We start from the raw sequence: 115,343 nt of genomic DNA on the forward strand, positions 1-115,343 counted from the left end.
GAAAGAAAATGCTGCTCTCGCTTATCCGTATGATCCAGGCTTTCCGTGACTATCAGCGCAATGTTGCCGAGCTGTCGCAGCTCAGCGATCGCGAACTGTCCGACATCGGTCTCGACCGCTCTGACATTCCGCGCGTTGCTTCCGGTGCCTACAACGGTTGATCCGTCTGGACGGCTCGCCGTCCGCGACGTTTCACGAATTGCGCCCGCCACCAGCGGGCGCGATCGTGGCGCCAGCTCAGCCCTTCTTGCAGAAGCTCCAGTGCAAAGTACTGACTAACCTGCGGAACCCGGCCAAAGCGAATTCCGTTTCGGCTCGAAACACGCTACATGCGGGGCCATGACAATAGCCCCTATTCAAGACGACCGCGTCCATGTGATCGGCGCGGGCCTCGCAGGCTCTGAAGCCGCCTGGCAGGTCGCCAATGCCGGCATCCCCGTGGTCCTCCATGAGATGCGCCCGGTGAAGATGACCGACGCCCATCGTACCGATGGCCTTGCCGAGCTCGTCTGCTCCAATTCATTCCGTTCCGACGACGCCCTGAACAACGCTGTCGGCCTGTTGCATGCCGAAATGCGCAAGCTTGGCTCGCTGATCATGCGCAGCGCTGACGCCAATCAGGTGCCCGCTGGCGGCGCGCTGGCCGTGGACCGCGATGCGTTCTCCGATGCCGTCACCAAGGCACTCGAAGACCATCCCCTCATCACCATCGATCGCACCGAAGTCGCCGGCCTGCCGCCGACGGAGTGGCGCAATGTCATCGTTGCGACCGGCCCCCTCACCTCGGCGCCGCTGGCTGATTCCATCCGCGCTTTGACCGACGAGAATGCGCTGGCCTTTTTCGATGCCATCGCGCCGATCGTGCACAAAGATTCCATCGATATGGAGATCGCCTGGTTCCAGTCGCGCTACGACAAGGTCGGGCCCGGCGGCACCGGCGCTGACTACATCAACTGCCCGATGACCCGCGAGCAGTACGAGGCCTTCATCGACGCGCTTCTGGCCGGCGAGAAGACCGATTTCAAGGAATGGGAGCTGAATACGCCCTATTTCGACGGCTGCCTGCCCATCGAGGTGATGGCCGAGCGCGGCCGCGAGACGCTGCGGCATGGCCCGATGAAGCCGGTGGGCCTCACCAATCCGCGCGATCCGCTGGTGAAGCCCTACGCCATCGTCCAGCTGCGCCAGGACAACAAACTGGGCACGCTCTACAATATCGTCGGCTTCCAGACGAAGCTGAAATACGGCCCGCAGCAGGCAGCGCTGCGCATGATTCCGGGCCTGCAAAATGCCGAATTCGCCCGCCTCGGCGGCCTGCATCGCAACACCTTCCTCAATTCGCCAAAACTGCTCGACGAACAGCTGCGCCTCAAGGCCCAGCCGCGGCTGCGTTTCGCCGGCCAGATGACCGGCTGCGAAGGCTATGTGGAGTCCGCCAGCGTCGGCCTGATCGCCGGGCTTTGCGCTGCGGCCGAAGCCAAGGGCCAGTCGCTGGCCATGCCGCCGGCGACCACCGCGCTGGGCTCGCTGCTCGGCCATATCACTGGCGGCCATATCGAGACCGTGGATGCCGGCCCGCGCTCGTTCCAGCCGATGAACATCAATTTCGGCCTGTTCCCGCCGCTGGAATCGCCGCCGACCAAGAAGCCCGACGGCTCGCGCCTGCGCGGCAACGAGAAGACCGTGGCCAAGAAGCAGGCGATGAGCGCCCGCGCGCTGGCCGATCTGGATGGCTGGATCGCGGCGACGCTTCCCGCCGTCGCGGCAGCGGCCTGACGCAAGCTCGGTTGGATCTGTCATGAGCTTGCCCAAACAGGATGCTGCTGCGCTGTCCAAGCACTGGACCGAAGGCGTATTGCTGAAGCGCGACGTATTTTCGACCGTCGAGCGCGGACGTTTTCGCACGCGCGACGGCGATGTCGATGCGGTGCTGCGCCGGCTCGATCAGGTGCCGTGGTGGTCGTTCATCCTCGCGCTGCATCTGTTCACGCGTGAACGCCGCGCGCTGACGCTGGCGCGCGATCTCAAGGTCGGGCCGGAACTGCTCTGGGCCGGCAAGCGCACGCTGGTGCGCGGCTTCATCGACGGCGTCGCGCTGCATCTGGCGAAGCCGCACAACGATGCGCGCTATTTCCAATCCGCAAAACTGGCGCTGCGAAAGCTGCATCGCTTGGGCGTGTGCCACAACGATCTCGCCAAGGAGCAGAACTGGCTTCAGGGCAGCGATGGGCTCGCTTATCTCACCGACTTCCAGCTCGCCGTCTGCTTCAAGAGCCGCAGCCAGCTGTTCCGGATCGCGGCCTATGAGGATCTTCGCCATCTCCTCAAGCACAAGCGCACCTATGCGCCAGAGCTTTTGACGGCGAAGGAAAAGCAGATCCTGGCGAAGAAGTCGCTGCCGGCGCGGATCTGGCTGATGACCGGCAAGAAGGTCTATCGCGCCATCACGCGTGGCATCTTCAACTTCACCGACCGCGAAGGCGGCGGCAAGCGCCTGGTCAACGACGCACCACCATTGCTGGAAATCATCAAGCGCAATCCGGCAGTGCGTGATGCTGCGATCGTAGCCTTTGCGGATCGGCGCACGGGTGTCGGACTGTATGCGTTCGTGGAAGCGGATGATGTCGCGCTCGAGGGAAAGCTTCAGAATGAGCTTGCCGCAGCAAAGGTCGCGAAGGCGCCAGAACATCTGCAGGTGATCCCGGCGCTGCCACGCGATGCGTCCGGCAAGATCCGCACGGAAGTGCTGCAGTTGGTGGCGATGAATCAGGTCGATCTGCTGGAGCCGCTGATGAAGAGCGACGCCGATCGCGCATTCCTGAAGACGATCCTGGAATCGCGGAAGAACTTGCGGGATCGCTTCAATTTCGAGACCCAGCTGCCGCAGGCGTAGACCGTAGGATGGGTTGAGCGTAGCGATACCCATCATGGCCGGACGCGTGTGGTGATGGGTATCGCTTCGCTCAACCCATCCTACGGCTGCGAACTACGACGCCCGCCACAGCGTCCAGAGCGTCCGCAACCGCGCACGCAGATACAGCTCGAACGGATCGAAGCTCGCGGCGGCCATCTGGCCCAGGTCATATTTCACCAGCGCCAGCGGCAAGAACGCGGCGCGCGCAGGTTCCGCGACATCCGCCAGCATGCCATCCGCCACAGCCAGTTGCTCCTGCGCGCCCTCGATCAGTTGATCGAGCGTCGCACGGATCGCGGGCGTCAGCTTGCCAGCATAGAATTCCACCTCGCTGCCGCCGTTCTGCGTCAGCATGTCATGCGGCAGATAGAGCTGGCTGCGCGCGGCATCGTAAGGCAGGCGCGCCGTGATATGCGCCACACCCTGCGCGAGCCCGGCATGTTCGGCGACATGATCGACCGCCTCCGAGCGATCCCCGAGAATGCGCGCAGCACACGCGAACAGCGTCCCGGACGTGTCCCGAAAATGGCTCTCCAGCACGGCGAGATCCGGCATCGGATCGTTGTAAAGATCGAACACATGCGCATCGATCAGTTTGACGAGCCGATCGACCGGCAGATCGAAGCCGCGCACCGCCAGCAGCAATTCGGCCGCAACAGGATTTTGCTCGACATCGCCATGCCCGGCACCGGCCAGCGCATCGGTCCACCACTGCAGCCGGATCTCGCCGGGCAAAGCTTGCTTGACCTGATCGCGGACGCGGCTCACCTCGGAATTGAAAGCGTAGAGCGCCAGCAGCGGGCGGCGTTTGTCGGCCGGCACGAACAGCGTCGAGGCATAGCGATCGAAATCATGGGTGCGCACGAGATCGGCGCAGAAGGCCGCGGCGCTTGTATCGGCGCTCATGGCACAGCGATCAGCGCGGCCGCCACGCGACGGCGCTCGCCGATCATGATGTTGTAGGTGCGGATCGCGGGGCCGGTCATCATCGTGTCCGCCATAATGTGGAGACCGCGCAGCGCCTCGCGCAGATCGCGCGGCATGATCCAGACATCGTTGCCGGTGCCGATGATCAGCGTGTCGATGCCGGCATGCCCCTCGAATACCCGGCGCAGCGCGTGGCGATCGATCTCGTCCGGCTTGGTCACCGCCCACGCCCACACCGCATCGGGCAGGCACAGCAGCGAGCCCTGATGCGACATGGTGTCGAAGATAAAGCCACCCTTGCCGTAGGCCTCGATCTCAGCGGCGCGCGGGAGATGCGGCTGCTCGGGATCGACCGGCATCAGGCTTTGGCCGTCTTTGCCGGCGCAGTTTTGGCCGGTTTGCCAGTGCTGACCGGCTCGTCGCGGTTCTCACCAACGCCGAGATAGATCAGCATCGGTGCCGCGATGAAGATCGAGGTGTAGGTACCGACCAGCACGACGCCGAAGATCATCACGGCCGTGAACGAGTGGATCGCGTGGCCGCCGAACAGATACAGCGCGAGCAGTGCCAGCGTCACCGTGACGTGGGTGATGATCGAGCGCGACAGCGTCGAATTGATCGACTCGTTGAGCAGTTCCGGCATCGGCATCTTCTTGTAGCGACGCAGGATCTCGCGAATACGGTCATAGATGACCACGGTATCGTTCAGCGAGTAGCCGAGAATGGTCAGCAGCGCCGCGATGCTGGTGAGATCGAAATCGACCTGCGCGATCGACATGAAGCCGATGGTCAGCACGATGTCATGCACGTTGGCGATCATGGCGCCGATGGCGAACTGCCATTCGAAGCGGAACCAGAGATAGATGAGAATACCGAAGATCGCGAGGATCAGGCCCAGCATGCCGTAGGCGAGCAATTCGCCGGACACGCGCGGGCCGACCACTTCGACGCGGCGATAGTCGACGCTGTCACCCAGCGTGGCGCGCACCTTCTGCACGGCCCCTTGCTGGGCGGTATCGCCGCCCGGCTGCTGCGCGAGACGGATCAGCACGTCGGCGGGACCGCCGAACTGCTGCAGCTGGACGTCGCCGAGGCCGAGCGTCGAGAGTTTTGTGCGCATGTCCGAGATGTCGGCGGGACCATTCTTGGCCTGCACCTCCATCAGGGTGCCGCCCTTGAAGTCGATGCCGAAATTCAGGCCATGCGTGAAGAACAACGTGATCGCCGCGATCGTCAGCAGCGCCGACATCGGGAAGCTGATGCGGCGGAACTGGGTGAAATCGAACTTCGTATCGTCGGGGACGATGCGGAGCGATGGCAACAGGTCGAAGATGGTCACGATCGACAGAACGACGACCAGCGCAGCCAGACCGAGAAGAACCATTTGTGTCGTAGTCAAAATCTGCTCCGTCCGCTCAGATCGGCACGCGCTGCGGCCGCTTCCACCTGACCCAGGTGGCAACGATCAGGCGGGTCACCGTGAAGGCGGTGAATACCGTGGTGATGATGCCGATACCGAAGGTCACGGCAAAGCCGCGCACCGGGCCGGTGCCGATATAGAACAGCACGCAGGCCGCGATGAAGGTGGTGATATTGGAATCGAGAATGGTGGCCAGCGCGCGCTTGAAGCCGGCATCGATGGCGGCGATCGCAGTGCGGCCACCGCGCAGTTCTTCGCGGATGCGCTCGTAGATCAGCACGTTGGAGTCCACCGCGATGCCGACCGTCAGCACGATGCCGGCGATGCCGGGCAGCGTCAGCGTGGCATTGAGCAGCGACAGGACGCCGAAGATCATGGCGACGTTGATGGCCACAGCGATATTCGCGAACAGGCCGAACAGACGATAGGTCAGCAGCATGAACACGATGACGAGGATCGAGCCGATATAGGCGGCGAGCTCGCCCTTGGCGATCGAGTCCTGGCCGAGGCCCGGACCGACGGTGCGCTCCTCGATGATCGACAACGGTGCCGGCAGCGCGCCCGCGCGCAGCAGGATCGCGAGGTCGTTGGCGCCCTGGACGGTGAACGAGCCCGAGATCTGGCCCGAGCCGCCGGTGATCGGTTCGCGAATGACCGGCGCCGACACCACCTCGTTATCGAGCACGATGGCGAAGGGCAGACCGACATTCTTGGTCGTCGCTTCCGAGAATTTTCGAGCGCCGGCCGTGTTGAAGCGGAACGAGACGATGGGCTCATTGGTGCGCTGGTCGAAGCCTGGCTGCGCATCGGTGAGGTCGCCGCCGGTGACCAGCACTTCCTTTTTCACCAGATACGGCGTCTTCGGCGAGGTCGAGCTCATCAGGAGATCGGAGTCCGCCGGCACCCGGCCCTGCGCCTGTTCGGCCGGGATCGAGGTATCGACCATGCGGAAGTCGAGCTTCGCGGTCTTGCCGAGCAGTTCCTTCAGGCGCGACGGATCCTGCAGGCCCGGCACCTGGACCAGCACGCGGTCGAGGCCCTGGCGCTGGATCAGCGGCTCCACGGTGCCGAGTTCGTTGATACGACGCTCGATGATCTGCAGCGACTGATCGACCGACTGGCGCAGGCGATCATTGATCGCGGCCTGCGGCACGGTAAAGCGGATTAGCCCGCCGCCGGCATCGGAAACGTCAAGGCTGCGCGCGCCGCTCTGGCCCATGATGCCGCTGAGCGGCTGCGAGAGTTCACGCAGCTTGGTGAGCGCGTTCGGAACGTCCGTGTCCTTGGTGATGCGGACTTCGACGGCGTCGCCGCGGACATTCAGGCCGGTATATTGAACGCGCGGATTCATGTCGCGGAGGGTGCGGCGGACGTCGTCGCGCACCTGGTCGAGCTTGTCCTTCTTGACCGCATTGGCGTCGACTTCGAGCAGGATGTGCGAGCCGCCCTGCAGATCGAGGCCCAGCACCAGATGGCGCTGCGCCCATTTCGGCCAGGTTTTCACGGTGGCTTCGGGGAAGAAGTTCGGCACAGCGAACAGGCAGACGACCAGCGCCGTCACGATAATGCCGAGCGCCTTCCACCGTGAGAAATACAACATCGAAAAAGTCCGTCAGAATTCGAGGATGGGCGTCGCTGCGATCACTTGGCCGCCGCGTCGTCCTTGGCCTCGGTCTTGGTATCGCCCTTTTCCTTGGCCGGTTCGCCCTTGGTGCGGACACCCGAGATCATCGAGCGCAGCTGGCGCACGCGGACGCCTTCGGCCAGTTCGAATTCGACCTGCTCGTCGTCCACCACCTTGGTGACCTTGCCGACCAGACCGCCCGAGGTGACGATGGTGTCGCCGCGGCGGATGTTCTTCACCATTTCGGCGTGGTCTTTGACCTTCTTCTGCTGCGGACGCAGGATCAGGAAATACATGATGACGAAGATCAGCGCGAACGGCAGCAGCGACATCAGCATGCTGTTGGTGTCGTTGCCGGCGGCTGCGGCCTGGGCGAACGCAGGGGTAATGAACATCGAAAGTCCTCGTGAATGCGGGGGTTGACCGGCGACGCAGCCGCGTTCGGCCCGGTCTCGGTAAATTCGGCGCGGACTATAGCGGCCGGCAAGCCAATTGCAACGCTCCTAACCCCCTTGATGTACAAGCGCTTTGTACCGCTTGCGGAGCTGTTCCCGGATGGTTAAGGGTGCAGCCTAAGGAAAGCCCGAAATGTCAAAAAAACCCAATAAAACCAGCCGCCGCCCTGCCGCCAAAGCCGCCAAGGTCCCCGCCAAAAAAGCCGCCGCCAAGCGCCCGCGACCGATGGCCGCCCCCAAGCTGGAAGAGCGCATCGCGCTCGCTCTGGAAGCCATCGCCGCCAACATGGCCGCGGCAGCGCCGAAAGCTTCCAACGCCGATTCTCTGGCCAGCGCCGATGCCTTCATCTGGCACCCGGACGGCCGCCTCGCACCGGTCCCGAAGGTAAGCCGGGTCGAGCTGGATCTCCTGCAGGGCATCAATCAGCAGGTCGACACGCTGATCGAGAACACCCGCCGCTTCGCCACCGGCCTGCCCGCCAACAACGCCTTGCTCTGGGGCGCCCGCGGCATGGGCAAGTCGTCGCTGGTGAAGGCGGCGCATGCGCGGATCAATGCCAGCAAGTCGGTCAATGGCCGACTGAAGCTGGTCGAGATCCATCGTGAGGACATCGAGAGCCTGCCGCTCCTGATGGCGCAGATCCGGGCCTCGGATTTCTATTTCATCGTGTTCTGCGACGACCTCTCCTTCGACGGCAATGACGCATCCTACAAGTCGCTGAAAGCCGTGCTCGAAGGCGGCATCGAGGGACGGCCGGAAAACGTCATCCTCTATGCGACCTCGAACCGCCGCCATCTGCTGGCGCGCGACATGATCGAGAACGAGCGCTCGACCTCGATCAATCCCGGCGAAGCCGTCGAGGAAAAGGTTTCGCTGTCGGACCGTTTCGGGCTCTGGCTCGGCTTCCACAAATGCAGCCAGGACGAATATCTCGCCATGGTGCGCGGCTATTGCAGCCATTTCAAAGTCAAGATCGACGACGACCAGCTGCAGCGCGAAGCACTGGAATGGTCCACCACCCGTGGCTCGCGCTCGGGCCGCGTGGCCTGGCAGTTCGTGCAGGAACTGGCCGGACGGCTTGGGGTGAGGCTGGCGACGAAGTAAACGACATCACATCGCAAACGAAAACGGCGCCGACTGTTCCAGTCGGCGCCGTTTTGTCAGGTTGATGCGGCAGATTACGCGCCATTCAGGAACTGCAGCGGATCCACTGGCGACGAGCCCTTGCGGATTTCGAAGTGCAGTTGCGGCGATCCGACTTCGCCGGACTGCCCGGACTTCATGATCACCTGACCGCGCTTGATCGTCTCGCCGCGCTTCACCATCAGTTCGCTCGCATGGGCATAGGCCGTCACGTAGCCGTTCGAGTGACGCACCAGCACGAGATTGCCGTAGCCCTTGAGTTCGTTGCCGGCATAAGCAACGACGCCGTCTTCGGCGGCCTTCACCGGCGTGCCTTCCGGCACGGCGATGTTGATGCCGTCATTGGACTTGCCATTGGTCTTGGCGCCGTAGCCGGTGGCCACGCGGCCACGCACCGGCCAGCGGAAGGTCGGCAATGCGCCAGTGGCTTCAGCAGCCTTGGTCGGCGCTTCCGGAGCAACGTCTTCAGGCGTTGTGGTGGCGCTGGCGAGCCGAGCCTTTTGCTGCGGCTCAACGGCAGCCACGCGGGCGGGCGCCGTGGTGACGGGCGCAACCGGTGCTGCTGCGATGGTCGATGGGGCGCCGAGCGGCGCGGGAGCCGATGCGGTCGGCGCAGCTGATGCGCTGCGCGCTCCGGGCACATTGATCTTGCTGCCGAGCTTGAGCTGGGCGGTTGGCGACAGCCCGTTGGCGCGCGCGAGTTCGGCCACCGGCACGTTGTTCTTGCGCGAGATGCTCATCAGCGTATCGCCGCGATTGACGTAATGCGTGGTCGAGGCGGCAGCGGGACGCGCCGGAGCGGCAGCGACCGCCGGAGCAGCCACAGCGCCCTGACGCGGAATGATCAGCGACTGGCCGGGCGACAGCGCACGCGGACCGCGATAGCCATTGGCCTGCAGGATCGCAGCCTGCGAGACATTGTAGCGCTTCGACAGGCCATCGAGCGTATCGCTGGTGCCGACGATGATCGTGGTGCCGTTCGGACCGATGGGAGCCGGCGAGGGAGCCGCGGCAACCGAACGCGGCGCCGTGCTGCCGGTGTGCTCGATCGGCGCGCGAGCGGGTGCCGATGGCGGCGTATACATGCCATTGCCGCCACCGCTCATCGGCGCAGCCGATGCGACCGGACGCGGCGTGGACGGATAAGATTGCTGAGCAGACGGATAGGATTGCGGCGCCGAGATCGGCGGCGGCAGCGGCTGCGATGAATACTGGGGCTGCGGATTGTAAGACGGGCGCTGGTACTGCGGCAATTCGCGCGGCGCTTGCGCGACGGGACGCTGCGGCACGGAGCCTGTGGCCTCGCCACCATAGCCCCCTTGACCGCCCTGCCAGCCGAACTGGCGGTTGCTGCTTTGACTGATATTGTTGCCATCGAAGGTCTGCGACAGCCGCGTCGACATGTCGGCACTGCAACCGGCAAATCCGATGGACATCAACGCCAACACCGCAACCTGCGGAGAACGACGCGAGCAAAGCAACTCGACAACGCGGGACATTGGTTACTCACTCATACGCAACACACGACTGAATTGAGTAAACACCGTCTCCGTTACCAAGCCTTTAACCCTGCGACAAAGACGTGATCGACGATCACGCACATGTTCAGAGTTCGCGCGCGATGCCCGGCAACGCGGGCACGAAGCGGACCGCCACCAGATCGCGGTGCTCGATGGTCTCTCCCGTCTTGCGGATACGCACCAGCGTCTGCACACCATGATGCGGGCCGACCGGCGCGATCAGAATGCCACCCTCGTCCAGCCGGTCGATTAAGGATTGTGGCACGGCCTCGACAGCTGCAGTGACGATGATGCGGTCGAAACTGCCCAGGTTGGAAGACAGGTTGAGGCCGTCACCGAGCATGACTTCGACATTGTAGAGACTGAGGCTTTCCAGCCGCGCTCGCGCGGCGTCTGCCAACGTGCGATACCGCTCGACGCTCACAACGTCGCGAACCAGCTTGGCGAGAATGGCGGCCTGGTACCCGGAGCCCGTGCCGAGTTCGAGCACGCGATGACGCGGCTCGAGTTGCAACTGCTCGGTCATATAAGCGACCACGAAAGGCTGGCTGATGGTCTGGCCGCAGGAGATCGGCAGCGCAGAGTCACGCCAGGCATATTGGCGGTCGGCGGGGTCGATAAAACGGTCGCGGGGCACCTCTTCCATGGCGCGCAGGATTCGCCCGTCGCTGATACCGCGGCGACGCAGGCTCAGCTGGAATTGCATCTGCTCGGGCGGATGGCCGGTATCGATCATGGGAACTGTCCACCCTCACCTTGCGATGGCGCTCGATTACCCCAAATAGGTTGACGCAATCTCGCCGAACACAAGCGATGCGGCCTGCGGAGATAATTGTTCCCGACAACGGAACCTGAACTGCGGTCGCCCGTTACAGGCGCTGGGGATCAGCGAATTTGCAGCGCCAATGTCGGCGACCGTACACTGGATGTTCGGGTCCTGCGCTATTTGAGTCTCTCGAATTCACGCGGGGCGCGATTGCGCTTAAAGGCAGAATTTGCGACGTTCCGTAGGGATCATGCAGGGAAAGCGGCCATGACTGAAGCGAACCAGCCGGGCGGCTCTGTCTTCCTTGTCGAAGACGAGGTGATGATCCGCATGATGGTCGCCGACATGCTGGAAGACCTCGGCTACAGCGTCGCCGCCGAAGCCGGCGACATCACCGAGGCCACCCGCCTCGCCGGCAGCACCGAATTCGACGTCGCGATCCTGGACGTGAACGTCAACGGCAAGGTGATCTCGCCGGTGGCGGAAGTTCTTGCGGCGCGCGGCAAGCCGTTCATTTTCGCGACCGGCTATGGCGCCCAGGGCCTGCCCGAAGATTTCCGCGATCGGCCGACATTGCAGAAGCCGTTCCAGATGGAAACGCTGGCACAGGTGCTGGCCGCGACGCTGAAGGGCGTGACGGTTTAGGTTTTCCCGAAATTGACAGACGAGAGATGGACGTCATCCTGAAGCAGGCATCGACCGGCTTTGGGGAATGGCGATGGGTGTCTTCGTCTACATGCTGCGGTGTGCTGACGGCTCACATTATGTGGGCAGCGCGACGGGCGACGACCTGCAGCCGCGCATCGATCAGCACAACGCCGGGACCTTCAAGGGATACACCTACACGCGGTGGCCGGTTGTCGTGATGTGGTGCGATTATTTCGACCGGATCACGGACGGGATCGCGGCTGAGCGGCAGTTGAAGGGCTGGAGTCGCGCGAAAAAGGAGCTTTGATCAAATCGGATTGGGCGACGGTCGAAGCACTCGCGAAACGTCGCGGCGGAAAGCCGCGCTGAACACGCCTCCTTCGAGGCTCGCTACGCTCGCACCTCAGGATGACGGTGGAGTATGCGGCGAAGCGCCGAAAGAGTCTTCAGTAGACACCGCAAACTCTCCCGTCATCCTGAGGCGCCGCCGCGCAGCGGCGGCCTCGAAGGACGGCCGCAAGCACTGACGCTTCACCCCAACGCTTTGCTCAACGCCGCGCTGAACGCCTCGTCCGTGCGGTCCAGCCGCAAAGGCGTCACCGACACATAGTGTGCAGCCAAGGCAGCCAGGTCAGTCCCTTCCGGCGGCGCTTCTGCTGCAACGATGCGCTCAAAGCCGATCCAGAAATACGGATTGTTGCGCCCGTCGCGGCGCTCATCAATGCGCAAAAATCCCTGATTGCGCTTGCCCTGCCGCGTCACCACGACGCCCTTCACCTCCGCCGCATCACAGGCCGGGAAGTTGATGTTGATCACCGTGTTCTTCGGCACGCCGGCCTTGATCACCTTGCGCAGCACATCAGGACCGTAAGCAAGCGCCGTTTCCCACTGCGGTGCATTGCGTGTCGCCATGGAAAATTCCTGGCTCAGCGCCACCGACGGGAATCCTAAAATCGTACCCTCCAGCGCGCCGGCGATGGTGCCGGAATAGACCACGTCCTCGGCGACATTCCGGCCCTTGTTGACACCGGACAGCACCAGATCCGGCTGCTTGTCCTTGAGGATATGCCGCGCGCCCATGATGACGCAGTCGGTCGGCGTGCCACGCACGGCATAGTGCCGCTCGCTGACTTCGCGCAGGCGCAAGGGATCGTTCAGCGACAGCGAATGCGACACGCCGGACTGATCCAGCTCTGGAGCAACGACCCACACATCATCAGACAGTTGCTTGGCGATCTGCTCGATGATCTGCAGGCCGAGAGCGTGAATACCGTCGTCATTGGTGCAGAGAATGCGCATGCGCGTCAGCCCTTTCGATCTTGTTGGATCTTGGCCGACCCGGCCGCGGCGGACTTTTTGCCAGCAAGGGCAGGCTTTTGCCACCCCCTATTCATCGCTGCCCGGTGTGCATTCGCGCCATATTTCCGGCACACGGGAACCAGCCCGCCCCAAGCGCAGTTCTTCTCAAAACAATGAGTAATGGCGCGTTTCGGACATCAGCGCGCGGCCGCAAATGGCTTGGCCGCAGCGCCTATCGAGGCGACAAAAATGGTCACGCTGCTTGATCGGCGAATCTTATTGGGAGGTCTGGCTGCTATCGCTGCAGTGGTGGCTGGGTGGCTGTTAATGCCAAGTTTCGCGAAAGCGCCGCAGCCCGACCTGACATTGAATCTCGCCGTTGCCGCCCCGCCTGACAACGGCACGCCCCCGGAAGCCAATCCTGCCAAACTGGCGGAGACGTCCGAGGCTGTCGATCTTAATCGCGTCAGCCTGTCACGCCAGTCGTTTCGCCGCGGCGGCATGGGATCGCGGGCGATGATGACCTTCACGGTCCGCAACGCCAATGCCTATGATATCAAGGATCTCGAACTGCTTTGCGCATTCAGGAGTCGCGACGGCCGCTACGCCACCGAGCGTCGCAAGCTGGTGGCGGAGACCATCGCGATGAAGAGCCGCAAGGCATTTCCCATGACGCTGGTCGGCCACGTCAATGTCCGCGCCGAGCGAGCGAAATGCGCGCTCGTGACTGCGAGCCGCGCATAATGCATCAGGCGAAACTCAGTTCGCCTGAACAACCTTCAGCCCGCCCATATAGGGCTGCAGCACATCCGGCACCGCGATGGAGCCGTCTTCCTGCTGATAGTTCTCGATCACCGCGATCAGCGCGCGGCCGACCGCCGTGCCAGAGCCATTCAGCGTGTGCACGAAACGCGGCTTGCCATCCGGCCCGCGCGACCGCGCATCCATCCGGCGCGCCTGGAAATCGCCGCAGACCGAGCAGGACGAGATCTCGCGATAAGCACCGCCCTCGCCCTGGCCCGGCATCCACACTTCGATGTCATAGGTCTTCTGCGCGGCAAAACCCATGTCGCCGGTGCACAGCGTCATCACGCGATAATGCAGGCCGAGCTTCTTCAGCACTTCCTCGGCACAGGACAGCATGCGCTCATGCTCGTTCCTGCTCTCCTCGGGCGTGACCACCGACACCAGTTCGACCTTGGTGAACTGATGCTGCCGGATCATGCCGCGCGTATCGCGGCCAGCGGCGCCGGCTTCGGCGCGGAAGCATGGCGTGAGCGCGGTGAAACGCAGCGGCAGTTCTTTCTCGTCGAGAATGGATTCGCGCACGAGATTGGTCAGCGGCACTTCGGCGGTGGGGATGAGCCAATAGCCCTGTCCTTCGCTGCCGAGCGCGCCCGCTGCGAACTGATCGTCGCGAAACTTCGGCAATTGCGCCGTGCCGAACATCGCATCGTCGCGTACCAGCAGCGGCGGATTGACCTCGGTGTAGCCGTGCTCGTTGGTGTGCAGATCGAGCATGAACTGTCCGATCGCACGCTCGAGCCGTGCAAGGCCCTTCTTCAGTACGACGAAGCGCGCGCCCGACAGCTTTGCAGCTGCTTCGAAATCCATGAAGCCCATGGCTTCGCCGATCTCGTAATGCGGCTTCGGCGTGAAGGCGTAGTTGCGCTTGGCACCGAAATGATGGCGCTCGACATTGCCGTGCTCATCGACGCCTTCCGGCACCTCGTCGAGCGGCAGGTTGGGAATACCGGCAAGCTCGGTGCGGAGTTGTTCCTCAGCCGCCTTCACCGCGGCTTCCATCTCCGGCATCGTTGTCTTGAGCTCGGCGACCTCAGCCATCAGCGCATTGGCCCGCGCCTCGTCCTTGGTCTTCTTGGCCTCGCCAATTTCCTTGGAGGCGGCATTGCGCCGCGCCTGCGCCTGCTCGGACGCCAGGATCGCGGTCCGCCGGGCTTCGTCGATGGCCAGCAGCAACGACGACACCGCAGCCAGTCCGCGCCGCTTCAAGGCAGCGTCAAAGGCTTCGGGATTGTCGCGGATCGATTTGATGTCGTGCATAGCGGGATTCCTGAGCGAAAGCGGCCCTGAGTACCCCGAATGGCTGGGTTTTGGAACATCAAATGGGCAAAAGCGCCGTCAGTGAATGCGCTGCAGGGCCGCAAGAATGCCGACGCCGACAGCGACCACACCACCCAGCCGAATGGTCGTCTGCAATGCAGATTTTTCGATTGCGGCGTAAAGTTCGTTTCGTATGGCCTGCAGATCGGACTTCATGGCAACAGAATCTCTCAGGGAAGCGACCTCGGACTTCAGAGCAAACATCTCCGACTTCAGCTCCAGCATATCTGACTTGATCGCCAGCTCCGTCATGATGAATTGCCTCGCTGCCTCGGCATGCGCATCCGCGTGACCATCAGGGATACCGGCGTCACGCAGGCGCTTCGAATAGCCGAGCGTATCAAATGCGAAGACCATTTGCATCTCCAGCACAACGACAAGACACAACCTAAGATAGATTGCGTCGCAGTCGATTGCAAGAAGCCCGGCCCTACTCCACCGTCGTCAGATCCGTCCCGGTCGCTGCCGCAGCCCGTTTCGCTGCGTTCTTCTCCACGATCCCTACCGCGATGATCGAGCCCTCGTAGAGGACCATCAGCGGGATCGCGAGCGAGGCCTGGCTGATGACATCGGGCGGCGTCAGCACAGCGGCGATGACGAAAGCGCCGACGATGAAATAGCGGCGTTTTTCACGTAGCTGCTTCGACGTCAGCACGCCGATACGGCCGAGCAGCGTCAGGATCACCGGCAACTGGAAGGCGATGCCGAAGGCGAAGATCAGCGACATCATCAGCGAGAGATATTCGCCGACCTTCGGCAGCAGCGCGATTTGTGCCGTCTCGGCGCTACCGGCCTGCTGCATGCCCAGCGAGAACCGGATCAGCATCGGCAGCACCATGAAATAGACCAGCAGCGAGCCAAGCGCGAAGAAGAACGGCGTTGCGATCAGATAGGGCAGAAACGCGCCCTTCTCGTGCTTGTAGAGCCCGGGAGCCACGAACATGTAGATCTGCGCCGCGATCACCGGGAACGAGATGAAGCCGGCGCCGAACATCGCGAGCTTCAACTGCGTCAGGAAATATTCGAGCAGCGCGGTGTAGATGAACTTGGAATTCTCCGGGCCAGCGACCCAGACAAACGGCCAGACCAGAACGTTGTAGATCTGCTTGGCGAAGATGAAGCAGAAGATGAAAGCCACGGCAAATGCCAGCAGCGCCTTGATCAGCCGCGACCGCAGCTCGATCAGATGGTCCATCAAGGGGGCCTTCGAGGCCTCGATATCTTCGGCGCTCATAGGGCTTTGGCGTTCTTGAGGACTTCGGGATTGCCGGGCTCGGCAGATGTATTGTCGGCAACCGGCACGTCACTGGTGACGACTGGCTCGGCAGGCGTCGGCTGCACTTCCTGCGTGATGGCCAGCGGCTCGTTCACCGCATCATGCGCAGCCGCCTCGATAAAGGTGTCCGGCGTCGGCGGCTCCGGCGTGGTCGGCATCACCGGCGGCGTGGTGACATTGTCGATCTTGTCGACGGTCATGGCATCGCTGACATCCTTGGTCAGCGAGGTCATGATGTTGTTCTTGGAGAAATCGGAGGCGGCGTCCTTGACGTCATCGAACGCCTTCTTGACGTCGGCCATCTCGGCTTCGCGCATGGCCTCGTTGAACTGGCCCTGGAATTCCGAGGCCATCTTGCGGGCCTTGCCCATCCATTGCCCGACCATGCGCAACACGCCGGGCAATTCCTTCGGGCCGATGGCGATCAGCGCCACGACGCCGATGACGACCAGTTCACTCCACCCGATATCGAACATGTAACAACCTGCTCACAGGCCGGACGAGCCGTGCCTTTTGACCCGTCCGCTGCGGTCCGAATGGACCTTAGCAACCTTGACCTTAAACGGCCTTGCTGCCGACATCCGACCGGTTGGCCGTTGGCGCAGCCGGCGCCTGATCGATGGTCTTGTTCGGATCGGCTGGCTTGTCTGCCGGCTTGTCGTCGTCCGCCATGCCCTTCTTGAAGGCCTTGATACCCTGCGCGACGTCACCCATGAGGTCGGAGATCTTGCCGCGACCGAACAACAGCAGGACCACCGCGATCACGACGATCCAGTGCCAAATGCTGAGAGAACCCATCCTGCTAACCCTCCAAACACACAGCCGGCGAACCGGCCTGATCTGACCGGAACGTAGGCCGCGGGTTCGTCAAAAACAAGGACTTAACCACCGTGGAATCGCGGATGGACAAGTCGTAACGTCGCGAGCGTTAATGTCGCATCAGCGGTGATGATCGTCGTCCTCGCCCGGCTTGGACGCCTCGTCGCCGGAAGCGCCCTCGTCGGCACCATCCGCGTCGATTTCCTCGTCCTCATCGTCCTCGAAATCATCATCTTCGTCGTCGAGGTCGTCGTCGCCGTCGTCATCCTGCGCGTCGGCATCGAGTTCCGCGGTCTCCGATTCAGCCGGTTCGGCCTCGTCCTGTTCCGCCTCGGCAGTCTCTTCGCCGTCTTCAGCTTCGTCTTCGTCGACCTCGACCACGCCAAGCGCGGGAGCTTCAACCTCCTCGGGATCGATCACATCGGCGATCTCGCCGACCTCGTCGGCATCATCAGCCACCGGAACTTCGGCCAATCCGACAACTTCCGCCGTTGCCCCTTCGGCAACTGCAGTCTCGCCCTGCGCTTCGGGGAACTCCGGATCGGGTTCCGACAGCGAGAGGTGGAGCTCGCCATCCTCCAGCGGATCCTCGTCCTCGCGGAGCTGCGGATCGTCGGACGGGTTGGGAACGCTGAAGCCGGCCGGCAGGCGCGAGTCGAGCAGGCCCGTGCCCTTGAGCTCCTCGAGGCCCGGCAGATCGCCGAGCGCCTCGAGGCCGAACTGCGACAGGAACGTATCGGTGGTGCCAAAGGTCAGCGGACGGCCCGGCGTCTTGCGGCGGCCGCGCGGCTTGATCCAGCCGGTCTCGAGCAGCACGTCGAGGGTGCCCTTGGAAGTCACCACGCCGCGGATATCTTCGATCTCGGCGCGGGTCACCGGCTGGTGATAGGCGACGATGGCCAGCACCTCGACGGCGGCGCGCGACAGTTTCTTGGTTTCGCTGACCTCGCGGGTCATCAGCCAGGCGAGATCGCCGGCGGTGCGGAAGGTCCACTTGTTGGCGATGCGCACCAGATTGATGCCGCGCATGGCATAATCCGCCTGCAGCGCTTCCAGTGCCTTCTTGACGTTCACGCCATCGGGCATGCGCTTGGCGAGCGCCGACTGGTCGAGCGGCTCGGTAGAGGCAAACAGCAGCGCTTCAAGAATGCGCAGCTCTTCCGGACGCGCGGCAACTTCCGGCGCTTCGTCCGATTGAACGGCATCCTGCTGGGCAACATCGTCCGCGACGAGGTCTGCAGCGGCAGCACCTTCTGCGACCGTGTCTTCGGCGGGAATATCGGTCGGCTGCACGGCTTCGGTCGGCTGCGCAATGTCGTCCTGCTGCATGTCCTCGACCTGATCCTCGACAACGTCGATGCGTTTTTCGGCGGCACGTGCCATGTCCGGATCTCCTTCTCTCACTTACTCAGCCGGAACTTCCGGCGCCACAGGCACGGGCGGCGGGCCGACATGCTTGCGGAAATACAGGGGTGCAAATGCTTCGCTCTGGCTGAGATCGAGCGCGCCCTCACGGACAAGCTCGAGCGCCGCCGCAAAGCTCGACGCCATCACCGTGGCGCGCTGCTGCGGATCGGGCACATAGGCCAGCAGATATTCGTCGAGCCGGCTCCAGTCCTCGGCCATGCCGATCAGCCGTTCCAGCGAGGCGCGGGCCTCGCTCAGCGACCACACGGTGCGGCGGGCCAGATGGACGCGGGTGAGCACGCGCGCCTGACGCTGGGTCGCATAGGCCGACAACAGGTCATACAGCGTCGCCGTGAATTTCTGCTGCTTGATTTCGGCAATCTGTTCCGGTGCGCCGCGCGGAAAACTGTCGCGACCGAGCTGCGGCCGGGCCATCAGCTGGTCGGCAGCGCTGCGGATGGCTTCGAGACGGCGCAGCCGGTTGGCCAGCGCGGTCGCCATGTCCTCGGCGCTCGGGCCTTCTTCCTGGCTCACCACTTCCGGCAACAGCAGGCGCGACTTCAGGAAGGCGAGCCAGGCCGCCATGACCAGATAGTCGGCCGCGAGTTCCAGCCGGATCTTTCGCGCTTCCTCGATGAAGAGCAGATATTGATCGGCCAGTGCCAAAATCGAGATCTTGTGCAGATCGACCTTCTGCTGGCGCGCGAGCGTGAGCAACAGGTCGAGCGGGCCTTCATAGCCTTCGACGTCGATGACCAGCGACGGCTCGTCATTGGTGACGATCTCGGCCGGGCGTCCGGTTTCAAACGACAGAATTTCGGCGCTCATGCGCTGGCTCCCGTCCGTGCGATCAGTTGGTCGAGTTCCGCCCGGCCTGCAGCGCGGTCGAAGGGCTGTGGCTGCTGACGGGCGGCAATCGCGGCCCGGGCGCGCTCGTCAGGCTTGCCCTTGAGCAGCGGCGTTTCTTTGGCGACGGCCTGCATCTCGTCCAGCTTGCCGTTGCAGTGCAGGACGACGTCGCAGCCGGCATCGACGATGGCGCGGGTTCGCTCGGCGATGGATCCCGCCAGAGCATTCATGGACACGTCATCACTCATCAACAAACCCTGGAACCCGATACTGCCGCGAATCACGTCAGTGATGATTGTCGCAGAAGTCGTGGCCGGCCGAGTGGCGTCCAGGGCGTTAAACACAACATGTGCAGTCATCGCCATAGGCAAGTCGGCAAGCGGTCGAAACGCTTCAAAATCAGAGGCTTCCAGCTCATTCCTCGTGTTATACACGATTGGCAACTTGTGATGACTGTCGGCATTGGCCCGGCCATGCCCCGGAATATGCTTGAGCACCGGCAGCACGCCGCCAGCCGCCAGACCATCAGTGACCGCCCGCCCGATCGCCGCAACCTTGGCCGGCGTTGTGCCATAAGCGCGATTGCCGATCACGGCATCGGCGCCCTCGACCGGCACATCCGCCAGCGGCAGGCAGTCCACGGTGACGCCGAGGTCGATCAGATCGGCAGCGATGAGCCGTGAGCTGAGCCAGGCAGCGCGCAGGCCAAGATCCGGCTGGAGATCGTAGAGCGCGCCGAAGACCGCGCCAGGCGGGTAGACGGGCCAATGCGGCGGACCGAGGCGCTGCACCCGCCCCCCTTCCTGATCGATCAGGACCGGCGCACCGAGATCGCCCGTCGCTTCACGCAATTCCTCAACCAGCGCAGCAACTTGCGCAGGGTTGTCGATATTGCGCCTGAAAAGGATAAAGCCCCAGGGACGCTCGGCGCGCAAAAAGGCGCGCTCGTCAGCAGTCAAGGTAAGGCCGGATACGCCGGTGATGAAGGCTCGGGTGCTCATGGGGCCGATTAGGCCCCATCACCACGCAGGGTCAAGGAAACCGCCGTTAATTCCTTTGGACTATTCCCTGCGGCCCGCCAGCAGCTTCCAGATTCTTGCGGAACTGGAGAGCTTCGTCGGCCGACCCGAACGGACCGACCATGGCGCGGTAATATGTTCCCTTGTCGCCGAGATCAGCCTTCTTGATCAGAGCCGACCGGGAACCGAGCACCGAAGGATATTTGCCCTGCAGCGCCTTGAAGGAGGCACGGGCATCGGCATCGCTCCGCTGCGACGAGACCTGGACCACATAACCACCGGTCGCCGCCGAGGGTGAAGCGATGTCCTGTGGTGCGGTATTGAGCGCAGCCGAACGGGTCGTCGGGGCAGCAGCCGGAGCCGACTGCGGCGAGAGCGACATCGGAGCATTGGCCGCGTTGACGGCAGGTGCCGGCGCTGGTGTCGTCGGCCGGGCTGCGGCCGGACGCGCTGCCGGCACCGCCGCCGCATCCATCTGATCGCCGCGAACGGCCAGCGTCCGGATCCGGCGCGGCTCGTCGCCATTCACGGGATTGCTCGCGACCATCGGCTTGTTGGCCGGCGAGACGCTTGCCGTGGTCGGCGGATTATTGTTCTGGTTGAGCGGCGGGAACACGACGCGTGGGCCACCGGCCTTGCTGGCGTCCTGCACATTGACCGGCTGCTCCTCGCGCGGCACCAGACGCTCCTGCCCGGCCGCGAGACGATCCAGCTGCTTGCCGCTGTCATTCGACGCAGAGGTCGTCGCCGGCACGATCTTGTTCGGGCCGGGATCGGCCTTGATCACCGGCGGCTCGCCACTGCGGGTCGATCCGACAAAGGTGCGATAGGCGAAGGCGCCACCGGTGCCGACGACTGCCAGCGCAAGTACGGCAGCAATGGTCTTCATGCCGCTGCGGCGCTTCGGCGCCGGTTCTTCGGCGTAATCGTCCTGCTGATAGGCGTAGGGATCGTCCTGATACGGATCCTGCTGATAGGCCTGCCCGTGATCGGGCTGGCCATAGAGCGCATCGTCATAGCGGTTCGGATCGGGCTGATGCACCGGCTGCTCGTAAGCTTGCGCCTGTTGCGGATGACCATAGGCATCGTAGCTGGCATGGGCCTGCTGCTCATGCGCAGCATAGTCCTGCGGCGCATAGCTGGAGGCCGCATAGGCCTGCGCATCGGGATGCTGGGCCTGCTCATATTGCTGCTGCTGGAAATCGAATTCCGGCTCGACCTTCGGCTGAGCGTAATGCACGGGCTCCGGCTCGACCGGCTGCTGGGCACGCTGCGCGGCCACGCGCTGCATCCAGGGCGGCGGGGTCGGCGCGGTCTCGAACTGCTCTTCGGGCTCGTCGTGATGGGCCGGAACGGGCTCGGCGCGGCGCTGCTGGGCGGCCGGCTGGCGCGCAGACTGCGCAGCAAAGGGATCTGTCTGGCCGATCAGGCGGGCCAGTTCGGCCAAGGGATCGCCCTCGCCTTGCGCGCGCGGGTCATTGTAGCCGGCGCCTGCGGGGTAAGATCGGTTCTGGTACTGATTGGCCATGGTGATGTCACATCCCCTGCGGGAAAGCTGCCACTTCGTCGACCGGACGAAATTGCCGCCTGTCATTGACCGCTGCACACCCCCATGCAGCGACCATTCCCAAATTATTACTCAACTACTAACGCATCTCATTCGGTGCAGAGACGCCGAGAACGGCTAGGCCTGACTTAAGAACCGTAACGATGCTCTGCACGAGTGCCAGACGTGCTTTAGTAAGTTCTGCATCATTAGTGATAATGAAGCGTAAATGAGGCGCATCCCGGCCCTGGGTCCAGTGCGCATGGAAGGCGCTGGCCAGGTCGTAAAGGTAGAATGCGATCCTGTGCGGCTCGTGCGCAACCGCTGCCGCCTCGATCATCCGCGGATAGAGCGCCAGCTGCCGGAGCAGGCCGAGCTCGATGGGATCGTCCAGCCGCTCCACCGCCGCATCCTTGAGCCAGGCAATCCGCTCGGCGTCTTCCGTGGGCAGACCGGCCATCTCCGGCATCTGCTCGCGGGCGTTGCGGAAGATCGAATGGCCGCGGGCGTGCCCATACTGGACATAGAAAACGGCATTGTCCTTGGACTGCTCGATGACCTTGGCGAGGTCGAAATCGAGCACGGCGTCGTTCTTCCGGAACAGCATCATGAAGCGGACGGCGTCGGAGCCGACCTCGTCCACCACCTCGCGCAAGGTGACGAAGTCGCCCGAGCGCTTCGACATCTTCACCGGCTCGCCATTGCGCAGCAGCTTGACCAGCTGGACGATCTTGACGTCGAGCTCGCCCTTGCCGTCGGTGACCGCCTTGATGGCCGCCTGAACGCGCTTGATATAGCCGCCGTGATCGGCGCCCCAGACGTCCACCATCTTGTGGAAGCCGCGGTCGACCTTGGTCTTGTGATAGGCGATGTCGGAGGCGAAGTAGGTGTAGCCGCCATTCGACTTCAGCAGCGGACGATCGACGTCGTCGCCGTAAGCGGTGGCGCGGAACAGCGTCTGCTCGCGGTCCTCGTAATCATCGACCGGCTTGCCCTTCGGCGGCGGCAGCCGGCCTTCATAGACGTCGCCCTTGCCGCGCAGGAAATCGATGGTCGCCCCGACCAGATCGGTCGCCCCCGTGATCAGCGAACGCTCGGAGAAGAACACTTCATGGCTGATGTTCAAAGCGGCGAGATCGCCCTTGATCATCTCCATCATCATGTCGATGGCTTTTGCGCGGGTGATCGGCAGCCACTGGTCTTCCGGCATATCCTTCAGCGTAGCGCCATGCTCCGCAGCCAGGGCCTGCCCGACCGGCTGCAGATAGTCGCCGGGATACAGCCCTTCCGGGATCTCGCCGATGGCTTCGCCGAGCGCCTCGCGATAGCGCAGGAATGCCGAGCGGCCGAGAACATCGACCTGCGCGCCGGCGTCGTTGATGTAATATTCGCGGGTGACGCTGTAGCCGGCGACATCGAGCAGGCTCGCCAGCGCATCGCCGAACACGGCGCCGCGGCAATGGCCGACATGCATCGGGCCGGTGGGATTGGCCGAGACATATTCGACATTGATCTTCTCGCCACCGCCGACCGCGCTGCGGCCATAGACATCGCCGTCGCGCAGCACGGCGCGCAGCGCATCAGCCCAGACCGACGTCTTCAGCGTCAGATTGATGAAGCCGGGACCGGCGATATCCACCGACGTGATGAGATCATCGGCGCGCAGCTTGGCGGCAATCGCCTCAGCGAGATCGCGCGGCTTGGCTTTCGCCTCCTTGGCCAGCACCATCGCGGCATTGCTCGCCATGTCGCCATGGGACGCATCCTTGGTCGGCTCGACGACGATACGCGACAGATCGATGCCGGACGGCAGCACGCCGTCGGTGATCAGGTCGTTGCAGATCGCATGCACGCGGGCGAGCACATTGGCGAACAGATGCGGCACTGGGGCAGAAGTGGTCATTACTGTACGGAACCAGCTTGCGCCGGGACTCAGCCGGCAGGAACGGAATTAGGTCTGGATAGCGGTTTCGCGGGCCTTGCGCCAATGTCTTTGCAAATGCGAGACGAGGCCGGCCGGCGGATCGCATCGGGATAATTTTCTCAATCCCGATAGGCACTTAACAGGGAACCGCCTAGCGCAATTCCGGAGTCGAGTCAAAGAGCCGGATATGCTCGGTGATCGCAAAACGATCGGTCATCCCCGCGATGAAATTACCGATCCGGCGCGCCTGCTCGGCCTCCGATTCCGCCTCGCCGGTCGCCCCTGCCTGCCATTCCGGTGGCAGATCGCCGGGCTCGCGCGTGTAGCGGGAGAACAGGTCGGCCACCAGACATTCGGCCTCGACCATGACGCGCATCACGCGCGGATGGCGATACATGCCCGTCCAGAGGAAGGACTTGATCGCCTTCTCGGCCCCTGCAGCCTCGGCCGAGAACGCGATGAGCTGCCGGCCGCAATGACGGACCTCCTCGGCAGACACCGGCCTGACCTCATCCAGCCGGCGCTGGGCCTCGCTGACGACGGCGCCGATCAGATAGGAGATCAGCTCGCGCACCAGCTCGGCGCCACGCCGGTCCTGATCGAGGCCGGGATAGCGGCGATCGATTTCGGCCACGATGCCGGCAACCAGCGGGATGGTCCTGAGATCGTCGATGCTGAACAGGCCCGCGCGCAGGCCATCATCGATGTCATGGGCGTCATAGGCGATGTCGTCCGCGATCGCCGCCGCCTGCGCTTCCAGCGAGGCAAAACTGCCGAGTTCGAGATCGAGTTTCTCGTTAAAGGCGACGATGCCAAGCGGCAGGCCATGCTGCGCATAGCGTTGAAGCGGCAGGCCATTCCGGCCCGTCAGCGGGCCATTGTGCTTCACGATGCCCTCGAGGGATTCCCAGGTGAGGTTGAGCCCGTCGAAACCGGGATAGCGGTGCTCCAGTGCGGTGACCACATGCAGCGCCTGCGCATTGTGATCGAAGCCGCCATGGGCTTCCAGGCAGGCATCCAGCGCCCGCTCGCCCGCATGGCCGAAAGGCGGATGTCCGAGATCGTGGGCCAGCGCCATGGTTTCGGTAAGATCTTCGTCGAGGCCGAGTTGCCGCGCCACCGCGCGGGCGATCTGGGCGACTTCCAGCGTGTGCGTCAGACGGGTGCGGTAATGATCGCCCTCGTGGAACACGAAAACCTGGGTTTTATGCTTCAGCCGCCGGAAGGCCGTGGAATGGATCACCCGGTCGCAATCGCGCCGGAACGCACTGCGCGTCCGGCTCGGGGCTTCCGGGAACAGCCGGCCGCGGCTCTGCGCGGGATCGCAGGCATAGGGCGCCTGGGGAGCTGCCATTCCGACCGACAAAGCTGTTTATCCTTGATCCAATTGATTCCGCGGGCTGCCGCACTTAACTATGGGGCGCGGCAGATTCAAACCACCGAGTCCCGCCCTGGAGCCAGATATGACCGATACCGCCACGATCGAAGCCCCCCTCACCGTCAGCGCCAGCGCGGCGCGCCGGATTGGCGAGATTCTCAAGGCCGAAGGCAGCGGCGCCATGCTGCGCGTTTCCGTCGAAGGTGGCGGCTGTTCGGGTTTTCAATACAAGTTCGACGTCGAGCGCGCCAAGGCTGAAGACGACGTGGTGATCGAGCGGGATGCCGCCGTTGTGCTTGTCGATCCGTCGTCGGCACCGTTTCTGGCCGGCTCTGAACTGGATTTCGTCGATGACCTGATCGGCGCATCGTTCCGGGTGGTCAATCCGAACGCGACAGCGTCCTGCGGCTGCGGGACGAGCTTCTCGATCTGAAACGTAGGGTGGATGAGCGCAGCGTAATCCGCCGCGGAGTTTCAGTGACGAACTCGGCCGGCGGATTTCGGCTGCGCCTCATCCGCCTACGCCTCGGGCGAGCGCACATGCTCCGGCCTGACACCAATCGCTAGAAACCGCGCCGCAAGTCCCTGCAGCCACGGCACCGCATTGACGACGCGCATGAACAACGGCGGCGTCAGCGGCTGATCGCCGGGCGCCAGCGCGCGGCTGATGATGTTCTTCTGCATCACCACCTGCATCGCCTGCGTGGCGCGCATCGGGAATTCGCGGCGCCGGCGCACGGTGTCGAGATCGTCCTCGCTCACCGGCCCCTTTTGCAATTTCGCCGCCAGCAGATTGGCGGTGGCGACGGCGTCCTGCACGGCGATGTTCACGCCGACCCCGCCGACCGGCGACATCGCATGTGCGGCATCGCCGATGCAGAGCAGGCCCGGCAGATGCCAGCGCGTCAGGCGATTGATGGCGACGGTGAGCAGCTTGACGTCGTCCCAGCTCTTGAGGTCGTCGATATGCGCCGCCAGGATCGGCGCCAGCCGGGACACTTCCCCGCGGAAGGCCTCGATCCCCCTGCCCTTGACCTGGTCAAAATGGTTCTTGGCGATCACATAGGCGCATTGCCAGTAGTCGCCGCGATCGATGGTCACCATCATCTTGCCCGGCTCGAGCCGCGCGAACACGCTTTCGGTCTCCGGCCCCTTGGCGATGCGAAACCAGAGAATGTCCATCGGCGCGGCGATGTCCTCGACCTCGAGCTTTGCGGCCGGACGCACCACCGAATGCCGGCCATCGCAGGCGACGACAAGATCGGCGCGGATCTCGATCGGCCCCTGCTCCGTCACGGCTTTGACGCCGACGACCTGTGCACCCGACCAGACGAGATCGGTCGCCTCGGTCTTCATCATCACCTTGAGATGCGGAAAGCGCTTGCCCTTGTCGCGCAGGAAATCGAGGAAATCCCATTGCGGCATGAAGGCGATGAACGGGTATTTTGCCGATGTCCGCGCGATATCGACGATACGCAGTTTGTGCGTGCCGAAATAGCCGTCCATCTTGGCGATGCGGTCGTGCTTGATCTTGAGAAAATCGTCGATCAAGCCGAGTTCGTCTATCACCTGCAGTGTCGAGGGATGCACCGTGTCGCCACGGAAATCGCGGAAGAAGTCGGCGTGTTTTTCCAGCACGATCACATCGACGCCGGCACGGCCAAGCAGATAGCCGAGCATCATGCCAGCCGGCCCGCCGCCGACGATACAGCAGCGTGTCGTCACATTCCCGGCTGCTGTCGCGCCCATCACCATCTCCCGCATTCCATTTTGAGCTGCAGGGTGGCGGAGCGACGGATCGCCGTCAACAAATCGCAGCGCGAAGTCCCGCGTCGGAAACCTATTGCGCTCGAAAACGCCGCATCCCGCGCTCAAAATTGCCACTTCATGTCGATCCCGATCTGAGTAAGAATAGGTCGAGAGACTTTGATCCGGCGCAATCGCCGCTCGTCAGGAGACGCGTGGATGATAGACTTGGCCATCAAACCGGTCGCATCGCAGCGGCTTGGTTTTCCGAGAGACCTGAGCTTCGATCCTCAGGACTGGACTGTGCTCTCGCACTACTGGTACCCGGTCGCGCGCAGCGACGAGCTTGCCGACAAGCCGGTTCAGGCGACGTTGCTCGATGTCGATCTTGTGGTCTATCGCGCGGCTGGCCGCGCCATCGCCGCCCGCAATCTCTGCGTCCACCGCGGCACCCAATTGAGCCTCGGCTGGGTGGAGCACGACACCATCGTGTGCCCCTATCACGGTTTCCGCTACGGTCCCGACGGACGCTGCCGATCGGTCCCGGCCCATCCGGATCTTCCGATCTCCGACAAGCTGCGCATCACGGTGCTGCCGACCATCGAACGCTATGGACTGATCTGGACGACGCTGAACGGCGAACACGACACGTTGCCGGTGTTCGAGGCCTGGGACGATCCCGATTTCCAGCCGATCATGGCGCCCACCATCGACATCAAGAGCTCCTGTGGTCGTCAGATGGAAGGCTTCCTGGACGTCGCGCATTTCGCCTGGGCGCATGTCGAGTCGTTCGGCGATCGCGACAATCCCGTCGTGCCCAGCTACCAGCTGGAGCGGACATCATTCGGCATTCGGGCCAACTATCTGAGCTCTGTCAGCAACTATCCGAAGCAACTCCGGCATCTTGCGCCGGACGGTTTCGAATGGCTGCGCGTCTTCGATGTGTTTCCGCCGTTCTGCGCGAAGCTGACCGTGCATTTTCCGGATAACGGCCTGCTCTCCATCCTGAACGCACCATCGCCGATCTCGGCACGGAAGACGCGCCTGTTCTGCCCGCTGGCACGCAATTTCGGCAAGGACGGTCCGCTCGACGACGTCCTCGCCTTCAATCTGCAGATCTTCAACGAAGACCGCGTGATCGTGGAATCGCAGAAGCCGGAAGATCTGCCGCTGGACATGCAGATGGAGACACATATTCCGGCCGACCGAACCTCGATCGCCTATCGCAAACTGCTCAAGTCGATCGGTCTCGGATCGAACTATACGAGCTGATCGACGATCAGGTTGCCGGCAGCGGCGTGCTCTGAAAGGTCAGCATCCGCCAGCGGCCATGCTGACGGGTCCAGACCACCGTGGTGCGGCTGTTGAGTTGTCGCAATTGCCCGGCGATCACCACCTCGCCCGTCATGCGCCCGGTGATCAGCGCGGCATCGCCTGTCACGCGAATGTCCTGATCGAGAAAGTTCAGTTCGCGATAGTCGTAATGCTTGGCGGCGAGCCGCTCCAGATAGAGCGCCTTGCGCTCCATCACCGCATTGGAATGAGTGTAGCTGAGATCGTCAGCGAACATCTCGTCGAGCACAGCGATATCCGCATCGAGCATGGCCTTGCGGCGGCGCTCCTCGAGTTCGGCAATCTGTTCGATCTCACTCATTTCCGGAACGTCCTGATCTCCGAGACACTACCGTCGCGGAATTGCAATTCCACCGACACCGAGCGCGCGCCGCCCGGCACTTTCATATAGATCGGCGCATCACGCGGCACCGCGATGGGATCGCGTTGATTGCAGGGCGGCAATCTCAGCACCTGATCCGGCACCGACGTATCGAAACCAAGCTTCACTTCGCGGATTGCGCAGCGATACGAGATCAGATGCGTGTAATACAGCAGGCCATTGGAGCCGCCGAATTCCAGCCAGTTCGAGGCGGTCATGTCGAGAATCTTGCGCTGGTCGCGCACCAGCGCCGCTTCCGGATCGAAGCGGATCGGAAACGGCCCCTGCATCTCGCCGGTGATGTCGATGTAGCGCACCTGCAACGTCGTCGCCGGCTCATCGGCATTCAGCTGGATCGACGGATTGGGCAATCGTTTACGCGTGCGCGGGTCCAGCGTGTCCATGAAACCGGTCTCGCGGAAATCGCCGCTGTCGCCCTTGCGCCAGGAAATGCCGAGCGCGGGATCGACGATGGAGAACACCACGGTCCAGCCGCCATTGTGGCGGGAGAAGCTGGCGATCGGTGCGTTCGGATTGTCCGGTGTGGGCAGTGGTGACGTATTCACCGGCGGCAAGGCGGCGACCTTCGGCAATTGCGATGTCGGCAGCGTGCTGGCCTGCACGGGCTCGTTCGACTTGGCCTGGCCGTTGAGGAAGACGTCGTCCACCATCTGGTCGAAATAGACCGGCACCTGGCGATGTTTCACCGTGTCGGCGAGTTCGCTCACCGTCCGGCGGGTGCGCTGGGCGATCTGCACGAGATTGAGCGACGGCTCCTGGATCTCCTTGATGAAGGTGCGGGTGAACACCGAATTCGGATCGGTGTCGTTGTTGGAAAGCCGATCGAGCGCGGTCTGACGGGGGCCGGCGGAGAAAATCGAGAACACGCCTTCCGGCAGCTGCACCATCGGTGCAAGGCCAGCGCCGCCGGCCAGCGAGCGCGTCCCTGAGCGTTCGAACGGATTGTTGCGGCAGGCATCGAAGACCAGGATGGCGCTGCGCACGCCCTTGTTCTGCAGACGATCGACGATGCGATCCGCGAGCACGGAACTGTCGCGCACCAGTTCCTCCTGCCCGGCGGTCGCCGCGGGCACGTCGGTCGGCAGCAGATAGTTCTGGCCGGTGATCTCGAAACCGTGGCCGGCAAAGAAGAAGAACGCCGTATCGCCCTTGCCGAGCGAGGTCTCGAAAGCCAGCAGCGCCTGGCTAAATCCCTGCCGCGTCTGGTTCTCGGCGACCATCACCTCGAAACCGAGCTTCTTTAGCACCTCGCCCATGGCGCGGGCGTCGTTGACGGCTTTCTGCAGCTTCGAGACGTTGCGATAATTGTCGTTGCCGACCACAAGCGCGACACGCTTCTCGGCCGATGCGGGCGATGCCACGACGATCGCGCTCATCAGCACACCGATGGTGAGTAAGAGCCGTCTCATTGTCGCATTCATGCCTGCATTCCCATTATTGCGGCGGTCCGCCGCGCGCCGATTTGCGGCGATGCCCGCCGCGCAATTGTCTACCTTGGTCGAGGCCGCAGTGCGGCCGGTTCAATCGCAGATGTAACCGGCGCGGTGCCATTTGTCTTGCATCGCAGGGTAGACCAACCGTGCCGACGACATGGGGCGATTGCCACAAAATCTGCCGCAATCTGCTATAGGCAAAGCCGATTCCGTTCGATGATTCAGGAGACCGGCGTGAAATTTCTCGTCCTCGCAACCGCTTTGCTCGCCCCTACGATCGCAGTCGCGCAAGGCGCAGCACCCACGCCGGCCCAGGCCCCTGCCGCTGCCGCACCTGCACCGCGTCCGGCCAAGCAACCCGCTGCTGCGCCAAAACAGGCGGCGAAGCCGGCACAGACGTCACTGGAGACTATGGAAATCAGCCAGGTGCTCGGCATGCGCCAGCTCGATCCGGCCACCTATGAGATCGGCGTCCGCCTGCAGGACGGCAAGGAAGTGCATCTGCGCGCCAATGCCTTCGTGATGCAGAATCTCGGCCAGCTGCTCGGCACCTACGGCAAGTAGGCGGCGACGCCCGCTTAGCTTTCGTGCGTCAGCGCCGCGGCATGCCGGCTTCGACCAGAATGTCACGCACCTTGGCCGAGCCTTCGAGATAGCGCGGGCTGGTATTTGCCGTCGGCGGCCCGATATTGTCCGCAGTGGCGCCGGGCCGCAAGGCCAGCCCCTTCAGCAGCATCGCCTTTGCTTCCGCATGGCGACCGAGCTGATGATAGGCCGTCACCAGCATGAAATGCGTGCGGCCGGTTCCCTGGGTCACCGCCAGCGAGCGTTCGAGCCATGGCAAGGCTTCGTCATAGCGTTCGAGATAGATCAGCGCGAAGCCTGCGCCCAACGACCATGTCCAGCGTGATACGGTCGGCGTGTCGTACTGATCGGCAAGCTTGAAATTCGTCACCGCCTCTTCGAAACGGCCGAGGAAGATCTGGTTGAGCCCGATATGATAGATGGCAAGCCCGTTCCACGGATCGAAAGACAGCACCCGCGCGCAGGCGACCAGACTATCGACGAACTGATTGGTGGCGCTGAGCAGGCGGCAATAGCTTTCCAGCACCGGCACATAGGTCGGCTTGACGCGCAGCACGCGCTCCATCAGCTCCTGCGCGCTCTTGCGCACGGCCTCGCGTTCGTCGGCCGGATACCAGACCATCTGGATTCCGCGCAATTGCAACGCCGCCAGCGCCGCCTGCACATCGACATTATCTGGATTATCGACCAGCGCCTTGCGCAACATGCTTTCGGCGGCACGAAAGCGCTCCGGCGTCGTGTGCACGATGGAGGCCGTTGCCTGCTCCACCGCCACCTTGGCGCTGCCGGGCGCGCCCTTGGCGCCGGCCACGGCATCGTTGAGGATCGTATTGAGGCGCAACGCTAGGGAATGACCGATGGCGGCCGCCAGCCGCGACTGCAACATGTCGCGATCGACATCGCCGCCCGCGACCGTGACGTCCGTACTCCAGGCAATTTCTCCGTTCGACGTCCGCTCCATGCGCGAGCGCAACGTCCAGTTCTGCTCGTCCTTCAACAGCTCCGTATTGACGATGTAGTCGCCGGATGGCGCCCGCCCGGAGGACGGCTCCAGCGACGCGCGCGCGGTCACCTGCGCCGGGGCGACCACGCGGATATTCTCGATCCGCGACAGGCCGGCGCTGAGGCGATCGGTGACCCCCGCCGCCATGGCGCGCATCGACGCATCGCCACCGGTGGTGACGATGGATGTCACAACGACGGTCGGGCGGACATTCCGCATCAAGGTTTGCGAGCCCAATATCGGCGCCATCGCAACACCCGCGGCCCCAAGCAGGACAGCGACGATGGCCGCCGCTATCGCGCGTCGCGACAGGCGTGGTCGCTGTGTCGGCACCGCAATCACCGCGACGCCTTGATCGGGCGGGCTGACCATGGCTTCGATGATGACGGGATCGGCAACTGCGATTGATGCATCCTGATCCGGATGTATGTGGACCACATCCGCCTCGGCCGGCGCGATCGTCGGTCGACGAGCCGCAGCATCGACGGAGTCCGACGGCGCGATCTCGGCACCGGCCGCTTCGGGTGACACGGGCTCCAGGTCGGTTTGATCGGTGCCAGGCAAGCTGCCGGTGACCAAACGGCCGGTCACCTGGGCCTCGAACAGATAGCCACGGCCGGAAATGTTGCGCAGAATCTGGCGCTGATTGTCGCCGAGCACCGCACGGATTTCGCGGATGCATTGGAAAAGACTGTCCTCGCCAACATGCACACCCGGCCAGAATCGCTCCATCAGCTCGCGTTTGCCAATCACGCGGCCCGCTTCAGAAACGAAAAAGACAAGCATATCGAACGGCTTGGGGCGCAGTTTGATGATTTCACCATCGAGCCGGCGCAATTCGGCGCGCAGCGGGTCGATCTGAAAATCGGCAAAACGCAGCACTGGACTCCCCCAAGACAGCAGGAAGCTCTGCCAGAACCCTTCGCATAACGGTAGCAGAGCCCGCTGGAACAGAAAATATCAGAAAATCTTCAGAACATGCCACTGCCATTTCTGGGTGCAATTCTAGACACTCCCCCGCGCGCGTGAGAAATACCGCCGGACTACCGGAGCGGGGTAATGGGGATGGACGCAACTATAAGGAGTGACAGACGCACGCCTGCACAAATGGCGCGTGCGGCCGGTTCGGCCTGCCTCCTGTTGCTGGCTGCTGTCGCCGCGACCGATCCCGGTCATGCCCAGGACGCCACCTGGAGCCAGACCCCTAACTCTGGCAGTCTGACGGAGCCCACCAACTGGGACGGTGGCGCGCTGCCAGGCTCTGCCCCCGGGGACACCGCCTTCTTCGGTGCATCGACCATCACCAGCCTGACGCTTGGCATGACTGTCATGGGTTTTGGCAATCTCACGCTCACATCCGGCGCTGGCGCCTACACCCTGGCCAATGCGGGCGGACTAGGCTTCGCGGGCGGCGGCATCACCATCAATGGCGGTAGCCTGACGATCACGAACAACGGCGATATCGCATTCTACGGGACCAGTTCGGCCGGCACTGCGACCTTCATCAACAATAGTGGTCACTGGCTGGCCTTCACGCAATCGTCCAGCGCAGCTGACGGAGCGATCACCAATAACGGCCGGCTTACCTTTTCCAACCAGGCCTCTGGCGGCACCGCGCATGTGACTAACAATGCCGGCGGCTGGATCGATTTCTCCGCCAGTGTCGGCCCGGCCGCCGACACCATCAACAAGATCGGCTCGATCAATGGCGCCGGTGACGTCTATCTCGGCGCCTATCAGCTGATGATCGGCGGCAGCAACCGCGACAGCGATATTTCCGGCGTCATCAGCGAATGCGGCAGCGGAAGCTGCATGGCGCCGCCGGGCGGTGTCTATGGCTCGCTCGCCAAGACCGGAACGGGCACGCTCACATTGAGCGGCGCCAACACCTATGGCGGCGGCACCAGCCTTCTCGGCGGCACCATCAGCGTTTCGTCCGACAGCAATCTCGGCATCGGCGGGGACCTCAATTTCGACGGCGGCATCCTGCGCATCACCGGCACCAGCTTCAGCGGCACCACCCGCACCATCAACTGGGGCGTCAACGGTGGTGGCTTCGACATCGCCGATGCAGCAGCCACCTTCACCCTCACGGACTCACCGCAGGTCTTCAGTGGCCCCGGCGGCCTGATCAAGCGCGGCGCCGGCACGCTCGTGATCGACAACAACCAGAATTACGAGGGCCTGACCGACGTCCAGGCCGGCACGCTGAAGGCTGGCAGCAGCGGCACGCTCGCCTTCATGAGCCGCCACAATATCGCAGCAGGTGCGACGCTGGACCTCGGCGGCACAGCAGCCCAGATCATCGGATCGCTGACCGGTGCGGGCACCGTGACCAATTCCGGTCCTGATCCCACCCTTCTCATGATCGGCTTCGATGACACTGCGGCGACGTTTGCCGGCACCATCAAGGACGGTGCTCCCGGCACGATCCAGGTTCAGATCATGAATCGCGGCACCGTCACCACCTTCACCGGCACCAATACATATACCGGCGGCACCAGCATCTGCGCCTGTTCGACCCTGCAGCTCGGCGACGGCGGCACCACCGGCTCGATCACCGGCAATGTGGAGAACGGCGGCATGCTGATCTTCAACCGCTCCAATGCCTACACTTTTGCGGGCGTCATCTCCGATTACGCGGGCGATGCGGGCACGCTGGTACAGGCCGGCCCCGGCAACACCATCCTCACCGGCCTCAACACCTATACTGGCCCGACCGTGGTCAATGCCGGTACACTCAGCGTCAACGGCTCCATCGCATCGTCCTCACTGACCACCGTGAATCCCGGCGGCACGCTGGGCGGCACCGGCACGGTCGGCGAGACGCGGATCGCCGGCGGCACGCTGGCGCCGGGCAATTCCATCGGCACGCTCAATGTGCAGGGCAATCTCGTCTTCACCGCGGCCAGCCACTACATGATCGAGGTGGATCCTGCCGGATCGGACCGCACCAATGTCACCGGCTCGGCTACGCTGAACGGCGCCACGGTGAATGCGAGTTTCGCGCCGGGCAGCTACATCACCAGGCAATATACGATCCTCAACGCCGCACTCGGCGTGAACGGCACGTTCGGTAGTCAGGTCAACACCAACCTGCCGACCAATTTCACGTCCAAGCTCAGCTACGACGCCAACAATGCCTATCTCGACCTGACGCTGAGCTATGTGCCGCCGACCCCGCCCGGCCCGACGCCGGGTCCGAACTACACACCGCTGAACACCAACCAGGGCAATGTCGCAAGCACGCTGGTCAGCTACTTCAACCGCACGGGCGGCATTCCGCTGGTGTTCGGCGCGCTGAGCCCGACCGGGCTCACGCAGGTCTCCGGCGAAACCGGCACCGGGCTGCAGCAGACCAGCATCCAGGCCATGAACCTGTTCCTCGGCCTGATCACCGATCCCACCATCGCCGGCCGCGCCGGCTTTGCGGCCGTCCCCGGCCCCAGTGCCTTTGCCGATGAAGCCCTCGCTTATGCCCCGCTCAACGGCAGGCGCAATGGCGCCGAGCGCGACGCCTATGGCCTGATGACCAAGGCCGCGCCGCGCGCACCGGTGTTCGATGCCCGCTGGAATGTCTGGACCGCAGGCTTCGGCGGCTCGCAGACCACCGATGGCGATATCGCGCAGGGCTCGAGCAGCACGACGTCGCGCACCTACGGATTTGCCGTCGGCGCCGATTATCTGTGGGCGCCGCAGACCGTCGCCGGCTTTGCGCTGTCCGGCGGCAACACCTTCTCGGTGGCGGGAGCCGGCACCGGCAGTTCGGACATGTTCCAGGCCGGCGCCTATCTCAGGCACACCACTGGCTCCACCTATGTCAGCGCGGCGGCGGCCTATGGCTGGCAGGATGTAACAACCGATCGCACAGTGACAACCGTGGGCTTCGACCACCTGCGCGGCCGCTTCCACGCCAATACGTTTTCAGGCCGCGTCGAATTCGGCAATCGCTTCGTCGAACCTTGGACGGGTGGCATCGGCCTCACGCCCTATGCGGCTCTGCAGATCACAGCTCTCGACCTGCCCGCTTATGCGGAAAGCCTGGTCGCCGGCGCCGGCAATTTCGCGCTCGGTTACGCCGCGAAGACCGTGACAGCGCCACGCGCCGAACTCGGCCTGCGCAGCGACAAATCCTTCGCGCTGGACGGCGCACTGCTCACGCTACGCGGCCGTGCGGCCTGGGCGCACGACACCAATCCAGAGCGCAGCGCGCAGGCGACCTTCCAGTCGCTGCCGGGTGCGAGCTTCGTGGTGAATGGCGCGGTCGCCGCGCGAAATTCCGCCCTCACCTCGGCCTCGGCCGAACTCGCATGGACCAACGGCCTGTCGCTCGCCGCCACGTTCGAGGGCGAATTTTCCGAAACGACCCGCAGCTATGCCGGCAAAGGCGTGGCGCGTTACACCTGGTAGCGAATGCAACGCCGTCCCAGCATCGTGGAGCTGCGCGCTGTCGGCGCGCGCGACTGCCGCCGCTCGCCGCTGATGCGGCAAATATCAGTAAATCTTCAGAACAAAAGCGCCTGAAGCGCCCGCCATTTCAGGACATTCCCTGCGCGCGCGGGGAAAACAGCGGAGCTCGATGGCCAGTGAAAGGGCGGCATCGACCGAACCGCCTTTTCACGCGTCACAGCATTCGAAAGCGAGTTCTTCGACACAACGCGCGGCTCCGCCGGCCAAGGCGCAGCGCGTGACGCATGGTAGTTTCATGACAAGCATTCCGACACCGCTCCGCATCGCCATCGGCTTCATCATTGCGTTCTGGATCGTGGGCCTCACGGCGCTCGCCGTCGGTGCGCCCGGCGAGATCGTGGTGGCGACGGCGGCCATCGGCACCGTCGGTGCTCTGGTTGAATGGAGCAGCCATCGGCCGGATTCGCTGAATGATTGGCAGGAAGGCGGAGCCGCGGACACCGCAAGCACCGCTGCGGAGTTGCAGCACGAACCGGCACCACGACCGCTGACGCGCAGCAAGCACTGATATCACTCGCCTCTGCAGCCATGGCCGCGCACCTTCGAGAGGGCGACGACGGTCACCGCGCAGCGTCGCGCCGCACCGGGTTGCAACCCGCCAACGGCACACTGTGACCGGGATACGACACAGCTGCGTTAAGGCCGCGTGTTTCCGAATATGTACAAGCGGTCGCATTGTACCTCTCTGCCGAATCGCCAAAGCGTGGCGAAAGTGTGTTCGGCATGAGTCGGTGTCAGCGAAGCGATGGGCTGCGCGAGTTTCGCACCAGCCTGACCTGACATCCCTCGTCCCGCACATCGCGAATAACAACCATCGCATAAGCGGACCATCATGCCCTTTGACCGACGCAGACTGCACGCCCTCGCGCTCACGTCGCCGGCACGTTCGAAGGCGAGTTCTCGGACGTGACCAGGAGCTACGCCGGCAAGGGCGTCGTCCGTTACGCGTGGTGAATTCGTAGGATGGGTTGAGCGCAGCGATACCCATCACCGCAGCGCATGTGGTGATGGGTATCGCTTCGCTCAACCCATCCTACGCGATACGCGCAGCGTCACCGCGCTGCTTTGATCTGAAATACCGACGGAGCCGTCGGTACAATTGCTGGGAACGCCGCCGATGTCGCCATCTTCGTTCGACCTGATTGCTAACAAGACATCGTCAGCACGGTGGTGCCTGACGGCGAGCGTGCTGGCGCTCGCGCTGGCGGCGCTGACCGCACCGGCTGTCGCGCAGCAGACCGGCGGCAGCGGCGGCGGCGGTGGCGGCGCCGGTGGTTCGACAAGCGCTGCGGACGGCACGGCAACGGCGGGCGGCAATGGCAGCGGCCTCGGTGGCGCCGGCGGTGGCGGCGCTGGTGTCAGTGGTGGCGCGGGCGGCAACGGCATCTTTGCAGGCGGGGCCGGTGGTGCGACGGCCGGCGCTGACGGCACCGATGGTGTGTTCGGGGGCGGCGGTGGTGGCGGCGGCGGCGCGCATGGCGCGACGTCGTTTCCCTTGGCGGGTCCGGTCACGGGCGGCAATGGCGGCAATGGTGCCGTGAGCACCGGTGGCGGCGGCGGTGGCGGTGGCGGCGGCTATGGCGTGTTCGTCACGGGCACGAATGTCAGCGTGACGGCGACGCAGACGATCACGGGCGGTAATGGCGGCAATGGCGGCCAGGGCGAATTTGGCGGCGCGGGCGGCGACGGCGGCGTCGGCGTGTTCTTCGCCGGTTCCGGCACGCTGATCAATCAGTCGGCGATCCAGGGAGGCGCTGGTGGTGCCGGTGGCAGCGGCAGCTTTCAAGGTACCAACGGCCCTAACGGCGCCGATGGTGCCGGCGTGGTCGGTGGCAACCTGACCATCGACAATACGGCCGGCACCATCGCGGGTGGTGCTGGCGCCGATGCCATTCGCTTCACCGGCGGCGCCAATACGCTGACGCTGGCGGGAACGGGTGGCCTCACCGGCAATATTGCGATCGCCGCCGCCGGCAGCACGGTGACATTCAACAACGGCGCGGATGTCACGCTCGCGAATGTCATCACCGGCAGCGGCGGCATCATCCTGAACGCCGCAGGGACACTGGTCCTGACCGGCACCAACACCTATACGGGCGGCACGACGATCACCGCCGGCACGCTGCAGATCGGCAATGGCGGCGGCACGGGCGCGATCACTGGCGACATCACCAACAATGCGGCGCTGGTCTTCAATCGCGCCAATGACACGACCTTCAGCGGCGTGATGTCCGGCAGCGGCACCATGACCAAGACCGGCAGCGGTCGGCTGACCCTGACCGGCACCAGCACATATTCCGGCGCGACCACCGTCAATGGCGGCATACTGACGGTCAACGGTTCGATCGCGTCGTCATCCATGACCGTCGTGAACGCGTCGGGCACGCTCGGTGGCATCGGCACGGTCGGCAACACCGTGATCAATGGCGGCACGCTGGGGCCCGGCTCGACCTATGACGGCCAGATTGCGCCCAACAATTTCATCGGCTTGCTCACCGTGCAGGGCGATCTCGTGATGACACAGGCATCGACCTATCGGGTCGATGTATCGCCGGGCGGTGCAAGCCGCGTCAATGTCACCGGCACCGCCAATCTCGGCGGCGCGACGGTGAATGCCAATTTCGCGCCGGGCAGCTACGTCAAGAACAACACCACGATCGTCAACGCCACCGGCGGACTCGGCGGCAGCACATTTGGCGCGGTGGTCAACACCAACCTGCCGACCAGTTTCAAGACCGGCCTCAGCTATGACGCCAACAACGCCTATCTCAACCTGACGCTGGACTACACATCGCTGGGCGCGAGCCCGAATGCATCGTCCACGGGCGGGCTGAGCGACAATCACGCCCGCGTCGCCCGCACGCTCACCGACTTCTTCAATCGCACCGGCGGCATCCCCCTCGCCTTCGGTGCGCTCGATACGAAAGGCCTGTTGCAGGCCGCTGGCGAAATCGGGCCCGGCAGCCAGCAGACCGCGTTCGATGCCGCGACCATGTTCATGGGCATGATGAGCGATCCCTTCGCCGCCGGCCGCGGCGAAGCAGCACCTGGCGCCGTACCTTATGCTGATGAAGCGATGGCCTATGCGCGCAAGCGCGCGCCGACTGATGCTTTCGCATCGATGCATCGCAAGGCGCCGGTCGCGACTCTGCAGGAGCACTGGAATGTGTGGGCAGCAGGCTTCGGCGGTTCGCAGACCACCGACGGCAATGCCGTCGCCGGCACCAGCAACAGCAAGTCGAGCATCTACGGCATGGCTGTCGGCGCGGATTACTGGTTGTCGCCATTCACCGTCGCCGGCCTCTCGATGGCCGGTGGCGGCACCAACTTCTCGGTGGATGGTGGCGGCACAGGCCGCTCTGATCTATTCCAGATCGGCGGCTTCATCCGACACACCGTCGGCTCCGCCTACATCACCGCTGCTGCAGCTTACGGCTGGCAGGACATCACCACCGATCGCGTGGTGACATCAGGCGGCTTCGATCAGCTGCGCGCGAACTTCAACGCCAACAGCTATTCGGGCCGCGTCGAAGTCGGCAACCGCTTCGTCGCGCCGTGGATGTCAGGCATCGGCCTCACGCCTTATGCTGCCTTCCAGGTCACGGCCTTCGACCTGCCCTCCTACACGGAAAGCGTCGTCGCCGGCAGCAACACCTTTGCTCTCGCTTATGCCGGCAAGACCGCGCTCTCGCCGCGCAGCGAGCTCGGCCTGCGCAGCGACAAGTCCTTCGCCGTCAACGACGCGATCCTGACACTGCGCGGCCGCGCGGCGTGGGCGCACGACACCAATCGCGACCGCTCGGCCTCAGCGACCTTCCAGTCGCTCCCCGGTGCAAGCTTCAGCGTCAACGGCGCGTCGCTCGCAAAGCACACGGCGCTGACGTCGGCGTCGGCCGAACTGAAATGGATGAACGGCTGGTCGGTGGCGGGCACGTTCGAAGGCGAGTTCTCGGATGTGACCAGGAGCTACGCCGGCAAGGGTGTGGTGCGTTACGCTTGGTAGCAGGTCGTAGGATGGGTTGAGCGAAGGCGCGTTAGCGCCGCAGCGAAAACCCATCGGCGGAGCCTGCGGCAAGGAAAGGTGTTGGGTTTTCGCTCCGCTCAACCCATCCTACGGCCCCGAGCCCCGCGGCGGCCCCGAAAGCCCCCTATTTCCGGGCCATTTTCCCGAAAACATTAAGCTTTTTGGGTGGTTCCAATGCTGCGGCGCATTGACTTCCGGGGATTCCGGCCTATGTTCCGGCTCGAAGCGGCCCGGCATCGAAACGCGATGCCTCGAGTAAGCCGCCTGTCAGCGCCCAGCGATCCCCGTGCATGTTTGCGTGCCGCTCCGGGGGTAGGCGTGATGGCTTTTTCCGAGAATCCAAGCGGCGGTTTCGACCAGAGGCATGATCTCGATACGGCATCGAATGAGCGATACCCCGTTAGTCGATAGACTCATGGCCCCATAACAGAGGCTCAATGTCCTTTTCCAATCTCGGCCTGTCCGACAAGGTTCTCGCCGCCGTCACGGCCGCTGGCTACACCACCCCCACTCCCATCCAGGAACAGGCGATTCCCCACGCGCTCGCCCGCAAGGACGTGCTCGGCATCGCCCAGACCGGCACCGGCAAGACCGCAGCCTTCGTGCTGCCGATGCTGACCATGCTCGAAAAGGGCCGTGCCCGCGCCCGCATGCCGCGCACGCTGATCCTCGAGCCGACCCGCGAACTCGCCGCCCAGGTGAAGGAGCAGTTCGACAAATACGGCTCCGGCCAGAAGCTCAACGTGGCGCTCCTGATCGGCGGCGTCTCCTTCGGCGACCAGGACCTCAAACTCAATCGCGGCGTCGACGTCCTCATCGCCACGCCGGGCCGCCTGCTCGACCACACCGAACGCGGCGGTCTGCTGCTCACCGGCGTCGAATTGCTGGTGATCGACGAAGCCGACCGCATGCTCGACATGGGCTTCATCCCGGACATCGAACGCATCTGCAAGCTGGTGCCGTTCACCCGCCAGACGCTGTTCTTCACGGCGACCATGCCGCCGGAAATCCGCCGCATCACCGAGACCTTCCTGCACAACCCGGTGAAGATCGAAGTCGCAAAACCCGCGACCGCCGCCTCCACCATCACCCAGTCCCAGGTCGCCGTCGGCCGCGACGACTGGCAGAAGCGCGAAGTGCTCCGCACCTTGCTGCGCGAAGCCGAAGACCTCAAAAACGCGATCATCTTCTGTAACCGCAAGCGCGAAGTGGCGACGCTCGCCAAATCGCTGCAGAAGCACGGTTTCGCTGTCGGCGCCCTGCACGGCGACATGGAGCAATCCGCCCGCCTGCTGGCCCTCGATCAGTTCCGCAAGGGCGAAATCCCGATCCTGGTCGCCTCCGACGTCGCCGCCCGCGGCCTCGATATTCCGGCGGTGAGCCACGTCTTCAATTTCGACATCCCGCATCACTCCGACGACTACGTGCACCGCATCGGCCGCACCGGTCGCGCCGGCCGCACCGGCTTTGCGATCTCGCTGGTGTCGCCTTCGGACCAGAAGTCCATCGCCGCCGTCGAGAAGCTGATCGGCACCACCATCGCCAAGCACGAGAGCGCTGCGCTTGCCGCGATGCCGGTCGCCGACGAATCCACCGATTCCGCCGAGGCTCCGCGTTCGGGTCGTCGCCGCAGCGGCAATCGCGAAGCCAATGCCGATGCCCCGCGCGGCGGTCGCCGCGATGGCCGTCGTGAGCGCGAGCCGCGTCCGGATCGTGCCGCACGCCCCGAGCGCGAGCCCCGCGCCCACGCGAGCGAGGCCCGTGCCCCTGCGAACGAGACCCGTCCGCCCGAGAACGAAGCCCCGCGCGAGCGCAAACCGCGCCGCGAGCGCGATCGTCGCCCGAACGAGGACCGCAATGGTGGCCAGCAGCCGGTCGCCGCATCGCCCGCGTCGCTGCCGCCCTCCATCGGCCGCCCGCAGGCTCCGCGTCCGCGTCGCGAGGAGGATTTCGAGCCGGGCGATCACTCGCACCTGCCCGCATTTCTCCTACGTCCGATCCGGGCACGCGCATAGGTAGTATCGCCCGCGATTATTTACCTGCCGTTCACACAGTTCCCTTAGCTTCACGGCGATATTTTTGACATTTCGCAAGTGAGGGCGGCGCGCTTTAGCGCCGCTTGGGGACACAGGACGTGACCGCAAGCCTCGACGACCTCGAACGCACATTGGCGTTCGCCGACATCGCTCTTGGGCAGATTCGCTCGCTGCGCCAGCCCGCGATTCCGCGCAATTATGAGATCTGGTACGTGTACGCGACCGGCTACAATCCGGCGTTGAACAAGGTGATCAACGAGACGCTCGCCCGCAACGGCCGTCTCAGCGATGCCGATCTCGACCAGATCCACGACACCTATCTCTCCCAGGCCCGCGTCACCGACCGCATCGACCATGTGGGCGCGCGCGTGATCGGCGAGATCGACGACGTGATGACGCTGATCAATGATGCGCTCGACATGGCGGTGACTTTCAACGCCAGCCTGAACGGCGCCAGCAAGAGCCTCGACAACGCGCGCGATCCCGCAGCGCTAAAGGCGGTGATCGAAACCCTCGTGAAATCCACCCGCGAGGCGCATGACACCAACAAGGCGCTGGAAGAGCGCCTGCTCACCTCGCGCACCGAAGTCTCGACGCTGCAGCAGAGCCTGGAGGCCATTCGCGCCGAGAGCCTCACCGATCCCCTCACCGCGCTCGGTAACCGCAAATATTTCGACCGCGCGCTACTGGCCGCCATCGAACACGCGCAGAAACGCAGCGAGCCGCTGTCGCTGTTGATGCTCGATATCGATCACTTCAAGTCGTTCAACGACAATTACGGCCATCTCACCGGCGACCAGGTGCTGCGTCTCGTCGGCATGTCGCTGAAGCAGACCATCAAGGGCCAGGACATCACCGCACGTTACGGCGGCGAGGAATTCGCCGTGGTGCTGCCGAACACGCCGCTGCGCCAGGCGCTGACGGTGGCCGATCACATCCGCCGCGCGGTGATGTCGAAAGAGCTGAAGAAGAAATCCACCGGCGAGATTCTGGGCCGCGTGACGATTTCGGTCGGCGTCTCAATGCTCACCAATGGCGACGACATGGACAGTCTGATCGGCCGCGCCGATGCGTGTCTCTATGCCGCGAAGCGCAACGGCCGCAACCGCGTGATCTGCGAAGTCGATCCGGAATATCAGAGCGAGATCACGTTCCAGGTGGCGTAGCGCCACTCCGTCCCTCATGGTGAGGAGCGCGCCGCTTGGCGCGCGTCTCGAACCATGAGCTAGCCCGGCTCCGGCGCTTGCCGCCATCCTTCGAGACGCCGCTGCGCGGCTCCTCAGGATGAGGGATGGAGCTACTTGGCTTTCTTTGTCGTCTTGATCTTCTTTGCAGCTTTGGCCGGCGCCTTCGCCACTTTCTTCTTCGTTGTCTTCTTCGTCGCTTTCTTCTTCACGCCCTTCTTCTTCCCCGCCTTCTTCACCGCCGCCCGGATCGCCGCCGCATGCGCGGTGCGCGCCCACTCCGTCACCTCGTCGGGATCGTCATACAGCCGCTCCGGCAATCGCCAATAGGAGGCGATCATCCGCAGCTTGCCCTTCATCTCATACTGGAAGCATTGCGATCCCTCCGCCTCGAACCGCGGGATCGAGTTCTCGTCGGCGCGCAGATAGATCGCACCGCGCAGCACCAGCGCGAAATTGATGCCGTCGGCGGAGACGCCGAAGCCGGAAAACATCCGGCGGATCGTCACCGGGCCGAAGCCGGCGAACAGGTCGGAGAGGAAGTCGCGGTCCATGGGGAAAGTGTAGGATGGCGCGTGTGAATGCGAAAGCCATTCTCACTTGTCGTCACCCGGCTTGACCGGGTGACCCAGTACACACTGGCAGACCTGAGTTTACTGGATCGCCCGGTCCTAGCGCGCAATTGCGCGCACGGCCGGGCGATGACAGACAGGCCTAATCCACCTTCGCCGGCTGCAACTGCACGGACTCACCGCAGCCGCACGCGCTGATCTGGTTCGGGTTGTTGAACACGAACTGCGCCTGCATCTTGTCGGTCTTGTAGTCCATCTCGGTGCCGAGCAGGAACAGCACGGCCTTGGGATCGACCAGGATCTTGACGCCCTTGTCCTCGACGACCTCGTCGGTCGGCTTCACGTCGTGCGCATATTCGACGGTGTAGGACTGGCCGGCGCAGCCGCCATTCTTGATGCCGACGCGCAGGCCGATGATCTCGGAATCGGCGCGCTGGGTCAGCGCCATCACGCGCGCGGCCGCGGCGTCCGTCAGACGCATCACCTGCGGCCGCGGGCGCGGCTTCGGCTTGGCAGGAGCTGGTGTGGTCGGTGTCATCTCAGTCATGTGTTCAGTCCCTTGGGCGGTTCAAGGCCGCCAACGGCGAATTCAGTTGGACGCGACGCTCACCACATATTGAGCACGAGGCGGGCCTCGTCGCTCATCCGGTCCGGCGTCCAGGTCGGCTCCCAGACGATGTTGACCTTGACGATGCCGGCGCCGGGCACGCTGGCCACGGCGTTCTCCACCATGGTCGGCAGCTCTTCCGCCGCCGGGCAGTTCGGCGTGGTCAGCGTCATGTCGATATCGATGCCGCGATCGTCCTTGATGTCGACCTTGTAGATCAGGCCGAGCTCGTAGATGTCGGCCGGGATTTCCGGGTCGAACACGGTCTTCAACGCGGCGACGATTTCCGTGCCCATGCGCTCGGTTTCAGCAGGATCCAGCGCGGAAACGGTCTCCATCTCCGGAATCTTGGCCTCAGCGGTGTCACTCATGCGAAAAGCTCCCGTGCCTTGATCAACGCCTGCGCGAGATGATCGATTTCTTCGCGGGTATTATACAGTCCGAACGACGCGCGGCAGGTGGCCGTCACATTGAATCGTTCCAGAAGCGGCATCACGCAATGCGTGCCCGCACGCACCGCGATGCCCTGGCGGTCGATCACCGTGGCGATGTCATGGGCATGCGCGCCCTCGATCTCGAACGAGATCACCGGCCCCTTGGTCTTCGCCGAGCCGAAGATGCGCAGCGAATTGATCTCGCGCAGCTTGCCTTCCGCATAGGTCAGCAAATCATGCTCATGGGCCGCGATGCGCTCGCGGCCGATCGAGTTCACGTAATCGATGGCAGCGCCAAGACCGATGGCCTCGACGATGGCCGGCGTGCCGGCCTCGAACCGGTGCGGCGGATCACCATAGGTGACCCACTCCTTCGAGACTTCACGGATCATCTCGCCGCCGCCCGCATAGGGGCGCATCTTGGCGAGGCGATCATATTTGCCATAGAGCACGCCGATGCCGGTCGGGCCGTACAGCTTGTGTCCGGTGAAGACGTAGAAGTCGCAATCGATGTCCTGCACATCGACGACGCCATGCACGGCCGCCTGGCTGCCGTCCACCAGCACCGGAATGCCGCGGGCATGCGCGATGGCCGTGACTTCCTTGACCGGCACCTGCGTGCCCAGCGCATTCGACATCTGGGTGATGGCGACGATCTTGGTGCGATCCGTCAGCAGTTTCTCGAACTCGTCGATCAGGAAGTTGCCTTCGTCATCGACGGGCGCCCATTTGATCACGGCGCCATGGCGTTCGCGCAAGAAGTGCCAGGGGACGATATTCGAATGGTGCTCCATGATGGAGACCACGATCTCGTCGCCTTCCTTGATGTTCTCGCCACCGAAGCTCGCAGCCACGGTATTGAGCGCATCGGTCGCGTTGCGCGTGAAGATGATCTCTTCCGGGCGCTTCGCATTCAGGAAGTGCTGCACCTTGGTGCGCGCGCCCTCATAGGCTTCGGTCGCCGCATTGGCGAGGTAATGCAGCCCGCGATGCACGTTTGCATATTCGGACTTGTAGGCCTCGGTCATGCGATCGAGCACGGCATTCGGCTTCTGCGCCGAGGCCGCGTTGTCGAGATAGACCAGCGGCTTGCCATAGACCTGCATCGCCAGCGCCGGGAAATCCTCACGGATCAGCGCGACGTCATAGGAGCCATCAATGACTGCAGGATGCATCGTCATTCCAACATTCCTCTCAGCCGTCATTGCGAGCGAAGCGAAGCAATCCAGAAGCCCAGTGAATAAAGAACTGGATTGCTTCGTCGCTACGCTCCTCGCAATGACGACGAACCATTACACCCGCGTGCCCAACCAGCGCTCCGCAGCGCCAATCGCCACGTCACGCAGATCATCGTTCACAATCGACTCCAGCGCTTCACCGACGAACGCCTGGATCAGCAGCGACTGCGCTTCCTTCTCGGGAAGGCCGCGGGCGCGCAGATAGAACAGCAGGCTGTCATCGAGCGCGCCAACCGTGGCGCCGTGGCCGCACTGCACGTCGTCGGCGAAGATTTCGAGTTCGGGCTTGTTGTCGATCTCGGCATCGTCCGAGAGCAACAGCGCGCGCGACATCATCTTGCCGTCGGTCTGCTGGGCGATCTGGTGCACATTGATCTTGCCCTGGAACACCGAATGCGCCCGATCATCCAGCACCGCGCGAAAATTCTCGCGGCTGAGGCAACCCGGCGTGGCATGGTCGATCACGAAGGTGCAATCGGCATGCTGCTGGCCGCGCAGCAGATGAATGCTGTTGGTGGAGAGCTCGGTGCCCTCGCCCGCCAGCGTGATGAAGCTCTGATAGCGGCTGAGATTGCCGCCAGTGGTCAGGCTAAACGTGTTGAACTTGGCCTTCGCACCGACCGTGACGATAGCGCTGGCGATCGAGGCCGCATCGAGCGCGTCTTCCATCACGCGGACATGCTGCACGTCGCTGTGGTCGCCGACCCAAATCACCGTGGTGTCGTGCACCTGATAGGCCTTGGCCGCTTCGGTCGCGACAAACGTCTCGACCAACGTCACCTTGGCATTGTTGCCGACACGGATCAGCGAACGCGTGAAGGACGCAACCTTCGGCTTCGTTGTGACATGGACAATCTGCAGCGGCTTTTCGCGATCGGTGCCATCGGCCACGCTGATGATCACGCCATCCGTCGCGAAAGCCGCATTCAGCGACAGCATGGGGTCATTGACCTTGCTGAGCAGCAGGTCGGCACGCGCAGCGCTGGCCTCATCCGCCAGTACGGCGCTGAGCGCATGAATAGTGACGCCGTTGCCGGCTGACAGATCGGACAGATCGGCGGCAAGCACGCCATCGACCAGCACCAGCTTCTGCGTATCGCCATCCTTCAGCGCAGCGACAGCCTTGCGCGCCTCGGCCAGCGCAGCAGCATCGGGCGCAGCCGCGAGCGGCGCGACATCGCCGAGCAGCTTGCGCAGGTCGGTATACTTCCATTCCTCGACACGCCGGTTCGGCAAACCCTTGACGGCGAAGGTATCGAAGGCGCGCTGGCGCGTCTCGGTGACCGGCCCGGAGCCCGGCAGACGACCGCGCGCGGCGGCAAAGGTGCCGTCCAGCGTCGCGCCCGTCGTTGTCTTTGCTACAGCTACATTCATGATGATCTCGCTTAGGCCGCCGCATCTTCATAATGCGCGTAGCCGGACGCTTCGAGTTCGAGCGCCAGCTCCTTGCCGCCGGTCTTCACGACACGGCCCTTGGACATGACATGCACGTGGTCGGGCACGATGTAGTTCAGCAGGCGCTGATAGTGGGTGATGACCACCATGGCGCGCTCCGACGAGCGCAGCGCGTTGACGCCTTCCGAAGCGATGCGGAGCGCGTCGATGTCGAGACCGGAGTCCATTTCGTCGAGGATGCAGAGGCTCGGCTGGAACAGCGCCATCTGCAGCACTTCGTTGCGCTTCTTCTCGCCACCGGAGAAACCGACATTGACGCCGCGGCGGAGCATGTCCTGCGGGATGTTCAGGGAGGCGGCGACTTCGCGCACCTTCTTGAGGAAATCCGGGGTCGAGAACTCGTCCTCGCCACGCGCCTTGCGCTGGGCGTTCAGCGCGGTGCGGAGAAACGTCATGGTGGCGACGCCGGGGATTTCGACCGGATACTGGAACGCCAGGAACACGCCCTTGGCGGCGCGCTCGTCCGGCTCCATCTCGAGCAGGTCCTCGCCCTTGAACAGGATCTCGCCGCCGGTGACTTCATAGCCGGGCTTGCCGGCGATGACGTGCGACAGCGTGGACTTGCCCGAACCGTTCGGGCCCATGATGGCATGGACTTCACCGGCGTTCACGGTGAGCGTCAGCCCATGGAGAATCTCGCGATCCTCGACACGGACTTGCAGGTTCTTCACTTCGAGCAGAGCGGGCATTTCAGCTTTCCTTATGTATGGCCCTCGTCCTGAGGAGCGCGCCCTTGCGCGCGTCTCGAAGGACGGACCGAAACGATGTCTTCCAACTCATCCTTCGAGACGCCGCTGCGCGGCTCCTCAGGATGAGGACCTGTGCGTGACTTAACCGACCGAGCCTTCGAGGCTGATCGAGATCAGCTTCTGCGCTTCAACAGCGAATTCCATCGGCAGCTGCTGCAGCACGTCCTTGACGAAGCCGTTGACCACGAGGCCGACGGCCTCTTCCTGGCTCAGGCCGCGCTGGATGCAATAGAACAGCACGTCTTCGGAAATCTTCGACGTGGTCGCTTCGTGCTCGAACAGAGCCGACGAGTTCTTCGCCTCGATATACGGCACCGTATGCGCACCGCACTGATCGCCGATCAGGAGCGAGTCACAGGCGGTGAAGTTGCGCGCGTTCTTCGCCTTGCGGTTCGCCGTGACGAGACCGCGATAGGTGTTCTGCGACTTGCCGGCCGCGATGCCCTTGGAGATGATCCGGCTGGTGGTGTTGTTGCCGAGATGGATCATCTTGGTGCCGCTATCGACCTGCTGATAGCCGTTCGAAATGGCGATCGAGTAGAACTCGCCACGGGAGTTGTCACCGCGGAGAATGCAGCTCGGATATTTCCAGGTGATCGCCGAACCGGTCTCGACCTGGGTCCAGGAGATCTTGGAATTGTTGCCACGGCAGTCGCCACGCTTGGTGACGAAATTGTAGATGCCGCCCTTGCCTTCCGAATTGCCCGGATACCAGTTCTGCACCGTCGAATATTTGATCTCGGCATCGTCGAGGGTGACGAGTTCGACCACGGCGGCATGCAGCTGGTTCTCGTCGCGCTGCGGTGCGGTGCAGCCTTCGAGATAGGACACGTAAGCGCCCTTGTCGGCGATGATCAGCGTGCGCTCGAACTGGCCGGTGTTGCGCTCATTGATGCGGAAGTAAGTGGACAGCTCCATCGGGCAGCGGACGCCCGGCGGGATGTAGACGAAGGACCCGTCGGAGAACACGGCCGAGTTCAGCGTGGCGTAGAAGTTGTCGGAGGTCGGAACGACCGTGCCGAGATACTGCTTCACCAGATCGGGATGTTCGCGGATGGCTTCCGAGATCGGCATGAAGATCACGCCGGCCTTCTTCAGCTCGGCCTGGAAGGTGGTGGCGACCGAGACCGAATCGAACACGGCGTCGACGGCAATCTTGCGCCGCTCGGGATTCTCGTCACCCGGCTGCGGCTCGACGCCTTCCAGCATCGCGACTTCGCGCAGCGGAATGCCGAGCTTCTCATAGGTCTTCAGAATTTCGGGATCGATCTCGTCCAGCGAGGCGATCGATTTCTTCTTCGGCGCCGCATAATAGTGAATGTCCTGGAAGTCGATCTTCGGATAATCGACGCGCGCCCAGGTCGGCTCTTCCATGGTGAGCCAGCGGCGATAAGCCTCGAGACGCCATTGCAGCATCCAGTCGGGCTCGTTCTTCTTCGCGGAAATATATCGGACGATATCTTCGCTCAGCCCTTTCGGGGCGAGCTCGGATTCGATGTCAGTCTCGAATCCATAACGATATTGATCGACATCGATGAGGCGGACCTGATCGATCGTCTCTTGTACGGCAGCCATTCAATCCTCCGCTCGCGGTTTCAAGGACCGCGGTGGACATAACCAAACCAAAATTCAGAACTTGCTGGGGTCTTTACGACGTTCCGGCGGGAAAATCACCAGCCTTAGAACCGTTCAACCTCTGTTTCGTCGCTCTACTTAATTAATGATCCCGCGAGCTTTTTCCAAGCCTCCAGGAACCGCTGGACGTCGCTTTCCGTGGTCGTCCAACCAAGACTCACCCGGATACCACTACGGGTCAGTTCCGGCCCGAAGCCCATGGCCTCAATGACATGGGATGGCTGGACCTTACCAGAGGAACAGGCGGAACCCGACGATACCGCGATACCTTCGAGGTCGAATCCGATCACAGCCGTCTCGGCACGGAGGCCGGGGGCGCCGAACAGGATCGTGTTCGGCAGGCGGGAAGCATCCTGGGCGAACACGGTGATGCCATTGTGTTGCCGCAAGCCTGCCTCAAGAATTTTACGCAGTTCGGCAATTTTCGCCATGTCAGGCAGGCTTGCGACAGCGGCCTTTGCAGCCGCGCCAAAGCCCGCGATTCCGATCACATTCTCCGTCCCGGCACGCCGCGACAGCTCCTGACCGCCGCCACGCAGCATTGGCTCGGGTCCCGTGAGATTGTCGCCAATCACCAGCGCGCCGACGCCTTTGGGGCCACCGATCTTGTGCGCAGAAATCGATAGAAGATCGACCTGCAATTCCTTGATATCGATCGAAATCTTGCCAAACGCCTGCACCGCATCAACATGCAGGACGCAGCCTGCGTCACGGACCGCTTGAGCAATTTCAGCAACGGGCTGCAGCGCTCCCGTCTCGTTATTGGCGAGCATAACCGACACAAGCGCCGGCGGCCCGCCCGCCAGCAAAGCCTGCAATCGGGCGGGATCCACCACCCCGTTCCGGTCAACGTCGAGCATCATTGATAGCTTTGTATCAAACCTTCCCGCCGCCATCACCGAGGGGTGCTCGACAGCCGAAACGATCAACCGCTCCACCGGTGCCCCGCCCTTCCGGGCGATGCCCGGCACGAGGGCCAGCGCATTGGCCTCGGTTCCGCCCGAGGTGAAAACCACCTGACGCGCCTCGGCACCAACGGCCGCAGCGACGGCGGCTCTGGCATCCTCGACGATCCGCCGCGCCTGCCGGCCTTCGCTATGCACCGATGACGGGTTCCCGGCGGCATCCATGGCGGCCAGCATCGCCGCCCGCGCCTCGGGGCGCAGCGGGGTGGTCGCGTTCCAGTCGAGATAGACACGCTCCCGCGCCAAACCTGATCTCCTGCAATCCTGATTGCGTCTCTTAGACCAAACCGGCACCGAATGCGCGCCCGGCCGCACCTGATGCGTTCAATATGCTTGCTTTTCGCCCCTGCGCTTATGGTAGAACGCGGCCTCCACTCCACCCGGCGCGGCCTCCTGCGGCGCCGATTGCCCGTCTCACCGGGCGCGCTGACGACCGCCGCGCCGAGACCGGGACCAAGGATCACGATGCCCGAAGTTATTTTTGCAGGCCCTGCCGGCCGTATCGAAGGCCGCTATCATCCTGCCAAGCAGAAGAATGCGCCGATCGCGATGGTGCTGCATCCGCACCCGCAATTCGCCGGCACGATGAACCACCAGATCGTCTACCAGTGCTATTACGCCTTCGTGCATCGCGGCTTCTCGGTGCTGCGCTTCAATTTCCGCGGCGTCGGCCGCAGCCAGGGTTCGTTTGACCACGGCACCGGCGAGCTCTCGGACGCCGCGGCCGCGCTCGACTGGGCGCAGTCGATCAATCCCGAAGCCCGCGCCTGCTGGGTCGCCGGCTTCTCCTTTGGCGCCTGGATCGGCATGCAGCTTCTGATGCGCCGCCCGGAAGTCGAAGGCTTTATCTCGATCGCGCCGCCGGCCAACCTCTACGACTTCTCGTTCCTGGCGCCCTGCCCGTCCTCGGGCCTGATCGTCCATGGCGACAAGGATGCCGTGGTGCCGGCCAAGGACGTCAATACGCTGGTCGAAAAGCTGAAGACCCAGAAGGGCATCGTGATCGACCAGCAGGTCATCCCGGGCGCCAACCACTTCTTCGACAACAAGCTCGAGCCGCTGATGGAATCGGTGACCAGCTATCTCGACATGCGCCTCGCCAACGTGCGCTAAGCACTGCTGCGAGTATCAAACAAAAAGCCCTCGGCCGACCGGCCGAGGGCTTTTTCGTTGCGCAGGTGTTGCGATCAGAACGATCGCAGGATCTGCACCGAACCGTTATACAGGTTCTGGTCGCGGATCTCGTAAGCCTGCCCCGCGGGTCGGCCGGTGACATTGCCCGTATAGGTGCCGCCGAGATTCTGATCGAGCCGCGTATAGGTGAATTCGGCCGAGAGCGTCAGGTTCTTGACCGGCGTCCATGCCGTGCGCGTGCCGATCTGGGCGATAGCAAAATCGAAATTGTTCGTCGTGTCCGAGAGACTGCCGGCATTGGTGCCCGTCGGCGCTGCCGCGGTGCTGGTGCCGAGCCGACCACCTGCCGGGCTGAACGCCGCCGCGAGCAACGCATTGCCGCCGTCGCCATAGGAGATGTGGCTGTAGTTGCCGAACAGCGAAGTGCGCCAGTTTGTGTTCCAGTAATGCTCGTAGAACGCACTGATCTGCCAGGTCTCAGCCTGCTGGATCTGGCCATTCGGCGCGAACACGCCATCGAGCAGATAGCCGAAGCCGACGGTGTTGCCCTCGAACTTCGCAAAACGGCCGCCGCCCTGCGTATCCAGCGTGCCGCCGCCGAAGACGTATTTGGTCGCGCCCTTGCCGTAAGACGCCTCGAGCTTCAGGCTGTCGCCGGCGCCGGTCGGCAGGTTCTTGAATTCAACCGCGCCGGTGACCGCAAAGCCGTAGGAATCATCGGCGTGGCCGAAGGATTGATTCGCGCCCCAGAAGCCAGGCGTGATCGTATGCATCGCCGCGCCAAAATGCAGCGAGCCCCACTTCTGGTCGAGGCGGACATTGCCGACGATATCGGGAATGTGGTTGCCGCCATAGGAATTGCCGAGGAACGTGTTCGATACCGTGCCGTAATTCTGGTTGCCAAACTGGCCGGCACCGGGGGCCACGATGAAGTTCGCGGTATTGTAGAGACCGGCATTGCGATAGGGCGACGCGTTTTCAAGCGAGATCGATGCCGATACGCCATTGCCGAATTCAGCGGTGTAGGCGATCTGCGGCAGACCGGTCGTGTTGTTCGAGCCGGCAAGGAAGCCCGACGAGATATAGGGTTTGGTCAGCGCCCATTGCGGATCGAATTGCGACACCGCCTTGCCGAAGGTGAAGCCTGCGAACTGGATGAAGGCGAAATCGACCTCGGTGAAACCGCCGGCGATGCTGTCGCGATCCTGGGTGAAATCGAGCTGGAAATTCGCATAAGTGCGGACCGTGCCGTACTCCGTGGCGGTGCGCGTATCCGTGGTCAGATTTACGCGCTCGCGGGTGAGGTAGTAGTTCTTGGTCCAGAGATTGTTGCCGCCGGCACCACCCTGCCAGAATGGCGCGTCATAGGGGCCGCCATTGAACGTCGTATCGATGCGGATCGCGCCGCCGATCTTGATGCAGGTGTCGGTGCCCGGAATGTAATAAAAGCCCGCGCCGTAAAGCGAGCAGACCTTCACATATTCAACGGCCTTCGCCTTGACCGGAAGATCCGCTGCCTGCGCGCTGCCGATGGCCATCAGTGCTGCCGCCGAACCGAGAATTACCTGTTTGATCGTCGTCATGAAGCCTCCAAGGCGAGGCCGAGAGCGAACGATCATGCGTTCTGCGATCCGGCATCGCGTCTTTTTTGGGCCGCACTCGCGGCCGCTCGACGTCAATCTGTTGGCAGCAATCCTGCGACACAATGGCCGCGGTCGGTTGACGCAGCATCATTTGCGCTCTGTGTGTTTTGAGCAACAAACAGCCTGTCTCCAAGGCAGTAAATTACCGATCTGATCACGAGAATTAATGGGGCGATCACGGATCAGTGTTTGCTAGCAAGCGTGTCCCAACATCGCGATGGGCAGATCGCGGGGTCCTACGAATCACCTTGCTAACCTGGAGGCCTCGCAAGCACGCCGCCTGTCAGCGCAGCCGCGACGCCGGTCGTGCCCGGAAATGTGAGCGGCATCCGATTGAGGCTGCGCACGGCCAGAAACGCGAAAGCCTGCGCTTCCATCGCATCGGCTGACCAGCCCAGCGCATCGGCACTCTCGACCAACGCTGGCGCGATGCGGTCACCGAGCATCGATAGCAATGTCGGATTGCGAGCCCCGCCCCCGGCCACGATAAATACATGCGGCGGCTTCGGCAGCAGCGGAGCAATCGCTGCGATGCTTGCGGCGGTGAAAGCTGTGAGCGTAGCGGCGCCATCGCTCGACGATTTGCCCGTGACACTCAGAGCTGCAAAGTGGTTGCGATCGAGCGACTTCGGAGGCGACACGCTGAAGAACGGATTCTGCAGCGCCTGAACGACCCACGCCTCGTCCACCTGCCCTTGCGCTGCGAGCGCACCAGCAGCATCGAACGGTCGCCCTGTGTTTTGAAACACGAAATCATCGAGCAGCGCATTACCGGGACCAGTGTCGCAAGCAATCAGCACCTCATCGCCATCGATATAGGTGATGTTGGAGACACCGCCGATATTGACCACAATCAACGGTCCACTGCGACCCTGCCCCCGCGCCAGCGCACGGTGATAGACCGGGACCAGCGGCGCCCCCTGCCCGCCCGCGGCAACATCGGCCGCACGCATGTCGTAGACCACGGGCAAGCCCAGACGTGCCGCCAGTCCCTCGCCATCGCCGATCTGCACGGTCAGGCGATCGGCAGGCCGGTGCAAAACGGTCTGGCCATGGAAGCCAACGAGATCGACAGTTTCGCGCGCAATGTCATGAGCGGACAGGAAGGCCTCGACCGCTTCGGCATGGGCGGCCGTCACCACCCGCTCGGCTTCGGCCAGCACGCCCGGCCGCGCATTGCGATCGGCCAAGCCAACCGCATTGCTCAGTGACTGTCGCAACAGAGCCCGCTCGGCCTCGCTATAGGGCCGATAACCGGATGGGCCGAAAGCCAGGACCCGCTCGCCATCGGTCTCGATCATGGCGACGTCCACCCCGTCCATTGAGGTTCCGCTCATCAGCCCGATCGCCCACAGCGCCTTGGTCACGCAAAATCCCCTGAATTCCGGTCCAAACTTGTGCCGAACCGCCCAATCTTATACCTAACGGCACTCTGGCACGGCCTAACCACCGCCAGCATGCCGCCGATGCGTTGAAGCGGCGTAAAACCTTCAGACCCGAGTCCCGAACCGATGACCACCTACAAGTCCGATTTCCTCAATGTGCTGCACGAGCGCGGCCTGATCCATCAGGTCTCCGACGCGGCCGCGCTGGATGCTGCCTGCCTCAAGGGACCGGTCACGGCTTATGTGGGCTATGACGCCACCGCGACCAGCCTGCATATCGGCAACCTGATCTCGGTGACCATGCTGTACTGGTTTCAGCAGACCGGGCACCGCCCGATCACGCTGATGGGCGGCGGCACCTCGATGGTCGGCGATCCCTCGTTCCGTGACGACCAGCGCAGCCTGCTGACCGTCGAAAAGATTGCGGAGAACATCGAGGGCATCAAGAAGATTTTCGGCAAGATGCTGACCTATGGCGACGGCCCGACCGACGCGCTGATGGTCAACAATGCCGACTGGCTGCTGAAGCTGAACTATGTCGAATTCCTGCGCGATGTCGGCCGGCACTTCTCGGTCAACCGCATGCTGTCCTTCGACAGTGTGAAACTGCGCCTCGACCGCGACCAGTCGCTGTCCTTCCTCGAATTCAACTACATGATCATGCAGGGCTACGATTTTACGGAGCTCAACCGCCGTTATGGCACGATCCTGCAGATGGGCGGCTCGGACCAGTGGGGCAACATCATCAATGGCGTCGATCTCAGCCACCGCATGGGCGGCCCGCAGCTCTATGCACTGACCACGCCGCTGCTGACCAAATCCTCCGGCGAGAAGATGGGCAAGTCGGCCTCCGGCGCCGTCTGGCTCAATGGCGACCTCTTCAGCCCGTATGACTTCTGGCAATACTTTCGCAATACGGAAGACGCCGATGTCGGCCGCTTCCTGAAGGTATTCACGCGGCTGCCGCTCGACGAGATCACGAAGCTCGCAGCACTCGGCGGTTCGGAGATCAACGAGGCTAAGAAGATCCTCGCGACGGAAGCCACCGCTGTCGTGCACGGCCGCGATGCGGCAAACGCCGCCGCCGAGACCGCGCGGAAAACCTTTGAAGAAGGCGCGCTGGCCGAGAGTCTGCCGACCGTCAATATTCCGCGTGCCGAGCTGGATGCCGGAATCGGCGTTCTCGCAGCCTTCGTGAATGCCGGTTTCGTCGCCTCGAACGGCGAAGCGCGCCGCCAGATCAAAGGCGGCGGATTGCGGGTCAATGACGTTGCCGTCAATGATGAGAAGATGTTGCTGACCCCGGATCAGCTGACGCCGGAGGGCCTCATCAAGCTCTCTCTCGGCAAGAAGCGGCATATTTTGCTGAAGCCGGAATAAGACGCTGTCGTAGGATGGGTTGAGCGAAGCGAAAACCCATGCTGCCTTTCGCTGCGGCAGGCTCCGCCGATGGGTTATCACTCCGGCGCTTACGCGCCTGCGCTCAACCCATCCTACGGCCTTCTGCATAGCCGTATTCATCCAGCGCACTTGTCCATGGCGAGCGAAGCGCGTCCCATGACGCCATCGCAATCGCCGTGGAAGAAGAGCGCCCGATGGATTTGAAGTCGTCCCAACGGACGGGACTGACCGTCCTCGGTCTCTGTTTTACACTCTCGCTGTTTGGCCGCGGGCTACAGGAGAGTTTTACGGTTTTTCTGCTGCCGGTGTCGCAGTCCTTCGGCTGGGATCGCGGCGACGTCGTGTCGATCTATTCGCTCACGGCGCTCTGTGTCGGACTGTCGTCTCCGTTAGTCGGGCGATTGTTCGATCGGTCGGGCCCCCGAACGGTTTTCCTGACGGGCCTCGCCGTGCTCGGCTGCTCCCTGCTCGCCGCCGCATATTCACAACAACTCTGGCAATTTCAGCTCACGATGGGGCTGTGCTTCGGCTTCGCCGTGGCCTGCATCGGCAATGTGCCGAATGCACTGATGCTGGGGCGCTGGTTCGGCAAACGTCTGCCGACGGCGATGTCGGTCGTTTATTCGGCCACCGGCGCCGGCGTCCTCATCATGCTCCCGCTCGCCCAGTTGCTGATCGATCATTTGGATTGGCGCGGCACCTATCGTGTATTCGGCTTTGCGGCGCTTGCGCTGATGGTGCCCTTGCTGTTCTTCCCCTGGCGCAAGTTCAGTGCTGGCTCGCCGCATCTTGAGAAGCAAAAGGGCGGCGACGATCTGATCGACGAAGGCTGGACGCTGCTGTCGGCGATGCGCCATCACGCCTTCTGGGCTCTATTCGGCACGTTCTTCTTCACTGCCATCGGCATGTACGCCATCACGCCACAGGTCGTGGCCTATCTGGTCGATGCAGGCTTTCCACCACTGCAGGCGGCGACCGCATGGGGCTTCAGCGGCATCGCGCTCCTGTGCGGCATGATCGGCATCAGCTGGCTGGACGGCGTGATCGGGCGGCGACCGTCGATCCTGTTCAGCTATTCTTGCTCCCTGCTCGGCATCGCCATGCTGTGGCTGCTGCAATGGTATCCAAATTACATCCTGCTCACCGGCTTCGTGATCTGCTTCGGCAGCATGATCGGCTCGCGCGGCCCCCTCCTCTCCGCAACAGCGATGAAGATCTTTCGCGGCAAGCGCGTTGGGACGATTTATGGCGCCATTACCTTCGGCAGCGGCCTTGGCGGCGCGTTGGGCTCGTGGAGCGGAGGTCTTCTGCATGACTGGACGCAGAGCTACAACTCACTGCTCGCCTTTGCGCTCATCAGCGTCGTGCTCGGCATGATCCCATTTCTCGTTGTGCCGGCGCTGCGCAACTGACATTGGCCGCGTTCGCCGCGCGAACAAGTTGAGTACCTCACGATTCACGATTGATAAGCGACTCGCTGGTACAAGAATGCCAGTTCTGCCCTTCCTTGAGGTCGCCATGAGTTTGCTCAGCCGTTTTACGATCCGCACCAAGCTCACCAGCATGGTGCTGGTCTCCGCCGCGTCGATCTGCGCCGTCATCGCAGTCGCTGCATCGCTCAGTCAGAAGCGCATGCAGGAAGACCGCATGGAGCAGCTCCACACCGGCGTCGATCTCATGGTCGGCATGGCGGAGAGCATGCAGGAGCAGATCACCGCCGGAAAGCTGACGCTGGCCGACGCTCAGATGCAATATCGCCAGCTCGCCAAGAACATGTTCTTCGGCAACAAGCAGGGCTATCTCGTCGCCTACAAGCCTGACGGCGTGTTGCTGGTGAATGCCGGCAATACCAAGCTCGAAGACAAGTTCACCGGCGCCAAGGATTCCAACGGCGTGCTGATCTCGAAAGCGATCATCGACGCCGGCAAGCAGAGCGTGAATGGCGGCACGACCTATTATCTCTATCCGCGCCCTGGCCAGACCGAGCCGACGGCAAAGATGGTCTTTGCCCGGCACTACGCGCCCTGGGACATTACATTCTCGACGGGTCTCTATATCGACGACCTCGACTCCGACTTCCGCGCCCTGCTCATCCGTCTCGGCTCGCTGGGCGCCGCCGTGCTTGGCGTGATGGCCTTGCTGTCCTGGCTGATCGCCAGCGACATCCTCGGCGCACTGCGCCGCCTGCAGGCCCGCATGCATGAGATCGCCAATGGCGCCCTCGACCAGAACGTGGCCGAAACCGATCGCGGCGATGAAATCGGCCGCATGGCCGAGACGCTGGAAATGCTGCGCCAGACCTCGCTGACCGCCCGCACGCTGCAGGCCGAGCAGGCCGCGCTTGAACAGCGCAGTGAAGCCGAGAAGCGCGATGCGCTGATTGCGCTTGCCGACAGGTTTGATGCCTCGGTCGGCCAGCTCGTCGGCCTGATGGCTTCGGGCTCGACCGAACTGGAAGCCACCGCGCAGTCGATGTCCGGCACCGCGGCCCGCACCAATGATCAGGCCGGCGTGGTCTCCACCGCCGCCACGCAGGCCAGCACGCGTGTTCAGACCGTCGCTGCCGCGGCTGAAGAACTGTCATCATCGATCTCGGAGATCGCGCGCCAGATGGCCCAATCGGCCAAGATCACCACCCATGCGGTGGAGAGCGCGCGCCGCACCGACAGCATCGTCCGTGCGCTGGCCGAAGGAGCGCAGCAGATCGAGGACGTGGTCGAACTGATCTCGACCATTGCCGCCCAGACCAATCTGCTGGCGCTTAACGCCACCATCGAAGCCGCCCGCGCCGGCGATGCCGGTAAAGGTTTCGCGGTGGTCGCCACCGAGGTGAAGAGCCTCGCCGGCCAGACCGCCAGCGCCACCAAGGAAATCAGCACCCGCATCGCGCAGATCCAGGGTGCAACCAAGGAAGCCGTCGAGGCGATCCAGGGCATCACCACGACCATCGAGGAAGTCAGCGCCATCGCCACCACGATCGGCTCGGCCATCGAGGAACAAGGTGCAGCGACTGCCGAGATCGCCCGCAACGTCACCCAGACTGCGCAGGCAACTCAGGACGTCACAACGAATATCGGCGGCGTCACCAATGCGGCGCATGAGACCGGCAATGCCGCGACCATGGTGCTGAGCGCCGCTTCGGGTCTGTCGAAGCAGGCCGAGCAGCTCACCGGCGAAGTGAACACGTTCCTGGCCGGCGTTCGCGCTGCTTGATCCAACTCTCGCAAAGCCAAGGGCGCGGTCATCGCTGACCGCGCCCTTTTTTGTTTGGTGAGGTCGCGGAGATCAGCGCGCGGTGAAGCCGCCATCCACCGGCAGTGCCACGCCGGTGACGAAGGTCGACTCATCCGACGCCAGCCACAGCGCGGCATTCGCCACGTCCTCCGCCTTGCACAGACGACCCATCGGCACGGCGGTGAGCAGCTTGGTCTCATTGGCCGCAGCTTCAGCCGCGATGCCCGAACGGCCGGTGAAACCGAGCTTCATCGGCGTATCGGCAAGACCGGGGCAGATCACATTGACGCGAACCTGGTCGGGCGCAAATGTCTGGCAGAGCGACTTGGTGAGGCCGACCACGGCAAACTTCGCCGCCGAATAGATCGGGCTCATCATCGAGCCGACCATGCCCGACACCGACGACGTGAAGATCACCGAACCGCCACCGCGCTTGCGCATATGCTTGACCACCTCACCCGCGCCGATTGTGGCCGACGTGACGTTGAGCGCCATGGCGAATTCATAGGCCTTGAGGTCGAGATTTTCGACACCGGCCGGACCGGGTGTACCGGCATGCGCCCACAGGATATCGACACCGCCAAGCGCCGTCGCTGCGTCATCGATCGAGCTCTTCATCTCGTCGGTCTTCGACAGATCCGCCTGGATGGTGATGAGGTCAAAACCCTTGGCCTTCATGTCGGCCTTGAGCTGCGTCAGCGCCTCGGCATTGACGTCCACCGCTGCGACCTTCGCGCCCTCCTTGAGGAACAGCTCGACACCGGCGCGGCCCATGCCGGACGCGGCAGCGGTGATGACGGCGAGTTTATTGGCGAGACGCATGGTTTTGTCCTTCTTGTGGTGGTTACGAAGATAAAAAAGAACGCGCAGCGCGGGGTTACCGGCACCTGCGCGTCCAAGTCTTGGGAGTCCTAAGTCTCGGGAGTAAGAGACGTTACTTGATCAGCGGGCAGCCACCGTCCTTCAGCGGACGGAAGGCGGTCTCGGCCGGGATCGTCGCCACGACGTTGTAGTAGTCATAGGGCTTCTTCGATTCAGCCGGCTTCTTGACCTGCAGCAGATACATGTCGTGCAGCACGCGGCCGTCCTCACGCAGCGTGGTCTTGCCGAACAGCGGATCGTCGAACGTGCCCATCTCGCGGATCGCCTTGACGACGGCGACGCCGTCCTTCGGCGAGCCGACCTTGGCGACGGCCTTGAGGTAAGTCAGCGCGGCTGAATAGGCGCCGGCCTGGTTCATGCTGGGATAGCGGCCGTTATTGCGCTTCGCAAAGCGCTCGCCGAATTCGCGGGTCTTGTCGTTGAGATCCCAATAGAAGCCTTCGGTGAGTTGCAGGCCCTGCGCGGTGCTGAGGCCGAGCGAGTGCACGTCGGAGATGAACATCAGCATCGCCGCGAGCTTCTGACCGGCCTGAACGATGCCGAATTCCGATGCCTGCTTGATCGCCTTGATGGTGTCGCCGCCGGCATTGGCGAGCGCGATGACATTGGCCTTCGATGCCTGTGCCTGAAGGAGATAGGACGCAAAATCGTTGGAATCCGTCGGATGCTTGATGCTGCCGAGCACCTTGCCGCCATTGGCATTGATGACCGCGGTGGCATCGCGTTCAAGAGAAGCACCCAGCGCAAAATCGACCGTGAGGAAGAACCAGTCCTTACCGCCGGCCTTGGTCATGGCATCGGCCGTACCGTGCGCCAGTGCCCAGGTGTCGTAGGTCCAGTGCACCGAGTTCGGCGTGCAGGCCTTGCCAGTAAGGTCCGATGTGCCCGATGCGGTGAACAGCGCGACTTTGTTGAGCTCAGCAGTCAGCGGCGCAACGGCAAGCGAGGTGGCGCTGGTCGGGATATCGACGAGCACATCGACGCCTTCGGTCTCGTACCACTTGCGCGCAATGTTACGCGCAATGTCGGGCTTGTTCTGCGGATCGCCCTGGACGACCTCGACCTTGAACTTGTCGGCGCCGGGCAGCTTGTTGAAATCCTCGACGGCCATCTTCGTGGCCTCGAACGAGCCCATGCCGCCGATATCCGAGAAAATGCCGGACATGTCGGCGAGCACGCCGAGCTTCACGGGCGTCTGAGCCGACGCCATCGGCGCCGACAGAGCGCCGAGTGACAGCGCCAGCACGGATACGGCAAGTGTACTGCGAATGGTCATTATTCCTCCCCTGACCGAAATCGGCGACGCAGCGGCTACCCCGTCGTCGCTCAAAAATTCTTGTTTATGAATTCATAAGACCTATACATGAATTAGATGTCAAGACGCTCCGAACCTGTCCAGATGGCTTCCAAAGGCCATTTGGCGTAACGGAGCCAACCAGAACGTGCAGTGATGCAGGCGCCCAGAAGCCGGGTTGCCCTCAGGGAAGAACCAATTCGATGCTGGTCAGGCAGGCAGCCAATGTTCTGGAATTGATGGAGTATTTCGCGCGTCGCAAACGGCCGGCGACGCTGGCGGAGATCTCCGACGACCTCGGCTGGCCGCGCTCCAGCACCTTCAATCTCGTCGGCACGATTGCCGACAAAGGCTGGCTGTACGAGCCCCGCGCGCGCAACGGCTATTATCCCAGCCCCCGCTGGCTCACCCTCGCCCGCACCGTCGCCGAAGCCGAGCCGCTGCCGGACGCCGTGCATGCGCTGGTGCTGGAGATCGCCGACAAGACCGGCGAGACCACTGCCATCGCCGCACTCGCGGGCACCAACGCGATCTTCCTCGATGTGGTCGAATGCTCACATTCGGTGCGCTATTTCGCACAAATCGGCGATCGGGTCCCCGTTTATGCGAGCTCCGTCGGCCGCGCGATTCTCGCGCAGCAAACGCCCGAAGAACGGCGCGCGATCTATCGGAAGATCAGGTTCGAGCCGTTTTCGGACACGACACCTTGCTCAGTTGAGGCAATCGAAACATCGCTCAATGAAGCGGCCACGCGCGGCTACCATCAGAGTTCGGCAGAATATATTGCAGATCTCGCAGGCGTCGCAGTGCCCCTGCCGGTCAATCACCGACGGCTGTCGCTCGTCGTTGCAGGCCCAACATCGCGGTGCCTGAACCGGCGGCCCGAAACCGCAGCGACAATTCTGGCATGCATCGAGCGCTTCAAGACTGAGACTTCAAATAGCTGACTGACTTCGTGCGCCTGCCGACGCTGCGCGATCAATTGCTATTATTGTTCTGGTTCGGAAACTCGACAGAGTTGTTCTGCTTGCCTGTACTGAAGTCGAAAATCTTTCGCGTAATTCCCGGTGCGATGGCCGACAGCGGATTGACGCGCAGTACCGGCGCCCCGGGCGTACCGACGACTTCATAGGTCACGCCGAACAGGCCTTCATTGCTGCCGCCACCTAGAAACAGGCCGACCACCGGGATCTGGCCGAACATATTGTTCAGCCCATACATCGGCACGAAGGTGCCGCTCATGCGCACCTGATTGGCGTTGTAGTCGATATTGCCCTCGATGGTCGCACCGACCGATGGCCCCTGCACCAGGCCTTCGCGCACGGTCATGAGGCCGTTCTGCCGGACAAATTCCGCGCGTAAGCGCGTGAACGCGATGCCGCTGTTCTGCGCGCCGGGCGGACCACCGGACGCAGCAACGCGCTCGAGCGACGCTTCACCCTTGACCGTAAAGTTGCGCACATTGATCAGGCCTTCCTTCGGACGGGTGTCCGTGGAAGGCGTGTCCATTGCCAGCGCGAGCTGGCCGCCGAACATTTTCGAATAGGTGTCGGTCACGCGCAGGAACGCGCCAGCATCGTTGGTTTCGATGAAGATGACATCGCGCCCGGCGCCTTGCGACTTGCCGCGCATGTCGCCCGTGAGCGGTGTGTCACGGCCCAGCTTGCCGGTCAGCGCGAATTTCGAGATCGTACCATTGCGGCGCGAGACCTTGGCATCGACGCTGCGCACGGCCTCGCCATAGAAGCCTGCGACAGCGCCCAGTTTGACGTCGATATCGAAATCGACCGTCTTGGCCTTGCTCTTGGTGTCCGGTTCCTTGCCGCCAGACATCGCGCCTTTCAGGAAGCCGCGCCCATCGAACACGTCACCCCGCATGGTGACCTTGAGAACACCATCATTGCCGCGTTCGGCCCTGATCGAGGTCTTGTCGCCTTCGGAGGGCGAATAGGTCGGGAAATTGACGTTGACCAGATCGCCATTCTGATCGAGTTCGACCGATCCCTTGATCGTGGCACCGGCGCCATCAACCGTGATGTCTTCGAGACGCGTCGAGTCCCCCTTCTTCACCACATTGAACGCAGCCTTCGCCGACTTGCCGGCAACCTTGGCCCAGCCCGGCAACAGATTGTCGAGCTTCAGGGGCGTCAGGTCGGCTTCGATATTGAACTTGCTGTCACGATCGCCGCTGCCGATCTTGCCGTTCAACTTCAGCGGCAGCGCGCCAACGACGGCAGTACCGAGATCGACGCCCATGCGTGCTCGGCTGGCATCGTCCAATGTCGCGCTGAGACGCACATCCGCATCGCCCTCGGTCGGCTTGCGATAATCGAGTTGTCCCGACTGGCCGTTGATCTTGATGTCGCCGCGGACCTGATAGCCTTGATTGTTGGCGGCGATCTTCAGCGTATTGGCTTCGACCTTCTGGTTCATCACCAGCTTGTCGGCGGAGAAATCCTTGAGATCGGCGGTTACGTTGTAGGTCGTGTCAGCCTTGGTGAGTTCGTGCTGGATCGGCATGCCCATGGCGACCTGTGCGGTCACATTGCCCTTGATGGCATTGGGATCGAGCATGTTGCCGGAGGCTTCGCTCAAGCGATCGGAATTCAGCACCTCGACGACGCCGGGCGCGGGTCCGTCGAGCTTGAAACGGATGCGCGACGGCGACGGCTTTGGCGCCATGTCCGGCACTTCGAATACGACGTCGCTCAGGTTGAGCTTGCGGCCGCCGGGCGTATCCACATTGGCCTGGCTGATCGTCACCGTTGCGGTGCGGCCGGTAATCCGTGCGCGCAGATCACCGTCATGCACCGCAGGCAAACCGTCCACCGGTCGCAGCGAGACATCATTGGCGATGATGGACACATTCAGACCGTCATCCGGAATCGGCGGACCGCGACGCGTGAGATTCTTGGTCGGCGAATTCACGCCGATCTCGATGCGCTGCAGATTGCCCGCCTCGATACGCTCGATCACCCATTCGCGCACCTCGGGCACAATCAGGATCGGCCACATGCGCTTGAGCGCCGAGGCGTTCATGGGCGTGCCGGCAAAGCCGAGCTTCATCCGCGGCTCGCCCGCGTAATCGACGCTGCCGGTGCCGGCGACACCGAGTTCACCATTGCTGATATTGGCCTGGGTCAGCGACACCAGCCGATTGTCGGGATCGAATTTGGCGCGAATGGAGATGTTATTGAAGATCAGTGGTGCTTCGCTGGGCGTGCGGCCACCAAGCACGATGGTGCCGCCACTCAAACCTGCCTGCCACGCATTCGACGTACCGTTCGGCGGCTCCACATGGGCCAGCAGCGTCACGCGGTTTGCACCTGAAATGACCTTGAACGGCGCCAGCAAAACGCGGCGGCCGGCGTCCCATTCGAAGCTTATCTCGGCGCTGTCGATCGGCATTGGATAGTCGGGCGTATCATTGTCGATGATATCGCCCGCGCCGGCCGTCAGCTTGCCGCGCAAATAGGTCGGCACCCCATCGCGGCCGATCTCGCCCCTGAGTTCGCCCGTCAGCGGGATATCGGCGCTGTAAGTGAGATCCTTCATCCGCAGCGCCAGCAGGATGTTCTTGGTCGAGACCTTGTCCGCCTTCAAATCAACCGAGCGCACGCCGTTGCTGGGGGCGCCGATATTGACGCCAAGCGACCACGGCGCCTTGCCGCCCTCGCCGACCGTGAGCGCGACGCCGCCGCCGCTCGGCCGCCGCAGGCTCAGCGAGATGTTGTTGAACTCCCATTTGTTGCCACGCTGCTGGTCATCAACGACGAGCCGGCCATTCTTGAGACCGACCTCGTTGAGGTTCTGGCCATCAAGCCCCGACAGCGTCAGCGTATCCAGCCAGTCGAGACCGGCGAGAATGCCCGAGGGTGCCTCGCGCGGCGCAGGCGTCGCGCCCGGTGCCGGCTGAACCTGCACGACTGGCGGCTGCGGCTGGCGCGGGAAAGTGAGTTCCGGTTGCTTGGCCGGACCGAGCCAGGCACCAGGCACGCGTGGCGATGCCATGCCGGTGGCGATCGGCCTCTCATTAGTGCCGGTCGAGACGGTCACCTGCCCGTCCGGCGTGATGCGCACGGCGAGCGCGACATCGACCAGATTGAGGCTCTCGGCCCGCATGCGTCCCATCAGAACAGACGCGAAGGAAATCTTCACTTCGGCTTTCGGCGCGCTGGCGATGACGGCGCGGTCCCGATCACGCACGACGATGTCGCGAATGCGCACGGCCATGCGGACGCGGCCAGCGCGTTCGATCTGGGTTCCGCCGATTTCGACGGTATTCCCTTCGCCGATATTGTCCTGGATCGCATCTGCCAGCCATGGTGTGGCCATGTCGAAATTGATCGGGCCGGCGCCGAGCCGCCACCACAACACCGCGAAGCAGACGGCAGAGACGATAAACAGACCACCAAAGACCGTGACGATGCGCTTACCCCAACGACCGCGGGGCCGATGTCCGCCGCGCGACCGGAAGCGATCACCGAGGCGGTGCCAGATCGAGGATTTCGGCGACAGCAATTTACGCGCACGGTCATGGCCAGCCGCATAGTGCTGGCGATCCCATTCGGAATCGTCCCACTGCGTGGACCGGTCATCGGCGCGCGGACGAGGCGCTGCGGGTGGCTTGCTCTTTGCCATGTCCTCTAGGTGCCGGGCCTCTCAGGGGTGGCGCTGATTGCGAGATCGATCGCTACCGACAGTTTGCATCGATCTGTGACGAACGCCCAACTGCCGGCAGGACTGCCAATCCCGAATGTGAATACTAGCTCGTCGTGGTCGTTGCAGCCCACGATGGAAAACCTATGGGCGCGGGCAACGTGTATCGTTTCGAATCCTTTGGTCAGCATACAGCGCGACCAGTGCTTTTGCACCGCACCGTCACCCCGGAGGCTCCGCGAAGCACGCCTGCAATTCAACCACAGTGACCGTCCGAAAGCGACGAAAGGAAGGCGTATGTGCAAGAAATTGCGCGAGAATCCCTCGAAAGCCGGACAGTCGGATGACCTGCCGCGCACCCGGATCAATGGCCCGGATGGCGTCCCGCTGCGGCCATCCGCCTCGTCGCAACACCGACGCCGGATTTCGACCATGGAGCCGTTCGCCAGCCTCAGATAAGACGGCCATACGAAACGCGGATGACGAAGGGACGGCTCAATGGCCAAAGCAGCGAAAACGGCGACGACTGACCCGATGGAGGGCAAGAAGGCGCCCGCCTTCAAGCTGCCGCGCGATGGCGGCGCGACCGTCGCCCTGTCGGACTACGCAGGTCGCAAGCTGGTGATTTTCTTTTATCCACGCGCCAGCACCCCCGGCTGCACCAAGGAAGCGATCGACTTCACCCGCCTTGCCGCCGACTTCGAGACTGCCGACACCGCCGTGCTCGGTGTCTCCGCCGATCCGCTGAAGGCCCAGGAGAAGTTTCGCGACAAATACGAACTCGGTATGCCGCTGCTCTCGGACGACAAGCAGACGATGCTGACGGCCTATGGCGCATGGGGCGAAAAGAAGTTGTACGGCAAGGCGTTCGAAGGTGTTCTTCGCAGCACGGTGCTGATCGGCCGCGACGGCAAGGTCATCAAGGCATGGCGCAATGTGAAAGTGGACGGGCACGCCGATGCGGTGCTGGCCGAAACATTGCGGCATTAACCCATTTCCAAATTGATGGATGTCATTTAGCTGGAATTAACCATGCCCGGCTCAAATCCCTCCCGTAGTTGAGCCCGCCGACGAGTCTCCCGGCGGGCGCGGGAGTGCTGATGTCGAACCGTCCTGTCCAATATGCCGAGTACCCTCAGCACCACGCTCACGACCACGGACGGCCTCAACCGCGCCGCGTCGCCCCCGCCAAGCCGCCAGCCTCCATGGCCACACGGCAGAGCGACTACACGATCGCGCATCGTGGCAAGCAGGTTCGTATCGGGCCCGTGGTGTTCTGGATTGTCGTCGGCACGGTGACCGTGCTTGGCGCCTGGTCGGCCGCCACTGCCACTTATTTCGCATTTCGCGACGACGTGCTGACCAAGCTGATCGCCCGTCAGGCCGATATGCAATACGCCTATGAGGACCGCATCGCCGAGCTGCGCGCCAAGATCGACCGCACCACCAGCCGCCAGATGCTGGATCAGGAGCAGTTCGACAAGAAGCTCGAACAGGTGCTGCGTCGCCAGAACCAGCTGGAATCCCGCGCCAGCGCGCTCGGCAGTGTGCCCGACCTGTCGGTCACCGGTTCGATCCCGCCGACGAAAGCTCCCGGTCGCGGCGCATCGCTCGACACGAATTCGATGCCCAGGCCCTCGCCGATCAGCGACACCGTCACATTCGTTGCACCGCCGGACCGCGAAGCGCGGCTGGAATCACGCGCGCCCGTTCTGGCAGCGCCGCCGCAGACCCAGGTCGCCAAGCTTGGTGGCGCCGACAATGTGATCGACCGCCTGCAGGCCTCGCTCGATCGCGTCGAAAGCAAGCAGCTCGCGGCTTTGAGCTCGACGGAAGAAGCCATCGACTCCAAGGTCCGCCGCATGCGCGGCGCCATCGCGGATCTCGGCCTCAACATGGCCAAGCTGGAGGCCGCCGCACCGCGTGGCGGGATGGGCGGGCCGTATATTCCGGTCAAACTCTCAGCCAATGCGGACCCGTTCGAGCGCCAGCTCTATCGCCTGCAACTCACCCGCTCGCAGATGGACAAGCTGAATCGCACCATGGCACAGGTGCCCTATCGCAAGCCCGTCGTCGGCACCGTCGAATTCTCATCCGGTTTCGGTGTGCGCAGCGATCCGTTCCTCGGCCGCCCGGCCATGCATGCCGGCCTCGATTTCCGCGGCTCCACCGGCGATCCCATCCGCGCCACAGCCAATGGCCGCGTCGTCTCCGCAGCCTATGCCGGCGGCTACGGCAAGATGGTCGAGATCGACCACGGTAACGGCCTTTCGACCCGCTACGGCCATATGTCGGTGATCCAGGTGAAGGTCGGCGACACCATCAAGATCGGCCAGGTGATTGGCCAGGTCGGCTCCACCGGCCGCTCCACCGGTCCGCATCTGCATTATGAAACCCGCATCGATGGCGAGGCCGTCGATCCGCAGAAGTTCTTGCGCGCAGGCGTTCGTCTCAGCGCCAGCTGAGACACTGACGGGCATTGTTGGCCTGCCCGCGATGTGATTGAAGCGACATCGAAACCCATCGAGGTCGCCCGCGTGACATCCCCCCGACGCATTGGTCCCCGCTATCCCCGCCTCGGCCGGTTCTGCTTCCGCGCCACGCGACGGCTGACGACATGGGTGATGTCGCTGGCAGGCTTTCACGCCAATGACAGCCACTTCACGGTTCGTCGCATTGATGAACTGCGTGCCAAACTGGCGCGCGGCGAAACCGTCTATCTCGCCGGCCTGGGATTGCCCGGCACGCACAATTCCGGTGTTGCGCTGGTCGAGGTCACGCAGGACCACGGCCCGCGCCTGATCGTCAACAATGAAGAAGAGCGGTTCTCCGGCGACAAGCATACCACGCAATATCCACGCGCAGCGCTGGATGCGATGCGCGGCACGCTCCGCGCGATGGGCAAAGACGTCACTGATATCGATGCGTGGCTGACAAGCTGGGATTATCCTGATCTCGTCGGCACGCTGGTGCGCAGCATCGTGGAGGAGTTTCCCGACGGTTTGAAACTGCTACGCACGAAAAATTCCGTCAGCTTCGATGCCAAGCGCCTCGAACAGATGACGCGGACGCCAAAGCTGCTGCGCAAGCAATTCGGCCTGTCCGCGCGCGTCCCGCTCTTGATGATGCCGCATCACGACAATCATGCATGGTTCTCGTTTGCCGCCTCGCCTTTCCCTGATGACGAGCCCGTGGCAATCGCCGTGCTCGACGGCACCGGCGATCTTGGCTCGGTCTCGACCTATGTGGCGCAGGGCGGCACGATCACGAAACTGTATTGCAACGACAGTGTCTTCGACTCCCTCGGCGCTTTCTACAGCGTGATCTCCTCCACCCAGGGCGGCTGGACATGGCTCTCCAGCGAGGGCCGCTATATGGGCGCTGCCGCCTGGGGGGATATGGATCGCGCCAGCAACCCCTATTATGCGCGCCTGCGCGAGGTGCTGGACTTCGGCCCTGACGGCGAGATCAAGCTCAATCGCGCCGTGGGCAACTGGTATTGCGACCCGTTCGACCATCCCTACAAGCAGCCGCTGATCGACATTCTCGGCCCGCCGCTGAAGCCTGATCAATTGTGGAATCCCGATGCGGTGCTGCGCGTCGAGGACATCCAGCACCGGCCCGATACCCAGGATCGCCTCGACAAGGCCGCAGCAACGCAGCTGGTGTTCGAGGATGCGATGATCCATGTCGTCGCCGGTCTCTTGCGCAAGACGGCCGCACATCGCGTCGTGCTGACCGGCGGCGTCGCACTCAACGCACTCGGCAATATGCGATTGCTCGAACATTTCGACGAGGCGTGGTTCACCCGCGAGCAAGGCCGCAAGACGCGCCTGCATCTATGGATGCCGCCGACGCCCGGCGACCCCGGCGTCACCATCGGCGCGGCCTGGATCTTTGCGCACCTCATCGGCGCGCCGCGGGGTGCACCGATGACGCATGCGTTCTATTGTGGCGATGCACCGGCGGCGCAGGACATTGCAGCCGTTCTCAGGGGTGATGACATCAACTCAAAGATCATCGGCGAGATCTCGACGTCAGACGGCCTCGACGCCGTCGCCGATCTGATGGGCTATCTCGTCGCACAAAACAGCATTATCGCGCTTTACCAGGGCGCGGCCGAAACAGGCCCCCGCGCGCTCGGTCATCGCTCGATCCTCGCCAATCCCTGCGACGCAGCCACGCGCGAACGTCTCAACGAACGCGTCAAATATCGCGAAGCCATCCGCCCGCTGGCACCGATGGCGACCCGCGAAGCGGCGCTGGAATATTTCGATCTGCTGGATGGCGCGTCAGACGCTGACTACCACGCCTACAATTACATGGTGCTGACGGCGCAATCGAGGCCGCATGCGCGTGAAAAAATCCCGGCGGTCATTCATGCTGATGGCACCGGCCGCATCCAGATCGTCCGTGCCGAGGACGATCCACTCACGCACGCGTATCTGAAAGCGCTCGGACGCCATATCGGCGTCGAGCTGTCGGTCAACACGTCGTTCAATGTCGCCGGTCCGATCGCGCAGACGCCGCAACAGGCCGTCGAAACCCTGCGCCGCTCGGCGGGGCTCGACGTGGTATTCATGGTAGCCGGCGACGGCACCGTCACCGCCGCATGGCACGGCGGTGAGCGGGACAACGGCCGGTTTACGACGGGATACGAGCGATGGAAAAGCCGTAGGGCGAATGAGGCGAAGCCGTAATCCGCCACAGAGTTTCCACCATCAAATCGGCCGGCGGATGACGCTTCGCGCATCCGCCCTACGATCATGTCTCGTTAAACCTTGCCGATCTTCTTGGCTGTGGCAACGAGACGTTCGCTGTCCTTTGCCACGAAGGCCGCAAAGGCTTCCGAGTCCTGATAAGCGGGCATGTTGCCGGCTGCCTCAAAGACCTTGGTCACTTCCGGATCCTTCATCGCGTCCCGCATGGTGTCACGCAGCTTCGTCAAGACCGGCGCGGGCATCCCCTTCGGCGCGAACAGGCCGGCCCAGATGTAGAACTCCACATCGGGATAGCCGATCTCCTTGAAGGTCGGCAGGTCCGGGAAGGCCGCAAGACGCTCGCCGCCGAAATTGGCGAGGACGCGCAGCGTGCCGGCATCGACATGCTGCTTGAGCGTGCCCGGGGCCGAGGCCAGCGCCTGAATCGTACCGCCGATAAGATCGCTGACAGCAGGTGCTGCGCCGCGATACGGCACGTGGAGCATCTTGATGCCGGCTGCGAGCGCGAACATCTCCATCGAGACATGAAGCGTACCGAAAGGGCCAGACGAGCCATAGGAGATCGCACCAGGACGCGCCTTGGCATCGGCGACGAATTCCTGGATCGTCTTCCACGGTGCGCTGGCCGGCACGGCGAACAGCGTGGGATCCGCGAGCACGCGTGCCACCGGCTGCAGTTGATCGACTTCGTAAGCGACCGGGCGGCCATAGATGCGATCCGACTCCGGCAGCACCGCGAGCGACGACAGCGTCATCAGCAGCGTGTGCCCGTCAGGCGCTGCGCGTGCGACAGTCGCATTGCCGAGCGATCCGCCGGCACCGCTGCGGTTGTCGATGATCACGGCCTTGCCGAGTACTTTCTGCATGTAGTTCGCGATCGGGCGCGCAGCGATGTCGGCCTGCCCGCCTGCGGGGAATGGCACGACCATGCTGATATTCTTGCTGGGCCAGGCTTCCTGCGCATGCGCAGTCTGGCCGGTCAAGGCAAGGGTCGACAGGCCGCCAAGGCCTGCAAGGAAATCACGGCGCTTCATGGTTATCTCCCGTTTATTGTATTCGGCAACACATCTGATGCGTGTGTCGATGGACGTACCACTCCCATAAGAAGTGGAGTTCTCGAAGCTTGCGGGTTTTGCGCACGGGGCGGAGATCGCCCCATACGTCCTGATTGCGGTCGTCAGGCGATCAGCCGACCGGATTTTCCAGCCGTCCGATGCCGCTGACTTCGACCGTCACAACATCGCCCTTCTTCAGGAAGCGCGGCGGGGTGAAACCGAGGCCGACGCCGGCGGGCGTGCCCGTTGCGATGACGTCACCGGGCTCCAGCGTGATGCCGGCGGAGAGCGTCTCGATCAGGGTCGGGATGTCGAACACGAGATCGGCGACCGATGCGTTCTGGCGGAGCTCGCCATTCACGAATGTCTTCAGATGCATCTTGGTCGGATCCGGCATCGCGTCTGCAGTGATGATCGCCGGGCCCATCGGGCAGAAGCCGTCGATGCCCTTGCCGATAAACCACTGGCGATGCTGGTGCTGCAGCGTGCGTGCGGTCACGTCATTGATGATCGTGTAACCGAACACATGCTTGAGCGCGTCGGCCTTCTTGATGCCACGACCACCGCGGCCGATGATCACCGTGAGTTCGCCCTCATAGTCCGTGCTGTCGGTCGTATCGAGATATTGCGGGATCGCGGCGCCCTGCCCGATCACCGTGCTCGACGGCTTGGTGAAGATGACAGGATATTCCGGCACGACTTCCTTGGCCGAGGAGTCATAGCCGCTGCCTGCGAATTCCTTGGCGTGCTCGAAATAGTTCTTGCCGACGCAGAAGACGTTTCGCGCCGGGCGCGGGATCGGAGCCAACAGCTCAAGGCCGGCGATCGGCAGCGCTGCGCCGGCAGCACCAGCAATGCTGTCCTTCAGATTATCGTAGTTTGCGATCAGGGTGAGCATGTCCGGCGCGACGGTGGCCGGCAGCGGCTGGACTTTAGAAAGCGCCTCGTCCGCAATACCGACGGTCAGCCGGCCTTCGTGCCTGAATGTGACAAGGTGCATGGTTTCCTCCTGATATTCGCTTTTGGGGCGGCTGGCGCGCCGCGTCTCCTATGGGTACGATTATCTTCGATGGGAGATTTACGCAAGCGGCCGGTTCCGCATTTTTCCTCTTTAGAAGACGCGACTAATCGTCTCTTAACGCCGTCGAGTCCTGAAGATCATGCAGCCGACGCCACTGATTTCGGCCCGCAGGATGTGACATCGCGCAAAACCGAGCCTAAAGTAGAATCGATTTTATTATGGATGGAGCGACACGCGATATGGCGAAGGCAGCGGTACGGACGGTCGTACGTGAAGACCCCGTCAGCCGCGCATTCGGCGATCGGGTCCGCACATTGCGTGAAGAAGCCGAACTCACGCTGGAGCAGCTCTCCAAACAGTCCGGTGTCAGCCGGGCGATGCTGTCCAAGGTCGAGCGCGGCGAGAAGAGCCCGACCATCGGCGTCGCTCGCCGCATTGCGCTGGCCCTCAACACCTCGTTTTCGTCTCTCATGGGAGACGATGACGGGCCGCGACGCGCCTTTGCAATCGTACGCAAGGACCAGCGGCCGGTGTTCCGTGACGCAGAAACCGGCTTCGAACGCTTCCTGTTGTCGCCGGTGATGGCGGGAATGTCCGTCGAAGTCGCGCTGCATCACCTGCCGCCGAAAACCTCGACAGGTGAGTTGCCCGCCTACCCCGCTGGCACATCGAAACATGTTCTGGCCACACGTGGAAAGGTCACCGTCAAGACCAAGGACACGGAGACGGTGCTCGACGAAGGCGACTCGCTTTATTTCGAGGTGGATGTCGAACACTGGTTCGAGAACCGCACCACGCGCGCCTGCGAGTATTATCTGGTGATCTCGGCACCACCATCATTCGGGCGACGCGACGGCAAGGGTTGAACGTAGGGCGGATGAGCGAAGCGTCATCCGCCGCGGAGTTTGAACCATGAAGTCGGCCGGCGGATGACGCCTTCGGCTCATCCGCCCTACGACCTCAAGCTACTTCTTCAAACAAAGTCCGACAGTCGGCGTCGTCGCGCATTTCACGCCGTCCGGTGCACCGCCGCTCGGGCACAGTACCGAGACGAGCGTCTCGCTCGCATCGCATGTGACCGCGCCATCGGCCTGCACGGCGCGGAAGGCCGGAGCCGCCTCGCCTTTATCACCCTTGTCGCCCTTCTCGCCTTTGGCGCCTGGCGCGCCCTGCGGACCTTGCGGCCCCTGCGCGCCGACCTGCCCTTGTGCGCCCGGCACACCCTGGACGCCTTGCGCGCCCTGTGGGCCTGCTGGACCCTGCGCGCCCGGATCACCCTTTGGTCCGGGATCGCGGCCGCAGCCGCTGACCATCAAGGCCACGCCGATCGCGAGAACTGGAAAGATTTTTATCATGCCCATACCCCTTGATTTGACGCCACCACGAGCGATCGCGCCGGGACAATCCAGCGGCATCGGTCATGTTCCGGCACGGGGATGATATCGAGGGAGATACGGAAGGAAAGCGAACGAACTGCGACGTCTCTGTTTCAAGACGCCGCAGTCGCCGGAGTTTAGTCCACGTCGTCAATGGCGCCCGGCGTGGTGCCGAAGGCGCGCTGGGCCAGGGTCGCGGCCATGAACTCGTCGAGATCGCCGTCGAGCACGCCGGACGTGTCCGAGGTCTGCACGCCCGTGCGAAGGTCTTTCACCATCTGATACGGCTGCAGTACGTAAGAGCGGATCTGGTGACCCCAGCCGATATCGGTCTTGGCAGCCTGATCGGCGGCGGCCTTCTCTTCGCGGCGCTTCAATTCGATCTCATAGAGACGCGCACGCAGCATGTCCCATGCCTGGGCGCGGTTCTTGTGCTGCGAGCGGCCGGCCTGACAGACCACGGCAACGCCGGTCGGAATATGCGTCAGACGCACGGCGGACTCGGTTTTGTTGACGTGCTGACCGCCAGCGCCGCCCGACCGCATCGTATCGACGCGGACATCGGATTCGGCGATGTCGATCTTGATGCTGTCATCGACAACCGGGAAGATCGCGACGCTCGAGAACGAGGTGTGCCGACGAGCATTGGAGTCGTAAGGCGAGATGCGCACCAGACGATGCACGCCGCCCTCGGTTTTCAGCCAGCCATAGGCATTGTGCCCGGAGATCTGGATGGTCGCCGACTTGATACCGGCTTCTTCACCCTGGGTTTCTTCGAGATATTCGACCTTGAAGCCGTGTTTTTCAGCCCAGCGCGTATACATGCGCAACAGCATCGAGGCCCAGTCCTGGCTCTCGGTGCCGCCGGCGCCGGCATGGACTTCGAGATAGGTGTCGAAACGATCGGCTTCGCCAGACAGCAGCGCTTCCAGCTCGCGGCGCGCCACTTCCTTCTTCAAGGCCTTCAGCGCGTTTTCGGCTTCGGTCACGATGCTCGCATCGCCCTCGGCCTCGCCGAGTTCGATCATCTCGACATTGTCGTCGAGTTCACGCGTGACCTTGCCGATGCCCTGCAGCGAATCCTCAAGCGAGGTTCGCTCCTGCATCAGTCTTTGAGCCTTCTGGGGATCGTTCCAGAGATTGGGGTCTTCGGCGAGAGCGTTCAGCTCTGCGAGTCGTGCCGTGGATGCATCGACGTCAAAGATGCCTCCTCAGCAGCCCGACTGACTGCTCAATCTCTTCTACGAGGCGTTCGATTTCAGCGCGCATGAAAATTCCGTTTGGTTGGGCGCGTGTGTAACCGCCGCGCCCGCCTTATTCAACCCGTCTCTGCTCCGTCCCTCATGGTGAGGAGGCGCAAAGCGCCGTCTCGAACCATGAGATCGCTTGGCTCTGAGCTTGCGGCCATCTTCGAGACGCGGCCAAGTGGCCGCTCCTCAGGATGAGGGACTGTGTTTACCGATCAATACAGCCCACCGGTTCCCGGACGCATGAAGGTGCGATCCGTATCCGGCGAAATCTGCTGCGCACCGCCACCATCGGCGACGCCGATCACCGAATAATTGTCCGGCGGCGCCGTGCCCGGCTTGAAGGCTTCGAGGATGGTGCGGCCGGTATCGCCCGGACCGGCGCGCATGCCGGTCTTGGCATCGACACGGATCAGCTTGATGCCGGCCGGTACCTTGAACGGCACCGCAGGCTTGTCAGCCAGCGCCAGTTTCATGAAGTCCTTGGCGATTGGCGCCGACAGCACACCACCGGTGCCGCCGCGGCCGAGATTACGTGGCTTGTCGTAGCCGACATAGATGCCGACCACCACATCCGGCGAGAAGCCGACGAACCAGGCATCCTTCTCGTCATTGGTGGTGCCGGTCTTGCCGGCGATCGGCTTGCCGACCTCGCGCATGACGGTCGCGGTGCCGCTCTGCACCACGCTCTCCATCATCGACGTGATCTGATAGGCCGTCATCGGGTCCATCACCTGCTCGCGACGATCGACGAGCTGCGGTTCGGGCTGGTTCTTCCAGCCTTCCGGCGCCTCGCAGCCACGGCATTCGCGCTGGTCGTGCTTGAAGATGGTGTGGCCATAGCGATCCTGGATACGATCGATCAGCGTCGACTTCACGCGGCGTCCACCATTGGCGAACATCGAGTAAGCCGTGACCATGCGCATGACGGTGGTTTCACCGGCGCCGAGTGCGTAGGACAGATAATTCGGCAGTTCGTCGTAAACGCCAAAGCGCTTGGCATATTCGCCGATCAGCGGCATGCCGACATCCTGCGCCAGACGCACCGTCACGGTGTTGAGCGAGCGCGTCAGCGCGTTGCGCATGGTGGTCGGGCCGTAATATTTGCCGGTCGAATAGTTCTCAGGACGCCAGACACCGTTGCCCGAGCCCTGATCGATTTCGATCGGCGCGTCGATCACCACCGTCGATGGCGTGTAGCCGTTGTCCATTGCCGCCGAATAAACCAGCGGCTTGAACGACGAGCCGGGCTGGCGATAGGCCTGCGTGGCGCGGTTGAACTGGCTCTGGTCGAAGGAGAAGCCGCCGACCATCGCGAGCACGCGGCCAGTGTTTGGATCCATGGCCACCATGGCACCGGAGACTTCCGGATACTGGCGCAGCCGGAATTGCCCCTCGATCACCGAACCATCCTTCTGGGTCAGCGGATCGACATAGATGACATCGCCGGCGCCCAGCACCTGCGACACCGCCGTCGGAGTCTTGCCGCGGGTCGCACCGGCCGCGGGCTTGGCCCAGCGCACACCTTCGAGCGAGATCAGACCGGTCTGGCGATCCTTGGACACGGCGCCGCCGAGTTCGCGACCGGGCTGGAAGCCGATGCGCGCCGACTGGTCGGAGACGTCGAGCACGACGGCCATCTTCCACGGCGAAATGTCGGAGAGCGATTTGACTTCAGCGAGCTTCACGCCCCAGTCGCCGGAAATGTCGATCTTGTTGGTCGCGCCGCGCCAGCCGCGTGCCTCGTCATAATTGACGAGACCATTGACCATGGACTTGCGCGCCATGACCTGCATCTTGGGATCGAGCGTGGTGCGGACCGACAGGCCGCCTTCATACAGCTTCTTCTCGCCGTAGCGCTCGAGGATGTCGCGGCGCACTTCCTCGGCAAAATACTCGCCGGCGAAAATGTGGGCATGGCTGCCGCGGCCGGTGACGGTCAGCGTTTCCTTGCGCGCCTTCTCCGCATCGGCCGACTTGATCCAGCCGTTCTCGACCAGACGATCGATGACATAATTGCGGCGTTCGACGGCGCGATCGCGGTTCTTCACCGGATGCAGCGTGGACGGCGCCTTCGGCAGCGCTGCGAGATAGGCCGCTTCCGACACGGTCAGCTCGTTCACCGACTTGTCGAAATAGACCAGCGATGCGGCGGCGATGCCGTAGGCGCCAAGGCCGAGATAGATTTCGTTCAGGTACAGTTCGAGGATCTTGTCCTTCGAATAGGTCCGCTCGATGCGCATCGCCAGCAGCGCTTCCTTGATCTTGCGATCGAAGGAGACTTCGTTGGTGAGCAGGAAGTTCTTGGCGACCTGCTGGGTGATCGTCGATGCACCCTGCGGGCGACGGTTCGAGCCAATGTTCTGCAGATACAGCAGACCGGCGCGCGCCATGCCGGTGTAGTCGAGACCGCCATGCTCGTAGAAATTCTTGTCTTCGGCGGCGAGGAACGCGTTCACGACCAGTTTCGGAATCGCCTGGATCGGCAGATAGAGCCGACGCTCCTTGGCATATTCGCCGAGCAACTGACCGTCGGTCGCATGCACGCGGGTCATCACCGGCGGCTCGTAGTCCTGCAGCTGCGAGTAATCCGGCAGGTCCTTGGAGAAATGCCAGATCATGCCGGCAGCGGCCGCGACGCCCACAAGGAACACGACGGTTCCCGCGGCGAACAAGAACCCCATAAACCGCACGAGCAGACGCATGTTGAGACGATCCGTTTCAGTCGCTGTGCGGCCATATAGCACAAATGGCAGCCGCCGGGGGCGAAAGTCAGCTAAAATCAAACGACTAGAGACGCCCACAGCCACCTGAAGCGGTGGCCGATTCTCCGGCCGCGGTACGGATTTTATAGAGTGTGCGCTGTGGCCAAACTAGGGCTTTGCGCTCGTAGGATGGGTTGAGCGCAGCGAAAACCCATCATTCTGTCGATTCAGGCAGGCTCCGCCGATGGGTTATCGCTTCGGCGCTACCGCGCCTTCGCTCAACCCATCCTACGGCCTCATTAATTCGCGCCCGCCGAGACCATGTGCTTGGCGAAATAGCCGTCGATGGACTTGGCGACCGCCCCCACCGTCTTGGAGCGCCAGTTCTCCGACATCAGCGACTGCAGATCGTCCTTGTTGGAGACATAGCCGAGCTCGATCAGCACCGACGGTACATCAGGCGCTTTCAGTACCCGGAAACCGGCGGATTTCAGCGGATGCTTGTGCATCCGGGTTGTCACTTTCATCTCGCCGACCACCATGCGGGCGAAGCGGCCGGAAAATGTCTTGGTCTCGCGCTGGGCGAGATCGATGAGAATATCGGCGACTTCGGTCGGCTCTTCGGTGAGATTTACGCCACCGATGGCATCGGCCTTGTTTTCGAGGTCGGCGAGTCGCTGCGCCTCGGCGTCCGACGCCTTGTCCGACAGTGTATAAACTGTCGCCCCTTGCGCATCGCCCTCGCCCTTGGGCAGCGCGTCGGCATGGATCGAGACGAACAATGCCGCCCCCGCGCTCCGCGCCATTTTCACGCGATCATCCAGCGCGACGAACGTATCGTCCGCGCGGGTCATCACGATGCGGTACTTGCCGAGTTTCTCGAGCCGGTCGCGCAGCGCGAGGCCGAAACCGAGCACGATGCCCTTTTCGCTCTCGCCGCCCGCCTGGGTGCCGTTATCAACGCCGCCATGGCCGGGATCGATCACCACGACCGGGCGGGTATCGGTCGTCGTCGCAGGTCCGGCGCTCGCCACCACGGCCGTCGATACCGGCGGTGGCGTCACGCTGCCGGTAATGCCAGGCCGCAACTCTGGCCGGTTCTCCACCGCCAGCCCCTGCACGAAGGTCGTGCGATCCACGGCTTCCAGCTCGATCACCATTCGCGCCGGCTGGCCATTGGCGGGATCCAGCGCCGTGGCGCTCTTGATTTTCACGGGCTTGGCGAGGTCAAGCACCATGCGCGAGCCACCGGGCATCACCATGCCGTAGCGGAAAGCCTTGATCAGACCGCGCGCCACTGTCCCTGCGCCGGGATCGAGGTGGAAAGCGACCTGCGGCATGTCGATGACCACGCGATAGGGGTCCGCCAGCGTGAAAGCGCGCACCGACACCTTGCGGTCGAGATCGAGGATGAATCGGGTCTGTTTTTCGTCGCCGGCGATGCGGATATCGGAGGCGACAGGGAGCGACGCCTCAGCTGGTTTGTCTGCGGAAACTTCCGACGCGGCCCAGGTATCCGAACACCAGACAAACGCCAGCGTGGCGCTCGCAAGCGCCATTCCCAGCAAAACGGTGTGGTTTGCGCGGCGCGTCAAGCGAATCCAGTGCCTCCGGAGCAGCCCATCCCTAGCCCATTAGAATCACAGGGTTAACTTGCGTTTAATGACGCGAAGACGAATTCCCCGGACTGTTGCAAGGCTGTGACGCTTCCCTTGCCAGCGCCCCTCATTCCACGTATGTACGAAGAGCTGACGGATTAACTCCCGGTTGTGTCGCGTTCAACCTCCCGGTGCAGCGTTCATCTCGCCGATAACCTATCGGAGACCTGAGCGTTTTTGATCATCCCTCCAAGACCAGCGCCGGGCGCGGTTTTTGAAGAGGTGGTCCTGGCCCGAGCGGTGTCCGGTCCCTGGTTCTTTCTCGCTTACGGGGCGGTTTCAGACACGACATGACCGAAAACTCCGGCCCTTACCGGCCGAGTTAGCGACAACCGGCGCACGCATTCGCGTGGCGCCGGACGTCAGCGCAGGCGGTGCCTTTGCCGCCCAAAAGTTTAGACGGGCCGACGCTTGATGCGCCAGACTGTGATGCCGACCGAGACCCATTCGGGGACACCGATGCGAAGCTTCAGCTTCGTGCGGTTGCCTTTGTGGCTCTCACCTTCGGCGACCTTCCAGTTGTCAACGCGCGACGGTGAGCGTTTCGACCTTCCCCTCACCCCAGAATCAGGTGGACCCTCGCGTCACCCGGCCGCGCTGAATGCGCTTGCCGCCACGCGTGCACTCCGCCGCCATGAGCCATTCCATGCCAAACAAAATGTTGATCGATGCGACGCATCCCGAGGAGACCCGGGTCGTCGTGGTCCGCGGCAACCGCGTCGAGGAATTTGATTTCGAGACCGCGCAGCGCAAGCAGCTCCGCGGCAACATCTACCTCGCCAAGGTCACGCGCGTAGAGCCGTCGCTGCAGGCGGCCTTCATCGAATATGGCGGCAACCGCCATGGCTTCCTGGCCTTCAGCGAAATCCATCCGGATTACTATCAGATCCCGACGGCCGACCGTCTGGCCCTGATCGAGGCCGATGAGGCCGCGCATCGCGAAGCCGAGGAAGAGAGCGAGAAGCGCACCAACCGCCGCCGCTCGCGTCATCGCAATTCGCGCCGCCGCGACCGCGGCGAACGCGTACGCAGCGATGTGATCGAGGGCGCAGCCATCGATCCGTCGCAGGCCCAACAGCCGCATGCGGAATTCGAAGGCTGGGTGCCGGCGAGCTTTGACGCGCCCGCCCACGCTGCCGCGCCCGAAACCGTAACCTCCGAACCCGCCGTCGTCGCTGGGACGCAGACCGAGCAGCCCGCCATTGCCGCCGAGCCGGTGGTCGCTGAGACCAGCGAGCCCGTCGCCGCGCAGAGCGAAACGGTCGAGCCAACCGCAGTTGCCGCGAGCGACGAACAGCCGATTGCCACCCAGGCCGCCGAAGCCGCTCCGCAAGGCGCGCCCACCGATGCCGAACATGCGGCCGAAGGCGACGATGCCGAGGACGATGAGGACGAAGACGAGGACGACGAGGAAGAATCCGAAGAGGATCAGGTCGAATCCGTCGGCGGCGACGACGTGCTGGAAGAAGTGCCGGAGCGTTCGTTCCGTCCGCGCCGCCAGTACAAGATCCAGGAAGTCATCAAGCGCCGCCAGGTGATGCTGGTGCAGGTGGTCAAGGAAGAGCGCGGCAACAAGGGCGCCGCTCTCACGACCTATCTCTCCCTCGCCGGCCGCTACGCCGTGCTGATGCCGAACACCGCGCGCGGTGGCGGCATTTCGCGAAAAATCACGTCGGCGCAGGATCGTTCGCGCCTCAAGGAAGTGGTGTCGGATCTGGACGTGCCGGAAGGCATGGGCATCATCCTGCGCACCGCAGGCGCCTCCCGCACCAAGCCGGAAATCAAGCGCGACTTCGAATATCTGATCCGGATGTGGGAAACCGTCCGCGACATGACGCTGAAGTCGCAGGCCCCCACCCTCGTCTACGAGGAAGGCTCGCTGATCAAGCGCTCGCTGCGCGATCTCTACAACAAGGAGATCGATGAAATTCAGGTCGCCGGTGAAGCCGGCTACCATGAAGCACGCGACTTCATGCATATGCTGATGCCGAGCAACACGCGCGCCGTGAAGATGTATCGCGACGGCCAGCCGCTGTTCTCGCGCATGGGCGTGGAGAGCCAGCTCGACGCCATGTTCACGCCCACCGTGCAACTGCGCTCGGGCGGCTACATCGTCATCAACCAGACCGAAGCCCTCGTCTCCATCGACGTGAACTCGGGTCGTTCGACTCGCGAGCATCACATCGAGGACACCGCGCTGAAGACCAATCTCGAAGCGGCCGAGGAAGTCGCGCGTCAGCTCCGGCTGCGCGACCTTGCCGGCCTGATCGTGATCGACTTCATCGACATGGACGAGAAGCGCAACAACCGCGCCGTCGAACGCAAGATGAGCGACTGCCTGCGCCAGGATCGCGCGCGCATCCAGGTCGGCCGCATCTCGCATTTCGGCCTGCTCGAAATGTCACGCCAGCGCATCCGCGCCAGCGTGCTGGAAAGCTCCACCGAGGTCTGCGCGCATTGCGGCGGCACCGGTCACGTCCGCTCGGTCTCCTCGGTCGCGCTGCAGCTTTTGCGCGGCGTTGAAGAAGTGCTGATGAAGGGCGCGACGCATAATCTCGTCGTTCGCACCCGCAGCGACGTTGCGCTCTATGTGCTGAACCACAAGCGCGGCCATCTGCGCGACCTCGAAGAGAGCTTCCAGGTCACGATCGCCGTGCTTGCCGATCCGCATGTGACGGGTCAGCAGTCCTATGTGATCGACCGCGGCGAACAGATCCACACGCTGGAAGCCGCCAAGGCCCTGCTCGCCTCGCAGCTCGCCAATCTGCCGCCGCCACCCGAAGAAGAGCCCTACGACGACGAAGAGCTGTTCGAGACGGAAGCCGAAGTCGAGACCGAAGAGACTGAAGGTCTCGGCGATGAGGAAGGCACCGAAGCCTCCGCCGACGGCGAAGGTGGCGATCGCAAGCGCCGCCGCCGTCGTCGCCGTCGCGGTGGTCGTACAGGTGAAGGCCGCGAAGGCGGTGAGACCAGCGATACGCAGGTCAGCGATACCCAGGTCATGACCGACGGCGCGATCGAAACCGTTGGCGAGCCCGCCGGCGATGACGCTGAAGGCGACGATGACGAGGCCGATGATCAGCCGCGCGAAGTCCGTGGCGAAGATGGTGCTGATGGCGAGCGTCGTCCGCGCCGCCGCGGCCGTCGCGGTGGCCGCCGCCGTCGTGGCGGTGAGCGTGGTGAAGGCAATGAGGAAGGCCTCGCCGGCTCGATCGCCGACGAACTCGCCGGTCCCTCGGAGTCCGAAGCCAGCATTGCCGTCGCCGATCTCGAGGGCGCCAATAACGGTCACGGCGATCAGCCAGGCGTCGAAGCGCAGCCGGTGGAAGCACCCAAGCGCGACCACGACTCGGTGCCGATGTTCGCACCAGCAGAACCCGCGCCCGTCGCACCAGCTCCGGTCGCTGCAGCGCCTGAGCCTGCCCCAGCGCAGGACGACGACAAGCCCGCCCGCCGCCGCTCGACGGTGCGCGAGAAGGTAAGCTTCGCGAGCGCGACCGCTGCGGTCGAGCCGGAAGCAGTAGCTCCCGTCGTTGCCGCTGAAGCGCCCGCTCCAGTCGCTGCGCCGGTGACCTCACCTGCTCCGACACCGGATGCGCCTGCCGCCCCGCGCAAGGCCGGCTGGTGGTCCCGCGCTTTTGGCGGTGGCGAGAGCTGAGATCGTAGCCCGGATGGAGCACAGCGACATCCGGGGATATCGAGTTAGCTGAAACGCCGGCCCAGGATTGCGCTTCGCTCCATCCAGGCTACACACAAACAAAAAAGCCGCCTGGCAAAACCAGGCGGCTTTTCTTTTCGTTTCGTAGATGGGTATCGCTGGCGCTCAACCCATCCTGCGCCGTTACGCTTGCGCCTTAGCCTGTCGTGATCGCCGTCTCGACATCCGACGGATCCACATCCCTGTTCAGATTGGCGTGCATCACGTCCTTGTCGAGCTCGCCTTCCCACCACGACACGAACACCGCGGCGATGCCGTTGCCGGTGATATTGGTGAGCGCGCGGACTTCGCTCATGAACTTGTCGATCGAGAACACGATCGCCATGCCCGGCACCAGGCGCGGATCGACCACGGCCAGCGTCGCCGCCAGCGTGATGAAGCCGGCACCGGTGACGCCCGAGGCGCCCTTCGACGTCAACATCGCCACGATCAGGATCGTGATCTGCTGACCGAAGGACAGCTCGACACCGAGCGCCTGCGCAATGAACAACGTCGCCAGCGTCATGTAGATATTGGTGCCGTCGAGATTGAACGAATAGCCGGTCGGGACCACGAGGCCGACCACCGACTTCGAACAGCCGAGCCGCTGCAGCTTCTCCATCAGCTGCGGCAGCGCGCTTTCCGACGACGAGGTGCCGAGCACGATCAGGAGCTCATCCTTGATGTAGCGGATGAACTTGAAGATGTTGAAACCGACGATGCGGGCAATGATGCCGAGCACGACGACAACGAACAGCAAGGCGGTCCCGTAGAACAGCAGGATCAGGCTGAACAGATTGGTGAGCGCGGCCGGGCCGAACTTGCCGATCGTATAGGCCATGGCACCGAATGCGCCGATCGGTGCCGCCTTCATGACGATGGCGATGACGCCGAAGACTGCGTGCGACGTCTCGTCGATCAAATCCCGCAGCTTATGGCCGCGTTCACCGAGCGCCATCAGCGCGAAACCGAACAGGATCGCAAATAGCAACACCTGCAGGATGTCGCCCTTTGCGAAGGCGCCGACCACGCTGTCCGGAATGATGTTGAGCACGAAGTCCACAGACTTCTGTGCTTCCGCCTGCTTCACGTAACCGGCGACGGCGGCGTTGGTCGGATCGACCTTTGCCGTCAGGCCATGACCGACCTGGAACAGGTTGCCCATGATGAGGCCGAGCACCAGCGCGAAGGTGGAGACAATCTCGAAATAGATCAGCGCCTTGATACCAACGCGGCCAACCTTTTTGGCGTCCTGGATATGGGCGATGCCCGACACCACGGTGCAGAAGATGATCGGCGCGATCACCATCTTGATCAGCTTGATGAAGCCGTCACCAAGCGCCTTGATCCAGTCATTGGTGGCGAATTTCGGCTCCAGCCAACCGACCAGCACGCCGATGACAATGGCGATCAGCACCTGAATATAGAGGACCTTGTACCAGGGCTTGGCCGCCTCAGGGGCACCAGAACTTTTTGCTGCCGTTGCAGTCACCGACATTGAACATTTTCTCCCAGTTTGTCGCAAAACTGGGGGTCCTTACACGCAATAATGTCGCAGCCGCAACCCGCGGGGCGGAATTAGTTATACGATTAAGCGAGTAATTGGTCGCATACGCGTCTAGTTGCTGCGACGGGCCGCCGCACCATATGCGAGCGGGATGAGAAGTGCGCCGATCGCATTCTTGAGCAGCGCACCAGCCAGGAACGGCGTCACGCCAACGATCAGCGCCTTGCCGACGCCGAGCCCGACGCCGAAGGCCAGCCAGGCCCATCCCATTGAAAGAATGATGAAATGGCCGATGCCCATGGCTACGAACAGCCAGCCGACCGAGCGATCCCAGCCGCGCTCGGCGAGCCAGCCGGTGGTGAAGGCCGCGACCACAAAACCGAACAGGAAGCCCGCGGTTGCGCCGAAGAGCGGCTTCAGGCCGCCCGTGGGGCCGGCAAAGACCGGCAATCCACCAGCACCGACAAGGAGATAGAGAACGAGCGTCGCCGTTCCCAGCCGCCAGCCATAGGCGGCGCCGATCATCAGCACCACGAGTGTCTGCAAGGTCATCGGCACGAAGGGCAATTGCAGATTCACTTTGGCCGAGACGGTCAGCAACACGACACCGGCAACGGCCAGAATGGCTGCCCGTCGCAAGACTGCCGCTGTGTTGCCGCTGGAGGGCCACAAGACGCCGGCGATTGGGGATTGTGCGCTCATGATCAGGCCAGCCACTTGCAGATGCGCGTCACGGCATCCCGCATCTCCGCGCTGGAGCGCGCATAAGAGAAGCGGATGAAGGACTTACCGTGAAACGGATCGAAATCGGCGCCCGGCGTCGCGGCCACATGGGCCTGGTCGAGCATCTTTTTCGCAAAGTCAAAACTGTCATTCGTGAACTTCGAAACATCCGCGTAAAGATAGAACGCACCGTCTGCCGGAAGGAATTCCGTGAGGCCGGCTTGCGGCAAACCAGCGGTCAAAATGCGGCGGTTCTCCTGATAGCCGTGCTTGATCTCCTCCATCTCCGCCGCCCCGTCGAACGCCGCCTCGGCGGCGATCTGCGACAGGGTCGGAACCGAGATGGACAGATTCTGCTGCAAACGTTCCATGGCGCGAACAAGCGGCGGCGGCACCACCATCCAGCCGACCCGCCAGCCGGTCATGCAGAAGTATTTCGAGAACGAATTGATGATCAGCGCATTCGGCGACAGTTCGGCCGCGGTCACCGCCGGAAATGCGTAATCGAGGCCGTGATAGATCTCGTCGGAGATGAAGCGGATGCCTTCGCTCTCGGCCGCCGTGATCAGATCGGTGAGCGCCTCGCGCGACATCATGGTGCCGGTGGGGTTCGCAGGGCTAGCGACCAAAACTCCCTTCAAAGGCTTTTCCCGATGCGCTTTCAACAAAGCTTCGCCCGTTAGCGCATGCCGCGTCTCGGCGTGCGTCTCGATCAGCACCGGCTCGCAGCCGAGTGCGGTGAGGATGTGTCGATACGGCGGATAACCGGGCGCTGCGATGGCCACGCGATCGCCGGGCTCGAACAATGCGAGAAACGCGAGAATGAACGCGCCCGACGATCCCGTCGTCACCACGATCTGTTCGGGATCGACATCGCATTTGTAGGTGTCGCGATAATGCCGCGCGATGCGGGCGCGCAGTGAAGGCGTGCCGAGGGCTGCGGTATACTCCACCTGCCCGCGCGCCAGCGCCTCCTGTGCGGCCTTGATCGCCGTCTGCGGCGCGGGGGCTGCGGGCTGGCCGACTTCCATATGGATGACGTGACCACCGGCCGCTTCGATGCGGGCGGCGGCGGCCATCACGTCCATCACCATAAAGGAGGGAACATCGCTGCGGCCGGACGCCGCAAGCAGGTGATGGGCGCTGGCACGGAGGATCGTATCGGACATCAAAATCTGCTATCTGCGCGGCGACCCCGATGTTTCTGCGTGCGGGCGCGCCGCGCTCCCGCCGCAATATTGAACTGTACCGGCTTATCGCGAATCCAACCTTCGGCCAATGATGAAAGACCAGCACGCGCAGCCCAAAAAAGCTGCCATCCGGATGTTCTCCAGGCTGACCGCCCTGCTCACGGCCGCCGCGATCACGCTGACGCCGATGGCGGCCCGTGCCCAGCAAGGCGACATCCGCCTGCTCCGCGACGCGGAGATCGAACAGCTGCTGCGCGACTACACGCGCCCGATCCTGCGTGCGGCCGGGATGGAAAAGCAGAACATCCAGATCGTCATCATCAACAATGCAAGCTTCAACGCCTTCGTCGCCGACGGCCGTCGCATCTTCGTCAATCACGGCGCGCTGATGCAATCGCAGACGCCGAACCAGCTGATCGGCGTGCTCGCCCATGAGACCGGCCATCTCGCCGGCGGCCATCTGTCAAAGCTGCGCCAGCGGCTGGCCGAAGCGCAGACCTCGATGATCGTCGCCATGCTGCTCGGCGTCGGCGCCATGGCGGCCGGCGCGCGCGGCGGCAGCACCAATAACAGCATGGGCAATATCGGCGCCGCCGCCGTGGCCGCACCGCAGGCGATGCTGATGAACACGATGCTGGCCTATCAGCGCCAGCACGAGGAAAATGCCGATCGCGCCGGCGTCGGCTTCCTCAACAAGACCGGACAATCCGCGAAGGGCATGTATGAGACGTTCCAGCGTTTCTCGTCCGACAGCCTGTTCGCGGCGCGTGGCAGCGATCCCTATATGATGTCGCATCCGATGCCGCGCGAACGCGTGGCCGCATTGGAAGGCCTCGCCAAATCGAGCCCCTATTGGGACAAGAAGGACGATCCCGCTTTGGTGCTGCGCCACGAGCTGATGCGCGCCAAGACCGCGGGCTTCATGGAGCAGCGCGACACGGTGCTCCGCCGCTATCCACCGACCGATACCAGCCTGCCCGCGCAATATGCCCGCGCCATCGCCACCTATCGCCACGGCGATCTCAGCGTTGCCATCGCGCAGATCGATCAGTTGATCAAGGCGCAGCCAACCAATCCGTATTTCTACGAACTGCGCGGCCAGGCGCTGCTCGAAGGCGGCAAGCCGAATGAGGCCATCGCGCCGCTGCGCCGCGCAGTGCAGCTTGCGAGCAACGCTCCGCTGATCGAGATGATGCTCGGCCAGGCGCTGATCGCATCCGGCAACAATGCCTATACGGACGAAGCCATCCGCATCCTCAAGGGCGCGATTGCACGAGAAGGCGAAGCGCCGGCGGGGTATCAGCAGCTCGCAATGGCCTATGGCCGCAAGGGTGAGCTCGCGGAGGCTGACCTGGCTTCGGCGCAAGCGGCGTTTTTGCGTGGTGATAACAAGACCGCACGGGATCTGGCGTCACGTGCGAAGGCCAGGTTTGCGGTGGGCACGCCGGGCTGGGTGAAGGCGGATGATATTGTTGCGGCGAAGGTGGCCGGGAAGAATTGAGGCGAAAGGATCGTAGGATGGGTTGAGCGCAGCGAAAACCCATCACAACAAACACCGGCGCTTGTGATGATGGGTATCGCTCCGGCGCGTCGCGCCTGCGCTCAACCCATCCTACGATTCAGAGCGTTCTCCGAAGTCGCCAGCGGCATCGGCGTGATCGCCGCCCCAATCGTCCGGATATATTCCCTGCTTCACGAAGCGATGGAATGACGAATACGGCCAATCCCTCACCCGCGTAACGTAGCCATGCTTCACCGGGTTGTAATGAATGTATTCGACATGACGCTCAAAATCCCGCTCGTCGCGGATCGTATGCTCCCAGAAGCGGCGTTGCCAGATGCCTCGTTCGCCGCGGATCGTTCGGCTCCGTGAGACGTCTTCACCAGCCATGACGTGTCGCGAGAAGTGAGCCTTGATCAACCGCCAACGAGTGGCGAAATCGGCATCGCCATCCGGTAGCGTCCAGATCGCGTGGAGATGATCGGGAAGCACCACAATGGCATCGATGGAGAAAGGTTGTCGCACGTCATGAAACGCTGCGCGTAAATGATCCACATGATCAGTCAGCAACCGTCGCCGACGATCCGCAAGATTGACCGTGAAGAAAAAACAGCCACCGGCAAGGAAGTTACGACGATAGGCAGTCATGAGCGCCTCGGAGAAGCAGCGCTCATATCATAGCGTAAATTCCGGAGTGTAGGATGGGTTGAGCGCAGCGATACCCATCACAACAAACACCGGCGTTTGTGGTGATGGGTATCGCTCCGGCGCGTCGCGCCTGCGCTCAACCCATCCTACAACTGCAACGGCCCTGCTATTGAAACAGGCGGCCTGCTGCCCCGATCATCTGCCCCACAGTAAACCTGTCGGCACGCGCCGGCGTTTATGACCGGATTTGCTGCGCATATCGGCAGACTGCGCACCACGATCAGCAATCCGCCCTGTTTTCCATCAGTAAACTTCTGGTCCGCTTTCTGCATAGCCGGGATCGCACGGGACCGTCACGTCCTGCTGCCACGCGACGTCCGGAACAGGATCAGGAGCACGATCATGAAATATGCGCTTGCCGCTTTGCTATCGCTTGCCGCTTTCGTTTCCCCCGGCCATGCCGACGACTATCCGTCCCGCACGATCACGATGATCGTGCCATTCGCGGCAGGCGGCCCCACGGATTCGCTGGCCCGCGTGCTCGCGCAAGCCATGTCCGACCCGCTGCGCCAGACGGTCGTGGTGGAGAACGTGCCGGGCGCCGGCGGATCGCTGGGCGCCAATCGGCTGACCCGCGCTGATGCCGACGGATACACGATCCTGCTGACGGATCTGGCGCTCCCGGCAGGCCCTATCCTCAATCCCAATGTGAAATACGATATCGGCAAGGATTTTGCGACGATCGGCGTGGTCAATGCCGGGCCGATGATCCTGATCTCGAAGCCCGGTCTGGCAACGGACGCCGCCGACCTGTTCAAGCTGATGAAGAAGGATGCGAGCAAGCTGACCCTCGGCCATTCCGGCGTGGGCTCGAATTCGCAGATGTGCGGCCTGTTCATCCAGCAGACGCTCGGCGTCAAACTGACCGAGATTCCGTATCGCGGCGCTGGCCCGGCGATGAACGACATGCTGTCGGGACAGCTCGACGTGATGTGCGAACAGTCCACCACCGCCATCCCGCAGATCGAGGGGCAGAAGGTCACCGCCTATGGCGTGACGTCGCCGACGCGGCTGCCGCTCTTTCCGAACCTGCCGACCTTGTCGGAGGCCGGCCTCGCCAAGTTCGAATTCACGGTCTGGCACGGCCTCTATGCGCCGCCGGCCACGTCGCCTGCCGTGATCCAGAAGCTCAACGGCGCGCTGCAGACCGCGCTCGCCAGCCCGCTCGCGCGCAAGCGTTTCGAGGATGCCGGCCGCGTCGAATTCGCTGCCGATCAGCGCAGCCCTGAAGCGCATCGCAACATGCTGGATTTCGAGAGCCGGCGCCTCACCGACGCGCTCGGCAAGGCAGGCCTGATCGAAGTGAAGGCGGTCTCCCGCTAACGGGCACAGGCTGCCGGCTGGTCGGCGCGCGCACCTCTCATTGCACCACCCGAGCGCCGACCCGCGAGGTCGAACCGCTCCCTAGGGCCATGATGGGGTGGGTACGCCGCTGCGCAGCGATCTCGAATTCATCGCGCTGGCAAAGCCGCTATGGATTTTTTGCCCGCTGGATGCGGCGCGCCGTCCTGCGGCGCGCCGTCCTGCGGCGCCGCATCCAGCCCCATCGCATCGATGCCATCGACGCGGCCACGGATCGGCAGGCGGCCGAGATCGCACATGGTGATGGGTAGACGGGACTTGAATTGCTCGATCGCCGCGCGCGAGGCGACGAAGCCGCCAGGAATGTCGCGGCTCAGCGCTTCCAGGCGTGAGGTCGTGTTCATGACATCACCATTGAAAACGATGGCGCGTTTGACATCGCCGATTTCGCCGATGATGACCGGGCCGAAATGCAGGCTGCCGCGAATGCGCGGCGCGGCGCCGAATTCGCGTTCGAACGACGCAGCCTTGCGCGCGAGTTCATCGCGCATGGCCATGAAGCAGCGCAGTGGCCGGCTGTCCTGCGCACCTTCCCGTCTGGTCCAGGTGACGATCATCTCATCGCCGACATAGGCCAGCACCTCGCCACGATAATCGACGACGGGCAGCGACAGCAGGCGAAAGGTGCGATCAAGAAAGCGATGGATGCCAAGACCGCCGAACTGCTCGGCCAGTGTGGTCGAGCCCGCGATATCGACGAACAGCACGAAGCGCTCTTCCTCGACGGGCGCGTGATAACGGCCGGTGAAAAAGTTTGCCAGCGCACGCCCGCCGACGAGATTGGTGATGGCCAGCACGAGATTGACCAGGATGGAGACGACGACGGAATAGACGAGACTCGACCAGAACGTATTGTCGATCAGCTCGGCCCGCCGTCCGATCAGCAGATCGACCACGGGAAACCACTGGATGGCGAGAATGACGACTGCGTAGAACGCGCTTTTGATCAGCAGATTGGTCGTGAACGGCAGTGAACTGAGCCAGGCGCGGACGGGGCCGTCGCCGACAAGGACTTCGAAACCGCCGACACATGCGCTGATCAGGAGCCCGGTGACGATGCCCGGCAGTGCCGGCAGGTCGTGCGCGATGCTGAACGCTGCGCCGGCAACGCAGCCGGCGATCATGATCGAGATGAGAACCCGCAATTTCCGTTCAAGCCTGGCGTTCATCCGGCCCCCTCGCCGCGCAACACACGCGGTCCAACCTAGACGCTTTGTCGCAGACCGGCACCGCATTTGTGGCTCCCATGGAGCGCCGCGATGCGTCCGGCCGGCGGCCATGAATTGCGCGTGATTTCATTCACAAATTCCGCGTATTTCGATCACAAGATGCTATGCAGCATTCCACCTGACATGATCCTGACGCGATCGCTCGTCCAAAAGGATATTTTACCTATGCGCACGTTCCGCCTCCTCGCCTCCGCCGCAATGGCATTCGCGCTGTTCGCAGCGCCGGCCTCGGCCCAGAGCGCGTCTCAGAGCTTCAATGACGCGCAGCGTGGCGAGATCCGGACCATCATCAAGGACTACCTGCTGCAGAATCCGGAAATCCTCGAAGAGGTCTCGGCCGAATTGCAGAAGCGCCAGGCTGTGGCCGAGGCCGAGAAGCACAAGGCGGCCGTGACGGCCAATGCCAAGCTGATCTTCGATTCGCCGCGCGGCGTCATCGTCGGCAACAAGGACGGCGACGTCACTTTCGTCGAGTTCTTCGACTACAATTGCGGCTACTGCAAACGCGCCATGGAAGACATGGTGACGCTCATGAAGGCCGATCCGAAGCTGAAGGTCGTGCTGAAGGAATTCCCGGTGCTTGGACCCGGCTCGGTGGAAGCAGCGCAAGTGGCCGTTGCCGTGCGCATGCAGGACCCGACCGGCAAGAAGTATCTCGACTTCCACCAGAAGCTGCTGAGCGGCCGCGGCCAGGCCGACAAGGCCCGCTCGCTGGCAGCCGCCAAGGACGCCGGCCTCGACGTCGCCAGGCTGGAAAAGGACATGACGAGCCCTGAAGTGCGCGCCACCATCGAGGAAAACTTCAAGCTCGCCGAGAGCATGGGCATGAACGGCACGCCGAGCTATGTGATCGGCAACCAGGTGGTGATCGGCGCCGTCGGCGCCGAGGCGCTGAAGGAGAAGATCAATGTCGCGCGCTGCGGCAAGGCGGCGTGCTCGTAAGAGCGATTGCGATCATCGTGTTGCGAAAGCCGGCTGGAAACAGCCGGCTTTTTTGATGCGAATTCGTAGGATGGGTGGAGCGAAGCGAACCCATCACAACGGGCGCCGGGCGTGCGGTGATGGGTTTCGCTCCGCCGCTAACGCGTCTCCGCTCGACCCATCCTACGGCGGCGGAGAATTTGGATGGCGGCGAGCATCAACATCACGAGCGCCATACCGCCGATGATCGCTCCTGCCCGCAATCGCCCGCCGGGACGATCTATATACAGCGACCATAGCGACGACGCTTCTCCGTCACGCGGCAACCGAAACGCCACGACGCTGTCGCCGATGGACGTGCCGGATTCCGAATGGCCGCCGGCGCCGATGACCACATATTGCTCGCCATTGATCGCGTAAGTCATGGGATTGGCGACGCCCGGAACGGGCAAGCGGCCTTGCCAAAGCTCCCTGCCATTGCTCGCATCGAAGGCACGCAAATAGGAATCCATCGCGCCGGTGAAGATGACGCCGCCGGCGGTCGCCAGCACACCGCTGACCAGCGGCGTTCCGGTGTTCAGCGCGATGCCAAGCGGTGCGATGTCTTCGGTGGTGCCGACCTTGCTCTCCCACAGCACCTTGCCGGCCTTGAGATCGACCGCAACCATGGCGCCCCAGGGCGGCGGATTGCAGGGCATGCCGAGGGGTGATGCCACCAGCGCCCGCGTCATCGCAAAGGGCGCGCCGCGCTGCGGGCCGAAATCGGTACCTGCTGGCGGCTTGTAGTTCTGCGCCTGCGCGCGCGGGATCAGCGTGATGCGATGCACGGCGCGGCTGGTATTGGCGATCATGATCTGGCGCACGGGATCATAGGCAACACCACCCCAGTTCACGCCGCCGCCGGTCATGGGGAACAGCAGCGCGCCGTCCGTCGATGGCGGCGTGAACAGGCCGTCATAACGGCCCGACGTTAACTGCTCGCCGCAAGCCTTGCGATCCCAGAAGATGACGCCGAATGGCTTGTCGAGGTCGAGCCGCTGCGGCAGCAATGGCGGCACATGCGTGGGATAAGGCTGCGTCGGCGACAACAGCTCGCCGGGCGCGCCGCCTTGCGGCACCGCCCTCTCCTCCACCGGCCAGAGCGGCTGTCCGCTGTCGCGGTCGAGCACGAAGACAAAGCCCATCTTGGTGGCCTGGATCACCACATCGCGCGGACCATTGCCGATATCGATGCGCGCCAGCGTCGGCTGCGCGGGGACGTCGTAGTCCCAGACATCGTGATGCACGGTCTGGAATGCCCAGGCGAGTTCGCCGGTCTCGATCTTCAGCGCGACGACGGAATTGGCGTGTTTGTTGTCGCCGGGTCGCTTGCCACCGAAGAAATCGGGGCTTGGCGATGAGGTGGGCAGGAAGACGAGGCCGCGCGCGTCGTCGACTGTCATCGGCGCCCAGACATTGGCATGGCCGGCCGCGATGCCATCGCGGATGAGCGGATCCCAGCTCCAGCGCGGCGCGCCGGTCCGCGCGTCGAAAGCGCGGACGATACCGGGCGGCGCCTCCACGCGCCGATTGTCGGCGAAGGCGGAGCCCACCACGACGACATCGCGCGCGACCACCGGCGGCGACGTGATCTGGAACTCGCCCGCATATTCCAGGGGGGCGCCGGGATCGAGCTTGACCTCGCCTGCGTTGCCGAAATCGGCGCAAGCCTGTCCCGTCTTCGCATCGAGCGCGATCACGCGGGCATCATTGGTGCCCATGAAGATGCGGCTGGCGCAGGCAACGCCCGCCGCTGCGCGGTCATCACGCCAATGCGTCACGCCACGGCAGACCCAGCGATTGCCGGGCCTCAAATCGGCGGGGATGCCGGGATCGTAGCGCCAGCGGGCGCGGCCTGTGGAAGGATCGAGCGCCACCACTTCATTGAACGGCGTGCAGAAGATCAGGCTGTTATCCACCAGCAGCGGCGTCGCCTCGAATTTGGAGCGTCGCATCTGCGCCGGCGGACGGGCGATGAGATCGCCGGTATGAAACGTCCATGCCTCGACCAGGCGGCCGGCATTGTCCGGCGTGATCTGTGACAATGGTGAGAACCGCGTACCGCCGGCATCGCCGCCCCAATGCTCCCATGCCAGTGCGGGCACCGCGCAAAGCGCGGCAATGGCAGCAATCCCGGCAATCCACACCCGCATCGACAATACGCTCCGCGGCGCCAGCCATGGCCGCGGAGCGGAGGTTATGTGAGTTGCGACATTTGTCTATTGCAGCCCTTTGACGCGCGTCAATTCTGGTATCTGCCTCCGTGACCCACGAGTGTGTCGGTCGGTCACGATGAACTGACGCCCGGCATATTGCCGGCGCGATCCACTCGGCTACGGGAAAAAGGCGCCGCCAACGTTAGTATTGGGCACCGGGCGGCGCAAAACGGTTCGGCTTGGATTGCCGATCGACGCAACTCAGGCGGCTTCGCCATCCGCATGGATGTTGTCCTTGTCCAACAAGGCCAGTTCCGGGCGCAGACGCTCCAATTTGCTCGTAGTGTTTTCGAGAACACCCGCAACAAGACCCGACATCGCCGTCTCGATCGGCGCGGCCTCGGCGATCTTCTGCACCATGCGTTCGATAAATGCCGTCATGCCCTGATCCTCATTTCAACCAGGCCAATGCACAACCGCCAGCTTTAGTTCCTGCCATGCGCCGCCGACATAAGTCCCTGCCCGTCATGACCGAATCGCGGAACAGGATCGACGACGCCGGCTTGGTTCTGCAGAGGATGGAGGCTGCAGATGCCAAAGTATCATTTCGAGATTGTCGATGGATTTCGACTGGAAGACCCGATCGGCCAGGACTGTCATAGCGACGCGCAAGCCAAAACTGTTGCAGAACGGATCGCGCGCCAGATCGCGGAGGATATCCGACGTGACGACCACGATCGCAAGGTCATCGTGCTCGATGACAATGGCGAGGAAGTCTGCAAGACGCCGATCGACGATACGGATAGCAGTTCCGCATTATGAGCGTGGCCGTCGTGTGAATGCAGCATGAATGGCAAGCGTCAGCACGCCTGACGCAATCGGCACTGCTCATAACATCGGCAAAGAAACTACACTTTCTCCGGAACATCCGTATGCGGGCTCCGTTGTCGGGCGGGCAATGCAAACTTACCACTGCGAGGAGAACCGAAATGAACAAGCGTCTATTTGCGACTGTCGCTGCTGCCGCTTTGATTGCGGGTACGAGTTTTGTCAGTGCACAGAGCCCCGGCGGTGCCGGCGGCGGGAGCCCGGGTGGAGCAAGCGGCGCGAGTGGCGGCGCGACCATGAGCCGCGAAGCGCCGGCGGGCGGCGGTGCAGCGGGTGGCGCAGCCGGCGGCGGCGCATCCATGCGCGGCGGCGCGGAAGATCGTGCGGCGCCGGCGGCCAACAGCGCACCGACCAAGCGCGATGAGGCGACGGACACGACCAACAAGTCCGAGCAGAAGCAGCCTGCGACCAAGCAGACGCAATCGGACGACAAGATGCAGCGCGATAACGGCAATCAGCGTGCGAGCGATCAGACCCGTGACAACGGCAAGAACGCGAAGGACATGAAGGCCGAGGACAAGAACAATCCGGCCGCCAATTCGAAGTCCACCGCCGACAGCAAGTCGACGACGACCGAGAAGTCCACCACGACCACCGGCCAGGCTGCGGCCGGCGCCAAGCTTACCACCGAGCAGCGCACCAAGGTCACCACCGTGGTGAAGCAGCAGAATATCGCTCCGGTGACCAATGTGAACTTCTCAGTCTCGGTGGGCACGCGGGTGCCACGCGACGTTCACTTCCATCCGGTCCCGGCCGAGATCGTGACGATCTACCCGGCCTGGCGCGGCTTCAACCTGATCATGGTGGGCAGCCAGATCGTGATTATCGATCCCGCGACTTATGACATCGTGGCTGTGATCGACGCGTAAGCGCCAATCACCGAGCTCAAGCAAAGGGCGAGTTCTTCGGAACCCGCCCTTTTCCGTTGCGCGAGCGGCGCTGCCGCCTTGCCGATGGGAGCTGTGTTTTATTCCGCATTGCGGCTCTTGCCCGGCAACGAGCCAATCCACTGGTTCCGTTGGGCATTTTATCAACCAGACAAGGTATTTGGCTGGGGGAACCCGGCCCGGTAAGGCTTCCCCTCACCGCCGAGGTTACCTATAACCCCCGGCAGAACCGCGCCTTTGCGCCCTGTCGCCTGTCCGGGACCCTCGATGGCCAATTCAGTCGCCAACACCGTCTTCGTTCTCAACGGCCCCAACCTCAATCTGTTGGGGATCCGGGAGCCGGAGACCTATGGGCACGCCACCCTCGCCGATGTCGAGGCGCTGTGTGCAAAGGCGGCTGCGAGTTTTGGCCTGACGGTCGATTGCCGCCAGTCGAATATCGAGGGCGAACTGGTCAATTACATCCACGAGGCGCGGACCAAGGCTGTCGGCATCGTCATCAATGCCGGTGCCTATTCGCACACCTCGATCGCGATCCATGACGCGCTGGTCGGTGTGAAAGTGCCAACCGTCGAAGTGCATATCAGCAACGTCTACACCCGCGAAGACTTCCGCCATCACTCCTTCACGGCCCGTGCCGCCTTTGCCAGCCTGTGCGGCTTCGGCATCGAGGGCTATCGCCTCGCGATCTCCGGTCTCGCCGCCAAGCTCGGCAAGACCCCGCTCACCTGATTCAAACCCACTCCTTCAGATATCGGATTGCCCATGGCCCGTAAGCCTCCTGCCAAAGCCGCCCCGAAAGCCGCCGCCCCCAAGATCGCGGCGCCGCAAGCTGCCTCCGCCGACAGCGCCTTCATTCGCGAACTCGCGCAGCTGCTGAACGAGACCAATCTTACCGAGATCGAAGTCGAGCGTTCGGGCCTGCATGTTCGCGTCGCCCGCGAAATTCATGTAACCACCGCCGCTGCTCCGGTCTACGCACCGGCGCCTGTGGCTGCCGCGCCTGCGCCGGTTGCTGTCTCGGCCATCGCTGCTGCCCCCGCCGCACCGTCGGGACCGGACTACAGCAAGCATCCGGGCGTCGTGCCCTCGCCGATGGTCGGAACTGCCTATATGGCGCCGGAGCCGGGCAAGCCGCCTTTCATCAGCGTCGGCACCAAGGTCACCGCCGGCCAGACCCTGATCATCATCGAAGCGATGAAGACCATGAACCAGATCCCGGCGCCGCGTGCCGGCACTGTGACCCAGATCCTGGTCGAAGACGGCGCGCCCGTCGAATACGGCGAACCGCTGGTTATTATTGAGTAACAAGACTCTCCGTCATCCTGAGGTGCTTGCCCGCAGGGCAAGCCTCGAAGGATGAGAGCTCGGAGCCCGTGGCCATCCTTCGAGGCGCGCAAGCGCGCACCTCAGGATGACGACACAGCAAGGCAAATAGAATGTTCGAGAAAATCCTGATCGCCAATCGCGGCGAGATCGCACTTCGCATCTTGCGCGCCTGCAAGGAGCTCGGCATCGCGACCGTGGCCGTGCACTCCACGGCTGACGCAGACGCCATGCATGTGCGCCTCGCGGACGAGAGCGTCTGCATCGGTCCGCCCGCATCCAAGGACAGCTATCTCCATATCCCGTCGCTGCTGGCCGCCTGTGAAATCACCGGCGCCGATGCGGTGCATCCGGGCTATGGCTTCCTGTCGGAGAATGCGCGCTTCGCCGAGATTCTCGCCGACCACAATCTCGCATTCATCGGCCCCAAGGCGGAGCATATCCGCACCATGGGCGACAAGATCGAAGCCAAGAAGACCGCCAAGCGTCTCGGCATTCCCGTGGTGCCGGGTTCGGATGGTGGCGTCGGCCCCGAAGACGATGCGATGGCGATCGCGCGCGAGATCGGCTTCCCGGTGCTGGTGAAGGCCGCAGCCGGCGGCGGCGGCCGCGGCATGAAGGTGGCGCAGACCGAAGACGATCTGCTGATGGCGCTGTCCACCGCCTCCAACGAGGCCAAGGCCGCCTTCGGCGATGCCTCGGTCTATCTCGAAAAATACCTGACAAAACCGCGCCACATCGAGATCCAGGTGCTGGGCGATGGCCGCGGCGGTGCGCTGCATCTCGGCGAGCGCGACTGCTCGCTGCAGCGTCGTCACCAGAAGGTCTGGGAGGAAGGTCCGTCGCCGATCCTGTCACCGGAAGCGCGCGCCAAGATCGGCGGCATCTGCGCCAAGGCGATGCAGGACATGAAGTATCTCGGCGTCGGCACCATCGAATTCCTCTATGAGGACGGCGAGTTCTATTTCATCGAAATGAACACGCGCATCCAGGTCGAGCATCCCGTCACCGAGATGATCACCGATATCGATCTCGTGCTGGAGCAGATCCGCATCGCCGCCGGCGGCGACCTGCCCTGCACCCAGGACGAGGTGAACATCATCGGCCACGCCATCGAGTGCCGCATCAATGCGGAAAACCCGGAAACCTTCCGGCCCTCGCCCGGCACCATCACGCAATATCACCCGCCGGGCGGCCTCGGCGTCCGCATCGATAGCGCCGTCTATCAGGGCTACAAGATCCCGCCCTATTACGACTCGCTGGTCGGCAAGCTGATCGTGCACGGCAAGAACCGGCCGGAATGCCTGATGCGGCTGCGCCGCGCGCTGGACGAGATCGTGGTGGACGGCGTCGAGACCACGCTGCCGCTGTTCCGGAAGCTCGCCCGCGAGCAGGATATGATCGAGGGCGACTACCACATTCACTGGCTGGAGCAGTATCTGGCCGGAAAATCAGGCGGTTAGCACGCGGTTGAGAAAGTTGCGGCGCCGATGGAACCAAACAGCGAGATCGGCGTTTGTCGGGTGCCGGGAACTCCCGGTTCCCGGGGGCTATGTCGAAATTGCTGCTGAAACTGGTCCAGGCTCGTCATGACAGCTGACGCAGCCCGTAAGCGTGCATTCTGGCAAATTGTCCTGCTGACGGCGGGGTTGCTGGTGTTGATCGCCATCAGCGCGGCGTCGGTGATTTTTGTCAACCGCGCCAGAGACGACCAGCGCTGGGTCACCCACACGGTCGAGGTCCAGAACCAGATCTCCAACCTGCTGCTGGAAATCCGCCGGGCCGAGAGTGCCACCCGCGCTTACTTGCTGTCGTCGGGCCCGCAATTCCTCACCGAATACGAGACCTCATCGTCGGCGATCCTTCCTGCCGTCGACAAGCTCACGAAGCTGGCCAATGACAATCCGGCGCAGGTCACCAATTCGGCCAAACTGCGCGCGGCGGTGGAGCAGCGTCTCGCCGAATTCGGCCGCGGCATCGATCGCATCAAGAATAACGAAGTCCAGACCAGCATCGAGATCCTGCGCCGTGGCGGTGCCAATGAAGCGGTGCAAGCCATCGCCGACATCACCCGTGCCATGCGCGCCGAGGAAGGCCGCCTGTTTGTCGAGCGCACGCGCACTGCGGATGAAAGCCAGCAATGGGCGTCCTTCATTACGATCGCAGGCTCGGCGCTTGTCGTCCTGTTCGCGGCGGTCTCCGTCTTCCTCGTCCGGCAATCATCGAATGCGCGCGACGAAGCCGAAGCCAAGCTGCGCGACAACAATCTCAACCTCGAAACCACCGTGCAGGAGCGCACCGCGGACCTGCGCGAGGCCAATGAGGAAATCCAGCGCTTCGCCTATATCGTGAGCCACGACTTGCGCTCGCCGCTGGTCAATATCATGGGCTTCACCAGCGAGCTGGAAGAGCTGCGCGGCGACATCTTTCGCCGCATCGCCACGCTGGCCAATGAAGAGCCGGTGGTTCCCGACACCGACGGCAACCTGCCGGAGCCGGCGCTTCCCGCCGAAGACAAGCAGCTGTCATCGGACTTCAGCGAAGCCCTTGGCTTTATCAAGTCCTCGATCGGCAAGATGGACCGGCTGATCAGCGCGATCCTCAATCTCACCCGCGAGGGCCGCCGCGAGTTCCGGCCGGTGAAGATCGACACCCGCGAGTTGATCGAAGGCATTGCCTCTACCGTCGCGCATCAGGCGTCGGAGACCGAAACCCAGATCCATGTCGAGCCATTGCCGGAAATCGTCAGCGACCGTCTGTCGCTGGAGCAGATTTTCGGCAATCTGATCGACAATGCGCTGAAATATCTGAAAACCGGCGTTCCCGGCGATATCCGCATTAAAGGCCGCACCAAGATGGGCTTTGCCATCTTCGAGGTCATCGACAATGGCCGCGGCATCGATCCCAAGGATCACCAGCGGATATTTGATCTTTTCCGCCGGGCGGGTACACAGGACAGGCCCGGCCAAGGTATTGGGCTGGCGCATGTGCGTGCCCTTGTGCGCCGGCTGGGCGGCACCATGTCGGTGTCGTCCGAACTCGGCAATGGCAGCACTTTCACCGTCACTTTGCCCGCCCGCTGGACGGGCAAGAGCAGGAACGAAGAATCATGAGCAGTCCCGTCACGATTATTATGATCGAGGATGACGAGGGTCACGCCCGTCTGATTGAGCGCAATATCCGGCGCTCCGGTGTCAACAATGAGATCAAGCCGTTCACAAACGGTACAGACGCCCTCGCCTATCTGTTCGGCCAGGATGGCACCGGCTCGGCACATCGCGGCGACGCCCTGCTGATCCTGCTCGATCTCAATCTGCCCGACATGACCGGCATCGATATCCTGCGCCGGGTCAAAGAGAACGAATATCTCAAATTTGCGCCGGTCGTGGTTTTGACCACCACCGACGACGCGCAAGAGATCAAGCGCTGCTACGAGCTCGGCTGTAACGTCTACATCACCAAGCCCGTGAACTACGAGAATTTCGCCAACGCGATCCGTCAACTCGGTCTGTTCTTCTCCGTGATTCAGGTTCCGCAAGCCAATCCATGACCACGACTGCCACGCCCACGCTACTCTACATCGATGACGACGCGGGTCTCGCGCGGCTGGTGGAGCGTGGGCTGAAGCGGCAGGGTTATCTTGTCGAACACTGCGAGAATGGCGAGGCCGGCATCGAACGCATCAAAGCGGGCGGTGTCGATGTCATCGCGCTCGATCAATACATGCCTGGCATGGACGGCCTCGAAGTGCTGGACCTGATCCAGAAACTGCCGTCGCCGCCGCCGGTCGTGTTCGTCACGGCCTCGCAGGACAGCAAGATCGCGGTGACCGCGCTCAAGGCCGGCGCCGCCGACTATCTCGTCAAGGACGCCACCGGCGACTTCATCCCGCTGCTCACCGTGGCCTGCGACACGGCGATCCGGCAGGCTGCGATCATGAAGGCGCGCGACGACGCCGAAGCAGAAGTACATGCGTCGCGCGACCGCTACGCTGCATTGGCCGCCGAGCGCGAAGTGCTGCTGCGTGAGGTCAATCACCGCGTTGGCAATTCGCTGCAGATCATTGCTTCGCTTTTGCACCTGCAGGCAAGCTCGGCGCGTGAAGACGATGTGAAGGTCGCACTCACCAATGCGATGGGCCGCGTTGCTGCCGTCGCGCAGGTGCATCGCCGCCTGTATACGTCGCACGATCTCAACAGCGTGCTGCTCAATCAGTATCTCGAAGCGCTGCTCGAAGACCTTCGCCGCTCGGCCGAAGGCAACCGCATGTCACGGCTGACGCTGAAGGCGCAAGCCATTGAGATCGATCCGGACCGCGCAGTCGCCATCGGCATCATCGTCAACGAGCTGGTGATGAATGCCGTCAAATACGCCTATCCCGACGGCGCCGGCCCGATCCATGTGGTGCTGTCAGGCCAGGGCGACGATCTCGAATTGTCGATCACCGACGATGGCGTTGGCCTCAATGTAAAGGCCGACCCACGCTCCACCGGCATGGGCCAGCGCATCGTCAGCGCCATGGCCAACAAGCTGGATGCAACGGTCGAGCGCGATCCCAACCATACCGGCACGCGGGTGATCCTGCGCTTTAGCGCGGTGACGAAGCCCGCGGTGAAGTTTCAGGCGGCCGCAGCGAAGTAGTTCGCTTACGCGTCATCGAACGCATACACATCCATACGCAAGATGCTGTGCGTGGCACTCGCATGCAGCCGCCTCGCCTTGCCGCCTGCGCCCAGCGCGACATAGAGCGGCAGCAGATGCTCATCGGTGGGATGGTTCTTCACCGCATGCGGCGCGTGCGTGCGATAGGCCAGCAGATCATCCATCGCATTGCGCTGAAGCGCATCGTCAAACCAGTCGGCGAAGTCGTTGACCCAGTCGGGCGCCGGCTCATCGACGGCCTGGCCACGAAACGACGAGAGATCGTGGGTGAAGCTGCCGCTGCCGATCACCAGCACGTTGCGTTCGCGTAGTGAAGCGAGTGCACGGCCGAGCCGGACATGATGGGCGGGACCGAGATGGGTCTGGATCGACACCTGAAACACCGGGATGTCGGCCTGCGGATACATCAGCAGCAACGGCACCCAGGCGCCGTGATCGAGGCCGCGCAGCGGCTCGACGGCGCAGGATAACCCGGCATCCTGCAACAGGCCCGCGACCTCTGCGGCGAGTTGTGGCGCGCCCGGCGCGTCGTAATCCAGCTCATAGAGCTGGCGCGGAAAGCCACGGAAATCGTGGATGGTGGTGTTGCGCGCGGTGCCGCTGACTTCCGGCGCGAAGGTCTCCCAATGCGCCGAAGCCACCACGATCGCGTCAGGCCTCGGCAGCGACGCACCGAGTCCTGTCAGAAAGCTGCGCGCGGGCGCATCGGTGAAAGGCAGCATCGGCGAACCATGCGAGAGAAAGATGCTGGGAAGAGCCATGGAATGCGTCCTTTCACGCGCGCAATGACGGTTGGGTTCAGGCCGATGCGGGCACTGCTGCAGGCGCCGGGATGCTGCGCAGATTGTCGATGGCATAGGCGCCCGCGCCGATCAGCGCCTGCGATGCGAGTGCGACGATCCACAATGCAAGAAATTCCCAACCACCCTTCGGATTGGTGAAGAAGAAGCCCGCTGGGCCATGCACGGTGACGATGGCGCCGAGCAGCACCGGGATCAGCAACACGGCAGCGATGCGCGTCCACAGGCCCAGGATCAGCGCGATGGCGCCGACCGTCTCGACGGCGATGATGAGATAGGCCAGCTCCGGCGGCAGGCCGAGGCTGCCGAAGAATTTGGCGGTGCCGGCCGGGGTGAAGACGAAGAATTTGAGCCCGGCATGGGCAAGGAACAGGATGCCGAGGCTGAGGCGAAGGATGAGCGCGGCATAGGGCGCGGTGCGGGTATCGATCACGGTGGATCTCCTGAATGGCGATCACCGGGACATAATCCCCCTTCAACATGATGAGAATTGATCTATATCGGATACCAGCTCACACTTATGGAGTGAGATGAGGATATCATGCTGGATCGGCTCACCGGAATAGAAGTATTTGCGCGCGTTGCCGCCACCGGCAGTTTTTCGGCGGCCGGGCGCGCTCTGGGCCTGTCGCAAACCATGGTGACCAAGCATATCGCGGCCCTCGAGGCGCGGCTCGGCACCCGCCTGGTTCACCGCAGCACCCGCAAGATCGCCCTCACCGAGGACGGCAAGCGCTATCTGGAGGCCGGCGAGCGCATCCTGGCCGAGATGGCGGCGGCGGATGCCGCGATCACCAGCGATCACCTGGATCCGGTCGGCCTGTTGCGCGTCAATGCGCCGGTCTCCTTCGGCACCGATTATCTCGCGCCGATCCTCCCCGCTTTCGCGGCGCGCTATCCGCATGTCACTGTCGATCTCGCACTCAATGACCGGCTCGTCGATCTGGTGGAGGAAGGCTGGGACGTGGCCGTGCGGATCGGCCGCCTCGCCGACTCGCAGCTGACCGTGCGCCGGCTTGCGCCCTGCGCCACCGTGGTCTGCGCCGCGCCCGCTTATCTTGCCGCCCATGGCACACCGCGCAGCGTCGCCGATCTCGCCGGGCATAATTGCCTCGGCTACACGCTGTCGCGCCCGGTGGGGATCGAGCGCTGGTCGTTCGGCACCAAGGGCGATGTGGATGTCAAAGTATCGGGCAACCTGCGCGCCAATAATGGCGACGCGCTGCGCCGCGCCGCGATCGCCGGGCAAGGCATCATCTATCAGCCGACCTTCATCGTCGCCGACGCCTTGCGCAGCGGCGAGCTGGTGGCGCTGCCGCTGGATCAGCCGCCGCTGACGCTCGGCGGCATCTATGGCGTCTATCCACCCGGTCGCAATCCGCCGGCCAAAGTCCGCGTGTTTCTGGACTTCCTGATCGCAGCCTTTGCCGATCCACCCTGGACGCTCACCGAACCACTTTGATCCGCGGCCTCTCGCTGTCCTGCTCCGGCTTTGCAGCACCGCCGAGCACAGCGCGGCCTTGTGTGATCAACCGCGCGCCGCGCTGATCGAGCGTATGGATCCACAGCCAGTTCAGTGCCACCGCGAGACGATTGCGCACGCCGATCAGGAAATAGATGTGGGCGATGCCCCAGATCCACCACGCAATCGCACCGCGCAGCCTGAAGCGGCCGAAGTCGATAACGGCCAGATGCTTGCCGATCTGCGCGAGACTGCCATCGTGGCGATAGCGGAACGGCGCCGGCGTCTCGCCGCGCAGGCGCTGCTTGATGGCATTGGCGACATAGCGCCCTTCCTGCTTCGCTGCCGGCGCGATGCCGGGCACCGGAGAGCCATCGGTTGCTGCGATGCTCACGGTATCGCCGATCGCAAAAATCTCGGGATGGCCGGGCACGGTGAGATCGGCGCTCGTCTGCAAGCGGCCGGCGCGGTCGGCCGGGGCGCCAAGCCATTCGGCCGCGGGCGATGCGCGCACGCCTGCCGCCCAGATGATCGTGCGCGCCGGCAAGCGCGTCTCGCCATAGACGACGCCATCGGCGCTGCAGTCCGACACGGCATGGCCGAGTGCCACCTCAACGCCGAGCTTTTCCAGCGAGCGCTGCGCATAGGCAGATAGCTGCTCCGGAAAATTGGCAAGCACGCGCGATCCGGCTTCGACGAGCACGACACGTGCCTTGCGGGTGTCGATATTGCGGAAGTCACCCGGCAATGTCGTGCGCGCCATTTCGGCGATGGTACCGGCGAGTTCGACACCGGTCGGGCCGGCGCCGATGACGACGAAATTCAGCAGCGCTGCGCGCTCCTCGGGATCGCTCGTGCTCTCGGCACGCTCGAATGCCGTGAGGATGCGGCGGCGAATGGTGGTGGCGTCCTCGAGCGTCTTCAGGCCTGGTGCGAACGGCTCCCACTCGTCATGGCCGAAATAGGCGTGGCCGGCGCCGGTGGCGAGCACCAGCGTGTCGTAAGGCAGCGCCTGCCCGTCATCGAGCTTTACATGTTTCGCAACGGGATCGACGCCGATCACGGTGCCGAGCAGCGTGGTGACATCCTTGCGTCCACGCAGCAGATAGCGGATCGGCCAGGCGATTTCGGACGTCGCCAGCGAGGCGGTGGCGACCTGATAGAGCAGAGGTTGAAACAGATGATGATTGCGACGGTCGATCAGCGTGATATGCGCCTTGACGCCGTGCAGCCGATGGACGGTTTCCAGGCCACCAAAGCCGGCGCCGACAACGACGATGCGATGATCTCCGGCATGAACCGCAGCAGGAACAGGTGTCATTGTCTCGTCTCCATTCAACCCATCCACGCTATGATGGATGCCGCGACAAGCAAGCCCGTCGCGCTTATCGCTTCATTCTGTTAGCCTATCGATATGAGCGCACGCGACTCCGCATCGACCGACATCACGCCCGAATTATTGCTGCGCGCTTATGCCTGCGGCATCTTTCCGATGTCGGAAAGCGCGGATGATCCCGGCCTGTTCTGGGTCGAACCAGAAATGCGGGGCGTCATCCCGTTGGACGGTTTTCGTATCAGCTCACGCCTCGCGCGTACCGTGCGTTCGGATCAGTTCTCCGTGACCGTCGATCGCGCCTTCAAGCGCGTGATGTCGGAATGCGCCGCGCCGAAACCTGATCGTGAAGACACCTGGATCAACAAGCGCATCCGCGATCTCTATGGCGCGCTGCATGAGATGGGGCACGCGCACAGCGTCGAGGTATGGGAGAACGACGATCTGGTCGGCGGGCTCTATGGCGTATCGCTCGGCCGCGCATTTTTTGGCGAAAGCATGTTTCATCATGCCCGCGATGCCTCCAAGGTTGCGCTGGTGCATCTGGTCGCACGCCTGATTGCCGGCGGCTATGGCCTGCTCGACACGCAATATGTGACGGACCATCTACGCAGCTTTGGCGCGATCGAAGTGCCGCGCGATCGCTATCGGATCTTGCTCGATGCAGCGTTGGATGACGTCGCGGATTTCGAGGCGTTGCCTGAGACGATGTCGGGGGCGGACGCGCTGGCGATGATCTCAGGATCGTAGGATGGGTTGAGCGCAGCGAAACCCATGCTGTCCGTCGCGCGTTGCAAGCTCCGCCGATGGGTTATCGCTTCGGCGCTGCGCGCCTGCGCTCAACCCATCCTACGACCTCACTGCCTGAATGCCGGGAAACCCGGCGGCGGTGCCAGTTGCTGCTGGGGCTGTGGACGCGGCGCCTGCTTCGGCGGCGGCTGGCGTTTCTGCGCGGCGGCCGGAACGGGACGCGTCTCCTGAGCTGCGACCACTTCGGGCTGCTTACAGTCGGTCAGCCAGATGTCATAGATCGGATGCTCGACGCCGTGCAGTCCGGGGCTCGCGGCAAACATCCAGCCGGAGAAGATGCGCTTCACTTCGCCCTGCAGCGTGATCTCGTCCACTTCGACGAAGGCGTCGGTGTTCGCCGCCTCGGTCGCGGGACGCGTGTAGCAGGCATCGGTCTTCACGCGCAGCGCGCCGAATTGCACGGTCTCGCCGATATCGGAATCGAAATTGATGATGCGGCCGGTGATCTTGTCGAGACCGGAAAACGCCGCCTTCTTGTTGGGAATCTTCTGCGCCGGAGGTTCGGTAACGACCTCGTCGCCGGGCTGCAGCGTGGCGGCCGGTGGCGGTGCGTTGCGCGGCGCCTGCTTGGCATTCGGATTGGGTGCACCAGCCGGCGGCGCATTGGCGACACCAGGCTGCTGTGCGGGCGGCGTCACCCCGAGCGGCGGCGGCTGATCAGGGCGCGCGGCCTGTGGATTGTTCTGGGGAATGGTCGTGACATTGCTGCCCGGCGGCGGGGCCAGCGGCTGCGACTGCACGGCGCCGGGGGGCGGTGCACCCATGCCCGGAGCCGGACGCGCCGGCAACAGGCGGCCCTGCGGCAGTTCGGGCACGTCCTCGTCGTCTTCCATCTGCGGGGGCGGCTGCTGTTGCTGGCCACGCGGCACGCTGCCCGGCGGGCGCGGCGGCGGATCGCCAAACAATGTGCCGAACTGCGCGTGCACCGGGACGGTGGACAGCGAGGTCGCAGCCAGAAGGGCCGCAAATCCGGCAATGGCAAATCTGGCCGAAAAAGGCGTTCGGAACATGCAGCGGCGCTCAAACGAGAATCAGGCTCGCGACATTGTAGGGGAATGGCCGCGTAATCGCCTCCGGTTAACACGTGGAATGCGGCGACGGAAGGGCGCCATGCTTCCCATACCACCGTCTGGTCAGTCCCATCGGCGCGTGAAATAGTTGGCGCAGAGCCGGATCGACCGGCCGACAATCCGGGACAACCGGAGTTTTGGGGAGAACGCCTATGGCCGATGGAATTCGTCTGGATGGCAGGATCGCCGTCGTCACCGGCGCTGCCGGGGTGATCGGCACCGAAACCATCAAACTGCTCGCCGCCCGCGGCGCAAAAATCGTCGCGGTGGACCGCGATGCCGCCGTTCTGGATCGCGCGATCGCCGGCCTCCCGGCTTCAGCAGAAGCGCTTGCGATCATCGCCGATGTCACCAGCGAGGAGGATGTGATCTCCTATGTCGCCGCCGCGGTGAAGCGCTTTGGGACCATCGATATCTTCTACAACAATGCCGGCATCGAGGGCACGATCACGCCGATCGTGAATGCCTCGCTCGCCGATTTTCGCAAAGTGCTCGACGTCAATGTCGTCGGTGTCTTTCTCGGCATGAAGCATGTGCTGCCGGTGATGCTGAAGCAGGACCGCGGCTCGATCATCAACACGGCGTCCATCGCCGGGCTGATCGGCTCCGCCGAAGTCGCCGTCTACAGCGCCAGCAAACACGCGGTCATCGGCCTCACCAAGAGCGCGGCGCAGGAATGCACCGGCACCAATGTGCGCGTGAACGCCGTGTGCCCCGGCCTGATCGATAGCCGCATGCTGTCCGCGATCGTCGATGCCCGTGTCGGACGCGGCGCGCCAGCGCCGGTGGAGAAGGTGGTGGATCGCGTGCCGCAGCGTCGCCTCGGCCTTGCGAAGGAAGTCGCGCCCATCGTCGCCTTCCTCGCCTCGGATGATGCGAGCTACGTCACTGGCTCCGCCTATACCGTCGATGGCGGCCGCACCTCGGCCTGACCCAAAACAAAGAAGAGCAGATCATGCCTGTCACTCTCGATCCCGATGCCAATGCCGTCCTCACCGCCTTTCGTGAGGCAGGTCGCCCGCCTTACGAAACGCTGACCCCACCAGAAGCACGCGAATGGTATTTGAAGGCCCGCGAGGTCGCCAATCCCGAGCCGCCGGCGCTCGCATCGGTGACGGCGATGACCATTCCCGGGCCGGCCGGTGCCATCCCTGCCCGGCTCTACACGCCAAAAACGCTGCGCCAGCAGGATGGCCTGTCGCCCTGCCTCGTCTTCTTCCATGGTGGCGGATGGGTGATCGGCGATCTCGACAGCCATGACGTGGTCTGTCGCATCCTCGCGCATGAAGGCGAGATGCTGGTGATCTCGGTGGATTATCGCCTCGCGCCCGAGCACAAGTTTCCAGCCGCCATCGACGATGCCATCGCAGCGACGCGCTGGATTGCGGACAATGCCGTGCAGCTCAATGTGAATGTCGATCACCTGCTCGTCGGCGGCGACAGCGCCGGCGGCAATCTCTCCGCCATCACCGCCATCGATGCGCGCGACAATGGCGGACCGAAGCTCAAGGGCCAGTTATTGATCTATCCCGCCACCGACTTCCGGATGGATCATCCCTCGCATCGCGAGCCGGAGACAAGCTGCCTGCTCACCCATACGGTGATGCACTGGTTCTCAGATCACTATCTCAACAGCCCCGCAGACATCGAGAATTGGCGCGCGTCACCGGCACGTATGGAGAATCTCAAGGGACTGCCGCCGGCCTATGTGCTGATCGCAGGCGCCGATCCGCTGCGTGACGAAGGCGCAGAATATGCCAAGCGGCTTGCAGATGCCGGCGTGGCCGTGACGGATAAGACCTATCCCGGCCAATTCCATGGCTTCATCACCATGGGCAAAATCCTGCCCAAGGCGAATGAGGCGCTGCATGATATTGGTGGATGGCTGAAAGCGCTTTGACCTGCCGGATGGGTAGAGCATAGGCGCGAGCGCCGGAGCGACCCCATCGGCGGAGTTCGCCGCACCAACGAAAGGATGGGTTTCGCTGCGCTCGACCCATCCTACGATCCATCGCATATGCGACGATTGGAGACGCTCATGACCCCACCTCTGAACATCGGCTTCGTCCTGTTCCCGAATGTCACCCAGCTCGATTTCACCGGACCGCTACAGGTGCTGTCGCGGATGCCCGGCGCCAAGGTGCATCTGCTCTGGAAACGCATGGAGCCGCTGACCAGCGACACCGTGCTGACATTCCTGCCGACCACGACCTTTGCCGATTGCCCGCAGCTCGACGTCATCTGCGTGCCCGGCGGCGCCGGTGCGGACGATGCGATGCTCGACGAGGAGACGATTGCCTTTCTGCAGAAGCAGGCTGAAGGCGCGCGCTATGTGACATCGGTCTGTACGGGCGCGCTGGTGCTGGGTGCGGCGGGCCTGCTCAAAGGCTATCGCGCAGCGACGCACTGGTCGGCACGGCCGTTCCTGTCGCAATTTGGCGCGACGTTGGACACGTCGCGTGTCTGCGTCGATCGCAACCGCGTCACCGGCGGCGGCGTCACGGCCGGCATCGACTTTGCGCTGACGCTGGTTTCGATCATGTTCGATCGCCGGACCGCCGAGATGATCCAACTTGGCATCGAATACAATCCGGCACCGCCGTTCAGTGCGGGTTCGCCGGAGACAGCGCCTGCAGATGTGGTGGCGGCGCTGACGGAGCGCGCCGGTGGGTGGAAGACACGCGAGGCCAAAGCAAAACGCGCGGCGGAGCGGCTGGTCTAATGCGTAGGATGGGTTGAGCGGAGCGATAACCCATCACCACAAGCGCTCGCGGTGATGGGTTATCGCTCCGGCGCTGCGCGCCTGCGCTCAACCCATCCTACGCCTCGCCCAACAAAAAAGCCGCGCATGGCGACATGCGCGGCTCTCTCAAATTCCGGAATCGCGGTTACGAGCCGGGCGTCCAGGCCTGGTAATCGCCGGTCGCCTTCGGGCGACGGCCGGAGGCCAGCGTCGAGCCGGACGGGCGATAGGCCGCCGGCGTGCCGGTGAGATTCGGCTGATGCGGCTTCTGCCATTCGCGGGGCGTGTAGTCTTGCTCGCTCGGCGCCACGTCAGTGGTGTGGTGGATCCAGCCATGCCAGCCGGTCGGAATGCGGCTTGCCTCGGCATAGCCGTTATAGATCACCCAGCGGCGCTGGAAGCCGAGGGTCGGGTCGATCGCACCACCCTTGGTGCGGTAATAGCGGTTGCCCTGCTCGTCGGTGCCGACGAGTTCGCCGAATCGTGAGGTCCACAGATCGGTCCCGAAGGTCGATCCGCTCCACCACGTGAAGATTTTCAGCAAAACCTGTTTCATCTTTTGAGCCGTTCCAGGGAATTCGTCGCCCGTTGATGCCATCCGGACGGCCAAATGTCCAGTTGCCGGCGCGGCGGAACGTCGCCAGCAACTGTTCGTGACAGCCCCTTTCCGCCACATGCCGAAAATCACAGATAAGTCGCAGGCAACGCTTGGTTTTGTTCATGTCGCATACATCGGGCGAAGCGCGAAATTGCCTGGAGATATGCGGTCACGCCGCGGAACATGGTCCGCGCGAGACTGTTGGGAACATATCCAGATAGGAGAACACGATGACTGGTTTGAAGGTCTTGAGCGTCGCGGCGCTCGCAGCAGTGGCGATCCCGACAATGGCAACGCCAAGCTTCGCGATTGAGAAGCGCGTGGTCATCGGCAGCCCCGGCGGTGGCGGCGGCGTAGCCATTGGCGGCGGTGGCCGTGGTTTCGGCGGCAGCGGTGGTGGCGGCTGGCACGGTGGCGGCCCGCGCTTTGGCGGCGGCGGCTGGCACGGCGGTGGTCCGCGCTATGGCGGCGGTGGCTGGCGCGGCGGTGGCTTCGGTCCGGGCTTTGCGGCCGGCGCCATCATTGGCAGCGGCATCGCAGCCAATAGCTATTATGGTTCCGGATACTACGGTGGCTCCGGCTATTACGGCGGCGGCCCGTATTACGGCAGCAGCTACGCCTATGACGACGACGCACCGGATGTGGTCGAGGTCGCACCGCAGAGCGGCGGCGGAGATGTCGATTACTGCATCCGCACCTACAAGTCGTACAATGTGCGGACCGGCACTTATCTCGGTTATGACGGCCAGCGTCACGCCTGCCCGTAACGCCTGATACAATCCCGATCGAGGGCGGCGCCTGCGCCGCCCTTTGTCGTGTCGTTTCCGGTTGCGCCAATCGGCACAGCATCTAAGAGTGACAGCCAGAAGCACGCAGAAACTTTCAGGGAACTCGTGCGTCATAATTCGCCTGGCAGTATCGTTGTCAGCGCCCGTGGTGTGAGCAATTCAGTGGACGCGTCAGACAAGCCCAAGATCGCAGCACTGCACCCGAATGAGACGGAACGGCTGAAGGCGCTGCGGTCCTACGGTATTCTCGACACCGCGATTGAGCCCTCCTTCGACGACATCACCAAGATCGCCAGCTATGTCTGCCAGACGCCGATGTCGATCATCAGCCTGGTCGATGAAGGCCGGCAGTGGTTCAAATCGGAAATCGGCCTGGGTGTGCGCGAGACTCCGATGGAGCAGTCGATCTGCGCCCATGCGATTCTCGAACATAGTTTTCTCGAGGTCGAGGACGTCACCAAGGACGCCCGTTTCGCTTGCAATCCGCTGGTCACCGGCGATCCGCATCTGCGGTTCTATGCCGGTGCATTGCTGCGCACCCCCGATGGCCTGCCGCTCGGCACTGTCTGCGTCCTCGACGACAAACCGCGCGTGCTCTCGTCTGAGCAGCGCGAAGTACTGGCCGCCCTCGCCCGACAGGTCATGGCGCAGATGGAATTCCGTCGCGCCCTCGTACTCGCCGATCGGCTGCAGCGAAATATCAGCCGCCTGATGGCGGTTGCAGGCCACGACCTCAAGCAGCCGCTGCAAGTGATGGTGATGGCCATCGACCGCATCCGCAACAAGCTCACTGACGAGAAGGATCGCGAGCGGCTGGGCTATGCCATCGATGCGGGCATGCGCATGGCGGAGGAGCTCGACCGTCTGGCGGAAACGTCCGTGCTCGGCGCCGGCTTGGGTGCACCAAGCCTGCACGCATTTCCGCTGCAGGATGTGTTCGACTCGATCCTCGCCAATTGGCGCCTGCATGCGGAAGCCAAAGGGCTCGAACTTATCGTGTTGCCGAGCAAGGCGCAGATCGTCAGCGATCCCGGCATGCTGCGCGCCATTCTCGGAAATCTCGTCGGCAATGCGATCAAATACACCGATCACGGCCGCGTGCTGGTCGGCAGCCGCAAGCGCGAGAATGCCGTTAGCATCGAAGTGCTCGATACCGGGACCGGCATTCCGAGCGAACAGCTGTCATCGATCTTCGAGGCGTTTCACCAGATCAACCCCGCCAGCGAAGGCCTCGGGCTCGGCCTGTCCATCGTGCGCCGGACCGCGGAAGCACTGGGCCACGAGATCGCTTTGAAATCCGACCTCACCCGCGGTTCGCATTTCACGGTGAAGGTGCCGCTGGCCGCCGTCCCGGCCTGACGATCACTCGCCGGCGTTCGGCAGTTCGCGCCGCGGCGTCGCCGCCGGTGCAAATCCCCATTCCTTGCTGCCGCGCAGAAACGCGATCCATCCCCATGTCGCCCCGGCGTGACGCAACAGCTGGAAGGTGAATGGCTCGATCACCGCCGCCAGCGTCGCGGCTGCAAAACTTGTCGGCGTACGGCCGCCCGTCAGGCGGCGATACAGATGCACGGTCCAGAGATAGACGAAAAAGTCCGCGACGATTTTTGCGGTGATCAAGCCGAACACCGGCAGCGCGATCTCGATCTTGCCGATGGCAAGAAATGCGACGAGCAGCACGAAGGCTGTGAGGCCATAGATCGGCTGCAGCGTGTCCAGCGCCTTGATGGGCAGCATGCGTATGCCGAGCCGGCCATAGCGACGATTGCCGGTCATGTCGCGATTCCAGTATTGCGTCTGCAGAAAGCCGGCAAACCAGCGGCGGCGCTGGCGCAGGAATGTCATCACGGTCGATGGCGCATCGGTACGTGCCAGTGAGCTACCGATCATGCGCAGCTGCCAGCCAAGATCGTGATCGGTGGAATAGCGATGCAGGCGATGCGTCAGCTCGTAGTCTTCGACCAGGCATTCGGCGTCGAAGCCGCCGACCTTGATCAGCGCGTCCCGGCGAAAACCCGCAAAGGCGCCGGAGATCAACAACAGGCTGTTGCCGCGCATCCAGGCGAAACGCGAGATGACGTTGCGGATATATTCGTAGGTCTGGAACCACTGCATCAACCGGCCGCCGATGCCGGGGCGACAGACCGGCACGAGAATCCCGCCGGCTGCGACCAGTTTCACATCGGCCGCGAATGCGCTGCGCATTTCCGCGATGGCATCGCTTGCCATGAACGTGTCCGCATCCAGCGTGACCACCAGATCGCTGTCAGCCTTCACGATGGCCGCATTCAACGCGCGGGCCTTGCCCTGATGCGGCAGGCGGAGCCAATGCAGCCGCGACGCACCGAGCTTTCCAATACTGTCATGGCCCACGGCCGGAATCGCCAGTCCGTAGCGATCGTGCAAGACGGATGCGGTGTCATCACGCGAGCCGTCATCGGCGATCATGATGAGATCCGGCGCGTCGCTCTGCCCTTCGATGGCTGCCAGCACAGCCGGCAGCGACGCCGCCTCGTTATGCGCGGCGATCAGGATGCCAAGGGATGGGCGTCCCCCGGTTGGTGTCGCGCAGACGGATTGCGGAACACGCGCGGCAAA

97 protein-coding genes and 2 pseudogenes (1 of these 99 only partly in view) are annotated in these 115,343 nt (G+C 63.2%); 44 read left to right on the top strand and 55 right to left on the bottom strand.

What is annotated here, in order from left to right; translation table 11 throughout:
* Positions 1 to 8 precede the first annotated feature (8 nt).
* The 3 genes from AC1RQ5_RS18145 to AC1RQ5_RS18155 all read left to right on the top strand — a co-directional run bounded on the left by AC1RQ5_RS18145 (position 9) and on the right by AC1RQ5_RS18155 (position 2,893).
* Entirely contained in the window at positions 9 to 161 is a 153-nt protein-coding gene (locus AC1RQ5_RS18145; protein WP_211908563.1) for a DUF1127 domain-containing protein, read from the top strand.
* 178 nt (positions 162 to 339) lie between these two features.
* Positions 340 to 1,776: a methylenetetrahydrofolate--tRNA-(uracil(54)-C(5))-methyltransferase (FADH(2)-oxidizing) TrmFO gene (gene trmFO / locus AC1RQ5_RS18150; RefSeq protein WP_493200783.1), complete on the top strand. Its 1,437-nt coding sequence runs from the start codon at positions 340 to 342 to the stop codon at positions 1,774 to 1,776.
* 22 nt (positions 1,777 to 1,798) lie between these two features.
* Complete coding sequence (locus tag AC1RQ5_RS18155) at positions 1,799 to 2,893, top strand: AMP-binding enzyme (protein ID WP_493200785.1); 1,095 nt, start codon at positions 1,799 to 1,801, stop codon at positions 2,891 to 2,893.
* A 93-nt stretch (positions 2,894 to 2,986) separates the two neighbouring features.
* Here the strand turns inward: AC1RQ5_RS18155 and AC1RQ5_RS18160 are convergent, their stop codons facing one another.
* Genes AC1RQ5_RS18160 through yajC form a run of 5 tightly spaced genes read right to left on the bottom strand, consistent with a single transcriptional unit; the run spans position 2,987 to position 7,280 of the window.
* Positions 2,987 to 3,820 (bottom strand): phytoene/squalene synthase family protein, encoded by an 834-nt coding sequence (locus tag AC1RQ5_RS18160; RefSeq protein WP_493200786.1) that lies wholly within the window; start codon positions 3,818 to 3,820, stop codon positions 2,987 to 2,989.
* Positions 3,817 to 4,200, bottom strand: a complete 384-nt coding sequence (locus tag AC1RQ5_RS18165; RefSeq protein WP_398476773.1) for an Mth938-like domain-containing protein — start codon at positions 4,198 to 4,200, stop codon at positions 3,817 to 3,819. The genes AC1RQ5_RS18160 and AC1RQ5_RS18165 overlap by 4 nt, the downstream gene beginning before the upstream one ends.
* Positions 4,200 to 5,225, bottom strand: a complete 1,026-nt coding sequence (gene secF / locus AC1RQ5_RS18170; protein WP_493203468.1) for a protein translocase subunit SecF — start codon at positions 5,223 to 5,225, stop codon at positions 4,200 to 4,202. Before secF ends, AC1RQ5_RS18165 begins: the two co-directional genes overlap by 1 nt.
* A gap of 31 nt (positions 5,226 to 5,256) precedes the next feature.
* On the bottom strand, positions 5,257 to 6,861 hold the full coding sequence (gene secD / locus AC1RQ5_RS18175; RefSeq protein ID WP_398476771.1) for a protein translocase subunit SecD: 1,605 nt from the start codon (positions 6,859 to 6,861) through the stop codon (positions 5,257 to 5,259).
* 41 nt (positions 6,862 to 6,902) lie between these two features.
* On the bottom strand, positions 6,903 to 7,280 hold the full coding sequence (yajC, locus tag AC1RQ5_RS18180; protein WP_398476769.1) for a preprotein translocase subunit YajC: 378 nt from the start codon (positions 7,278 to 7,280) through the stop codon (positions 6,903 to 6,905).
* A gap of 193 nt (positions 7,281 to 7,473) precedes the next feature.
* On the opposite strand from yajC, the gene AC1RQ5_RS18185 reads away from it, so the two are divergent.
* Positions 7,474 to 8,445, top strand: a complete 972-nt coding sequence (locus AC1RQ5_RS18185) for an ATP-binding protein (protein WP_493200789.1) — start codon at positions 7,474 to 7,476, stop codon at positions 8,443 to 8,445.
* A gap of 74 nt (positions 8,446 to 8,519) precedes the next feature.
* On the opposite strand, the gene AC1RQ5_RS18190 is transcribed toward AC1RQ5_RS18185, so the two are convergent.
* The gene (locus AC1RQ5_RS18190; protein ID WP_493200791.1) at positions 8,520 to 9,983 is read right to left on the bottom strand and encodes a peptidoglycan DD-metalloendopeptidase family protein; all 1,464 of its coding nucleotides are present in this window, start codon (positions 9,981 to 9,983) and stop codon (positions 8,520 to 8,522) included.
* A gap of 106 nt (positions 9,984 to 10,089) precedes the next feature.
* Positions 10,090 to 10,740 (bottom strand): protein-L-isoaspartate(D-aspartate) O-methyltransferase, encoded by a 651-nt coding sequence (locus AC1RQ5_RS18195; protein ID WP_493200792.1) that lies wholly within the window; start codon positions 10,738 to 10,740, stop codon positions 10,090 to 10,092.
* Between the two features lie 297 nt (positions 10,741 to 11,037).
* Between AC1RQ5_RS18195 and AC1RQ5_RS18200 the strand changes: the two genes are divergently transcribed.
* Together AC1RQ5_RS18200 and AC1RQ5_RS18205 are read left to right on the top strand one after the other, a co-directional pair.
* Entirely contained in the window at positions 11,038 to 11,415 is a 378-nt protein-coding gene (locus tag AC1RQ5_RS18200; protein WP_398476761.1) for a response regulator, read from the top strand.
* A gap of 73 nt (positions 11,416 to 11,488) precedes the next feature.
* Positions 11,489 to 11,725: a GIY-YIG nuclease family protein gene (locus tag AC1RQ5_RS18205; RefSeq protein WP_493200793.1), complete on the top strand. Its 237-nt coding sequence runs from the start codon at positions 11,489 to 11,491 to the stop codon at positions 11,723 to 11,725.
* 224 nt (positions 11,726 to 11,949) lie between these two features.
* On the opposite strand, the gene surE is transcribed toward AC1RQ5_RS18205, so the two are convergent.
* Complete coding sequence (gene surE / locus AC1RQ5_RS18210; RefSeq protein ID WP_493200794.1) at positions 11,950 to 12,717, bottom strand: 5'/3'-nucleotidase SurE; 768 nt, start codon at positions 12,715 to 12,717, stop codon at positions 11,950 to 11,952.
* 327 nt (positions 12,718 to 13,044) lie between these two features.
* On the opposite strand from surE, the gene AC1RQ5_RS18215 reads away from it, so the two are divergent.
* Complete coding sequence (locus AC1RQ5_RS18215) at positions 13,045 to 13,461, top strand: hypothetical protein (RefSeq protein WP_493200796.1); 417 nt, start codon at positions 13,045 to 13,047, stop codon at positions 13,459 to 13,461.
* Positions 13,462 to 13,476: 15 nt separating this feature from the next.
* Here AC1RQ5_RS18215 and serS read toward each other — a convergent pair whose 3' ends face one another.
* The 11 genes from serS to AC1RQ5_RS18270 form a co-directional block, all read right to left on the bottom strand.
* Positions 13,477 to 14,781 (bottom strand): serine--tRNA ligase, encoded by a 1,305-nt coding sequence (gene serS / locus AC1RQ5_RS18220; protein ID WP_493200797.1) that lies wholly within the window; start codon positions 14,779 to 14,781, stop codon positions 13,477 to 13,479.
* Positions 14,782 to 14,859: 78 nt separating this feature from the next.
* Positions 14,860 to 15,204 (bottom strand): hypothetical protein, encoded by a 345-nt coding sequence (locus tag AC1RQ5_RS18225; RefSeq protein WP_493200799.1) that lies wholly within the window; start codon positions 15,202 to 15,204, stop codon positions 14,860 to 14,862.
* Positions 15,205 to 15,271: 67 nt separating this feature from the next.
* Positions 15,272 to 16,075: a twin-arginine translocase subunit TatC gene (gene tatC, locus AC1RQ5_RS18230; protein ID WP_493200801.1), complete on the bottom strand. Its 804-nt coding sequence runs from the start codon at positions 16,073 to 16,075 to the stop codon at positions 15,272 to 15,274.
* Complete coding sequence (gene tatB / locus AC1RQ5_RS18235; protein ID WP_493200802.1) at positions 16,072 to 16,593, bottom strand: Sec-independent protein translocase protein TatB; 522 nt, start codon at positions 16,591 to 16,593, stop codon at positions 16,072 to 16,074. Before tatB ends, tatC begins: the two co-directional genes overlap by 4 nt.
* Before the next feature lie 82 nt (positions 16,594 to 16,675).
* Positions 16,676 to 16,915: a twin-arginine translocase TatA/TatE family subunit gene (locus AC1RQ5_RS18240; RefSeq protein ID WP_398476747.1), complete on the bottom strand. Its 240-nt coding sequence runs from the start codon at positions 16,913 to 16,915 to the stop codon at positions 16,676 to 16,678.
* Positions 16,916 to 17,056: 141 nt separating this feature from the next.
* Positions 17,057 to 18,319, bottom strand: a complete 1,263-nt coding sequence (gene scpB, locus AC1RQ5_RS18245) for an SMC-Scp complex subunit ScpB (RefSeq protein ID WP_493200804.1) — start codon at positions 18,317 to 18,319, stop codon at positions 17,057 to 17,059.
* A gap of 21 nt (positions 18,320 to 18,340) precedes the next feature.
* On the bottom strand, positions 18,341 to 19,171 hold the full coding sequence (locus AC1RQ5_RS18250) for a segregation and condensation protein A (RefSeq protein WP_398476742.1): 831 nt from the start codon (positions 19,169 to 19,171) through the stop codon (positions 18,341 to 18,343).
* Complete coding sequence (gene nagZ / locus AC1RQ5_RS18255) at positions 19,168 to 20,193, bottom strand: beta-N-acetylhexosaminidase (RefSeq protein WP_493200806.1); 1,026 nt, start codon at positions 20,191 to 20,193, stop codon at positions 19,168 to 19,170. The genes AC1RQ5_RS18250 and nagZ overlap by 4 nt, the downstream gene beginning before the upstream one ends.
* A gap of 46 nt (positions 20,194 to 20,239) precedes the next feature.
* Positions 20,240 to 21,739: an SPOR domain-containing protein gene (locus AC1RQ5_RS18260; RefSeq protein WP_493200807.1), complete on the bottom strand. Its 1,500-nt coding sequence runs from the start codon at positions 21,737 to 21,739 to the stop codon at positions 20,240 to 20,242.
* A gap of 118 nt (positions 21,740 to 21,857) precedes the next feature.
* A complete protein-coding gene (argS, locus tag AC1RQ5_RS18265) occupies positions 21,858 to 23,660 on the bottom strand; it encodes an arginine--tRNA ligase (protein WP_493200809.1) in 1,803 nt (600 codons plus the stop codon).
* Positions 23,661 to 23,832: 172 nt separating this feature from the next.
* Positions 23,833 to 25,047: a deoxyguanosinetriphosphate triphosphohydrolase gene (locus AC1RQ5_RS18270; protein WP_493200811.1), complete on the bottom strand. Its 1,215-nt coding sequence runs from the start codon at positions 25,045 to 25,047 to the stop codon at positions 23,833 to 23,835.
* Positions 25,048 to 25,144: 97 nt separating this feature from the next.
* Here AC1RQ5_RS18270 and erpA point away from each other — a divergent pair, with 97 nt between their 5' ends.
* A complete protein-coding gene (erpA, locus tag AC1RQ5_RS18275) occupies positions 25,145 to 25,492 on the top strand; it encodes an iron-sulfur cluster insertion protein ErpA (protein ID WP_398476732.1) in 348 nt (115 codons plus the stop codon).
* Between the two features lie 86 nt (positions 25,493 to 25,578).
* On the opposite strand, the gene AC1RQ5_RS18280 is transcribed toward erpA, so the two are convergent.
* On the bottom strand, positions 25,579 to 26,814 hold the full coding sequence (locus tag AC1RQ5_RS18280; protein WP_493200813.1) for an FAD-dependent oxidoreductase: 1,236 nt from the start codon (positions 26,812 to 26,814) through the stop codon (positions 25,579 to 25,581).
* A 219-nt stretch (positions 26,815 to 27,033) separates the two neighbouring features.
* Here AC1RQ5_RS18280 and AC1RQ5_RS18285 point away from each other — a divergent pair, with 219 nt between their 5' ends.
* Positions 27,034 to 28,077 carry a Rieske 2Fe-2S domain-containing protein gene (locus AC1RQ5_RS18285; RefSeq protein ID WP_493200815.1) on the top strand — a complete coding sequence of 348 codons (1,044 nt, stop codon included), beginning with the start codon at positions 27,034 to 27,036 and terminating at the stop codon, positions 28,075 to 28,077.
* A 7-nt stretch (positions 28,078 to 28,084) separates the two neighbouring features.
* On the opposite strand, the gene AC1RQ5_RS18290 is transcribed toward AC1RQ5_RS18285, so the two are convergent.
* Positions 28,085 to 28,459, bottom strand: coding sequence for a nuclear transport factor 2 family protein (locus tag AC1RQ5_RS18290; RefSeq protein ID WP_493200817.1), 375 nt, complete (start codon positions 28,457 to 28,459; stop codon positions 28,085 to 28,087).
* Positions 28,456 to 29,949, bottom strand: a complete 1,494-nt coding sequence (locus AC1RQ5_RS18295; RefSeq protein WP_493200819.1) for a caspase family protein — start codon at positions 29,947 to 29,949, stop codon at positions 28,456 to 28,458. Before AC1RQ5_RS18295 ends, AC1RQ5_RS18290 begins: the two co-directional genes overlap by 4 nt.
* A 258-nt stretch (positions 29,950 to 30,207) precedes the next feature.
* On the opposite strand from AC1RQ5_RS18295, the gene AC1RQ5_RS18300 reads away from it, so the two are divergent.
* The gene (locus AC1RQ5_RS18300) at positions 30,208 to 30,537 is read left to right on the top strand and encodes a hypothetical protein (protein WP_398476721.1); all 330 of its coding nucleotides are present in this window, start codon (positions 30,208 to 30,210) and stop codon (positions 30,535 to 30,537) included.
* A gap of 28 nt (positions 30,538 to 30,565) precedes the next feature.
* On the opposite strand, the gene AC1RQ5_RS18305 is transcribed toward AC1RQ5_RS18300, so the two are convergent.
* Entirely contained in the window at positions 30,566 to 32,443 is a 1,878-nt protein-coding gene (locus AC1RQ5_RS18305; RefSeq protein WP_493200821.1) for a tetratricopeptide repeat protein, read from the bottom strand.
* Positions 32,444 to 32,668: 225 nt separating this feature from the next.
* Between AC1RQ5_RS18305 and AC1RQ5_RS18310 the strand changes: the two genes are divergently transcribed.
* From AC1RQ5_RS18310 to AC1RQ5_RS18335, 6 genes and pseudogenes are all read left to right on the top strand, one after another.
* A complete protein-coding gene (locus tag AC1RQ5_RS18310; RefSeq protein ID WP_493200822.1) occupies positions 32,669 to 35,971 on the top strand; it encodes an autotransporter domain-containing protein in 3,303 nt (1,100 codons plus the stop codon).
* Positions 35,972 to 36,266: 295 nt separating this feature from the next.
* Positions 36,267 to 36,539, top strand: a complete 273-nt coding sequence (locus AC1RQ5_RS18315; protein ID WP_493200823.1) for a hypothetical protein — start codon at positions 36,267 to 36,269, stop codon at positions 36,537 to 36,539.
* 368 nt (positions 36,540 to 36,907) lie between these two features.
* A pseudogene (locus AC1RQ5_RS18320) lies at positions 36,908 to 36,985 on the top strand (autotransporter outer membrane beta-barrel domain-containing protein); the annotation flags it as partial.
* 163 nt (positions 36,986 to 37,148) lie between these two features.
* The gene (locus AC1RQ5_RS18325; protein ID WP_493200825.1) at positions 37,149 to 40,034 is read left to right on the top strand and encodes an autotransporter domain-containing protein; all 2,886 of its coding nucleotides are present in this window, start codon (positions 37,149 to 37,151) and stop codon (positions 40,032 to 40,034) included.
* 458 nt (positions 40,035 to 40,492) lie between these two features.
* The gene (locus AC1RQ5_RS18330; protein ID WP_493200827.1) at positions 40,493 to 42,070 is read left to right on the top strand and encodes a DEAD/DEAH box helicase; all 1,578 of its coding nucleotides are present in this window, start codon (positions 40,493 to 40,495) and stop codon (positions 42,068 to 42,070) included.
* A 119-nt stretch (positions 42,071 to 42,189) separates the two neighbouring features.
* The gene (locus AC1RQ5_RS18335) at positions 42,190 to 43,257 is read left to right on the top strand and encodes a GGDEF domain-containing protein (protein ID WP_493200828.1); all 1,068 of its coding nucleotides are present in this window, start codon (positions 42,190 to 42,192) and stop codon (positions 43,255 to 43,257) included.
* Between the two features lie 131 nt (positions 43,258 to 43,388).
* On the opposite strand, the gene AC1RQ5_RS18340 is transcribed toward AC1RQ5_RS18335, so the two are convergent.
* The 8 genes from AC1RQ5_RS18340 to AC1RQ5_RS18375 all read right to left on the bottom strand — a co-directional run bounded on the left by AC1RQ5_RS18340 (position 43,389) and on the right by AC1RQ5_RS18375 (position 51,176).
* On the bottom strand, positions 43,389 to 43,829 hold the full coding sequence (locus tag AC1RQ5_RS18340) for a TfoX/Sxy family protein (protein WP_493200830.1): 441 nt from the start codon (positions 43,827 to 43,829) through the stop codon (positions 43,389 to 43,391).
* Positions 43,830 to 43,989: 160 nt separating this feature from the next.
* Entirely contained in the window at positions 43,990 to 44,394 is a 405-nt protein-coding gene (locus tag AC1RQ5_RS18345) for a HesB/IscA family protein (RefSeq protein WP_398476703.1), read from the bottom strand.
* Positions 44,395 to 44,453: 59 nt separating this feature from the next.
* Complete coding sequence (locus AC1RQ5_RS18350; protein WP_398476701.1) at positions 44,454 to 44,825, bottom strand: SUF system Fe-S cluster assembly protein; 372 nt, start codon at positions 44,823 to 44,825, stop codon at positions 44,454 to 44,456.
* Entirely contained in the window at positions 44,822 to 46,069 is a 1,248-nt protein-coding gene (locus AC1RQ5_RS18355) for a cysteine desulfurase (protein WP_398476699.1), read from the bottom strand. Before AC1RQ5_RS18355 ends, AC1RQ5_RS18350 begins: the two co-directional genes overlap by 4 nt.
* Positions 46,070 to 46,180: 111 nt before the next feature.
* The gene (gene sufD, locus AC1RQ5_RS18360) at positions 46,181 to 47,500 is read right to left on the bottom strand and encodes a Fe-S cluster assembly protein SufD (RefSeq protein WP_398476697.1); all 1,320 of its coding nucleotides are present in this window, start codon (positions 47,498 to 47,500) and stop codon (positions 46,181 to 46,183) included.
* 11 nt (positions 47,501 to 47,511) lie between these two features.
* Complete coding sequence (gene sufC / locus AC1RQ5_RS18365) at positions 47,512 to 48,270, bottom strand: Fe-S cluster assembly ATPase SufC (RefSeq protein ID WP_493200833.1); 759 nt, start codon at positions 48,268 to 48,270, stop codon at positions 47,512 to 47,514.
* Between the two features lie 141 nt (positions 48,271 to 48,411).
* Positions 48,412 to 49,905, bottom strand: coding sequence for a Fe-S cluster assembly protein SufB (gene sufB / locus AC1RQ5_RS18370; protein ID WP_493200835.1), 1,494 nt, complete (start codon positions 49,903 to 49,905; stop codon positions 48,412 to 48,414).
* 134 nt (positions 49,906 to 50,039) lie between these two features.
* Positions 50,040 to 51,176 carry a cysteine desulfurase family protein gene (locus AC1RQ5_RS18375; RefSeq protein ID WP_493200836.1) on the bottom strand — a complete coding sequence of 379 codons (1,137 nt, stop codon included), beginning with the start codon at positions 51,174 to 51,176 and terminating at the stop codon, positions 50,040 to 50,042.
* A gap of 219 nt (positions 51,177 to 51,395) precedes the next feature.
* On the opposite strand from AC1RQ5_RS18375, the gene AC1RQ5_RS18380 reads away from it, so the two are divergent.
* Complete coding sequence (locus AC1RQ5_RS18380; RefSeq protein WP_233021841.1) at positions 51,396 to 52,043, top strand: alpha/beta hydrolase; 648 nt, start codon at positions 51,396 to 51,398, stop codon at positions 52,041 to 52,043.
* A 74-nt stretch (positions 52,044 to 52,117) separates the two neighbouring features.
* Here AC1RQ5_RS18380 and AC1RQ5_RS18385 read toward each other — a convergent pair whose 3' ends face one another.
* Both AC1RQ5_RS18385 and AC1RQ5_RS18390 read right to left on the bottom strand, forming a co-directional pair.
* Positions 52,118 to 53,647: a porin gene (locus AC1RQ5_RS18385; protein WP_493200838.1), complete on the bottom strand. Its 1,530-nt coding sequence runs from the start codon at positions 53,645 to 53,647 to the stop codon at positions 52,118 to 52,120.
* A gap of 311 nt (positions 53,648 to 53,958) precedes the next feature.
* The gene (locus AC1RQ5_RS18390; protein WP_493200840.1) at positions 53,959 to 55,074 is read right to left on the bottom strand and encodes an anhydro-N-acetylmuramic acid kinase; all 1,116 of its coding nucleotides are present in this window, start codon (positions 55,072 to 55,074) and stop codon (positions 53,959 to 53,961) included.
* Between the two features lie 144 nt (positions 55,075 to 55,218).
* On the opposite strand from AC1RQ5_RS18390, the gene tyrS reads away from it, so the two are divergent.
* From tyrS to AC1RQ5_RS18405, 3 genes are all read left to right on the top strand, one after another.
* A complete protein-coding gene (gene tyrS, locus AC1RQ5_RS18395; protein WP_493200842.1) occupies positions 55,219 to 56,472 on the top strand; it encodes a tyrosine--tRNA ligase in 1,254 nt (417 codons plus the stop codon).
* A 215-nt stretch (positions 56,473 to 56,687) separates the two neighbouring features.
* Positions 56,688 to 57,905: an MFS transporter gene (locus AC1RQ5_RS18400; protein ID WP_398476539.1), complete on the top strand. Its 1,218-nt coding sequence runs from the start codon at positions 56,688 to 56,690 to the stop codon at positions 57,903 to 57,905.
* Positions 57,906 to 58,011: 106 nt separating this feature from the next.
* The gene (locus tag AC1RQ5_RS18405) at positions 58,012 to 59,706 is read left to right on the top strand and encodes a methyl-accepting chemotaxis protein (protein ID WP_398476541.1); all 1,695 of its coding nucleotides are present in this window, start codon (positions 58,012 to 58,014) and stop codon (positions 59,704 to 59,706) included.
* 72 nt (positions 59,707 to 59,778) lie between these two features.
* Here the strand turns inward: AC1RQ5_RS18405 and AC1RQ5_RS18410 are convergent, their stop codons facing one another.
* Positions 59,779 to 60,549 carry an SDR family NAD(P)-dependent oxidoreductase gene (locus AC1RQ5_RS18410; protein ID WP_493200845.1) on the bottom strand — a complete coding sequence of 257 codons (771 nt, stop codon included), beginning with the start codon at positions 60,547 to 60,549 and terminating at the stop codon, positions 59,779 to 59,781.
* Positions 60,550 to 60,661: 112 nt separating this feature from the next.
* Positions 60,662 to 61,885: an ABC transporter substrate-binding protein gene (locus AC1RQ5_RS18415; RefSeq protein WP_493200847.1), complete on the bottom strand. Its 1,224-nt coding sequence runs from the start codon at positions 61,883 to 61,885 to the stop codon at positions 60,662 to 60,664.
* A gap of 221 nt (positions 61,886 to 62,106) precedes the next feature.
* Between AC1RQ5_RS18415 and AC1RQ5_RS18420 the strand changes: the two genes are divergently transcribed.
* On the top strand, positions 62,107 to 62,850 hold the full coding sequence (locus AC1RQ5_RS18420; RefSeq protein ID WP_398476548.1) for an IclR family transcriptional regulator: 744 nt from the start codon (positions 62,107 to 62,109) through the stop codon (positions 62,848 to 62,850).
* A 31-nt stretch (positions 62,851 to 62,881) separates the two neighbouring features.
* Here AC1RQ5_RS18420 and AC1RQ5_RS18425 read toward each other — a convergent pair whose 3' ends face one another.
* The gene (locus AC1RQ5_RS18425) at positions 62,882 to 66,544 is read right to left on the bottom strand and encodes a YhdP family protein (RefSeq protein ID WP_493200849.1); all 3,663 of its coding nucleotides are present in this window, start codon (positions 66,542 to 66,544) and stop codon (positions 62,882 to 62,884) included.
* A gap of 528 nt (positions 66,545 to 67,072) precedes the next feature.
* On the opposite strand from AC1RQ5_RS18425, the pseudogene AC1RQ5_RS18430 reads away from it, so the two are divergent.
* The 3 genes and pseudogenes from AC1RQ5_RS18430 to AC1RQ5_RS18440 form a co-directional block, all read left to right on the top strand.
* A pseudogene (locus AC1RQ5_RS18430) lies at positions 67,073 to 67,552 on the top strand (peroxiredoxin); the annotation flags it as partial.
* A gap of 110 nt (positions 67,553 to 67,662) precedes the next feature.
* Positions 67,663 to 69,027: a M23 family metallopeptidase gene (locus tag AC1RQ5_RS18435; protein WP_493200851.1), complete on the top strand. Its 1,365-nt coding sequence runs from the start codon at positions 67,663 to 67,665 to the stop codon at positions 69,025 to 69,027.
* Between the two features lie 72 nt (positions 69,028 to 69,099).
* Positions 69,100 to 71,262, top strand: a complete 2,163-nt coding sequence (locus tag AC1RQ5_RS18440) for a carbamoyltransferase C-terminal domain-containing protein (protein ID WP_493200853.1) — start codon at positions 69,100 to 69,102, stop codon at positions 71,260 to 71,262.
* Positions 71,263 to 71,336: 74 nt separating this feature from the next.
* Here AC1RQ5_RS18440 and AC1RQ5_RS18445 read toward each other — a convergent pair whose 3' ends face one another.
* Together AC1RQ5_RS18445 and AC1RQ5_RS18450 are read right to left on the bottom strand one after the other, a co-directional pair.
* A complete protein-coding gene (locus tag AC1RQ5_RS18445) occupies positions 71,337 to 72,317 on the bottom strand; it encodes a Bug family tripartite tricarboxylate transporter substrate binding protein (protein ID WP_398476557.1) in 981 nt (326 codons plus the stop codon).
* Positions 72,318 to 72,468: 151 nt separating this feature from the next.
* Positions 72,469 to 73,338, bottom strand: a complete 870-nt coding sequence (locus AC1RQ5_RS18450; RefSeq protein ID WP_493200854.1) for a fumarylacetoacetate hydrolase family protein — start codon at positions 73,336 to 73,338, stop codon at positions 72,469 to 72,471.
* Between the two features lie 260 nt (positions 73,339 to 73,598).
* Here AC1RQ5_RS18450 and AC1RQ5_RS18455 point away from each other — a divergent pair, with 260 nt between their 5' ends.
* Positions 73,599 to 74,225 carry a helix-turn-helix domain-containing protein gene (locus AC1RQ5_RS18455; RefSeq protein WP_398476561.1) on the top strand — a complete coding sequence of 209 codons (627 nt, stop codon included), beginning with the start codon at positions 73,599 to 73,601 and terminating at the stop codon, positions 74,223 to 74,225.
* Between the two features lie 99 nt (positions 74,226 to 74,324).
* On the opposite strand, the gene AC1RQ5_RS18460 is transcribed toward AC1RQ5_RS18455, so the two are convergent.
* From AC1RQ5_RS18460 to AC1RQ5_RS18475, 4 genes are all read right to left on the bottom strand, one after another.
* A complete protein-coding gene (locus AC1RQ5_RS18460) occupies positions 74,325 to 74,714 on the bottom strand; it encodes a hypothetical protein (RefSeq protein ID WP_398476563.1) in 390 nt (129 codons plus the stop codon).
* Between the two features lie 158 nt (positions 74,715 to 74,872).
* A protein-coding gene (gene prfB, locus AC1RQ5_RS18465; RefSeq protein WP_493200856.1) for a peptide chain release factor 2 occupies positions 74,873 to 76,004 on the bottom strand; the annotation gives its coding sequence in 2 pieces (ribosomal slippage) (positions 74,873 to 75,934 and positions 75,936 to 76,004; 1,131 coding nt in all).
* 193 nt (positions 76,005 to 76,197) lie between these two features.
* Positions 76,198 to 78,687 (bottom strand): penicillin-binding protein 1A, encoded by a 2,490-nt coding sequence (locus AC1RQ5_RS18470; RefSeq protein WP_398476567.1) that lies wholly within the window; start codon positions 78,685 to 78,687, stop codon positions 76,198 to 76,200.
* 299 nt (positions 78,688 to 78,986) lie between these two features.
* On the bottom strand, positions 78,987 to 80,282 hold the full coding sequence (locus AC1RQ5_RS18475) for an N-acetylmuramoyl-L-alanine amidase (protein ID WP_493200858.1): 1,296 nt from the start codon (positions 80,280 to 80,282) through the stop codon (positions 78,987 to 78,989).
* A 709-nt stretch (positions 80,283 to 80,991) separates the two neighbouring features.
* Between AC1RQ5_RS18475 and AC1RQ5_RS18480 the strand changes: the two genes are divergently transcribed.
* Positions 80,992 to 84,003 carry an Rne/Rng family ribonuclease gene (locus AC1RQ5_RS18480; RefSeq protein ID WP_493200860.1) on the top strand — a complete coding sequence of 1,004 codons (3,012 nt, stop codon included), beginning with the start codon at positions 80,992 to 80,994 and terminating at the stop codon, positions 84,001 to 84,003.
* 196 nt (positions 84,004 to 84,199) lie between these two features.
* Here AC1RQ5_RS18480 and AC1RQ5_RS18485 read toward each other — a convergent pair whose 3' ends face one another.
* From AC1RQ5_RS18485 to AC1RQ5_RS18495, 3 genes are all read right to left on the bottom strand, one after another.
* Positions 84,200 to 85,540: a dicarboxylate/amino acid:cation symporter gene (locus tag AC1RQ5_RS18485; protein WP_398476573.1), complete on the bottom strand. Its 1,341-nt coding sequence runs from the start codon at positions 85,538 to 85,540 to the stop codon at positions 84,200 to 84,202.
* Positions 85,541 to 85,660: 120 nt separating this feature from the next.
* A complete protein-coding gene (locus AC1RQ5_RS18490; RefSeq protein ID WP_493200862.1) occupies positions 85,661 to 86,251 on the bottom strand; it encodes a biotin transporter BioY in 591 nt (196 codons plus the stop codon).
* 2 nt (positions 86,252 to 86,253) lie between these two features.
* A complete protein-coding gene (locus AC1RQ5_RS18495) occupies positions 86,254 to 87,441 on the bottom strand; it encodes a pyridoxal phosphate-dependent aminotransferase (protein ID WP_493200864.1) in 1,188 nt (395 codons plus the stop codon).
* A 112-nt stretch (positions 87,442 to 87,553) separates the two neighbouring features.
* On the opposite strand from AC1RQ5_RS18495, the gene AC1RQ5_RS18500 reads away from it, so the two are divergent.
* Positions 87,554 to 88,963, top strand: a complete 1,410-nt coding sequence (locus AC1RQ5_RS18500; protein WP_398476682.1) for a M48 family metalloprotease — start codon at positions 87,554 to 87,556, stop codon at positions 88,961 to 88,963.
* A 111-nt stretch (positions 88,964 to 89,074) separates the two neighbouring features.
* Here the strand turns inward: AC1RQ5_RS18500 and AC1RQ5_RS18505 are convergent, their stop codons facing one another.
* Positions 89,075 to 89,611, bottom strand: a complete 537-nt coding sequence (locus tag AC1RQ5_RS18505) for an REP-associated tyrosine transposase (RefSeq protein ID WP_493200866.1) — start codon at positions 89,609 to 89,611, stop codon at positions 89,075 to 89,077.
* 402 nt (positions 89,612 to 90,013) lie between these two features.
* Between AC1RQ5_RS18505 and AC1RQ5_RS18510 the strand changes: the two genes are divergently transcribed.
* Positions 90,014 to 90,994, top strand: a complete 981-nt coding sequence (locus AC1RQ5_RS18510) for a tripartite tricarboxylate transporter substrate-binding protein (protein WP_493200868.1) — start codon at positions 90,014 to 90,016, stop codon at positions 90,992 to 90,994.
* Between the two features lie 128 nt (positions 90,995 to 91,122).
* On the opposite strand, the gene AC1RQ5_RS18515 is transcribed toward AC1RQ5_RS18510, so the two are convergent.
* Entirely contained in the window at positions 91,123 to 92,202 is a 1,080-nt protein-coding gene (locus AC1RQ5_RS18515) for an adenylate/guanylate cyclase domain-containing protein (RefSeq protein WP_493200870.1), read from the bottom strand.
* Positions 92,203 to 92,427: 225 nt separating this feature from the next.
* On the opposite strand from AC1RQ5_RS18515, the gene AC1RQ5_RS18520 reads away from it, so the two are divergent.
* The gene (locus AC1RQ5_RS18520; RefSeq protein ID WP_398476584.1) at positions 92,428 to 93,204 is read left to right on the top strand and encodes a DsbA family protein; all 777 of its coding nucleotides are present in this window, start codon (positions 92,428 to 92,430) and stop codon (positions 93,202 to 93,204) included.
* A gap of 137 nt (positions 93,205 to 93,341) precedes the next feature.
* On the opposite strand, the gene AC1RQ5_RS18525 is transcribed toward AC1RQ5_RS18520, so the two are convergent.
* Both AC1RQ5_RS18525 and AC1RQ5_RS18530 read right to left on the bottom strand, forming a co-directional pair.
* A complete protein-coding gene (locus AC1RQ5_RS18525; RefSeq protein WP_493200871.1) occupies positions 93,342 to 95,375 on the bottom strand; it encodes a pyrroloquinoline quinone-dependent dehydrogenase in 2,034 nt (677 codons plus the stop codon).
* A 264-nt stretch (positions 95,376 to 95,639) separates the two neighbouring features.
* Entirely contained in the window at positions 95,640 to 95,819 is a 180-nt protein-coding gene (locus AC1RQ5_RS18530) for a hypothetical protein (RefSeq protein WP_493200872.1), read from the bottom strand.
* Positions 95,820 to 95,969: 150 nt separating this feature from the next.
* Here AC1RQ5_RS18530 and AC1RQ5_RS18535 point away from each other — a divergent pair, with 150 nt between their 5' ends.
* From AC1RQ5_RS18535 to AC1RQ5_RS18570, 8 genes are all read left to right on the top strand, one after another.
* Positions 95,970 to 96,200: a DUF6894 family protein gene (locus AC1RQ5_RS18535; protein ID WP_493200874.1), complete on the top strand. Its 231-nt coding sequence runs from the start codon at positions 95,970 to 95,972 to the stop codon at positions 96,198 to 96,200.
* 167 nt (positions 96,201 to 96,367) lie between these two features.
* Positions 96,368 to 97,135 (top strand): DUF1236 domain-containing protein, encoded by a 768-nt coding sequence (locus AC1RQ5_RS18540; protein WP_493200876.1) that lies wholly within the window; start codon positions 96,368 to 96,370, stop codon positions 97,133 to 97,135.
* 285 nt (positions 97,136 to 97,420) lie between these two features.
* Positions 97,421 to 97,885, top strand: coding sequence for a type II 3-dehydroquinate dehydratase (gene aroQ, locus AC1RQ5_RS18545; protein WP_493200878.1), 465 nt, complete (start codon positions 97,421 to 97,423; stop codon positions 97,883 to 97,885).
* Between the two features lie 33 nt (positions 97,886 to 97,918).
* A complete protein-coding gene (gene accB / locus AC1RQ5_RS18550) occupies positions 97,919 to 98,461 on the top strand; it encodes an acetyl-CoA carboxylase biotin carboxyl carrier protein (RefSeq protein ID WP_493200880.1) in 543 nt (180 codons plus the stop codon).
* A 131-nt stretch (positions 98,462 to 98,592) separates the two neighbouring features.
* Positions 98,593 to 99,942: an acetyl-CoA carboxylase biotin carboxylase subunit gene (gene accC / locus AC1RQ5_RS18555; protein ID WP_398476598.1), complete on the top strand. Its 1,350-nt coding sequence runs from the start codon at positions 98,593 to 98,595 to the stop codon at positions 99,940 to 99,942.
* 126 nt (positions 99,943 to 100,068) lie between these two features.
* On the top strand, positions 100,069 to 101,592 hold the full coding sequence (locus AC1RQ5_RS18560; RefSeq protein WP_398476600.1) for a sensor histidine kinase: 1,524 nt from the start codon (positions 100,069 to 100,071) through the stop codon (positions 101,590 to 101,592).
* A complete protein-coding gene (locus AC1RQ5_RS18565) occupies positions 101,589 to 102,029 on the top strand; it encodes a response regulator (RefSeq protein WP_398476602.1) in 441 nt (146 codons plus the stop codon). Before AC1RQ5_RS18560 ends, AC1RQ5_RS18565 begins: the two co-directional genes overlap by 4 nt.
* Entirely contained in the window at positions 102,026 to 103,120 is a 1,095-nt protein-coding gene (locus tag AC1RQ5_RS18570; protein WP_398476604.1) for a sensor histidine kinase, read from the top strand. Before AC1RQ5_RS18565 ends, AC1RQ5_RS18570 begins: the two co-directional genes overlap by 4 nt.
* Positions 103,121 to 103,125: 5 nt before the next feature.
* Here the strand turns inward: AC1RQ5_RS18570 and AC1RQ5_RS18575 are convergent, their stop codons facing one another.
* Both AC1RQ5_RS18575 and AC1RQ5_RS18580 read right to left on the bottom strand, forming a co-directional pair.
* Positions 103,126 to 103,902, bottom strand: coding sequence for a DODA-type extradiol aromatic ring-opening family dioxygenase (locus tag AC1RQ5_RS18575; protein WP_493200883.1), 777 nt, complete (start codon positions 103,900 to 103,902; stop codon positions 103,126 to 103,128).
* 37 nt (positions 103,903 to 103,939) lie between these two features.
* The gene (locus tag AC1RQ5_RS18580; protein WP_493200885.1) at positions 103,940 to 104,374 is read right to left on the bottom strand and encodes a DoxX family protein; all 435 of its coding nucleotides are present in this window, start codon (positions 104,372 to 104,374) and stop codon (positions 103,940 to 103,942) included.
* A gap of 108 nt (positions 104,375 to 104,482) precedes the next feature.
* Here AC1RQ5_RS18580 and AC1RQ5_RS18585 point away from each other — a divergent pair, with 108 nt between their 5' ends.
* Entirely contained in the window at positions 104,483 to 105,403 is a 921-nt protein-coding gene (locus AC1RQ5_RS18585) for a LysR family transcriptional regulator (RefSeq protein ID WP_493200887.1), read from the top strand.
* On the opposite strand, the gene AC1RQ5_RS18590 is transcribed toward AC1RQ5_RS18585, so the two are convergent.
* On the bottom strand, positions 105,387 to 106,724 hold the full coding sequence (locus tag AC1RQ5_RS18590) for an NAD(P)/FAD-dependent oxidoreductase (protein ID WP_493200889.1): 1,338 nt from the start codon (positions 106,722 to 106,724) through the stop codon (positions 105,387 to 105,389). The genes AC1RQ5_RS18585 and AC1RQ5_RS18590 overlap by 17 nt on opposite strands.
* 93 nt (positions 106,725 to 106,817) lie before the next feature.
* On the opposite strand from AC1RQ5_RS18590, the gene aat reads away from it, so the two are divergent.
* On the top strand, positions 106,818 to 107,486 hold the full coding sequence (gene aat / locus AC1RQ5_RS18595) for a leucyl/phenylalanyl-tRNA--protein transferase (protein ID WP_493200890.1): 669 nt from the start codon (positions 106,818 to 106,820) through the stop codon (positions 107,484 to 107,486).
* Between the two features lie 107 nt (positions 107,487 to 107,593).
* Here the strand turns inward: aat and AC1RQ5_RS18600 are convergent, their stop codons facing one another.
* Complete coding sequence (locus AC1RQ5_RS18600; protein ID WP_493200891.1) at positions 107,594 to 108,556, bottom strand: DUF2155 domain-containing protein; 963 nt, start codon at positions 108,554 to 108,556, stop codon at positions 107,594 to 107,596.
* A 212-nt stretch (positions 108,557 to 108,768) separates the two neighbouring features.
* Between AC1RQ5_RS18600 and AC1RQ5_RS18605 the strand changes: the two genes are divergently transcribed.
* From AC1RQ5_RS18605 to AC1RQ5_RS18615, 3 genes are all read left to right on the top strand, one after another.
* Positions 108,769 to 109,548, top strand: a complete 780-nt coding sequence (locus tag AC1RQ5_RS18605) for an SDR family NAD(P)-dependent oxidoreductase (protein ID WP_493200893.1) — start codon at positions 108,769 to 108,771, stop codon at positions 109,546 to 109,548.
* Positions 109,549 to 109,571: 23 nt separating this feature from the next.
* A complete protein-coding gene (gene lipP1, locus AC1RQ5_RS18610) occupies positions 109,572 to 110,516 on the top strand; it encodes a LipP1 family hormone-sensitive lipase (protein WP_493200895.1) in 945 nt (314 codons plus the stop codon).
* Positions 110,517 to 110,654: 138 nt separating this feature from the next.
* Complete coding sequence (locus tag AC1RQ5_RS18615; RefSeq protein WP_493200897.1) at positions 110,655 to 111,338, top strand: DJ-1/PfpI family protein; 684 nt, start codon at positions 110,655 to 110,657, stop codon at positions 111,336 to 111,338.
* Between the two features lie 166 nt (positions 111,339 to 111,504).
* On the opposite strand, the gene AC1RQ5_RS18620 is transcribed toward AC1RQ5_RS18615, so the two are convergent.
* Positions 111,505 to 111,915 (bottom strand): NADH:ubiquinone oxidoreductase subunit NDUFA12, encoded by a 411-nt coding sequence (locus tag AC1RQ5_RS18620; RefSeq protein WP_398476624.1) that lies wholly within the window; start codon positions 111,913 to 111,915, stop codon positions 111,505 to 111,507.
* 272 nt (positions 111,916 to 112,187) lie between these two features.
* On the opposite strand from AC1RQ5_RS18620, the gene AC1RQ5_RS18625 reads away from it, so the two are divergent.
* Positions 112,188 to 112,724 carry a BA14K family protein gene (locus AC1RQ5_RS18625; RefSeq protein WP_493200899.1) on the top strand — a complete coding sequence of 179 codons (537 nt, stop codon included), beginning with the start codon at positions 112,188 to 112,190 and terminating at the stop codon, positions 112,722 to 112,724.
* 183 nt (positions 112,725 to 112,907) lie between these two features.
* The gene (locus tag AC1RQ5_RS18630) at positions 112,908 to 114,104 is read left to right on the top strand and encodes a sensor histidine kinase (RefSeq protein ID WP_493200901.1); all 1,197 of its coding nucleotides are present in this window, start codon (positions 112,908 to 112,910) and stop codon (positions 114,102 to 114,104) included.
* Positions 114,105 to 114,107: 3 nt separating this feature from the next.
* Here the strand turns inward: AC1RQ5_RS18630 and AC1RQ5_RS18635 are convergent, their stop codons facing one another.
* A protein-coding gene (locus AC1RQ5_RS18635) for a glycosyltransferase family 2 protein (protein WP_493200903.1) crosses the window boundary here: on the bottom strand, positions 114,108 to 115,343 show its 3' portion. The gene runs 231 nt beyond the window's last position; only the last 1,236 of its 1,467 coding nucleotides appear in the window; its start codon lies off the right edge, out of view — the gene reads right to left on this strand; its stop codon occupies positions 114,108 to 114,110.

Source organism: Tardiphaga sp. GW821-FHT12E02 (assembly GCF_058807155.1).

Excerpts from the sequence above, each read along its gene's own strand:
- AC1RQ5_RS18145 (WP_211908563.1), top strand. The coding sequence starts at position 9 with ATGCTGCTCTCGCTTATCCGTATGATCCAGGCTTTCCGTGACTATCAG.
- trmFO (WP_493200783.1), top strand. The coding sequence starts at position 340 with ATGACAATAGCCCCTATTCAAGACGACCGCGTCCATGTGATCGGCGCG.
- AC1RQ5_RS18155 (WP_493200785.1), top strand. The coding sequence starts at position 1,799 with ATGAGCTTGCCCAAACAGGATGCTGCTGCGCTGTCCAAGCACTGGACC.
- AC1RQ5_RS18160 (WP_493200786.1), bottom strand. The coding sequence starts at position 3,820 with ATGAGCGCCGATACAAGCGCCGCGGCCTTCTGCGCCGATCTCGTGCGC.
- AC1RQ5_RS18165 (WP_398476773.1), bottom strand. The coding sequence starts at position 4,200 with ATGCCGGTCGATCCCGAGCAGCCGCATCTCCCGCGCGCCGCTGAGATC.
- secF (WP_493203468.1), bottom strand. The coding sequence starts at position 5,225 with ATGGTTCTTCTCGGTCTGGCTGCGCTGGTCGTCGTTCTGTCGATCGTG.
- secD (WP_398476771.1), bottom strand. The coding sequence starts at position 6,861 with ATGTTGTATTTCTCACGGTGGAAGGCGCTCGGCATTATCGTGACGGCG.
- yajC (WP_398476769.1), bottom strand. The coding sequence starts at position 7,280 with ATGTTCATTACCCCTGCGTTCGCCCAGGCCGCAGCCGCCGGCAACGAC.
- AC1RQ5_RS18185 (WP_493200789.1), top strand. The coding sequence starts at position 7,474 with ATGTCAAAAAAACCCAATAAAACCAGCCGCCGCCCTGCCGCCAAAGCC.
- AC1RQ5_RS18190 (WP_493200791.1), bottom strand. The coding sequence starts at position 9,983 with ATGTCCCGCGTTGTCGAGTTGCTTTGCTCGCGTCGTTCTCCGCAGGTT.
- AC1RQ5_RS18195 (WP_493200792.1), bottom strand. The coding sequence starts at position 10,740 with ATGATCGATACCGGCCATCCGCCCGAGCAGATGCAATTCCAGCTGAGC.
- AC1RQ5_RS18200 (WP_398476761.1), top strand. The coding sequence starts at position 11,038 with ATGACTGAAGCGAACCAGCCGGGCGGCTCTGTCTTCCTTGTCGAAGAC.
- AC1RQ5_RS18205 (WP_493200793.1), top strand. The coding sequence starts at position 11,489 with ATGGGTGTCTTCGTCTACATGCTGCGGTGTGCTGACGGCTCACATTAT.
- surE (WP_493200794.1), bottom strand. The coding sequence starts at position 12,717 with ATGCGCATTCTCTGCACCAATGACGACGGTATTCACGCTCTCGGCCTG.
- AC1RQ5_RS18215 (WP_493200796.1), top strand. The coding sequence starts at position 13,045 with ATGCCAAGTTTCGCGAAAGCGCCGCAGCCCGACCTGACATTGAATCTC.
- serS (WP_493200797.1), bottom strand. The coding sequence starts at position 14,781 with ATGCACGACATCAAATCGATCCGCGACAATCCCGAAGCCTTTGACGCT.
- AC1RQ5_RS18225 (WP_493200799.1), bottom strand. The coding sequence starts at position 15,204 with ATGCAAATGGTCTTCGCATTTGATACGCTCGGCTATTCGAAGCGCCTG.
- tatC (WP_493200801.1), bottom strand. The coding sequence starts at position 16,075 with ATGAGCGCCGAAGATATCGAGGCCTCGAAGGCCCCCTTGATGGACCAT.
- tatB (WP_493200802.1), bottom strand. The coding sequence starts at position 16,593 with ATGTTCGATATCGGGTGGAGTGAACTGGTCGTCATCGGCGTCGTGGCG.
- AC1RQ5_RS18240 (WP_398476747.1), bottom strand. The coding sequence starts at position 16,915 with ATGGGTTCTCTCAGCATTTGGCACTGGATCGTCGTGATCGCGGTGGTC.
- scpB (WP_493200804.1), bottom strand. The coding sequence starts at position 18,319 with ATGGCACGTGCCGCCGAAAAACGCATCGACGTTGTCGAGGATCAGGTC.
- AC1RQ5_RS18250 (WP_398476742.1), bottom strand. The coding sequence starts at position 19,171 with ATGAGCGCCGAAATTCTGTCGTTTGAAACCGGACGCCCGGCCGAGATC.
- nagZ (WP_493200806.1), bottom strand. The coding sequence starts at position 20,193 with ATGAGCACCCGAGCCTTCATCACCGGCGTATCCGGCCTTACCTTGACT.
- AC1RQ5_RS18260 (WP_493200807.1), bottom strand. The coding sequence starts at position 21,739 with ATGGCCAATCAGTACCAGAACCGATCTTACCCCGCAGGCGCCGGCTAC.
- argS (WP_493200809.1), bottom strand. The coding sequence starts at position 23,660 with ATGACCACTTCTGCCCCAGTGCCGCATCTGTTCGCCAATGTGCTCGCC.
- erpA (WP_398476732.1), top strand. The coding sequence starts at position 25,145 with ATGACCGATACCGCCACGATCGAAGCCCCCCTCACCGTCAGCGCCAGC.
- AC1RQ5_RS18280 (WP_493200813.1), bottom strand. The coding sequence starts at position 26,814 with ATGGTGATGGGCGCGACAGCAGCCGGGAATGTGACGACACGCTGCTGT.
- AC1RQ5_RS18290 (WP_493200817.1), bottom strand. The coding sequence starts at position 28,459 with ATGAGTGAGATCGAACAGATTGCCGAACTCGAGGAGCGCCGCCGCAAG.
- AC1RQ5_RS18295 (WP_493200819.1), bottom strand. The coding sequence starts at position 29,949 with ATGAGACGGCTCTTACTCACCATCGGTGTGCTGATGAGCGCGATCGTC.
- AC1RQ5_RS18310 (WP_493200822.1), top strand. The coding sequence starts at position 32,669 with ATGGCGCGTGCGGCCGGTTCGGCCTGCCTCCTGTTGCTGGCTGCTGTC.
- AC1RQ5_RS18315 (WP_493200823.1), top strand. The coding sequence starts at position 36,267 with ATGACAAGCATTCCGACACCGCTCCGCATCGCCATCGGCTTCATCATT.
- AC1RQ5_RS18325 (WP_493200825.1), top strand. The coding sequence starts at position 37,149 with ATGTCGCCATCTTCGTTCGACCTGATTGCTAACAAGACATCGTCAGCA.
- AC1RQ5_RS18330 (WP_493200827.1), top strand. The coding sequence starts at position 40,493 with ATGTCCTTTTCCAATCTCGGCCTGTCCGACAAGGTTCTCGCCGCCGTC.
- AC1RQ5_RS18340 (WP_493200830.1), bottom strand. The coding sequence starts at position 43,829 with ATGGACCGCGACTTCCTCTCCGACCTGTTCGCCGGCTTCGGCCCGGTG.
- AC1RQ5_RS18345 (WP_398476703.1), bottom strand. The coding sequence starts at position 44,394 with ATGACTGAGATGACACCGACCACACCAGCTCCTGCCAAGCCGAAGCCG.
- AC1RQ5_RS18350 (WP_398476701.1), bottom strand. The coding sequence starts at position 44,825 with ATGAGTGACACCGCTGAGGCCAAGATTCCGGAGATGGAGACCGTTTCC.
- AC1RQ5_RS18355 (WP_398476699.1), bottom strand. The coding sequence starts at position 46,069 with ATGACGATGCATCCTGCAGTCATTGATGGCTCCTATGACGTCGCGCTG.
- sufD (WP_398476697.1), bottom strand. The coding sequence starts at position 47,500 with ATGAATGTAGCTGTAGCAAAGACAACGACGGGCGCGACGCTGGACGGC.
- sufC (WP_493200833.1), bottom strand. The coding sequence starts at position 48,270 with ATGCCCGCTCTGCTCGAAGTGAAGAACCTGCAAGTCCGTGTCGAGGAT.
- sufB (WP_493200835.1), bottom strand. The coding sequence starts at position 49,905 with ATGGCTGCCGTACAAGAGACGATCGATCAGGTCCGCCTCATCGATGTC.
- AC1RQ5_RS18380 (WP_233021841.1), top strand. The coding sequence starts at position 51,396 with ATGCCCGAAGTTATTTTTGCAGGCCCTGCCGGCCGTATCGAAGGCCGC.
- AC1RQ5_RS18385 (WP_493200838.1), bottom strand. The coding sequence starts at position 53,647 with ATGACGACGATCAAACAGGTAATTCTCGGTTCGGCGGCAGCACTGATG.
- tyrS (WP_493200842.1), top strand. The coding sequence starts at position 55,219 with ATGACCACCTACAAGTCCGATTTCCTCAATGTGCTGCACGAGCGCGGC.
- AC1RQ5_RS18400 (WP_398476539.1), top strand. The coding sequence starts at position 56,688 with ATGGATTTGAAGTCGTCCCAACGGACGGGACTGACCGTCCTCGGTCTC.
- AC1RQ5_RS18405 (WP_398476541.1), top strand. The coding sequence starts at position 58,012 with ATGAGTTTGCTCAGCCGTTTTACGATCCGCACCAAGCTCACCAGCATG.
- AC1RQ5_RS18410 (WP_493200845.1), bottom strand. The coding sequence starts at position 60,549 with ATGCGTCTCGCCAATAAACTCGCCGTCATCACCGCTGCCGCGTCCGGC.
- AC1RQ5_RS18415 (WP_493200847.1), bottom strand. The coding sequence starts at position 61,885 with ATGACCATTCGCAGTACACTTGCCGTATCCGTGCTGGCGCTGTCACTC.
- AC1RQ5_RS18420 (WP_398476548.1), top strand. The coding sequence starts at position 62,107 with ATGCTGGTCAGGCAGGCAGCCAATGTTCTGGAATTGATGGAGTATTTC.
- AC1RQ5_RS18425 (WP_493200849.1), bottom strand. The coding sequence starts at position 66,544 with ATGGCAAAGAGCAAGCCACCCGCAGCGCCTCGTCCGCGCGCCGATGAC.
- AC1RQ5_RS18435 (WP_493200851.1), top strand. The coding sequence starts at position 67,663 with ATGTCGAACCGTCCTGTCCAATATGCCGAGTACCCTCAGCACCACGCT.
- AC1RQ5_RS18445 (WP_398476557.1), bottom strand. The coding sequence starts at position 72,317 with ATGAAGCGCCGTGATTTCCTTGCAGGCCTTGGCGGCCTGTCGACCCTT.
- AC1RQ5_RS18450 (WP_493200854.1), bottom strand. The coding sequence starts at position 73,338 with ATGCACCTTGTCACATTCAGGCACGAAGGCCGGCTGACCGTCGGTATT.
- AC1RQ5_RS18455 (WP_398476561.1), top strand. The coding sequence starts at position 73,599 with ATGGCGAAGGCAGCGGTACGGACGGTCGTACGTGAAGACCCCGTCAGC.
- AC1RQ5_RS18460 (WP_398476563.1), bottom strand. The coding sequence starts at position 74,714 with ATGATAAAAATCTTTCCAGTTCTCGCGATCGGCGTGGCCTTGATGGTC.
- AC1RQ5_RS18470 (WP_398476567.1), bottom strand. The coding sequence starts at position 78,687 with ATGCGTCTGCTCGTGCGGTTTATGGGGTTCTTGTTCGCCGCGGGAACC.
- AC1RQ5_RS18480 (WP_493200860.1), top strand. The coding sequence starts at position 80,992 with ATGCCAAACAAAATGTTGATCGATGCGACGCATCCCGAGGAGACCCGG.
- AC1RQ5_RS18485 (WP_398476573.1), bottom strand. The coding sequence starts at position 85,540 with ATGTCGGTGACTGCAACGGCAGCAAAAAGTTCTGGTGCCCCTGAGGCG.
- AC1RQ5_RS18490 (WP_493200862.1), bottom strand. The coding sequence starts at position 86,251 with ATGAGCGCACAATCCCCAATCGCCGGCGTCTTGTGGCCCTCCAGCGGC.
- AC1RQ5_RS18495 (WP_493200864.1), bottom strand. The coding sequence starts at position 87,441 with ATGTCCGATACGATCCTCCGTGCCAGCGCCCATCACCTGCTTGCGGCG.
- AC1RQ5_RS18500 (WP_398476682.1), top strand. The coding sequence starts at position 87,554 with ATGAAAGACCAGCACGCGCAGCCCAAAAAAGCTGCCATCCGGATGTTC.
- AC1RQ5_RS18505 (WP_493200866.1), bottom strand. The coding sequence starts at position 89,611 with ATGACTGCCTATCGTCGTAACTTCCTTGCCGGTGGCTGTTTTTTCTTC.
- AC1RQ5_RS18510 (WP_493200868.1), top strand. The coding sequence starts at position 90,014 with ATGAAATATGCGCTTGCCGCTTTGCTATCGCTTGCCGCTTTCGTTTCC.
- AC1RQ5_RS18515 (WP_493200870.1), bottom strand. The coding sequence starts at position 92,202 with ATGAACGCCAGGCTTGAACGGAAATTGCGGGTTCTCATCTCGATCATG.
- AC1RQ5_RS18520 (WP_398476584.1), top strand. The coding sequence starts at position 92,428 with ATGCGCACGTTCCGCCTCCTCGCCTCCGCCGCAATGGCATTCGCGCTG.
- AC1RQ5_RS18525 (WP_493200871.1), bottom strand. The coding sequence starts at position 95,375 with ATGCGGGTGTGGATTGCCGGGATTGCTGCCATTGCCGCGCTTTGCGCG.
- AC1RQ5_RS18530 (WP_493200872.1), bottom strand. The coding sequence starts at position 95,819 with ATGACGGCATTTATCGAACGCATGGTGCAGAAGATCGCCGAGGCCGCG.
- AC1RQ5_RS18535 (WP_493200874.1), top strand. The coding sequence starts at position 95,970 with ATGCCAAAGTATCATTTCGAGATTGTCGATGGATTTCGACTGGAAGAC.
- AC1RQ5_RS18540 (WP_493200876.1), top strand. The coding sequence starts at position 96,368 with ATGAACAAGCGTCTATTTGCGACTGTCGCTGCTGCCGCTTTGATTGCG.
- aroQ (WP_493200878.1), top strand. The coding sequence starts at position 97,421 with ATGGCCAATTCAGTCGCCAACACCGTCTTCGTTCTCAACGGCCCCAAC.
- accB (WP_493200880.1), top strand. The coding sequence starts at position 97,919 with ATGGCCCGTAAGCCTCCTGCCAAAGCCGCCCCGAAAGCCGCCGCCCCC.
- accC (WP_398476598.1), top strand. The coding sequence starts at position 98,593 with ATGTTCGAGAAAATCCTGATCGCCAATCGCGGCGAGATCGCACTTCGC.
- AC1RQ5_RS18560 (WP_398476600.1), top strand. The coding sequence starts at position 100,069 with ATGACAGCTGACGCAGCCCGTAAGCGTGCATTCTGGCAAATTGTCCTG.
- AC1RQ5_RS18565 (WP_398476602.1), top strand. The coding sequence starts at position 101,589 with ATGAGCAGTCCCGTCACGATTATTATGATCGAGGATGACGAGGGTCAC.
- AC1RQ5_RS18570 (WP_398476604.1), top strand. The coding sequence starts at position 102,026 with ATGACCACGACTGCCACGCCCACGCTACTCTACATCGATGACGACGCG.
- AC1RQ5_RS18575 (WP_493200883.1), bottom strand. The coding sequence starts at position 103,902 with ATGGCTCTTCCCAGCATCTTTCTCTCGCATGGTTCGCCGATGCTGCCT.
- AC1RQ5_RS18585 (WP_493200887.1), top strand. The coding sequence starts at position 104,483 with ATGCTGGATCGGCTCACCGGAATAGAAGTATTTGCGCGCGTTGCCGCC.
- AC1RQ5_RS18590 (WP_493200889.1), bottom strand. The coding sequence starts at position 106,724 with ATGACACCTGTTCCTGCTGCGGTTCATGCCGGAGATCATCGCATCGTC.
- aat (WP_493200890.1), top strand. The coding sequence starts at position 106,818 with ATGAGCGCACGCGACTCCGCATCGACCGACATCACGCCCGAATTATTG.
- AC1RQ5_RS18600 (WP_493200891.1), bottom strand. The coding sequence starts at position 108,556 with ATGTTCCGAACGCCTTTTTCGGCCAGATTTGCCATTGCCGGATTTGCG.
- AC1RQ5_RS18605 (WP_493200893.1), top strand. The coding sequence starts at position 108,769 with ATGGCCGATGGAATTCGTCTGGATGGCAGGATCGCCGTCGTCACCGGC.
- lipP1 (WP_493200895.1), top strand. The coding sequence starts at position 109,572 with ATGCCTGTCACTCTCGATCCCGATGCCAATGCCGTCCTCACCGCCTTT.
- AC1RQ5_RS18615 (WP_493200897.1), top strand. The coding sequence starts at position 110,655 with ATGACCCCACCTCTGAACATCGGCTTCGTCCTGTTCCCGAATGTCACC.
- AC1RQ5_RS18620 (WP_398476624.1), bottom strand. The coding sequence starts at position 111,915 with ATGAAACAGGTTTTGCTGAAAATCTTCACGTGGTGGAGCGGATCGACC.
- AC1RQ5_RS18625 (WP_493200899.1), top strand. The coding sequence starts at position 112,188 with ATGACTGGTTTGAAGGTCTTGAGCGTCGCGGCGCTCGCAGCAGTGGCG.